Raw genomic sequence first — 115343 nt, forward strand, 5'->3', positions numbered from 1 at the left:
AATATTGATATCTCTTGCCTCATCACACCAGATAATAACGTTTGGATAAGTATTATTGATGATGGTAACGGTATAAAAAACATTTCTTCGCCATCAAATCATTATGGTCTTTCCATTATGCAACAACGCGCCGATGAAATTGGTGCAACATTTTCAATTTTACCCTTAACCCAGGGTACCGAAGTGAAACTTATTTTCCCTTATAAAAAACAACCCCCTTACAAGGAATAAAATGTTGAATATAATACGTGTCATGATCATAGAAGATCATCCTTTAATGCGTAAAGGTATTACGCAACTCCTTAGTTTAGATAGTAAATTTAAAATTATTTTTGAAGCAAAAAGTGGAGAAGAAGGCATACAATTTGCGAGTCAGTACCCACTTGATTTAATCTTACTCGATTTTAATATGCAAGGGATTTCAGGATTAGAAACCTTAAAACGCTTACGTCGCTTAGGAAATTTAAGCAAAATAATCATTTTAACGGTATCAGATAATAAACAAGATGTAATTGCCATGATTAATCATGGTGCTAATGGCTACTTTTTAAAAGACTCCGAGACTAACGTACTACTTAGTAATATTAATAAGGTACTAGAGGGCGAATTAGTGCTAAGTGAGAACTTAGTTGAGTACTTGAATAACTTAGATGAAGAAGAGAATATTCGGGAAAAATTAAATGACTTAACCAAACGTGAAAAACAAATACATCAAGAAATAGCCCAAGGAAAAAGTAATAAAGAGATCTCGATTAATTTACATATTTCAGAAGGTACCGTGAAGGTACATGTTAAAAGTATATTAAAAAAATTACAGGTAAAATCACGTGTTGAAGCTGCAATTGTCTATTTACAGCAACCGAAATAAAACACATAGACGATGATCCTTAAATAAAAATTTGCTAAAATACTATATGTGTTTCTCTCCGTGACGACTTATATGCTATCCAATTCTTTAAAAAAACAGATCCGTCATAACTATGATAAGATCACTCAAGCATTACCTCAGTTTAAAAAGCGCCCAGCCCAAAATGTACTTATCGCTGAAATCGCAAAAGTACTTTCTGGTGAATACAATCCTTTACGACGTATTTTAGTTGCAGAAGCTGGTACAGGTATAGGTAAATCACTGGCTTATATTTTAGCTGCGCTACCAGTTGCACAAAAAAACAATAAAAAATTAATTATATCTACGGCAACTATTGCACTACAAGAGCAATTAACACACAAAGACTTACCTTTTTTTCTCCGACATAGTGATTATAAGTTTTCATTTACTTTAGCCAAAGGTCGGCAACGTTATTGTTGTGAGCATAAATTATTTGATGCCCAACAAGAAAGTGCGCAAATGTTCTTGTTTGCCGAAAAGCCACAAAGTAGCGATATACTCCTATTAAAGAAATTAAATAAAGCTTATATTACGGGAAAATGGCACGGTGATCGCGATAGTTGGCCAGAATCTATTCCAAATCACGTTTGGCAATATATTGTTGCGGATAAATTTAGCTGCAAGCGTGCTTTATCCCAACATCGGCAATGCCCTTTCCACCGCGCTCGTGACGCGATTAATAAAGCCGACATTATTGTTGTTAACCACGCCCTTTTATTAGCCGACCTTGATTTAGGGGGAGGTATTATTTTACCCGAGCCTGAGCAATGCTTTTATATTTTAGACGAAGCCCATCACCTGCCCAAAATTTCTCGTGATTTTTCCAGTGCACAAGTGAATATCAAAAGTAGTATTGATAATTTAAAAAAAACAAAAGGATTAAAACAACATATTGATCGTTTAGTAAAACGACAAACTATTATTGGTCCGGGTTTAAATTTACTTGAAAATTCACTTGATTTAGAAAGCCAATTAAAAGAGATACAACAATTTTTTAAAATTAACCCTCAATTTCTAGGTGAAAACAAACAGTTTCGATTTAAGTTAGGAGAGTTACCCAAACCCTTATTTCAACTTATTCTAAATTTAAAAAGTGCGTCAAAAAATTGTTTAAGTGCCTTGAAAAAACTGTCAAATATCATTGATGAGGAAATTAAAGATGACAATATTAAACAAACGGAAATTGAAGCCTTATTAATTGATATCGGTTCTTTTATCCAACGCATCGAAAACATGAATTGTTTATGGCATATGTTAACCAAAGAGCGCAATGAAAAACATGCTCCAATAGCCGTTTGGGTTGAGATAGAAAATGAAGAATTATCACTGCAAGCCTCCCCTTTAGAAGTCGGTGCTATTTTAGAGAACATTTTTTGGTCTAAGGCCTGTGCCGTTATATTATGCTCGGCAACATTAACCAGTTTAAATACCTTTGATTATTTTCAGCGCCAAAGTGGATTGCGCCACGATGATGGTACACAATTCTTACGCTTAAAATCGCCATTTAATTATTCCCTTGTTTCTCTCATTGTTGCAGATATGCGATATGATCCCACACAAGATCCCTTTAATACCGAATTAGTAACAAAAATAGATTATTTTTTACGTGATAATGAAGCTAGTTTAGTACTGTTTTCCTCTTATTGGCAAATGAATTATGTTGTTCAAAAGCTACAAAAAAAATATAAATCAGCATTATTAGTTCAAGGTGAGTTATCGAGACGTTTATTAATAGAAATACATAAGAAACGTTGTGATAAAGGATTAACAAGTATTTTATTTGGAACGGCGAGTCTTTCTGAAGGCTTAGATCTTCCAGGGCATTACTTAACTAATTTAATCATCACCAAGTTGCCTTTTGCGGTGCCGAATTCACCAGTAGAAGAAGCTCATTCTGAATGGATTCAATCTAAAGGCGGTAATGCGTTTATGCAATTATCAGTGCCTGAAGCCAGTAAAAAATTAATTCAATCTTGTGGTCGTTTAATTCGTAATGAGCAAGATACGGGGCAAATTGTTATTTTAGATAAACGTATTAAAACAAAACGCTATGGCAAAGGTTTACTTGATTCTCTGCCACCTTTTAACATTAAATTTGAGGTAATATATGACTGAAATACTACTCGACCCGAGTAATCTCCTATTATTAGCAGGTGTTGGTTTCTTTGCAGGTTTTATTGATGCGATTGTAGGTGGTGGCGGGCTCCTGACGGTGCCGGCTTTACTCAGTATTGGTCTGTCTCCTCATTTAACGTTAGGTACTAATAAACTGGCGGCTTCTTTTGGCTCAGCAACCGCTGCGCTGACTTATTTTAAAAAGAATTTATTTGATCCTAATTTCTGGCGCCATAGTTTTTATAACACCTTACTAGGGGCATTAGTCGGCACCATTTTTATAAATTTAATCCAGGCAAATTGGTTAGATAAATTTTTACCTGTTCTTATTTTTATTGTGGCTTTATATACCTTATTTAACCGTTTACAAGATATAGATAACCATGTTTTACCTAAAAAAAATCAATCTTTCAATTTTAAGCAAAGATGCCAAGCATTTGTTCTAGGATTTTACGACGGAGCTGCAGGCCCTGGCACCGGCGCTTTTTGGGTTATTTCAAGTATGCGACTCTATAAAATTAACATTTTATTAGCTAGTGGTTTAGCTAAATCTATGAACTTTACCAGTAACATTACCGCATTATTAATCTTCATATACTTTGACCAAGTTGATTGGGTCATCGGCTTTACCATGGGCGCTTGTATTATGTTGGGTGCTTATATCGGCGCTCATTCAGCTATTCGTTTTGGCAGTAAATTCATACGTCCTATCTTTATCTGTGTCGTCTTAATAATGTCTATTAAATTAGGGTATAGCGCATGGTTCGCATAAATAAAAATCAGCAGACACTACTTACACAATTAGAACAGCAACTCTCGCAACTAGCTCAACGGTGCCAGCCCTTAGATGCAAAAATAAAACAAACTGAAAATCATTACTTTGCTTTTGAAGTGCATGTTTTTAACAAAGCGAGCTTAACATTGCAAGGTTATATCAAGCAGATGCAATCCACGTTGGTAAATCTGGATGATATTATTAATAAAAGTTTACCGGAAACGCTCATAAATATTGAATGTGCACGTTTTATTGAACAATATCAGCTCTTATTGCAACTGGTTATTTGCATCGAAAAGGGTGAAGAGAAAAAACTATATAAATCTTACTCAACACCGAAAGAAAAACTCTATCAACAGTTAAAAAAGCAACACCATTACGAGAAACGCTTATTAACCATGATTGCCGAGCAAGAAGAAGCACTAGCAATGCAAGTAAAGAGTGAAACTTATGCGCTTAAATATAAAATAGATGCTCTTAAAATACGTTATGAAAAATGTAATACATTCACTCAACACTTAGAATTTAAAATAGAGGCCATGTTTGATGAATAAAACGTTAAAAAGCGCCTCACCAAGCGTCCAAGTAGCCGTGGACATTATTCAAATTCTTGAACAAAATGAGATATTAAATGACATCGCTATCCAAGCTCTCGAAATAGCTTTAAATGATTTTAGAAAAAAGAAAAGGGAATATGATGGGCGCCGTACAGCTAAATAGCTTACGGGATCATCTCTATTAATAATGCTTAATAATGCTTAGTATACTTATACAGAGAGTATGGCCATCATAAACATAAAAACTTTTGATGCGCGACATAAGGAATAGGTGTTTTTAACAGTCCATCGACTCTTGCCATCGTTGGACCTTTTTTTATCCAGTGCAACAAATCATTCATATGCACCGTTTCACCAAAAAATAAGCACTCGACATCACCATTGGCTAAATTTTTCACCTGACCGGTCAACGCAAGGCGTTGTGCCTCTTGACGTGTAAAATAGCGAAAGCCAACCCCTTGTACATGGCCTGATACAATCACTCTATAAGCAATATTTTTGATTTTATCACGACCTTTTATTTTTAAATCTTAGCTAATAGAGAATAAGAGAATAGAGCATCACACTCTATTCTCTATACGCTTACTCTTTGCGCCAAGTAGTACCATTTGGCCCATCTTCTAAAATAATATTTAATGCACTAAGCTTAGTACGTGCATCATCAGCACTCGCCCAGTTTTTATTTTGACGCGCATCGTTGCGTTGTTTAATTAATATCTCAATATTTTTTACTTCATCAGAGCTCTCATTTCCTTGGAAAAACACATCAGAAACTTGTTGTAATAATCCTAAAACATTACCTAATGTTTTTAATAACAAAGCTAATTCTGCTGTGTTTTTAGCCTTTAAAAGTTTTGCTTTGTTTACTTCTTTTGCCAAATCAAAGAGCACAGCAAGTGCTTCTGGTGTATTAAAATCATCGTCCATGGCTCGGCAAAAAGCGTGGTAATAGACATTGTTTTTATCAACAGGCTCTGTGCTGATTTTAACATCACGAAGCGCAGTATAGAGACGCTCTAAACTTGCCCGTGATTGCTTTAAATTCTCTTCTGAGTAATTTAATTGACTACGGTAATGCCCAGAGATAAGAAAATAACGCACTGATTCTGCATCATAAACTTCCAACACCTCTTTGATAGTAAAAAAATTATTTAATGACTTAGACATTTTAACTTTATCAACTTGCACCATACCAGAATGCATCCAAGTATTGGCATACGTTGCATCATGCGCACAACACGATTGTGCAATCTCATTTTCATGATGCGGGAAAGTAAGATCCGATCCTCCGCCATGAATATCAAAAATAGAGCCTAAATGTTTATAGCTCATCGCCGAACATTCAATATGCCAACCAGGGCGACCTTCTCCCCATGGCGATGTCCAAGCAGGTTCATTTTCTTTAGACATTTTCCAAAGTACAAAATCAAGGGGATCATGCTTACTTTCTGCAACGTCTACACGGGCACCCGCTTGTAACATTTCTAAATTTTGTCCACTTAATTTACCGTAACTGGCAAAACTAGAGACAGAAAATAAAACATCACCATTTGAGGCAATGTATGCATGTTGTTTTTTTATCAAGGTTTTAATCATCGCAATGACATCGGGCATATGCTCGGTTACACGAGGCTCAACATCTGGGCGGAGTATATTCAAAGCATCAAAGTCTAGATGCATTGCTTTTGTAAAACGTGCGGTTAATTGATCGCAACTTTCATTGTTTTCATTAGCCCGATTAATTATTTTATCATCGATATCTGTAATATTACGAATAAAGTTTAACTCATAGCCTTTAAATCGTAAATAACGAACAACGCTATCAAACGCTACAAAAGTGCGACCATGACCAATATGACAATAATCATAAATAGTCACACCACACACATACATACTAACTTTACCCTCTATAAGGGGTGTGAATTCTTCTTTTTGTCTTGAGAGTGTGTTATATATTTTTAACATTATGCTTCCAATTTATGATCTTAAAGGCTTATTCTAAATCACTATGACGACAAATTCACCCTTTGTATTTAATCAAATTCATTGTTAATGTATGATAGCTTCTTTTTATTTCCTCAGGATCAACAAATGATTACACTACATACGAATTTTGGTGACATTAAACTTGCATTAAACACTGAAAAAGCACCAAATACGGTGGCTAATTTTCTTAAATATGCCACATCAGGTCACTATGATAATACTATTTTTCATCGTGTTATTTCAGGGTTTATGATCCAAGGTGGTGGATTTCAACCCGGTATGGATGAAAAAGACACGCATGAGCAGGTTAAAAATGAAGCAAATAATGGTTTGTTAAATGTAAAGTACTCTGTTGCAATGGCCCGCACAATGGAACCCCATTCTGCTTCCGCACAATTTTTTATTAATATTAATGATAATGCATTTCTTGATTTTAAATCTGAAACAAACGATGGATGGGGATATTGTGTATTTGCTGAAGTCGTTGAGGGATTTGATGTCGTCGATAAAATTCAAAATATTGCAACAGGTAACTTTGGATTTGTACATCAAGATGTACCACTCGATGATGTATTGATAACACATGTGACAATTTCTTAAATGCGTACGCTCTTTATTGCTGACTTACATTTAAGTGAGAATAATCCACAAATCACACAGGCATTATTTGCTTTTTTGAAAACAGAGACCTCAAATGTTGATGCTTTATATATTTTAGGCGATCTTTTTGAAGTGTGGATTGGTGATGATGAGCATACTCCTTTAATGGATGAGGTGGCACAGCAGCTATCTCATTATCATAAAAAGTTTAATATTCCCATTTACTATATACATGGTAACCGTGATTTTATGATAGGCCGGCGCTATGCAAAACAAGCAAATATGCAATTATTAGCCGAGCATTATAAAATTGACCTATATGGCCAAGACGTTTTAATAATGCACGGGGACACACTCTGTCTTGCGGATAAAAATTATCAACGTTTACGTAAAATAATTCATAATCCTCTTCTGCAATTTATTTTTAATTGTTTACCCTTAAACTTTCGCAAAAAAATTGGCTGGAAAATCCGAACGGCAAGTCAAGCCAAAAAAGCATATAAAAAGGGCCATATTATGGGGGTAACTGAGTTTGAAGTTGAACGTTTACTCTGCCTATTTGAATGTTCACTCTTAATTCATGGGCATACACATAAAGTAGGTCGTTATCCTGTAACCTGTAAAAACACAAATAAATTGCGTATTGATGTGGGTGATTGGTTTAATCAATATAGCTTTGTTGAAGTCACCCCAACATCGATTGATATTATTATTCGCTCTATTCCTTAGACTTATTCATGTCTTTCGCTTATATATATCTACATTAGTAAAGGCATACATCATTAGTAAAGGCATACATATAATGTACGCCTTTACTAATAATGATGATTAAAGTGCCTTTATAACTTAGAAAAATCTAACGTGATATGCCCTGCCTCGATTAAAAAAATATCTGATATTTCAAAATCTTTAGGAATATCGTCAATGCTTTTCACTTCTTTAAGGCCTGCGCGTTTTAAACGCTCGTTAATGCGCTTTAATCCTTCTTGTTCATTTTTCTCTTGCTTTGTGATCCGAACTTTTTCAACAAGTGAAATTGTTTTGGTATCTTTTTCTCTTTGATATTGCGCAATATCTTCCGCAAGATAACTAAATTCTATCTCTTTCTTTATGCGCGCTTTATTTTTTATTTTCAATTGTGCGATTTTTGTATCTAAGGACACCCATTGCGTATAATTCGTTTTTCTAACCTTATCCCAAGGTAATGCATTTTTTTCTAAACTTTCCCCTGTTTCATCAGGATCAACGGCACTCGGGAATAAAATATCCGGTGTCACACCTTTATTTTGTGTGCTACCTCCGGTAATACGATAAAATTTTGCGATGGTATATTGTACGGAGCCAATGGTTTCCGCATCTTGATCATAAAAACGGGCAATACGTCTATTCTGTTGTACAGTACCTTTACCGAAACTAGGCTCACCAATGATAATCGCACGATTATAATCTTGTAAGGCAGCTGCAAATATTTCTGAGGCAGATGCACTATAACGATTAATCAGAACTGTCAGAGGACCAGAATAGCTAATTTTAGGGTTTTTATCTTGATGAACAAATATTTCATTACGGCTATCACGAACTTGTACAACAGGACCGGTTGTAATGAATAATCCGGTCAATAACGTAGCTTCGCTTAATGCGCCCCCTCCATTATTACGTAAATCTATCACGATACCCGAAATGTTTTTTGTTTGTAATTTTGTCAGTTCTTTATCGACATCAACACTTAAATTCATATAAAAACTAGGGATGCTGATAACGCCAATATTTTTCCCGTCAATAACTTCAACACTCGATTTAGCTTCACGTTCTTCAAGATGAATTTTTTCACGAGTCAATTCAATGATACGATTTTTATTTCCCGATTTTTTAGCCATAATTTCTAAAAACACTTTGGTGCCCTTAGGACCTTTGATCAAGTCAACAATATCATCAAGGCGCCAGCCGATAACATCGACCATTGCTTCATCTTTTTGACCAACACTAATTATTTTATCATCTTTAAATATTTCATTAGACTGCTCAGCAGGTCCGCCGGGAACTAAACTACGGATAATTGTGTAATCATCTTGTAATTGTAAAACCGCACCAATACCTTCTAAGGAAAGATTCATTTCCATTTCAAAGCGCTTCGCATTACGTGGTGACAAATAACTAGTATGCGGGTCAATCGCATGGGAATAAGCGTTCATAAAACTTTGAAATACATCTTCACTTTCTGTTTGAGTAAGATGAGTCATCGCCACTTGATAGCGTTTAGTGAGTAGTTTTTTAATGTCTTTCCATGTTTTACCGTTAAGTTTTAAACTTAACGCTTCGTATTTTACTTTTTCTTGCCACAGTTTATCTAATGCAGCTTGATTTTTAGCCCAAGGTAACTCTGTTCTATCAAACTCATAACTATCTGATACTTTAAACTTTATCTCTTTATCTAGTAATGTTAATGCATAACTAAAGCGTTCATAACGACGTTGTAAATTTAACTGAAATATTTGATAAATATCCGTTAGTTGCCCTTTTTTCAAATCATCATCCAAGCGATATTGATACTGTTTTAAAGTATCAATATCGCTTTGCATAAAAATTTGTCGATTGTAGTCTAATACTTCAATATAACGGTTAAATATCTGTGCGGATAATGCATCATCAAGTAGAATATATTTATAATGAGAGCGACTATATAAGTCGCTCACTCTTTTCGCCACTTTTCCATGTTGAGCTTGCTGCTTTAATTGCGGTATATCTTTAAGCGTTATATTCGCAGAAATACTAAATGCACTTCCAATATATAACGAACTAATCAAAAATAAACTATGACGAAAAAAATGTTTCATTAACGATCCTTTATTCGACGATCAAATGTTTAGCTTTCACTTTTACAACCATACCTGAATTTAATTGCACTTGAATTTCATCTTTCATTACTTCAATGACAACACCTGCAACGGGTACTTTACCTAATAAAACTTTTACGGGTTGCTGAACTGACAGCTGTGAATGCGTCGCTTGTTTATAATTACTGATATCTTCAACGACAACGACTTCTTTTTTCACTGGTGTGGTTTTACGGCGTGGTATCTTAGGCGTACGTTTAACACTTTCATTATTTTTTTTCTTATTTGCAAATACTTTATCTTTGCTCTCTTTTAACGTTTTAAGGGCATGCTGTGCATGTTCAGCAGAAACGTCATCACCTTCTATACCTTCTAAATTAACTCGTTTTGTGCCTTCTTTTACACAATGTAAGTAACGCCAACTTAAAGTGTATTGTCGTAATGCGCCACGAAGCTGGGTTTTACTAACTCGAGATTCATCTTCTAAACATGCAACAAGTTCTTGGAATATTCCAATTTTTAATGGCTTAGCGAGCGTACTACCTGCCGTGAAACATAATGGGAATTTCTCAGTAATAAAATGGATTATCTGTTTGTTGTTAGTAAATTTTTCTGTGTTTTCCATGAAGAGCCTAATTAGTGATAACAATAGATGATGTCGTATTTTAATAACCGAAGTTGTTATTACGTACATCATAATATAAAAACGCTCAAGGAATGTGAAACTTAATTTGATATTATCCACCACTTTTTAACTTATCGCTTAAAAAACAGACAAGACAAACAGATAAAGAACACTATCGTTCCTTTATAATTTCGCGTAAACTTCAGCCCCACTATCACGCGCTTGATTATCCAGATTTAATCTCAAAAGAGAACTTTTATGAAACCAGAACTACTTTCCCCTGCTGGCACCCTTAAAAACATGCGTTATGCCTTTGCTTATGGCGCTGATGCAGTTTATGCGGGCCAACCCCGTTATTCTCTACGGGTGCGTAATAATGAATTTAATTTAGAAAAATTAAAAATTGGCATTGATGAAGCTCACGCTCTAGGTAAACACCTATTTGTAGTCTGTAATATCCAACCACATAACTCTAAATTAAAAACATTTATTCGAGACATGAAACCGGTCATAGATCTTAAACCCGATGCATTGATAATGTCCGACCCAGGTTTAATCATGATGGTTCGTGAAGCTTTTCCCGATATGATCATACATTTAAGCGTGCAAGCCAATGCGGTTAACTGGGCAAGTGTTAAGTTTTGGGAAACACAAGGCATTAAACGCGTCATTTTATCACGTGAATTGTCGTTAGATGAAATTGAAGAAATTCGCCAACATTGCCCCGACATTGAAATTGAAGTTTTCGTGCACGGAGCTCTTTGTATGGCGTATTCTGGGCGTTGTCTATTATCGGGATATATTAATAAGCGCGATCCAAATCAAGGAACTTGTACTAACTCGTGTCGTTGGAAATATAATGCACATGAAGCTAAAGAAAATGAAACGGGTGATATTGTTGCAATCCAAGAAGTGAGTCCTACGTTAGGGATCGGCCAACCTTCAGATAAAATATTCTTACTCCAAGAAGAAGGTCGTCCTAATGAATATATGCCAGCATTTGAAGATGAACATGGCACTTATATCATGAATTCTAAAGATTTACGGGCCATTCAACATATTGAGCGTTTGCTCGAGATTGGTGTCAACTCTTTTAAAATAGAAGGACGCACCAAAAGCTTTTATTATTGTGCACGTACAGCTCAAGTTTATCGTAAAGCGATGGATGATGCGATTGCAGGGCGCCCTTTCGATGCCAAATTAATGGGTACACTTGAAAACTTAGCTCATCGTGGTTATACCGAAGGTTTCTTGAGTCGGCACACTCATGATAAATACCAAAATTACGATTATGGTTACTCCATTAGTGACACACAACAATTTGTGGGTGAAATGACGGGTCGCCTTGAAAATGGTCTTGCTGAAGTCACGGTAAAAAACAAGTTTTTAGTTGGAGATAGTTTAGAGTTAATGACCCCACAGGGAAACATTAATTTTACACTAGAAGAATTACATAATCGTAGAGGTGAATTAGTTGACGTAGCACCAGGCTCTGGGCATATTCTCTATATACCCATTCCCAAAGAGGTTGATTTAAGTCACGCACTATTAATGCGTAACTTAAGCAATGGTAGCAACACACGCAACCCCCACAAAAATTAAGATGGCATTATTAATAAAAGACAACTGCATTAATTGTGATATGTGCGATCCGGAATGTCCGAATGAAGCGATCACTTTCGGTGCGGATATTTATGAAATAAATCCGGAATTATGCACTGAATGCGTTGGTTTTTATGAAAAACCAACGTGTATTGCTGTATGCCCTATTAATTGTATTATTGTAGATCCTGATAATGTTGAAAACGAAAAGCAATTATTAGATAAATTTGCACTTTTGCATGTTTAAAAAAGGTCATTAATGGCGACTCGGGCAAAGTTTTTACAAGGATCCATACTAAAACATGTTATTACCATGGCGAGCACTAATGCAATTGGTTTAAGTGTGTTGTTTATGGTCGACCTTATTAACATTTTTTTTATTAGCTCTCTTGGTAACTCATCCTATACAGCCGCCATCGGCTATGCTAGTGCATTATTATTTTTAAGCACGTCTTTATGCTTGAGTTTAGTCACCGTTAATAGCGCTATTATTTCGAAATTAATTGGTCAGCATAAATATCAAAAAGCACGTCAATCGGTCAGTAATTTAAGTGTTTATGCTTTAATTATGAGTACGTTAATAAGTTTGCTTATTTGGATCTATACGCCGGCGTTATTAACACTAATCGGTGCAAATGGAGAAGAGTTACAAGGTGCAATACTCTATATACGCATCATTATTCCTTCTTTACCTATTTTAGCTTTATCCATGCAAATGGGGGCTACTTTACGTAGCCTCGGTAATGCCAAACACGCAATGTACGCGTCTTTGGGTGGCGGGTTAATTAATGCTTGTTTAGATCCTATTTTTATTTTTGTATTACATATGGATATACGAGGAGCGGCAATTGTCAGCGTGATTGCTCGTATAACCGCCTTAGGGTTAGGTTTTTATTTTTTAATAAAAAAACATGACATGCTAGCTCTTCCGCATTTTGATCTTTTTAAAAAAGATATTAAACGTATTTCAAACATTGCACTGCCCGCAACGTTAACCCAAATGGCAACACCCTTAGGCAATTTATATGTCACCTACGAAGTCGCAAATTTTGGCAGTAAATATGTTGCAGGCTGGGCAATCATTGGTCGTTTGATCCCCGTTGCTTTTAGTCTTTTATTTGCGTTGTCAGGCGCAATTGGCCCCATTATTGGGCAGAACTTTGGAGCCGGATCATTCGCACGAGTACGCGACACATTAACGCAATCATTAAAGCTTTGTATCGCTTACACATCTTGTGTTGCTATACTCTTAGCTTTAGGTCAAGAAACTATAATAAATATCTTTCACGCACAACATGAAAGTGCTGAAATTATTCAAGTTTTCTGTCAATATGTCGCGATTACGTTTGTATTTACGGGGTTTACATTTGTCTCTATGGCTTTTTTAAACAACTTAGGCTACGCCAAATATGCCACATTGCTTAATATTGGTAAAATGACTTTAGGCACCGTACCTTTTGTGTCTATCGGTGCTTTTTATTTTAATGCTCCAGGTATACTTTATGGACAAGCACTCGGTAATATTATTTTTGGTTTATTAGCCTTACGTTTAACTTATAAAATACTAAATTTAAGTGAAAACAAATACCAAAGTAACATCAGGTAGAAGGGATATATCACACATTAGGTTGGTGATAAATATGTCCTTTTATTTAAACAACAATATTTAAACTATTTTTTCGCCAAAGGTATTGATAAATGGAATCTAGCATATGCGCATACTAATTGTTTTTGTTGCGTCTCTCTTTTTAAACGGTTGTTATCAAAAAGAGTCCGAAAAAATAGATAGCTTAGTATATTGTACAGAAAATGCGCCGCTCTCTTTTAATCCGCAAATAGCCCATGATGTTGCAACACTCGACGCCAGTACTTATCAACTTTATAATCGTTTAATTAAAACAGATCCCATTAGTCAAAGTTTTGTTGCTGATTTAGCAACCGATTGGTCAATCAGTGCGGATAAACTTAGCTACACTTTTTATTTGCGAAAAAAAGTGCAGTTTCATCAAAGTGAACGTTTCACGCCAAGCCGATTTTTTAATGCGGATGATGTCTTATTTAGCTTTAAAAGGCTCTTAGATGAAAGTACAGCGTACTATGATCTTTATCAAGATAGCTTTACAATGCCCCTGCACTATTTATTACGTGACATTCAAAAAATAGATGATTATACGGTTAAATTTATTCTTAAAAAACCCAACGCCACCTTACTGGCTAATTTAGCAGCACCCTATAGTGTAATATTATCCGCAGAATACGCTCAGCAACTGTCCGAAGCAAAGGATAATGAGCGTATCGATTATTCTCCTATCGGTACAGGCCCTTATCAATTAAAAAATGCAACACAAGCTCTGCAACGTTATGAAGCATTTCCACGTTATTGGGGTAAAAAAGCCCAGATAAAACACCTTATATATGCAGTGACCCCTAGTTCTACTAAACGTTATACAAAATTGTTGTCCGGTGAATGTGATGTGATAACTTATCCTGCGCCGAGTCAGTTAAAACAAATTGGTCGTAATAGCCAAGTGATTTTAAACAGCACTCCCACTGAAAATGTTATTTATTTAGCGTTTAACACCCAAAAATATCCCTTTAAACGATTACAAGTTCGCAAGTCTATCAGCCTTGCCATTGATAGACAGACCTTAGTAAAAGCTTTATTTTTTCAAAGTGCGGTAATAACTAATAGTCTGCTTTCTAATCGCTCGTGGGCGTTTAATCCACAGGTTAAAGATGTCATCTATAATGCACAGGAAAGTCGTAAGCAATTACAAAACTTAAATTTTGATTTTAAACAGAAGTTGATTATCTTAATTGCTAAAAATGACGCTGCAATAAGCCCTAACTTTCCTAAAACCGCTGAATTTATACAGGCTAACTTAGCTGAAATCGGTGTAAATAGTAAAATAATATCACTTCCTCCCCGCGAACTTAAACGTCGATTAGTACGTGCCGACTATGATATTTATATAAGTGGAATGAATATTCAAAGCAATGATCCCGATAGTTTATTTAGCTCCCTACTCAGTTGTAATATTAAAGTTTTAGAGGGCAATACAAGTCGCTGGTGCTCGCCAGAAACAGATAAGTTACTTACGGCGGCTCGCTTAGAAAATCGTTTTACACAACGCATTCTAAATTATTATAAGTTACAATCTTTTGTTCAAGAAATGCGACCTTACTTAGCCATCGCCCATGTGTTCCGCATGGATGCTTTTAATATTAATATTAAGGGATTATATGTTGATCCTTTGGCTGGCATTAATTTTCAACATGTCAATAAAATAAAAGAGCCATAATATGTTTATCTATCTCTTACGCCGATGTAATCTTATTTTCATCACCGCATTCATTTTAACCGTGCTAACTTTTATACTCGAACATTGGCATAATGGTGCGTTAAGTGGTGAAAGTAATTATGTCAGTGCTTATTATCAATATATTAAAGCTCTACTTGAAGGTGATTGGGGCTATTCGATTGTTGATAAACTACCTATTCTAGATAAAGGCTTAATTGCATTTGCCTCAACATTAGAACTTTGCTTTCTCGCCTGTTTATGTGCGAGTATCATTGCTATCCCACTAGGAATTTTTGCTGGATTAGATAGAAATCATCGCCTTGATTATATCATTATGAGCATTGTTTTAATCACCTTAGCATTACCTGTCTTTTGGATGTCAATTCTCATGACGATGTTACCGCATTTCTTTGGTTTTAATCTCCCCATAGATGGTAATATAAGCCCTATTTATGAAGTGCCTGTCCGTACGGGGTTTTTATTAATAGATAGTCTGCTCAGTGTAAATACATATCACTTCGATGCGTTTTTTGACCATCTGGCACACTTGATATTACCCACTATTGTACTTTCTCTTTTTCTAATAACTGAAATAATTCGCTTAACTCGGCATTCTATTTCCATCATCATGCAAACAAATTATATCAAGGCTGCCAAAGCTAAAGGATTAAGTCGACTTGAAATAATTTTCCGGCATGTACTTAAAAATGCTCTACCATCTATTATCCATCAGTTACGTGTACAAATAAGTACAATTATTTCTTTTGCAATGACCATTGAAATTGTATTTTCTTTACCCGGCGCAGGGACTTGGTTATATAATAGCATTAATAATGCAGATTACATTGCGCTACCAACCGCTATATTAATCATTTCGGGATTCATTTTAATATCGAGTATATTAATCGATATTTTTCTAATGCTTATCTCCCCTATCAAACGAGAGACTTTATATGTTAATATAAAAAATAAATGTTTACATATGTTTTATTTCTAAAAAGAAAAAGGTAACTAAAGAGTGTTTTGCTTATGCCCTCTTTTTTTTGTTACAATGACTATTTCCCCAGCTGTAGATGAAAATGCCTGATTTACTCTCTTCGAAAGAAGACTTTACTCTTCGAAAATTAAATAAAAAATTACGTCGTTTAACCGGACAAGCTATTAGTGACCATAATATGATCGAAGATGGCGACAAAATCATGGTCTGTCTTTCTGGTGGGAAGGACAGTTTTACTATGCTTGATATCCTATTACAATTACGGGTGGTTGCACCTATCCATTTTGATATTGTTGCTATTAATTTAGATCAAAAACAACCTGGATTTCCAAGTCATATATTGCCCCAGTATTTTAAAAAAATAGGTGTCGACTATCAAATAATTGAAGCAGATACCTATTCGATAGTCAAAGATAAAATTAAAGAAGGAAAAACAACGTGTAGTCTTTGCTCGCGCTTACGCCGAGGCATTATCTATCGCACCGCGAAAGAAATAGGGGCGACTAAAATTGCATTGGGTCATCACCGTGATGATATGCTGGCAACGTTGATGCTAAATATGTTTTTTACGGGAAAATTAAAATCGATGCCTCCAAAATTAGTTTCTGACAACGGGGAGCATGTGGTTATTCGCCCCCTTGCCTACTGCAAAGAGAAAGATATCGAAGCATATTCCATTCTTAAACAGTATCCAATTATTCCTTGCAATCTTTGCGGATCACAACCTAATCTACAACGTCAGGTTATCAAAAACATGCTAAATGAATGGGACGAGAAATATCAAGGCCGTTTAGAATCCATGTTTACAGCAATACAAAATGTTGTCCCTTCACATTTAGCAGATAAGACTTTATTTGATTTCAAATCAATTAATAAACAATCGGGCATTATCAATGGTGGTGATATCGGCTTTGATGAAGAGGATATTGTAGTAGAAGTCCCTCTTCAAGAAAATTTCGATACACAATTTTATCAACAACAAACAACGCTAAATATTAAAGAACTTAATTAGATTTGTTTTAGATCATCCTATTGTTTTTTTATGTCATTTAATCACGTGAAAGATAAAAAAAGGATAGGTTTCAGGACACTGAAAATATTGAAGTTGTTGTTTGTCCACCTGCGATTTTTATGGAGCAGGTTGCAGATCTAACGGCAACTAATCGCATTGAATTTGGTGCACAGGATATCAGTACACATGTAAATGGAGCATATACGGGCGAAACATCTCCAGTTATGGTTAAAGAATTTGGTGCAAAATACAGTTTAGTCGGTCACTCAGAGCGTCGTCAATATCACAACGAAACAGATGCAGTTGTCGCAGCTAAATTTGTTGCAATACAAGCACAAGGTCTTGTGCCTGTTCTTTGTATTGGAGAAACACTTGAAGAACGTGAAAGTAATGTCACTAAACAAGTCGTTGAAACTCAACTTAAAGCAGTGATTGATGTTGCCGGCATTAATGCATTTGAAAATTGTGTCATTGCCTATGAGCCTATTTGGGCAATTGGTACAGGTAAAGTTGCAACATCAGCACAAGCACAAGAAGTTCATGCACATATTCGCGGTTGGTTAAAAGCACAAAGTGAAGTGGTTGCAGAAAAAGTACAAATTCTTTATGGTGGTAGTGTTAAAGCTGCTTCTGCAAAAGAGCTTTTTGCACAAAAAGATATCGATGGTGGTTTAGTCGGTGGTGCAGCACTTATCATTAGCGAATTTGTAGGTATTATTGAAGGCGCTAAATAAATATTCATGTTTTTTAAGAAAGGTGCATTGTAAGCACCTTTCTTTCTTATTTTGTTTATCACCTTATGAGTTTTCCCCTAATAAACCCAAAGCAAAACATTGAACCTTAATGCTTCACTCCCTCTATTTTTTTGTTTATCCACATTTAATTTAATCTAACATATTGTTAAATCCTCTATGCAAACGTATCATTTAAGGCTAATATAAAAAAGAATAAACATCATCTGTAGTAGTTTATCAATGATGAGCATTCCTTTATGTCAATCACTGGAGAACATATGAATACCCCTTTAACACAGACTTATAACCGTACGATCTCAGTAAATAAAGTGCTTAAAAACACCTATATTTTACTGGCTTTAACTTTAGCATTCTCTGCAATTACCGCGACTATTTCAACGCTAATTGGTATTGGTGCAATGACATCTTTAGTGTTAATGGTCATTGGCTTTGCTTTATTATTTGTTGTTTCTAAAACCGCAGATTCCAGCAAAGGCATTTTTTGGATATTCATGTTTACCGGTGTTCTTGGTGCATCATTAGGTAATATACTTAACCATTATTTGGCGATGCAAAATGGCCCTGCGATGATTCTACAAGCATTAGGCACTACAGCCCTCATCTTTTTTGCACTTTCAGCTTATGTATTGACGTCTAAAAAAGACTTCTCATTTATGGGTGGATTTTTAATGGCGGGTATGATTGTTGTCGTTATTGCGATGATTGCCAATATTTTCTTACAGATCCCATTAATGCAAGTGGTTATTAGCAGTGTTGTTGTTTTGATAATGTCAGGCCTCATCTTGTTTGACACCAGCCGTATTATTAACGGTGGTGAAACAAACTATATTCGAGCCACTGTGTCGCTTTATTTAAACTTATATAATATGTTTATTCATCTTCTTGTTCTTTTAAATGTACTGGATGATTAACCCATCATGTAAAAAACGCACAAAGTGCGTTTTTTACATATTAAGAACATCATGTAAAAAACGCACAAAGTGCGTTTTTTTGCATATTAAGAACAACCTTCCTAGCGCATCAATAGTAAAACAAACCTCTAGATACATAACTTAATCATTGAACGAACTTCTTTACGTTTATCATAAATTCATCGACTTCTATACATAAGCCAATCTCAGTAGCAAACGAAATTAGCTAGTGAGCATAACCTAATTCTTGTGCTGGTAAAATCTCGCTCGCACGCCATGCAGGGTAAAGCGTAGCGATAACACTCATACTAAAAGCTAAAATAGCAATGTATATAACTTGGGAATAAATGACTTCTGAGGGTAAAAAATCAATGAAATAAATATCTCCAGAAAGGAATTTATGCCCAATCAACGATTCCAAAACTTTAATCATATGTGTTAAATTTAAAGCCAAATATACACCACTAGAGACTCCGATAAACGTCCCCATTAACCCATTGAATGCACCCTGCACAATAAAAATAAAGCGTAACATCCATTTAGAAGCTCCCATTGTTTTTAAAATGGCAATATCCGCGCGTTTGTCATTAACCGCCATCACAAGTGTTGAAATAATATTAAAGCAAGCAACTGAGATAACTAATAATAAAACAATATACATTAAGGTTTTAACCATTTTGATATCTTGATAAAAAGATCCCTGTGAGGTTATCCAACTATTGATATACAAGTATTCATTCAATTTATAAGCCACTTGACGAGATATTTTTTGTGCATCTAATATATTATGCACCTTAAATGCAATGGCATTAGCGCTGCTGAGGCCTAATATTTTTTTAGCATTATCAATATGTATAAAGGCTAATTTACTATCTAATTGTCCGCCCATTGCAAAAAGACCAACCAAAGTAAACCTTATTTTACGAGGAGATTTTAAGCGATTATTCGCCCCACTTTGAGGCAATAATAATAATAACGGATCACCCACTTTTAATGCTAACTTTTGTGCGACCGTTTTACCTAAAATAATAGTGTATTTATCTTTATTGAGTAGTTCCCAACCACCCTGCTGGATGAACCGCTCAATATGCGTGACATTACCCTCAGTTTCAGGAGTAATCGCACGGACTTGTAATGCCTGCATTTTATTATTATTTTCAAGTAAAACATCCAATTTAATAAACGCACTGGCAGCATCGACACCGTCACTATTTTCAACGATTATGAGATCATTTTGTAAATGTTTAAATGACCCGCTAACCATACTTAATTCTGCATGTGGCACCACTGATAATAATTGATCGCGTAACGCTTTTTCAAAGCCATTCATCGCTGACAATCCAACAATTAATGCCATCACACCTAATGCAATGCCCAATATTGAGGCTAGAGAAATAAATGAAATAAACTTATTTTTATGCTTCACCAAGCTATAACGAGTACCAATATAAAGGGATAAAGGTCTAAACATCCGAAGTGCCTTGTAATATTCCATTGATCATTAATTCTACTCTATCAAGTTTATGCGCAAGCGATAAGTCATGGGTTACCACTACAAACGCGGTGCCAAATTCCGCATTCAATGTACGTAATAATTGATAAACACTTTCTGCATTACGCGCATCTAAGTTTCCGGTAGGTTCATCCGCTAAAACCAATTTGGGCTCATTAATGAGTGCTCGAGCTATCGCAACGCGTTGCCGTTCACCTCCCGAGAGTTTTGCAGGTCGATAATCCATGCGCTTGCTTAACCCCACTCGTTGCAATATCTTTTGCGCTTTTATGGTGGCGGTTTTAATATTAACACCGGCAATTAAAAGTGGCATGGCTACATTTTCTAATGCTGAAAATTCAGAAAGTAGGTGATGAAATTGATAAATAAATCCCATTTCTTGATTGCGCCATTTTGCTTGTACCTTATCTTTCCATGTATGTATATTCTGGCCTTGATAATAAATCTCGCCTTGCGTCGGTTTATCTAAAGCGCCTAACAAATGTAATAATGTACTTTTCCCTGAGCCTGATGATCCAACTATCGCTAATAATTCACCTTCTTTAACACTCAGATCAACCCCCTTCAAAACCTGACTTGTTAAATTACCATCCGCATATGTTTTAGTAAGCCCGGTACAAACTAATAATTCAGGGCTGTTTTTTTTATTACTCATCTCTTAATGCCTCAACAGGACTCTCTTTTCCAGCACGATATGCAGGGTATAAGGTCGCTAATAAACTTAATAACATTGCACTACATAAAATCATAATGATTTGTGTACTTTGATGCTCAACAGGTAGATGGCGACTTTCGCCAAAAGCATCCTCTACTAAATGAATCCCCAAAAAAGCAATTATTTCGTTAATATAACTACTTAATAACAGCCCTAATCCAGTACCAAAGAGCGCCCCCCATAAACCACTCCACGCTCCTTGAATGATAAAAATGAAATTTATTTTGGCTCTCGATAGCCCTAACGTTTTTAAAATCGCCACTTCACTTTTTTTATCATTAACAATCATTACGGAAGACGATAAAATATTAAAGGCTGCCACGACAATTATTAAGCAAAGCAGTAACCAAATCATGTTTTTTTCCATTTTTACTGCGGCAAATAACTCACCATGCGTACTTCGCCAATCCGTTAATTGTAATGATGATGGTAGTGTTGGTGGGGTCCACGTTTCTATATCAAAAGGGTCATTTAAATACAACCGAATGTCGGTGATATCCCCAGGCGCAATACGGATTAATTTCCCCGCATCGGTTGCATGCATCAATATTAAGGATTGATCAACATCTGAGCCCACACTAAAAAAACCCGCAACTGTAAATTTACGTTCACTCGGCAATCGACCGAGTGGCGTGAACCGGCTACCTCGAGCTGAAACGATGCGAACTTTATCACCCACACTAACGCCTAATAAACGGCCTAAGCGATCACCCATTAACACGCGATATTTCCCCGCTTCTAATGAGTGGAGACTTCCTATAAAAATACTTTTTCGGAGAACTTTACTGCTATATTTATCTGGATAAATCCCCTCAATTTGAACACCTTGTATATTTTGAGTGCTCAGAATAATAGCCTCACTCGAGACCATCGGATCGACCGCGCGCACATCTGGGTTATTTTTCAATATAGGCAACAAATATTGCCATTTGTTTAGCAGTCTATTGCTGTTACTCACGCTGACATGTGGCACCGCACCCAATATGCGAGTTTTAAGCTCTTTTTCAAACCCATTCATTACCGAAAGAACTGTAATTAAAGCCAGTACACCTAAGGTAATACCCCCCGTAGAAAAAACAGAGACAAAAGAGATAAAGGCATTATTACGTTTTGATTTTGTATAACGTAATCCTATAAATAAACTTAAGGGATAAAACATAACATCCTTCATAAAAATTAATAAACGTAAAAATGATTTCTAAATTAAAGTAATACGTACTACCTATGCAAGCTTAATTTGCAAATATATTGCCGACTCTTATCTCTACCTTTATAGATTAGAGACCTTGTATATATTGCGCATCTGTTGTGCAATGTAACCCTTCCTCTAATTCTTTTTTCGCATCTTCCCGTCTCGAATTTTTGTTGATAACTAAATCATTAAATAATCGTATCAAATTCTCTTTTTCAGGTACTTCTTTATCTCCCATACCTATATGTGTTAAATCAATAAAAAACTCATCAAATAAAGAAGATAAATCCTCAACAATTTGCGTATTAAAAAACTGCTCATTATTATAGATACTAGGATAACCACCTTTTTGCTTATCGACAGCAAAGGTAAAACCTTTTATATTAATAATAGTTGTCGACTTTTCACACTTCAACATACAACCATCTTCTATCGCGACTTTTTTGCAGCCGACCGTTTGCTGGAAAAAACATTGCCGGCTGGTCATCATTAAAATAGGATGATAAATACTATAAAGTAATTTAAAATTCTTAGGCCTTTTAATATTTCTAATTTGTAATGCATTAAGCTCATTAGAAATAAAAGCACCGCTACAATTTAACTCTTCTTGTAAACTAAGCAAAGCGTATGAATTTGTAGTATTTAAGAAAGGCCCCGCTATCCATTGAATACCCAATTTATTGGCGATAAATGCAATACCAGTATTATTTGATACTATTCGTTTAGGCTTAACCTCTTCTAAGAAACGGACCGCTTCTTGATAATCTTTACCGATTAAAATAGCGGGAAACCAAGGGATCAGATGAGAATATTGTAAAAACAAATCAATATATTTATTATCATTTGTTTTAAAACTTTCAGGTAATTTAAAATATAAATCACCATCAAAAAATGTATGAAGATGTATATCCTTTACGGCACTGATAAGAACACACAGCTTTAATTTACTCAATACTTTAGGATGCGTTTCTAGAGTCGGTAAATTTACAGATACAATCGGTTTCAACTGCCCATTTAATAAAAAAGCCACTTCTTTTTTCATTAAAGTTAGCTCTTTAAAAGGAACACTTAAACCTTCATCAAGAGAAGAACAATCAATATGTTTTAATGAATACTCACCTTGTTTACCCGGACTCCCAGACCTGGATGACCCAATCTACTCTGTTTGATTTTCCAACACAAAAAAAAAGAAAAAACCGATTATTACTGGCTAATTTACAAGGTGCATCCTCGACACTCGCGATCAGTGAATTAAGTAAACAACAACAAAACCCGCTTATATTGATTGTGAATGACACACCGAATGCATTGAAATTAAAAAAAGAACTCCACTATTTTCTTGAAGATGAAATTGAAATTATAAATTTCCCTGATTGGGAAACATTACCTTACGATCATTTCTCACCTCACCAAGATATTGTCTCAACACGAATTGAAACGCTATATCGACTTCCTGCACTAAAAAAAGGCATTTTAATTGTTCCTATCACCACATTACTGCTTCGTCTTGCTCCACCGAGTTACTTCAAAAAACATGCTTTGATTGTAAAAACCGGTGACAATATTGAATTACAATCCTTACGAGCTAACTTAGAAAGTTCAGGTTATTACGCAGTTGAAAAAGTCCTGGAACATGGTGAATTTTGTGCTCGAGGATCGCTATTAGATATTTTCCCAATGGGTGCAACGCAACCTTACCGTATTGATTTTTTTGATGATGAAATAGACTCAATACGTACTTTTGATAGAGAAACCCAACGCTCGTTAGGTGTAGTTAAAGAAATAAAACTACTACCAGCTCATGAATTTTGCACCGATGACAAGGCAATTCAATGCTTTAAAGAAAAATTTACTAGAAAGTTTAAATCGCCTTCCAGTCAAGGAAAAGGCTCTATTTTTAGCGACATATCCCAAACGAATTTACCTGCGGGCATTGAGTATTACTTGCCTCTTTTTTTTGAACGTACCGCCACCCTTTTTGATTACTTCCCGAAAGAGTCAACGCTGCTTATCAGTGGCGACATTAATCAAGCGACCTTAGATTTTTGGGTTGGTTTAGAAAAACGTTATATCGATCGCAGTGTCGACTTGCACCGCCCATTACTTGAGCCTAATGCGCTGTATTTACGTCATGAGCAATGTTTTGAATTATTAAATGCATGGCCCCGCTATTATTTACAAAATACGCCCTGCCAAGTAAAAGCAGGACGCACAAATTTCTATGTCTCCTTATTACCTGATGTACAGGTAAACACTAAATTAAAAGATCCCTTATCTGCTATTCGTCAGTTTATTAGCGATTTTGATGGGCGCATTGTCTTTAGTGTTGAATCTGTGGGCCGTCAACAATCTTTACTTGAATTATTAGCCCCGTTAAAAATTAAAATCGCGTCTTGTGATAATTTCTCTGCGTTTATTAAAAGCAAAAAACAGATAGCTATCATCATCAGTTGTATTGAAAACAGTTTTATTTTAGCGCATAAAAAAATCGCGTTTATTACTGAAAATGAACTTCTGGGCTTTAAAATAACGCAGCGTCGTGGCAACACGGATCATCATGATGAGAACTACAGCAGCGAACATATTTTACGTAACCTAGAAGAGCTTAAAATAGGTCAGCCTGTGGTACATATTGATTATGGTATCGGCCGCTATTTAGGGTTACAAAATATTGAAAGCGCCGGTGCGATCACCGAATTTGTTGCCCTTGAATATTTACGTGGCGATAAACTCTATGTGCCAGTCAGTGCATTACAACTTATCAGTCGCTACAGTGGGCACGATGTCGAAAACATCAAACTCAGTAAACTGGGCACCGAAACATGGCAAAAATCCAAACAAAAAGCCGCTGAACGCGTCCGTGATGTGGCAGCCGAGTTACTTGATATCTACGCGCAGCGCGCCGCTAAGATTGGCTTTAAATATACACTCAATAAAAACAATTATGCCCTGTTTAAACAAGCTTTCCCGTTTGAAGAGACGCCGGACCAAAGTAATGCTATCAATGCCGTGCTTAACGATATGTGTAGCCGCCAACCGATGGATAGACTTATCTGTGGTGATGTAGGCTTTGGTAAAACAGAAGTTGCCATGCGCGCCACCTTCCTTGCCGTAGATAACACGCGCCAAGTCGCTATCCTTGTGCCCACAACGTTACTCGCGCAGCAACATTATGAGAATTTTAAAGATCGCTTTGCAAGTTGGCCGGTACGCGTTGAAGTGCTATCGCGTTTTAAAAGTGCAAAAGAGCAAAAACAAATATTATTGGAGTTACAAGAAGGTAAGATTGATATCTTAATTGGTACGCATAAACTACTCAGTAGCACTGTTGTTTATGCCGATCTTGGCTTATTGATCATTGATGAAGAGCATCGTTTTGGAGTGCGCCAAAAAGAAAAAATTAAAGCGCTGCGCGCCCAAATTGATATTTTAACGCTCACCGCAACCCCTATTCCACGGACCTTAAATATGTCCATGAATGGCATGCGCGACCTTTCTATCATTGCAACACCGCCCTCTAAACGCTTAGCGGTTAAAACCTTTGTAGAGCAAAAAACAGATGCACTGATAAGTGATGCTATCACGCGTGAGATCATGCGTGGTGGGCAAGTTTATTTCTTGCATAATAATGTTGAAACCATTAATAAAGCGGCGGCCGACATTGAAGCCTTAGTGCCTAGCGCCAAAGTGTCTGTGGCGCACGGACAAATGAATGAGCATCAACTCGAACGCATTATGAGTGATTTTTATCATCAACGTCAAAATGTACTGGTATGTACCACTATCATTGAAACGGGTATTGATATTCCCAGTGCCAATACCATCATCATTAATAGAGCGGATCATCTAGGGCTTGCACAATTACACCAATTGCGAGGCCGTGTGGGGCGCTCGCACCATCAAGCTTATGCCTATTTATTAACACCAACGCGAAAATTAATGAGCAAAGATGCTAAAAAACGTCTGGATGCTATCTCCTCTTTAAATACCTTAGGTGCAGGCTTTACGCTGGCAACCCACGATTTAGAAATACGTGGCGCGGGCGAACTCTTAGGCGATGAACAATCGGGACAAATTTCAAGTATTGGTTATAACTTATATATGGAAATGCTTGATCAAGCCGTTAACGCATTACAAAATGGTCAAGAAACAACGCTAGAGCAATTATTGTCAAGCCAAGCGGATGTCGAGTTACGCATTCCGGCGTTGATCCCCAGTGATTATATTATGGATGTTAATACACGCTTGTCTTTATATAAGCGTATTGCCAACAGCAAAGATAAACATCAGTTAAAAGAGCTCCAAATCGAACTCATTGATCGTTTCGGTTTACTGCCTGCAATCACTAAAAATCTTATTCATATCACCCAAATGAAACAACTGTGTAATAAATTAGGCATAAAACGCCTTGATGCACACGCCAAGGGTGGCAATATTATTTTTACCCAAAATACCAAAGTCGATCCCATGTTCTTAGTTTCTTTACTGCAAACACAAGCAAATACCTTTAAACTAGAAGGGCCGACAAAACTAAAATTTACACACCAACTCGAAGATACACAGCAACGCATTAACTGGATCACTCAGTTATTACACCGTTTTGTTGAACACTTGCTAAAATAACCCGGTACGAAAGACTTAAAACGTTTTTCTAATACGGACGCATTAACAGGCGCATCGGATGCTTTTTGTAATAGGCTAGTAGAAAAAACTTGATACGATTGGCCCGAAAAAACAATGGTTATCTTCAAAGGTTGATTTAATCCACCTGAGAAACATAGGCTTAATAATGGTTTTTCAATACTCAAATACTTTATTTTTTCAGCCACATCGGCACTGATCACATTTTTTTGCTGTGCTAATTTTGTTTGTACTTCTTGAATCTGCACGATTGATATCGCGTTGTCTTGTTCATTTGCGTGTTTAAAACTATGATCGCGCGGATCATCAATAAACATGTTTTTAGTCAACTTACCTTGTAGAAAAGAATTGGTAAAATTACGATTAAAAACTTTATAAAGAGCACTATTATCCGTAATTAATTGGCCCGTACTGACAAATTTATCAATCTGTTTCCGCCAGCTATCTACAACCGTATAAACATATTGCGCACCCTTGATGCGTCCCTCTATTTTTAAAGAATCAACGCCCGCATCCACTAACTCGGGTAAATCAAAATAAGCAGAATTATCTTTTAAATTTAAAGGATATCTATTTCCAGCAGCCGTCAACTCATATTCATCTCGACACGCTTGACTACAACGACCTCGATTACCTGAATTACCCACACTTACCGAACTTGAATAACATTGTCCTGAAAATGCAACACATAAAGCGCCATGCACAAAAACTTCAGTTAAAACATCTACATCATGCGCTAAACGCGTTAAGCTTTTTATTTCACCTAAATTTAGTTCGCGCGATAAATTTACTCGACTGGCCCCAATTTTGGCCAAAAATAATATTTGACCTTCATTATGCGAGGTCAATTGTGTTGAAGCATGTATCAATAAACTTGGAAAATATTTTTTTACTAAATTAAAAACACCTAAATCTTGCACAATAATGCCATCAATACGCGTATTAACTAATTTATTTAATAATTTAACAACGCCTTTAATCTCATGCTCTAATATCACAATATTAAGCGTTAAAAAAACCTCACAATCAAATTTGTGAGCAAGACGGATAATCCCTTGTAATGCATCAAATGAGATATTAGTGGCACGATTACGTGCATTAAACATATCTAAGCCACAATAAATGGCGTTTGCCCCAGCAATAATAGCCGCTTTAATGGCATCAATATCACCACCAGGCGCTAATAACTCAATTTTATTACTCATTTTTAACTCACTCAATCGCATTCAATTTGGATGCGAGTTTACCTGCATCATTGCGCGATTGAAAGGATCATTTATTCCATGGATTACTTGGATCATAGGGCGCTTCATTTTGAGACTCTTTCGTTTTATTCGCGCGCCTATCTTGGGGACGTGTGTTTCCCATGCGTTCTGATTGATGTTGTTGCCGCTTTAATTGGCTATGTTGCTGATGTGCAGAGGCCGCTTTTGCTTGTGAAAGTTCAATAGATTCTATGGTCAATTCCATTGGCGAGCGTGGCACAATATGCACAGAAAAACCCCGTTCACGTGGTAACAAATCCAATTCATAATCCAATGGTCGAGGCATACGTTTAAAACGTGATAAATAAAAGTTTTCTATTTTTACGCGAGCCCATTGTGTGTTTTTTAAAAAAGTTAAACTTCCTTCTATAGTAGGGTTTACTTTAAAACAGTGAAAACGCATCGCAGTATATAGTATTTTCCAGCCATAATATTCGACCAATTCACTGAGTAAAACTTCCGTCTTTAAACCATGTAATGGATTATTTTTTTGTTCTTCGATATTCATTATTTATCCTAGACATAAAACGACGCTTCACTTTTTAAAAAAATGAAGCGTTAACATACCTTGTTTACATACTTACATCTCGACAGATATGTAAACAAGATGCGTAGTCTAACCAAAAACGGCCACTATAGCATCCTAACTCACACTATATTTTTGCAAATCTATTTGTAACTGCACACCTTGTAACTTCAACTGATTGATACGTTGTAAGTACGCAGCACCATTAAGAAGATGCAAGGCAACATCTACAGCTTTTCGTTGTCGATAATCAGCTAAGTAAGTACCTTTTACCCATTGATTAAAAGCCCCCAAACTAGGACCTGCCCAAATTTGATAATCCATTTCTCGCCCTTTTTCTCCCTCATTAGACCAACGAGATGAAAGCCCTAGATACCAACGAAATATTAAAGCCATTTTCCGTTTTGGATTTTGCATCGCTCGCGCTAACATATCGGCATCACGTGCAGCAAAAAAAGTTTGGGTTATTTGCCAAACACTTTCTAAGCTTTGTCTAAATATTTGTTTCTCAATTTGCTCCCGCTGAGCACTCGGAATCTCGTCAATGCTATTGTAATTAACATAAAGTTCATACAATTTATTAGCACGCATCGCAAACATTGAACCTCGTTTCACGACTTGTAATTTAACTCCCATTTCAAACATGTCAGCAGCAGGTGCCATTGTAACATCCGCCATTTCAACCTGAGCCAATAATTTACGCGTATGCTCGGAAGCCCCGGCCTCTACACATGCTTGGTTCACAGAACCTAGAACAATGTAAGCGGCTCCCATATTAAAAGCAGCTAAAGCGGCCTCTGGGGTGCCAATTCCCCCACCCGCTCCAACCCGTAGCGTGGTGGCATATTGATATTGCGCTTGTATTTCATCGCGTAAGGCAATAATCGTCGGTAACAAAGTTAAAAACGGACGATTATCCGTATGCCCTCCAGAGTCTGCCTCTGCGCTAATGTCATCGGCCATTGGAACTTGTAAAGCAAGCTTTGCTTGTAATGGCGTTATTTTTCCTTGCTCCAATAACTTATCTAATAATTTTTGAGGTGCAGGTTGCATAAAATGACGCGCGACTTCAGTGCGTGATACTTTCGCAATAACCTTATTTTTTATGCGGATGCTACCATCTGGGTTTTCACTGAGGCCTGCGACCCGAAACCAAACAATATGTTCGGTTAAACTTAAATAAGCCGACGCTTCAACCGTTTCAACTCCCAATTTCAAAAACGTTTGTACCGCCCCACGCTCCAGTGCTTCTTCCGTAGGAGCATGAATTAAATTGACCGCATACGGCCCATCCGGCAATTGAGCTTGAATACGTAAGATTGAATCTTCAATCACTTTCGGTACTAAACCTGCCGCCCCAAAAGAGCAAAGCATGCCGGCTTTACCTAGAGCCACAACAAGCTCTACCGAGGCAATTCCATTTGCCATAGCACCACCATGATAAGCATATTTTACATTATGTTGTTTTTTAAATTCAGGATCGCCTAAATCTATTGCCTGTAAAGCCTGTGCAAATGCTTGCACAGGCTTATCTCCAACTTGAGATGTTTCTTGCGCCACGCCAAAAACAGTGCCTACCTGCGCCATATATATGGGTTTATGTAAACACATTAACACCTCTTTTACGTCTAACATTTGAGTTTTAACATCTTTACTTTTAACTTTCCAAGCCCAGTCAATACGCGACTCTTGTAATTTTAAAACAGCCATGGTTTTCCTTTAATTATTGAGGCTATGCCTATATATTTTATTTTTGATCTGTAATTTTATTAATATGGCAATTTGTTGTTCTGCGACTTGGCGAGCACGTAGAAATACTTGCTGTGCTTGCGCTTGTTGATGAATTTCACTACTTATTTTAGTTTTTACTGGCGGCTTCATAGTGGCTTCCAATGAAATGAGGGGCGCAACGAGTACGGACGTATCTTTAAATATCTTTAACGGACTAAGATTAATGCCATTAGAAAGCGTTCCGGCCGGTTTATTTTGTAATTGTGTTTTAATACGTTTAAATACATTCTTAACAGGCGCATTTAATATTGTTTGCTTAATATCCACGCCCCCTAAATAAATAGGTTTAACTAACGAAAATGCGCGTTCTGGCGTCGTAATATATTTGATTTTCCGTTCAGGTTGGGCACTAGACATAAGTAAATGAGCGCAACTCATATCCTTACCAAGCCCATTAATAGCCACACATTTTATCTCTTTTGCATTCACTAATAAAGCTGATTTTATTAAACTAAACATACCTGAGGCATTAAATAAATGCCCTATTTGACGTTTAATACTATCAATTTTAACTTTAGGGTAAAGATGTGCAAATGCTTTTATTTCCGCTTTATTATCTAAATCAAAACCACTTGCAAAAGCTTCAACATAATCAATATCTGCACATTTTATCTGTGCTAATTGACATGCTTTATAACTGGCATCTTTAATCGCCTGAGCATCACTGCCTGTGGCAAAACTGAGTGCGTCAATCTGTGCGTAACGCATATCTTGTGCGTGACTTCGTTGTAATACAATTGCCCCCGCACCTTCACCAATCAACCACTCTTTATTGAGTAACGGATCAGAGTGGCTGATGGCAGATTCACTAACCGGCCCATAACGCTGACGTAAACTAATGTTTTCAAAAGATCCCGCTAAATCAACACTGGCAATAATTACCGCTTCGACATCTGAGGTTGCAAATAAACTTTGCGCTATTTGTACACAACGATAAACAGAATTTTCTTCACTTGAAACGGTAAAAGCAGGACCCGAGAAATCCCAAAGAGCGGCAATACGTGAGGCCATTAAATTACCAATAAAACTTGTATATTGGTTTAACTGCGCAGGAGAGGCAATACTTTCTTTCGCGATATTAATCAACTCTTCTTGTTGTTCTGCTGTTAAGTCTATGCCCTGCTCTTGCAAACTTTGTCTAATTTGCGTGCTTAAATTTACTCGCCCACGATATTGATGCATTTCTAATTCCATACCCATTGCCACTAATACCGCAACATTCGTACCTTCTTTTAAATTTGCATCTCTTGCTGCATTATCTGCGACTTTCATCATCATTAACTGTTGTGGAATCAAACAGTCTTGGGCATTAGGTGGCACTTTAAAACGTAAAAAATCAATATCAAACTTCTCTATATAGCCTCCACGAGGAACTTTCCCAAGACCCAAAGTACGCATAACATTCGCATTATTTTGTATGCCTTTCCAACGATTAAGAGGTAAGTCTGTGAATGTATTCTTATTGTTTTTCAACAAAGCATCAAATTGTACTAGCGAGTTTATCCCTGTAAGTAAACAGTCCATTCCTACAATACTCATTAATCTACGGGGCTCTGGTCGCTTAAAATTTGTAATAGAAGGTGCGTTCGCACCTTCTAAAACTAAATGTGCATTACTGCCACCAAATCCAAATACACTAACTCCCGCAATACGTGGCTTATTTTCAGAGGTTTCCCAAACAACAGTTTCTGTCGGCATTTGCGCTTGAGTTAAATAACCTTGTTTGGTTTTTATGGCATTCTTTAAACTAATTGTTGCTGGAATTTGACCTTCATTAAGCGCATAAATAGCTTTGATCATCCCCGGCATACCCGCTGCCGTTAATAAATGCCCTAAATTTGATTTAGCAGAGCCTAAAAAAGGTTTGTTCTGATATAAAGAAAAAAATGTTTCCATTGAATTTAATTCAACTTTATCGCCTTTAGGGGTACCTGTCGTATGACATTCAATATAACCAACATCACTTGGTGACACATCTGCATCCGCATACGCACGGTGATAGGCAAGTACCTGTCCCTTACTACTTGGACTTAATATAAACTCACCTTTACCATCGTTAGATAACGCGCCTCCTTTAATAACGGCATGGATTGTATCTCCATCTCGCAATGCATCACTGTGTCGTTTTAAAACCATCATACCTGCGCCTTCGCCTGCAAATAATCCTTTTGAAGCACTATCGAAGGGAGCGTGTATATCATTATCAGGAAACGCATGGAAAATAGAAAAACCCATATTAACAAACATAGGATCTGCTGCAGAAACTGCTCCTGCGAGCATCATATCGACTTCGCCAGTATGCAACATATCACACGCCAACTTTAAACTATAACAAGATGATGCACAGGCCGCATCTAAGGAAAAATGCGCGCCACCAATACCCGCTATTTTAGCCAACAATGCTGAGGGGTAACCAGCAACTAACCCATTATCTGCCTCGATCTTTCTCGGTGTACTGAAATTTTTCAGTCGTAACGAACTCTGTGTTACATGTTGTAATGCTTGCTCAACAATATGATGATAAAAAGGTAAAAAAAGATGATTTGAGGAACGAGTTGGAAAAGATAAATTACCTAAGATCAAACCACATTTTTGTAAACAAGCACTTCCCCAATACCCTGCATTTTGTAATGCTTGATAGGTGACGTATAGAGCCCACTTATTGAGCTCATCAAGACTCATTAAATAATTTTCATCAAAATCAGGATGTTTAAAGACTGAAACATCAAAGTTAAAGTTTCGAATATAACCACCATAAAGACAATAAAATTTGTCAACATCTCCTTGCTGACCAAAATATTGCATTGGATCGACACCCATTTCTTGTTCGGTTATCTTTGTCCGTAGATCTTGTTTATTTAATAACTGGGTCCAAAACTCATCCGGTTGACTCGATCCTGGGAAAAGATTGGCAATACCCACAATGGCTATGTTTTCCATACATTCTCTCTTTGATAACAGAAATGCCACCGTATATATCACCTCTATGACACATACATAATCGCATTTCTTTTTTATTTATTTAATAAGTGATCCACTAAAAAAACACTCTATATTAATTTCCACACCAAAACTTAATAGCTTAGCTAAGGCGCGTAATAAACTCAGACTCTGATCCATACCTTTTACATTTATAGGTACACTGACATGCGCAGAATCTAATTGCCCTTTTAAAATTTTATCCGTCCATCCAGATAAAGAGCGCCCAGCACCCATTTCAATATAAACTCTCACTTTATCCTTCGCTAACGTATTAATTAATCGAGGAAAATCAACAGGATCACACAAGCATTTAGCAATGCTCACGGCAATAGCTTGTTGATGCTGTGGGATAGGTAAATAACAAGAGCTAGATAACATTTTGGTATGAATACGTGGCCTAACCGGCATAGCGTAGAGGGCTAGCATATTATTGTATTCTAAATAAGCGGGGGCACAGTGCAGAGCATTGCCAATGTTAAGGGCAATCGCACGGACCCCTAAACGCTGGCATAAAGCCAAACAATGCTCAGGATATCCGGCTATTAATAAATTATTAGACGTATTAATAATTGTAATATAAACACGCTCGGTATCTTTAAGCGCTGCGTTAACTTGCTTAAACGTACCTTTTATCGCATAGGTTTCCCATATTTCTTTTGCTTTGTGCTCCTCTGTATCTATTAATTCCCAATATTTCCGTACGCTATATAATTCATGAGACAATTGATGATTAAAGGTGTCAGAATGTGCTAAACGCTCACTCATATCACCCGGATTTTGCCAACAACCTAAGGCGGCAAACATACTTACCTCCCCCATACTGTAGCCACAGGCGTTATCCGCTTTTAGCTTAAAAACAAGTTCAAAAACAGCAGTGAAAACACATGCATAGCCTACTCCGCATTCAGCTATATTCGCTAAATCGTGGCGAAACTTAAGCTCTAGGGCATTGAGCTCTGCGCTATTTAATGCGCAAAGAGTGCGCGGGTTTAAATGCGTATCTTTGAGTGATGCACCAATATCTTTAGATAATTTGCATATCTGAGGATAAATATCTGGAAACATCTGAAAAATCATTTGCCCCATTCCGAGATAAGACGCGCCAATACCTGGAAATAAGAACGCTACTTTTGCGTCTCTATTTGGCTGACTAAAAAAACAACTCCCTTTTGGTGTTGTCCACGTGCAGTTGTTAGTAAATGCTTGGCGTATCCCTTTTAACGCTAATATTTTTTCGCTCTCTAATTGTGCCTCAGAGTCCGCAATTAAAACCAATGTATAACACTGTTTTTTTAATTTATATGCCTCGTATAAAGCGCAAGATAATGCATTAAATGTAACGGGTACCGTTAATAGATCTAATTTTTGTATTAACGAATCAATATTATTTGCACTTAATATAAATAACCGATTTACCGAACAAGCATTAAATCCATTCGGATGTACTAAGCCATCTTCATAGGCATTAACAATTAGATGCGTATATTGCTGAGCATCTAACAAACTCAATGCATTACTACGCACTTTAGCGCCTGTAGCACTAAAAACGGAAGCGGCTTTTGCCAAAAAATAAAACGGTGAGTCTTGCCATAATGCTAATAACTGCCCCGTTGGTGCGGTCCAATCCGCAACGGCGGGTCGATAACGTTGATACAAAGAAAGTACACTATGTACCAAAGCCATAAGCTGGGATAAGGCCCCATTTTCACCCAAAACGCTTTTTTGACAACTGATAACAGTCTGCATCTTCTGCGGACTACGATAGGCCTGCAATAGACCTAGTTGTTCTTTCTCTCGAAGACTATGTTGCGCACAGGCCGAAACTTCAAGCGTACATATATCTGCACTTTTTAAATCACTATATTGCAATGATGTACTAACAATCTCAGCTATCTTCGTATTTTCACCCCAAGCCATATTATTGAGCGTGGCATAACAAATATATTGTCGTGCTTGCACAAAATTAGCACTCGCTAATAACAAACAAGCACCTCCTTGACGGTTTGCATAATGACTAAAATCTGTCGCAAAACTAATATTAGCAGGCGCATCAATGACTTCCTGAGCAATGCAAGAAGATGCTATTAATAAAACAGCAACATCAGCTTCTTGCGTAATAGCCGTCGCACGTAACAGAGCCTTATTTAACGAATTCATAACACATTACTTATAAAATGCTTGTTGTAAATATGCTAAAATAGTTTTTTAAACCTCATTTTCGAGGTTTTTTTTTGTTAAAATTGGGTTGTGTATGACTGTTGCATTAGAGATAAAGAAGCTCACGAAACAATTAGAAGAGTATAATTATCAATATTATGTGTTAGATGATCCCCGTATTTCGGATGCTGAATATGATATTGTTTTTCAACAATTAAAAAAATTAGAAGAGAGCCATCCTCAGTTTATACATGCTAATTCACCCACGCAAAAAGTCGGAGGCCAACCACTTTCTAAATTTGAACAGGTCGTACACGAAAAGCCGATGTTAAGTTTAGATAATATGTTTGACAGCGATGCTTTACAGGTTTTTATAAAACGTGCGACGGATAAAAGCCAAAGCATTAATATCGCTTTTTGTATTGAACCAAAATTAGACGGTTTAGCCGTGAGTATTATTTATGAAGACGGTTTGTTAATACAAGCGGCAACGCGAGGTGATGGGCGCACTGGTGAGAATGTCACTGAAAATGTAAAAACTATCGCTAACGTACCGTTAAAATTAAGAGGGGAGAATATCCCTCAACGGCTAGAAGTGCGAGGTGAGGTTGTGATGCCTCAAATTGGATTTGATCAACTAAATGCAAGATTAAATGCCAAAGGCGAAAAACCATTTGTGAACCCACGTAATGCAGCGGCTGGAAGTTTACGTCAATTGGATTCTAAGATTGCGGCAAGTCGTCCATTAGCTTTCTATTGTTATGCGGTGGGTGTTTTTGAAGGGCAACTTGCCAATTCACAGTTTACGCGAATGCAGCAGTTAAAAGGCTGGGGATTACCGGTTTCAAGTGAAATTTCATGTGTAGAGGGTATTGAAGCTTGCCTTGCGTATTATGCCAATATTAAGCAAAAACGAGCAAGTTTACGTTATGCCATTGATGGTGTTGTTTATAAAGTCGACGATATAGATTTACAAGAAAAATTAGGGTTTATTGCTCGAGCCCCTCGCTGGGCGAGTGCTTATAAGTTTGCGGCGGAAGAGGCAATAACAACGATTGAAAATGTAGAATTTCAGGTGGGCAGAACAGGTGCTATTACACCAGTTGCCAAATTGAAACCTGTTTTTGTTGGCGGTGTGACGGTTTCTAATGCTACATTACATAACCGAGATGAAATATCGCGGTTAGGTATTTTAATCGGCGATCAGGTTGTTGTGCGCCGAGCCGGAGATGTAATTCCTCAAATTGTGCGCATATTAATAGGAAAACGTAAACATACACAGACTCGTGAAATTCATTTTCCTATTGTTTGCCCAGTATGTGCAAGTACACTTGAACGTATTGAGGGTGAGACGACTATCATACACAACCCAATCTTAACAAAAAAAAACCTCGAAAATGAGGTTTAAAAAACTATTTTAGCATATTTACAACAAGCATTTTATAAGTAATGTGCTAAACGCTTATGATAGTTTCTAAACTCCGCCTCGGTTAATTTTTCTCGTTCTGCATTTAGCACGATACAATCAAATTCATCCGCCATTTGTTCCACTGCAATAAGCATCATATCAAAAGCCTCTTTTATACTTATCTCTGTATTGGGAGCACTTAGGAAAAAAGAAACACCAGAACAATCAAATTGCTTCATATTTATCGGATCAAATGTGCCTGGCAACATCATATTCGCAATACTAAAAAGAATGGGACCCGTGCCATCAGAATGTTGATGTCGATGAAAAAGAGACATTTCACCAAAACGAAAACCCGACGTTAAAAAGAATTGTAATAGTGCATGTCCATGTAATCTACGTCCTTCTTTGGCAACAACATTAAAGATGAATATATCATCTTTAGATATCTCTTCTTCTTCGTTTTTTAACTCTATCTCTGATTGTGAATTTTCATCGCTGATAAGGGTTTCTTCACACGTCTCCGTATCTTTCTCTGAAACGTCTACTTGTTGTTGGTCAATTGGTAATGTTTTTTCTGTACTGCAGAATACATCTTCTTGCTTGTCATCTAACTCTTTTTCGACCTCACCCAAAGACGTTTCTACCTTTTCAACGGTAGATATAACTTTTTCAAAAATCACATCATTAATGATGCCTTCTGTTTGTTTATCTTCCTCTGGATTTAACACCCCCGAAAAATCAATATCAACCGTGTCATTAAAATCATTTTCTTTATTTAAAAATGGAACGTTATCAACGTTTAGCATCCGTTCATCATTATGGAACATATTGTCTTCATTTAATGAATCAGCTTCGATTTCAAAGTGATTGATACTTTTTTTCTCTTTGCGCCCTAATAAATATCCATGGACCAAAACACCTGAAATTGCGACTAATCCGATAACAATTAAAATAGACTGAAAATGTTGCATAATAAATTTGCTCTTTTATTAGGGAATTATAAGTAAATTACCTTGAAATACACACATCGTCCAATAATTAACAGATTTTTATTAAAAAACTGTTATCTGTTAAGCTAAACACGCTAAAATATCCTTCATTGACCTTTAAAAGAGAGATTTATGTTACACAACTCAATTCTAAAACAACCACTCTCAGGGGTGGGTTATTTACTACAAGGCCTAAAATTATTAAGCCATCCTAAGCTACGTTTATTCGTTTTGATTCCTTTATTCATTAATCTACTTATTTTTTCTAGCGCTTTTTGGTTTCTTTTTAGTGCGATAATGCAATGGATTGACCGGTATATTGCAGAACTCCCCGATTTTTTAAACTGGCTTTCTTATATTATTTGGCCTTTTTTAATCGTGTCTATTCTCTTTTCTTTTTCTTTTGTATTTTCTAGTGTCAGCAATTTTATTGCTGCACCTTTTAATGGCTTATTAGCCGAGAAAACGGAGCAATTATTAACAGGACAAGAAGTTGACAATGGTGGTTTAAAAGAATTAATACAAGATTTACCTCGTATCTTTAAACGCGAATTACAGAAATGGGCTTATTTTTTACCGCGCTTAGTTTTTTGCGCCCTGCTTTTTTTTATTCCTGCCTTTGGTCCTGTTATTGCACCTTTAATTTGGTTTATTTTTGCAAGTTGGATGATGGTAATACAATATGCAGATTTCCCTTTTGACAACCACAAAATATCTTTTAAACAAATGCAAAAGTCATTGGCTCAACACTTCGGTAAAAACTTAACATTCGGAATGTTGGTAAGTTTTTTTACTACGTTGCCTATTTTTAACTTTATCATTATGCCTATTGCTATTTGTGGTGCCACCGCTTTTTGGGTTGATATCTATAAGAAAGAACTTTCGAAAAAATAAATCAATACACGAATTAAATTAACGAGATATCTCAACATATCTTTTTTAAAATCGTAAAGTCTAACAAGACCGATTCGGTGTAATTCACATGGCACCTAGCATGGTAATTTTTATATTTACACCCAGGAGATAATATGCACAATCAACAAGAGCATGACGACGACATCTCAACAATAGATACTTCTAAGATGAACAGTGAACAAGCAGCCGCAATGCGCTTAACAGAAGCGGCTAGAGATAGTAAAGATTGTATTAATAGTTTTGCTGGGCAATTATTTATGGGATCGTTTAAAAAAGATCTTATTTTCCCATTTCCCACACAAAGTGCTTCGGAAAAAGAGATTGGAGATAAACTAGTTGCTAAAGTTTCAGAATTTCTAAGTAAAAACTTGGATGCAGAGCAAGTCGATGCAACGCAAAAAATCCCCGACAAAGTAATACAAGGCTTAGTTGACTTAGGGTTATTTGCCATGAAAATATCTAAAGAACACAATGGCCTTGGACTATCACAAGTCAATTATAATCGAGTAATGTTAACTATTTCTGCCTATTGCGGTAGTACGGCCGTTTTACTCAGCGCGCATCAATCCATAGGTCTGCCACAACCTTTGAAATTATTTGGAACCCAAGCTCAAAAAGACAAATACTTGCCCTTATTTATACAAGGTAAAATATCTGCCTTTGCATTGACTGAGCCTGAAGTCGGATCAGATCCTGCTAAAATGGAAACCACTGCGACGTTGACAGAAGATGGCAAACATTACCTCATTAACGGTTTAAAACTCTGGTGCACTAATGGTTTGATAGCAGATGTTATTGTTGTGATGGCTAAAACAAAAGATAAAGTATTAAGCTCGGGAGAAAAAATACAACAGATAAGCGCATTTATTGTAGAAAGAGAATATCCCGGTATAGAAATATTACATCGTTGTGATTTTATGGGGATCCGAGGCATTGAAAACGGTTTACTCAAATTTACGAATGTTAAAGTTCCGGTTGAAAACCTTATTCTTGGTGAAGGTAAAGGCTTAAAAATTGCCTTAGCAACATTAAATACAGGTCGTTTAACATTACCAGCTGCGGCTACTGGGATGGCGAAATACTGCCTTGCAGTTGCCCGTGAATGGGGTAATGAACGCGTACAATGGGGTCGCTCAATTGGTCAACATGAAGCCGGCGCTAAAAAAATAGCTTTTATTGCGAGTAGCACGTTTGCCATGGAAGCTATCACATCCTTAACATCTCATATGGCCGATGATGCCAATCTTGATTTACGCATTGAAGCCGCCATGGCAAAACTATTTTGCTCCGAACTTTCATGGCGAGTCATTGATGAAACCATGCAACTTCGAGGTGGGCGGGGTTACGAAAAAGCCAGCTCATTGAAAGCACGAGGTGAAAAAGCCTATCCTATTGAACGACTCATGCGTGACTGTCGGATTAATCGCATTATAGAAGGCACTAGCGATATTATGAAGCTATTTCTCGCCAGAGAAGCGATGGATCCACATCTAATAAATGTGACAAAAGCCCTTAAAAAACAAGAAGACACTAACAAAAAAATTGAGGCGGGACTAAAGCTAGCAACTTTTTATGCGAGTTGGTACTCTAAACAGTGGTTAAATAGTTCACACTTTTCAACGCATCATGAATTAGGGAAACTAAGCAAACACATCCGTTATGTTGAATATACCAGTCATAAACTCGCGCGAACGATTTTTTATTATATTGGTTATTATCAAGAAAAATTAGAGAGTAAACAGCATGTTTTAGGCCGATTAATGGAAATTGGTACCGAGTTATTTGCAATTAGTGCGACATGCTCTTTTGCTCAACTTAAACATCAGGAAAACAGTCGTGATTTAAGCCCCCAATATCTTGCGGATGTCTTTTGTTTGAATGCGAGACGTAAAATAAATCGACTTTTTTTAGATCTACATGATAATGATGACGAAAAAGAAAATAAATTAGCCAAAAGTATATTAAATGGAAAAATGGAATGGCTTGAAGAAGGAATTATTTGGGATAATAATTAATAAGAAAACAAATTAGATAATATTCACAGCCCACCTATCGTACATACTCTGCCTCAACAGATTGCACGTATAAAGGTGGGCAGATTAATAACCGTTTTGATTTTACTCATAACAAAAAAAATCAAAACAAAGCCACTTCACTTACCGTTAACATCAATTAAATCTATATTGATCACCACATAATAAAATTAATAAAACATCGCTTTACACACAAATATTAATCTAAGTAGGGTTAATGCTTACCTTGACTTTTCGAAGAGACTTTACAATTAAAACGAATAGACAAATAGAAATCATATGGATTAAAACCCAACTACAGCCCTATTTATCAACACTTAAGGTGCATTGACAATACTTTTACATCCTAAAAATAAATAAAAAAAATCACATATTTGCGATAGACATCTCATTATTAACGGTCTAAAATATCACTAGTGGATAGCATCATTTATTAATTATCCTGCGTATAATATTTACTTGGTACCCCAATAAGGTCGACTTGATAATATATTTGTTTTTCTAGAGGTAATCACAAAAAAGGACACTGACAATGGAAAGTTCATTTCCTATTATTTCAACTGCTATTTTGATCTTTTTTATCTTAGATCCTTTTGGTAATATTCCATTACTGCTCAGTATTTTAAAAAGAACAGAGAAAAAACAACGATCTAAAATAATCATACGAGAATTATTCATTGGTTTATCTATTTTAATGATTTTTTTGTTTTTCGGTGAACAATTTTTAAGTGTTTTCCATCTCGATACACAAGCCATCACTATTGCAGGTGGTATAATATTTTTTAGTATTTCTTTTAAAATGATATTTCCCGATCCTAACAATGAAAATATTTTTTCTAAAAAAGATAATAGTGAACCCCTTATTGTACCTATTGCCATTCCCATGATTGCAGGCCCCGCCGCCTTAGCAACTTTATTAGTCTTAGCAAAAACCAACCCTAATCATGTAGGCGATTTATTAATCTCTTTACTGATAGCTTGGGGCGCGACATTTTTAGTCCTTTTCTTCTCCCCTAATTTGTACAAAATTTTAGGCGATAAAGGCTTAAATGCATTAGAAAAATTAATGGGTATGTTACTGCTTATCTTATCAGTGCAAATGTTTATTGATGGTGTACGCGGTTTACTGCCAACGTTCCATTAAAAAATAGGCTCGATGTCGACGTGCAAAAAAGCCCGATTAATCGGGCTTTTTTGATTGTTAATAAAAAATATAACGATTCAGTCTCTTTTATTTTGTCCAATCTAATATAACTTTCCCTGATAAACCAGAGCGCATCATATCAAAACCTTTTTGAAATTCATCAATGGGATAAACATGCGTGATCATGGCATTTATATCTAAACCCGATTGTAATAAACTCCCCATTTTATACCAAGTTTCAAACATTTCTCTTCCGTAAATACCTTTTATTATCAATCCTTTAAATATTATCATATTCCAATCAACCTTCATGTCAGAAGGCGGAATACCCAATAACGCCACTTTTGCGCCATGATTTAAGTTTTTTAGCATGGTATTAAATGCAACGGGTACTCCCGACATTTCTAAACCCACATCAAAACCTTCAGTCATGTTCAATTCTTTCATCACATCTTCAAGTTTCTCATGCTGTACATTAACCGCGCGCGTTACGCCCATTTTCCTCGCCAAATCAAGACGATATTCATTAATATCAGTGATCACAACATGTCGCGCACCAACATGTTTCGCGACAGCTGCTGCCATAATACCAATAGGGCCAGCACCAGTAATGAGTACATCTTCACCCACCAAATCAAAAGAAAGTGCACTATGTACAGCATTACCAAAAGGGTCAAAAATTGCTGCTAAATTATCAGAAATATCATCGGGTATTTTAAAGGCATTAAAAGCAGGGATCACTAAATATTGCGCAAAAGCCCCTGTACGATTAACACCAACACCAACAGTATTACGACATAAATGAGTGCGTCCTGCTCGACAATTACGACAAGCTCCACAAGTAATATGTCCTTCACCTGAGACTCTATCTCCAATCTCATAGCCACGAACTTCTTGACCCATTGCGACAATTTCTCCGACATATTCATGGCCAATGACCATCGGCACAGGGATCGTTTTTTGTGACCATTCGTCCCAATTATAAATATGTATATCTGTTCCACAAATCGCTGTTTTTCGTATTTTAATAAGCAGATCATTATGTCCGGGTTGTGGTTTCTCAACGTCACACATCCAGATACCAACTTCAGCTTTTAATTTTGATAGTGCTTTAATTTTCATAATATTCTCTAAATTAAGTTCATCTCTTTACCCACTTCAATAAAAGCTGTAATGGCTTTATCTAAGTGCTCTTGTGTATGTGCGGCAGACATTTGTGTACGGATCCGCGCTTGCCCTTTCGGCACAACAGGGAAAGAGAAAGCCACAACAAAAATACCTTTTTGTAATGCTCGTTGAGCAAATTCGGCCGCTATTTTTGCATCACCCAACATAATAGGAATAATAGCATGATCTTGCCCGGCCAACGTAAAGCCAGCAGCACTCATACGCTGACGAAATTGACTCGAATTTTCTCGTAATTTCTGACGTAAAGAGGCACTATTCGCCATTAATTCGATTACTGCAATAGAGGCGCTTACAATCGAGGGAGCTAAAGAATTAGAAAAAAGATAAGGACGTGAACGCTGACGTAACCAGTCTATAACCTCTTTTTTAGCCACAGTATATCCACCTGAAGCTCCTCCTAGCGCCTTACCTAATGTACCTGTAATAATATCAACACGATGCATTACATTATGGTATTCAGGCGTACCGCGACCATTATCACCCATAAAACCCACGGCATGTGAATCATCAACCATCACTAATGCGTTATATTTATCGGCCAAATCACAAATATCAGGTAAATTAGCAACAATACCATCCATTGAAAATACACCATCTGTAACAATCAATTTATGCCGAGCGCCCGATTCATCCGCTGCTTGTAATTGTTTCTCTAATGCTTGCATATCATTATTCGCATAGCGAAAACGTTGCGCTTTACACAAACGTACGCCATCAATTATAGAAGCATGATTTAATGCATCGGAAATAATGGCATCTTGTGCATCTAATAATGTTTCAAATAACCCCGTATTAGCATCAAAACAAGAAGTGTAAAGTATGGCATCTTCTTTACCTAAAAAAGTGGCAAGTTTGGCTTCTAGCTCTTTATGCTTATCTTGAGTGCCACAAATGAAACGCACGGACGCCATACCAAACCCTTGTTTATCTAAGCCTTGTTTTGCAGCATTAATAAGTGTGGGATGATTTGCTAATCCTAAATAGTTATTAGCACAAAAATTAAGGACGTTTATCCCGCCCTCTAATGTCACATTCGCATTTTGTGCAGAGCTAATTAAACGTTCTGATTTATATAATCCTTCAGCTTGCACTTGCTCTAATTGGGCCTTGATTTGTTGATAAAATTTTTGAGACATAAATAACCCTTAAATAACAATAGAAAATAGTGTTTTGTAAAATAATTCGATTTGGCAAATTTACATTGCCTATACGGTAGACACTCTAGCAAACAAATACTCGCATAAAATGTTTTTATATCTTAAACGCCTTATTTGGCCATTACTTTAAGCTTTAATAGCAAGAAAAGGTTAACAAATATAAAAATAAGAAGGTACACAATAAAAGAACGGATCCTAACATTCTAAATTTTCTGTGTGAGAGATAGAGTACCTTCGCCAAAAAACAAAAAACGACTCTAATAATGTGATTATTTGCTTCAATACAAGCAGATAAGAGCAAAATAGATTGATCATTACATACGCTATAAGCTATAAAGAGTAGAAGAAATCGTAACAGATAAAAATATTAAAGGGTTTATCATGGTAAATATAAAAAAAAATCATTATGGTACAATTACAACTAATATAGTTATTATTTTGGCCGCGCTCTGCGTTGCTCTTGGCGGTTACACGTATTATTCTAATCAACTTCCTGTGCAAAAAGAAAAAAACAAACCGATAGCGATTGACACACACAAAAAAAATGCTTCTATCATTGTTCAAGAGGTAAAACGTAGCACTCGGAGGATAGTAACCAACAACAAACCATCCATTGTCAAAACAGTACAAATAAAAAAAACACCCGTACTGCCAGAACTGGACAACTCAGATCCTTTACTCATTCAAAATAGTCAATCTCTATTTAAAAATATCGAACAAGAAAAGTTATTGATTAAAACAGATATTGTACGTAATTTTGTCGTATTTGTTGATAATTTTTCACAAGGTGTTCTACTCACTCAATTTAGTAATTTTAAAGCACCCAAACAACGTTTTTTAGTTGAAAAACAAAACCATAATTTATATCTGAATCCCAAAAGCTACCAACGTTATAATATATATGCCGATATTATTGCAAACATCGATACGACCTTAATAATGCAAGAATATAAAAAATTACAGCCCCTATTCGATAAAGCATATAGTGACATTAGCTATAACCAGCAAAGTTTTAATACAATATTATCCCTTGCCATTGAAAATGTATTACAAACACCGATTATTGAAGATTCAATTGAATTGGTTTCGCCATCAGTCATGTATCGCTTCGCGGACGATGACTTAGAAACATTACCTGCGACACAAAAACTATTGATTAGAATGGGCCCAAAAAACACAATAAAGATCAAAAATAAATTAAGAGACATACAGAAAATATTAGACAAATCATAAAAAAACAGTCTAATACAATATTTTTTGCTCTGGCTCCTATATACACATTAAAATGAAAAGTGCTTATAAAATGCTTTTCATTTTTTTTTGTAAAAATCAAGATCAAACAATTTATCGCGGATCTTCCAAAAACGCCCTTCTTTTTTAGCAATGATCATCTCAGGATGGCGTAAACGATGCTGATATTTAATGATTTTAGTCGGGGCTGTATCTTTAAATTCACGATGCCTATCAATTAGATGTGGGGCAATAAAACGAGTTAAAAAATCTTTTTTCTGGCACTTCGTACCTAATTGCCATGTTTCATTAAGCGATGTATTATCTTCTCCAATATAAGTTATCTGTAATTGCGCTTTGCCATATCTATTTTTTCCTGCTTTTAAATGCATATCAACGCAAGTTAATAACATCGCATCTTTTAAATTTAGAGCATCACGTAACTTCTTATCTGGATCAACAAGTACATGTGCACACTCCGAACACCGTCGCGCAGCGATATCATTAGCGCAAGCACACATCTCACATATCTTTGCACGAAACCAATAACCACAAAGAGTACGATGACCCTGTTCATCTTCAGAGTAACCTTGACATTTTCGCCCATAATGCTCAATGACGAATCCTGCCTCATCAACTTTAGCCCAAAAGTTATTTTTAAAAGAGCAAGCAGGACATGGAATAGAGACTATTTCACTATCACTATTCGGCTTTGGTTCCCCGACTTCGGGCTGATATAAATCATAATGATTACCCGCATATTCAAGCACTAGGCATTCTTTTTTTCCCGCAAATAAACGTAAACCTCGCCCTACAATTTGCTGGTACAGACTTAGCGAAGCGGTCGGTCGTAAAATCGCAATTAAATCAACATGAGGCGCATCAAATCCAGTGGTTAAAACGGAAACATTAACCATATATTTGATTTTTTGTGCTTTAAAATCACGAATAATACGATCTCGCTCATGCTCTTGAGTATCGCCAAGAATTAACGCTGCATTTTGTGCCTCTAAATAAGTCATTATTTCTTGTGCGTGCGCCACCGTTGAGGCAAATATCATCACGCCTTTACGATCTTCGCTATACTGTATGACTTGTTTTATAATTTGTGGTGTCACCCGTGTTGCTTTCTTTATGACGACATTTAAATCTTGTTCTTGGTAATGTCCAGATAATGAGTGTTGTAAACCTGAAAAATCATACCCCATAATCGCCATATCTAATACTTTAGGTGGTGTCAAATATTTCTCTTCTAGCAAAAAACGGATAGGCAAATCAAAAATACAATCACGAAAGAAACGTTTTTCAGTAGAGCGAACTTGTCCACGGGTGTGATATTGATAGATCCAACCTAGCCCCAATCGATATGGTGTTGCCGTCAAACCTAACACTTTTAAATTAGGGTTACGCTGTTTAAGATTGTTTATTACGCGCTGATAAGCGCTGTCTTCGTCTAACGGGACGCGATGACACTCATCTATCACCAGTAAAGTGAATTGCTCCGTAAACTGATCCAAACTATTAACCATTGATTGTACCGATGCAAATACCACCTGTTTATCTGTTTCTTTTCGACCTAATCCAGCAGAAAAAATGGCGGCTTTTAACGCATAACTTTCATATTTAGCATGGTTTTGTTGTACGAGTTCTTTGACATGCGCCAGCACTAACACTCGTCCCTTTGCTAACCGGGCGAGTTCGGCGATGATTAAACTTTTCCCAGCCCCCGTTGAAAGAGCAAGCACCGCAGGCGTACTATTTTTACGAAAATAATGGAGTGTGGCTTGCACGCTATCGCGCTGATAGGATCTTAGTATATACATTGTGAGTAAATATCCATTCCGTAACGAAGTGACGTTATATGCATCTCTTATTTAAGCCTATAAAATATAAAACATTATACTATATTGTACTTTTATTCGATAAATAATACGTCTTTAGAACAGAGAGGGGAAGCAAAAGAGAAAGCCACAATAAACATAGTATTTATAAAAAAAACAGTGATAATAGCGTTAATCATTCAAGGGGAAGACATGCAAGAAGAAATAAGCAAAGCACAACTTATTGTGCAAATAAACTTATGGAAAAACGCTAAAATTTCAGCAACGGAGTTACAAGCGTGGATGGTTACTTTTTACGATCCGCCTGAGGTGAAAATCGGCACAGGTGAAAGCGAAACGGTCGTTGATGCGATGAATATTATTATGAATGAATATGAACTCGCAAAAGTAGAAAAGTTTAAAGTTGAAAGCGCCGATGCCGCCCTCACTTTTTTAAACTGTACCGAACATGATTTTGAACAATGTAAATATTTATTTGTACATCAAGGTTTTTTAGATTAAAGATAAGGGCGATACAATCGCCCTTATCTTATTTATTTTATGTAAGCTTAGCAAAAAATTGCTGAGCATTATTAAAACAGATATCTTGTACCATCTCCCCTAAGAGAGCGGGATCATTAGGTGCAAGCCCATCAACAACCCAACTGCCTAACATATTACATAAAATACGTCGAAAGTATTCATGGCGTGTATAAGACAAAAAGCTACGAGAATCTGTTAACATACCGACAAAGCCACTTAATAAACTTAGCTGTGATAGTTGTTTCATTTGTTGCTCCATCCCCTCTTTTTGGTCGTTAAACCACCAGCCAGAGCCAAATTGAATTTTACCAGCTATCCCTCCACCTTGAAAATTACCAATCATCGTTGCAATCATCGCATTATCACGTGGATTTAAACAATAAATAATGGTTTTAGGTAATTCATCCGTCACATCTAATGCATCTAAAAAAGCGCTTAATGGCACTGAATAGTTACCATCACTGATCGAATCAAAACCAGCATCCGCCCCTAATAATTGAAACATTCGGCTGTTATTATTACGTTGTGCTCCAATATGTAGTTGCATCACAAGTGCATTTTTTGCATATTCCTTCCCAAGAAAAATTTGCACTGCCGTTGTGAACTGTGCAATTTGCAATTCACTTAATGGTTGTTTTTTAATACCTAAATCTAAAATAACATCCAATTCTTTTGCCGAGGGTGATGGCGCAAAACGCATAATTTCAAGCCCATGATCAGCAGCTTTACAACCACACTGAATAAAATGTTGTAAACGCTTTTGTAAGGCATTCAATAATGCGTCAAAAGAATCAATCTCTACGTTTGCAGCCTTACCGAGTAAAACAATATATTCACTAAAACCGGCAAGCTCTATTTTAAACGCTTTATCCGGTCTAAATGTTGGGCTCACATCGATATCAAAGCTTAAATCCGCAGCGATTCGTTGATGCGCGTCTAACGTATCAATAGGATCATCTGTTGTGCCAACCATTACCACGTTCATTTTTTTCATGATTGATCGTGTCGAAAATTCAGGAGTGGCTAACATCGCATTACATTCATGCCAAATACTGTCTGCAGTTTGCATATTTAATTGTTTATTCGTGATATTAAAAGGCCGTCTTAATTCTAAATGAGTCCAATGATATAGAGGATTACCAATGGTTTTAGGCACCGTTTGTGCCCATGCTAAAAATTTTTCATGATCACTACTTGTACAACCGGTTATTAATGCTTCTGATACCCCAGCAGCCCGCAGAGCTCTCCATTTATAATGATCGCCTGCAAGCCAAATTTGCGTTAGATTATCAAAGTTTTTATCTTCGGCTATTTGTGTAGCATCTAAATGACAGTGGTAATCATAGATAGGCATATTTTTGGCAAAACCATGGTATAAATCGATGCCTATTTTATTCTGTAATAAAAAATCATCATCTAAAAAAGTTTTCATTGATGTACCTTTTAATTCTCTAATAATGCGACGGCTTGTTGCGCGCCTACGTTTAAAAGTAACTCAAATGCTTCGGTTAATTCTTGTACAAAATGAACATCCTCGTGTAACGTTTTAGGGAATATACTACTAATGGCTAATAAATCTTGCACGACAGATTTATCTAAACCATGTTTCTTATAAATTGATGCAAACGTTTGCACTAAAGGATCCTTTATCTCAATACTTTGATTGTTCTCATCAATGCCATAAATATAACGCATCCACCCTGCAACACCCAAAACCAAAACCTTGTGCGACGATTTATTTTTTAAATGAAAACATAAAGAATGGATCATTCTTGGTGGTAGTTTTTGGCTACCATCCATCGCAATTTGCCATGTTTGATGTTTTAAACTTTGATTTTTAAAGCGCTCAATGAGGAGATATGCATATTCTTTTAAATTTATACCGTCCGGTACATTGAGCGTAGGGGCTTGTTCATGGAGCATTAATTTTAATGTTGCTTGCACATAAGCCTCGTTTTGCATTGCATCACAAATATGTTTGTAACCACCTAAATAACCTAAATAAGCCAGAAAAGAATGACTACCATTAAGCATGCGTAATTTCATTTCCTCAAATGGGATAACATTATCCACAAACGTCGCGCCGGCCAAATCCCAATTGGGTCGTCCACTCACGAAATCATCTTCGATTATCCATTGCCTAAAGGGTTCACAAGCAATCGCACAAGGGTCAAAGACACCTAAATCAGATTCGATTCTTGTTAATGTATGAGCATTAACTGCAGGGACAATCCTATCAACCATCGTACATGGAAAAGTGACGTTATCGGTTATCCACTGTGCCAAGTCTTCATCTAACAAACGCGCAAAGCTTAATACAGCTATTTTTGTGATGGCTCCATTTCCTTGAATATTATCACACGACATTACAGTAAAAGGCTTAATGTTTTTTTCTCGACGGAGCCTTAACGCCTCAACAATATAACCAATCGCACTGCTGGGTGCATGTGGCGTTTTAAGATCTGCTTTTATTAGCGCATTGTTAACATCTAACTTCGAGGTGCCTAAATCGACACAATAACCTTTCTCTGTAATCGTTAAAGAAACTATCGCAACTTGCGCTTCACTCATTTTTCGCAACACTGCATCTTTACCATCTAAATCAGGATGTAATGAACCTATGATAGAAGAAATAACTTTCACTTCTGTTTTTAACGGTCCCATTTCACTGACACTATATAAATGATCTTGTGCACGTAAGCTTTTAATTAATGCTTCTCCAGCAAACAAATTAATTTCAAAGATCCCCCAATCTGTTTTGTCTTTCGCCAACATTTCATGCGTAATGAGTGCTTGATGACCCCGATGAAATGCACCGAACCCCAAGTGCACGATTCTACTTTTTAGTTGACTGCGATCGTAATCTAATTGTATTACATCTTTCTTAAGCTCAGTATTTGATATGTTTTGACTCATCTGAGTAAACTCCTCTTTCTATTTTTATTATCCATGCATTCAGTATGTTTTCATCAGGGTGAAAAGGCATTTATATATTGCATTATCGCCTTAAATGTTTTTATTCAAATTTTGACATTAATAACCTAAAATTAAATGTGGTAAAAACAAACTTATTTCTGGAATATAAGTTACCAGCATTAAGACAATAAATAGCACAAAATAAAAGGGTAATAAGGGTTTTATCACCTTATCAATTGACACTTTCCCCACCGAGCAACCAATAAATAATGCACTGCCAACAGGAGGGGTACAAATTCCAATACAGAGGTTAAATGTCATCATCACGCCAAAATGTACGGGATCTATGCCTAAATCTAAAGCAATGGGTAAGAAAATAGGTGTGAAGATAAGCAAGGCGGGTGTCATATCCATAAACACACCAACAATCAATAGAATAATATTAATGGCCAGCATTATTACAATAGGATTTTCCGATAAGTTCAGTAAACTATCACTGATCATATAAGGAATATCCGCATTTGCCATTGCCCATGACATGCCCATTGATGCCCCTATTAAAAGTAATACAATAGAAGTTGTCACCGTTGAATCTAAAATTATTTGAGGTAATTGACTTATTTTAACTTCTCTATAAATAACAACCGCGAGTATTAATGTATATACAACAGCAATAGCGGACGCTTCTGTCGCAGTAAAAATTCCCGCGATAATGCCCCCCATAATAATAACAATCAGCATCAGAGAAGGCAGAGCATCAATCGTTTTTAACATGAATTCACGTTTACTAACTCGCGGAGATAAAGGATAACCTCGTTTTTTAGCAATAAAACCGGCAACTAGCATCAGGCTTAAACCCATTAAGATGCCAGGTATATAACCGGCTAAAAATAATGCGGCAATTGATGTTCCTCCTGAGACTAAAGAATACACGATAAATGTATTACTCGGTGGTATTAATAATCCAGTTGGACACGATGTAATGTTGACGGCAGTTGAAAACGCGTCATCATAACCCGCCTCTCTTTGTAACGGGGACATTGTACCACCAACGGCGGCCGCCGATGCCACTGCAGAGCCTGATATTGAGCCAAACATCATATTGGCAAGGATATTACAATGCGCAAGACTACCGGGTAAACGGCCAACAATAATTTGTGCAAATCGAATCAAACGAAGAGCAATGCCCCCTTGATTCATAATATTGCCTGCTAATATAAAAAAGGGAATAGCCAATAAGGCAAAACTATCTAACCCTGATGCCATCTTCTGGGCAATAACCGTAATAGCAGGATCAAAAGGAAGGGATAACATGATAGTTGCCAAAGAAGATAATCCAATAGCAAAAGAGATAGGAACACCCAGCCCTAACATAACCGCAAAACTACCAAATAATGTAATGATCACAGTCCAATCCATTAGTTGCACTCCTTGTGTTCATTATTATTAAAGGGTTTGCTAACACCTGATAGCGACAACAGTTTCTGTAAAGGCTCAATAATAAAAACCACACAATAAAAAGTCATGATCGCACCACTTAAAGGCAAAACAACATAAACATAACCCATTTGAATACCGAGTGCTGGCGACAATTGTCCGGTACTTAATGTTTTCAGCATCAAACCACCGCCACCATATATCATTATCAATGTAGAAAAGCCCAACATTAAAATTAATATCGTGATTTCAGATATTAATTTTTTGGTGCCGCTCAGCCTTACAGTGAGTAAATCAATGGCTAAATGTTTTTTTTGCCCCGTTGTATATGCAGCACCAATCAAACCAACCCACATAAATAAGAAGCGAGCCATTTCATCCGTAAAAGTACTGGGGATTCCTATAATATAACGCGAAACAACCTGCCAAATAACACACAAAACTAAAAGAGTAGATAAAGAAACGGTTAAATAAACCAATAATTTATCTACCACCTTAACAATTAACCGCATAAATAGTCCTTATTTTTAATACCTGATCTCATTTACAAGATGATAAAATATACAGGTGTAAAACAAACATTAACGAGACAATGATCACAAAATCAGCATTGGTGAACCAATTTGCGTTTTTTTTTGTGATCTGGCATGCCAATTTTAACTCTGCCTTTTGACAGAGTTAATGAGCTTGTATACCTTATTTATTAGGAATTTATACTATAGAAAAGGATCAGTGTGATGAAATTAAATAAAACAATACTTATACTTGGTAGTAGCTTATTACTTACAATGGCTTCTAGCAATATTTTTGCCACCACCATTTTAAAATTAAGTCATAACCAAACACGTAATCATCCAGTTAATAAGGCAATGATGTATATGGCTAAAGCAGCCAAGGCTTATTCAAATGGTGATTTGATCATTCGTATTTACCCTGACTCTCAACTAGGTACACAACGTGAGTCTCTTGAACTATTACAAAATGGCGCTATTGCAATGGCAAAATCTAATGCTGCGGAGTTAGAGGCTTTTGCACCTGCTTATGGGGTATTTAATCTTCCCTATATCTTTAAAGATAGAGCGCAATATTATCGAGTTATGCAAGGTGAAATTGGAGAAAGCATTCTACAATCATCAAAAGATAAAGGCTTTATTGGTTTAACTTTCTATGATGCTGGTGCACGTAGCTTCTATGCAAAAAAACCCATTCGCACACCAAACGATTTAAAAGGGTTAAAGGTACGAGTGCAACTCAGCCAAACGGCAATAGCAATGGTCGAAGCTTTAGGCGGGCATCCAACGCCACTTGCATACGGTGAACTATACACAGCACTTCAGCAAGGCGTTGTTGATGCTGCGGAAAACAATATAACCGCCTTAACGATAAATAGACACGGTGAAGTGGCTAAGTTTTACAGCTTAGATGAGCACACTATGGTGCCGGATGTTCTTGTTATTTCGACAAAAGTGTGGAATAACTTATCCAAAAGTAACCAAGTTGCTTTGAAACGAGCCTGCGATGAGTCCATGCTAAAAATGAAGGAACTTTGGACAGAAACTGAAAATACAGAACGATTAAAAGCCATTAAAATGGGTGTGACCTTTATTAAGGTGGATAAAGCTCCCTTTGTTAAAGCAGTACAACCTATGATTAAAAAGTTAACGGAGAAAAACCCCCTCCTCTCAAAATTAGTAGAAGATATCAATCAAGTACGTTAAGATTAAACACTCGGGATTGGTTGACCAATTCCGACTTTCTTTAATCATGTCCTTAAGGCAACCATGCAAATCCTATCAAAATAATAACCGAAATAAATATAAACATATAAATATCTACCCTCTAATTTAAAGGAATTAATAATGTTACAAACTTGGCGCTGGTATGGACCTAATGACCCGGTTTCCCTTAGTGATGTGCGCCAATCGGGTGCAACGGGAATTGTAAATGCACTACATCATATTAAAAATGGTGAGATTTGGTCAGCACATGAAATTATACAACGTAAAAAACTCATTGAGAAAGGAGGCTTTATCTGGTCTGTTGTCGAAAGCGTACCGGTGCATGAAGATATTAAAACCCGAAGCGGAAATTATAAGCAATATATTAATAACTACAAAGAAAGCTTAAAGAACTTGGCAGAATCAGGGATAAAAACCGTATGCTACAATTTTATGCCTGTTTTAGATTGGACGCGTACCGATTTAAGCTATGAAATGCAAGATGGTTCCAAAGCATTGCGCTTTAATAATATTGCTTTCTTAGCTTTTGAGCTGTATATCTTAAAACGTAAAGAAGCATTACAAACCTACTCAAAAGAAATACAAGCATCAGCCCTTGTTTATTACCAAAGCATGAATGACGATGACATTGCAAAACTAACATCTAATATCATCGCAGGCCTGCCAGGAGCAGAAGAAGGCTACAGTTTAGAAGAGTTCCAAATACAATTAAATAAATATGCAAATATTGATAAAAATAAACTACGTCAAAATCTCGTTGATTTTTTAAAAGAAATAATACCAACGTGTGAGAAATATGGATTATGTTTAGCAATACACCCTGATGATCCTCCGCGTTCAATATTAGGTTTACCTCGTATCCTCTCTAATTTAGATGATTTTGCATGGCTTATAAAACAAGTACCGAGTAAACAAAACGGCTTAACGATGTGTACTGGCTCTTTTGGCGTGAGTGAAGGTAATAACTTAATTAATATCTTCCAAGATTTTGCCGAACGTATCTATTTTATACATTTACGTTCCACACAACGTGAAAAAGACACACTTAGCTTTCATGAAGCAAACCATCTAGAAGGTGATGTGGATATGTATGCCATTATCTTAGAAATTCTCAAAGAAGAGAAACGCAGAGCCCAGCAGGGTGACTTAGCGCAAATTCCAATGCGTCCCGATCATGGCCATCAGATGCTTGATGATTTAAAGAAAAAAACTAATCCTGGTTATTCCGCCATTGGTCGATTAAAGGGACTTGCGGAGCTCCGCGGAGTGGAATTTGCTCTTAAACGTGCTTTTTTTTAAATCACTAAAAGCCCTGATTGCAGGGCTTTCTTCTATAAGTTTTAAAGTTTAAAAGATGTTATTGTTACCTCTAAGGCAACACTTCATTGATGGAAATTGTTTTTTTACTGACACGTTATTATTTACTTTGAATATTAATGATCATGCCATCAATAACATACAGTTGATAAAATTTACCTATTTTATCAAAAAAACCATCTTCTCCCGCCGTATAATTATAAAGATAAGGATTGATTATTTTATCAATTTCAAATGTTTTCCCTCCGAGATAGATAACTAAATGCTCATCTCGTGCATCCGGTCCTTTCACATATTCACGAGAGATTAAGGGGCCACTGACAATTTGGCAATTTGTTGTTGAGCATTGCGATTGCTGCGCATTAATAATGCTCACGGAGAAATTTAAGCTCACAAAAAGTAAATAAGAAAACAATGGAATAAATAAGATGCCAGCCAAATAATCTTTTAATTTTAACGCCTTACGTAAACGATATAGTTTTTTAAATAAACCAAGGAGGAAAGAAAATAATATCAAATTAATGATAATAAGCACGGGTGTTGAGGTACTATAAAGTAGTTGCATATTAATGGTCTCTATTTTAAAACGATAACAATATCGCTATAACTATAATTGGCATTGGTACCGAACACCAATACACCTTTGGGTTTAATGTCAAGAGCACTTTGTTGCTCTAAAGTTAGCTTGCAATAACAGCTGAAAATCAATTCGACCCACTCCTGTGGGCAAATCTTTTTGTCTTTTTCTGACCAGATAAGCAGATTATTTTTCCAAAAATCTAAGGCTGAAATAGCTTGTTCTGAAATAATTGCTTGTTCAAATAATCCTTCTGCTTGATCTTCAAAATAATCGTAATACGCTGGCGCCAACTCAGTAGGCGTCACGAAAACGCGATTAATCTCACGTTTTTTGACAGGGGTTGATTTAGCTTGTTTACGCAACGATTGCACAACACGTATTAGGGAATCTTCTAATGCGCTATTTGTGACATCAATGTAACTTTTAAGTATTAATTTAGGCGCAAATCTTAAACGTTTATCTAAGGATGCATCTGCATATAATGAGTCACTGAGCTCAAATTCTGGGTGCTGGCGTAAATAACGCGCCATATTACGTAGTAAATTCGCCTGTTTTTCGTCATGGCGCAAACGAAATAAACTTAAACGCATATTATCAATAATAAAACGCAAATGGGGTAATGTTTTATTAAACCAATAAATAAAACCACTGATTTTACGTGCGAACTCTGCCGGACAAGCCCAATCACTCCACTCATAGCAACTTTCTGGATCTATTTGCTGCAACTCTGTCAGCAATTTTTGCGCATAATTGAGCGCTTTTTCATTTTCACGCACTTTAGCGCTTAATGAGCTAACAAATCCAAATTGACTTGAAATTGCATAATGCATATTGTCTAAACTAACATTTAAATTATCTTTTGCTTCGTAAAAAAGATCATCGAGTTGGTCAAGGTAATATTCTGCATCATCATAGAGCTGACTTTGTACCGATAATCGATAATCTTGCACCGTATCATCTAAAACATCGATAACCTTAGCCATATCGGTTAATTGTCGATAGCTACTTTGTTTGCGCATCACACGATTTAACATTCGCTTTAATTCAGCGGTTAAACGGTATTCACCTTGCTCATCATCAGGGCGTAATAAACCTTTTTTATGCAAGATATTTATCTGCCGAATATCTTGTACATCCCGAGTTATCGAGCCATAAACATAAGCTTCTGCAATAAGCTTATCATGATGACCTATTTGTCTTAATAATTCGGCAACTTGTCCAACATCATAACCCGCCATTAAAAGAGTAACTCTTCTTGTTGATGTGTATCATTTTCGGGTAATTCAACCCGTTCTGCATCATTTAAAAATTCAATTAACAAATAAATAATATCAAAACGCGCGGTGGCATAATAACGACTGCTTGCACTATTTTTCCGCACTAAATAACCCATTTCTTCAAGCTTATGGAACACTAAAACCAATTGCTCTCTCGACTCTAATCGATTCGTTTTAAATGGCTTTGATGATGTTAATTGACGTAATTGATCGCGTAGAGTTTGATCATGCTCAAAGGGGTCAAATAGTTCATTAATATTAACTACTGATTTAGCGCGCAACGGAAAGTCTGTTTGGGTCGCCATTAATAATAACTCTAAAAATTCAACTAAAGGACGAAAGACAGCACGTAACTCACTAAATAAAGCACTAAGCTCCGCTTTATTACTATCATCGACACTTTGAAAAGTACAATAATAGGCATCAGCACTCTCTAAATAGGTTAACTCTCGGTCTAAGTTTTGCAGGAAGTCAGTGATTTTCTCTTTATTTTCAAAGGATTTTAAATAACAGAATTCATCAGAGAAAGCCGTTTCACAGATAATAGCTCCGCTCAAAAGCTTCTTTACCGTTTCTTTAAACATGATTTAATTCCTCAGAGTGGGCTTTTTTACGTAACGCCAATAATTCATCTAAACGAGATGTAGGGATTTCTGCATGGTAAATTTTATTGTCTTTTAATTTATAATGACGATGATATAACGACAATATGTGCCTATCTGTTGATGGCGATGCAGAAAGAATCGAAATGTGGTTTTCATTAAACATTTTCAGTAACAAATCAACATTTTCAGCTGCTAATTCACCAAGTTCATCGACCGGAAGAATGATTTGTGATGCATTTTCACCATTACCACGTAACATACCTAAAATCCCAGCAAAAAGTGATAGCATCGCTAAATACGAAAGCCCCGTTGAACTGATTTTTTTAAGTTGCCTCGCATTGCGCGCATATCTTAATTGTCCTTTTTCTAAAATACTAAACTCAATATCAAACAACTGATTCAGCTCTAAAACAAAACCTTCTCGTGGCAAATATGAGGCCAGTTTTTGCATTGCATGTATTAATTCATCGGGTATTTCACCACGTCCTTCACGTAATTCATCACGATATTTCTCAAAAAGAGACGAGAATTGTTGTAAAGGTCCCCAATATTCAAGCTCTTCCTGTTTCATTACTGTATAAACATTAATATCCGCTAAAGCTTCAAACCGAGCTAAAGCAGTGACATTTTTAGACAATGATTTGCCAATACTTTTAATTCGTTGCCCAAAGTTTTTAATGTGCTGATAAAACTCATTGATAATATTGGCATTAATGGTCACCAACTGGTAAGTGTTTTTTTGCTTTTGCTGCGCACTACTGAGTAAATCTACAATTGCCTCTCTATATTTAAATAACGCACGTGCTCCTTGATATTGATCATTATCATTGAGCAATGCCTGCCAATTTGTAAATAATTCACTGTTTGAATGATCTTTTTTAAATTTGTCATTAAAGTTTTTTAACTGTCCAGCTAAACGCTTTTCAACACTTTTAAACTGCTCCAACCAATCAAAACAAAAGCTTACACTTAAATCTGCGTCGTTATTTGGCTCATTATCGTTACTTAATAAGTCAATGCCTTGTTGTTCACAATGACTTTGACTCTCTTTTAATTGCACCAATAAATCATCTTGAGTCTGTAATTGCACTTTATATTTTGTAAAATGTTTATGCTCAGTTTTAATTTGTGCTCTTTTTTCTAGGGTCATTGCCTCTAAACTATTGTTAAGCCCCCTTTTCTCAATTGTGCGGTTTTGATTTATCTCAACTAATTGCGGTAAATGTATATAACGCTGTTGCATAAATTGTGCATATTCACGCGCTTTACGCGCCCACAAAGCACACTCATTGAGAGCACTTTCTAATTTTTGACGATGCTTGTTACATTTATCTACTTCACCATCGGGATCCATATCTTGCAATGCACTGCTTTTTTGTTTTCTATGCTCCGTTAAGCGTTTTTTAACATTGCATTGTATCTCTTGGTATTGCTCCGCTAACAACGAGACTTGACTGTCTCTGTCTGATTCCAACACCATACGTTGCTCTAACATTACATTTTGTAACGCATGGCGCTCCGCCTGTGCTGTTTCTGTAAAATTATACATTGTTTGTTTCTGCGTTTTAATCTCACTTTGAAGCGTCGTAACAGAGTCTTGTAATGCCACTTCGATCTTTTGTTGAGCACGAATCTTCTTTACTTCGACATTTTGATGCTGCACTTTAAGTTGTTCTAATTTCAACTGATTTTGTTGTTCTTTTTGCGCGCCTTCAACTATATGATTTTTTTGTGCTTCTATTTGTTTATTCATCTGAGCAAGTTGCTCATCAGTCTTACACAGCATCGCTATCTGATCCGTGCTTTTAGCCTCTAGAACGCTTAGTTTTTCACGTAATTGCATCTCATTAAGCGATAAGTCACTCTCTTCTAATACTTGTAAATCAAGCTGTAATCCATAAAATGACTCACAGCCTTGCTTCCATTGAGGCGATAAATCGGTGCGTTTTAACTGTGTGCTAGATAATAATCGACCGATGTTATCTTTCCACTGACTCGCTTGTGGTTCATGCATTAAAAAATATTGTAAAGAGCCCTTTTGAGGTAATAATTGCATTTCTACATGCACACATTGCTCACGGTATTTGGCTAACGCTACATTTTCTTTTTTATGTTTATCGAGTAATCTCTCACGTTGTTTTTCAAGCGTACTCAAATGTCGTTGTAAAGAAGCGTGTTTTTGTAAATATACATTTTGATTTTCATAGCAAATATTTAAATCTTTTTGATTTATTGTCAATACCGACAATAAATTTGCATCTATTAGCGGATTTTGTTGTTCCGTTAGTATGTTTTCTAATTTAAGCTCTCGTGCTTGTGCGTCTAAATTTAATTTTAAATGTGTTGCATTTAATTGCTGATTTAATTGTAATAATTGTGTTTGATAGGTCTCATTAATTTGCGCAATATCAATGCTTGCCTGCTCTTTAATTTGTGCGCTTTGTACTTGATTATGACTAGCATCTTTTAACTGTTGTAATTTAAGGGTTTGGATAAGCTTTTCAAACTTGTCTTGGATTTTACTAACATTACCTTCAAAAGCATCAATAATACTATTCACTTCCTGCAATTGTTGCTCAATATTATCGACTTGATCCGCGCGTAATTGAAAACTTGCGGCATCATTTTCATCAAACTGAAGTTTATCGCTGTCTAGTAGGTCAATACGGCTTTGATCGGCTTCAATTAAAGCATTTAGCTCAGCTATCTCTTGGCTAAAACTTTTTGAACTTGACGCTAATTGTATTTCTAACGTCCCTATATTTGTATACGCTTTATCTTTTTCTGTTTTACATTTTTGTTGTGCACTTTCTAATTTCATCTGGTGCTCTAAAATTTCAACATGCAAATGTTGCAATTTAATCAACAAGTTATCTAGTTCTGTAAAGTCTGATTGCCATATTAAAATTTTATGAGCCACTTTTTGAATTGCTCGACTCGCTTGAATGTCGGCTAACCAATGCTCAATATCTTCTTTATTAAGGCTTATCTGCTCTTTGTTGTCTTGTGTATCACGTGCTAAATGATCGCTAGCAATGGCAACTAGCATATGTTTTACCGCATCAAAATCAAGATTCTTTTCAATAGTGCCATTAATAACTTTATCGATATGAGGCATCGGTTGATCACTAAACGAAAAACGTTTTTGTAACTCACGGATCTCTTTTAAATTACGTCCACTGCGTAAATTTTGAATTACTTGTCGATATTTATCGACGCCTAAATAATTAGACGTTGCAACTCCTGCATGACGATAAATACGTTCAACCTCACTGACGCTTAAGGGATGATTATTTTTATCAATAAAAGAAGCACTCTCATAATGACTATCAATAAACTTAAAATGTACACCTCGTCCATCACTGCTTGCAAGGACCATACAGCGTTGTCCATAAGGACGCTGATATTCATAAATCAGCATACTCGAATCGTTTGGCAGGTAATAATCCGCAAAATTTCGTGCTTGATCAACTTTACTCACAATATCACTCGGACGCATGCCATAAAATAAAGGTAACAAACGCATTAATGAGGTTTTACCGGCGCCATTTGTGCCTTCGAGTTGAGTATGCCCCGTTAAGCAAAGTTCATTCACCTGCCCTTTCCAAAAACTATCGATAATAATAATGCGCAATAATTGATAGGCTAATTGAGCCATAGAAGATCCTTTGCATGCAATTTGCAGAATAATAATAAGAACGGGCTAATTTATAAGGATCGATACGTTTTGTCGATACTTTTAGACAAACAATATACGTAAATTAGCACTTTTGTAATATTTGATGATAATTATGCTGATGCTTTGATAAATAAGAACTAATAATAACCAATACACCACTATTGAGGTTGTTTATAATTTAATAAAGCCGCCCCACGTACACCTCCTATGCTACCAAATTTAGGCGCACAAATCGCAGGCAATACCACCCCCTTTAAAAGATGCAGAGAGAGACGTTGTTCTAGTTGTGCGTATAACTCAGAAAAATTTGATATTCCACCTCCGATGATAAGTATCTCCGGATCTAACACTAAAATCGCCGTTGCAAGGCCCGCGGCTAATATATCAAAATAGATATTAATTATCCTTCGTGTCAATATATCGTCCGCACGATATTTTTTAATAATATCAATGCTAGACAGGGACACTTTCGCATAATGCTTGTATAGATTTTCTAAGCCAGTGCCTGACATATACGTTTCTAAACACATAACTCGCCCGCAGGCACAATCAAAGATAGGCAAATCAGGATATTGTAAAAGGATAGTTGCCGGCAAAGGATAATGTCCTATCTCTCCTGCAAAAGCATTAAAGCCCCGATGTAACCCACCATTAACAAAAATAGCGCCCCCAACCCCCGTTCCCAACGTGATGCCTAAGACTGTTTTGGCTCCTGCAGCGCTCCCTGCGTAACACTCCGAAAGTAAAAAACAATTTGCATCATTTTCTAACTTAACCTCGCGTTGTAATAATAACGAGAGTTCAGCCACTAAACAATGCCCTTTAATTGCAGGTACATTCACGCAATTTAAACGATGATCATGTTGATCAATTGCGCCGGGGAAACCTAGACCCACACGCCCACGAATATTAAATTTTAAATCGGCTTGTATCACCCAAGAGCTTATCATTTGCATAAACTGCGCATGCGTCTTAGGCGTTGGTTTTTTATCAAAAAAAACACATTTTAATTGCATGTTATAAACGCTAAAAACCGTTTTTGTGCCACCAATATCAAATCCATACAACATATCTTTTTACCTTGTTTTGTGACTCGTTTACCTTTGTAAATGTGAGAACTCAGCAATCGGCTCTCTTCCTCTTAGCTGTAAAAACTCCAAAAATTGACCTGTCGATATACTAATAATTCTAGAGAGTGGAAAATCAATTTGGGTTAAAAGTGCCTCTACTTTAGAAAACTCACCCACCGCGTGTGCAAAATGCGCATCGGATCCCGTGCTAACATAAGCGCCCATCTGTTTACACAGCTTTGCTATCTCTAAACAGCGAGGCGCACTTCCTGCTCGAGAAAGCTCCAGTGAAGAGTTGTTTATTTCTATTGCCACATTATATTTTATTGCCTCATAGATCACCGCTTTAAAATCAAAATCAAAATTAGGGTTACCTAAATGAGCAAGCACATCCACTTTATTAGAGCGAATAACATTGATGAGTGTTTGTGTGTGCGCACTTTTATCTAACGGTTTAAAAATAGGCTCATGTAAGCTGGCTAATATCCAATCTTGCTGCGCCAGGCAAAAGTCTGAAAAATCAATATCACCTTCCACATTTAAAATGTTTGTTTCAGCCCCTCTTAAGACACCAACTCCAGAAAGAAAGCGCGGGATAACTCTTTGATTCATGAAATGCCAATAGTGTGGCGCTCCCGGCATTTCTGAAGTGTGATCTGTCATACAGAAAAGTGCTAATCCATTTTTTTGGGCTGCTTGTGCATTTTCAATCACCGTACTGTACGCATGCCCACTCGCAAGCGTATGGGTATGAGTATCTACAACAAATTTCATTTTGCTACCTCTCTTTACATATTTAAATCCATGAATTTTATATTCTAAGCAATTTAACGTGTCCTTTGTATAAACTTATCACGGGCTAAATACTCTGCTCTTATACATGGCTAACATTTTACATACCTCTAACATAGACTAAATAAAATCAGTGATAGTTTGTTATTATATAACAATGCATATAATGGTACCCCTTTTGAAACATTAAAAAAGAAAGTAAACTATTTTCCACATTAAACTTGACCTTTGATTCAACTCAAAGGTTATACTTGCCTTAGAATATTTCAACTATCACAATGATAAAAGGACAATACAATGTATCGTATTGGAGAGCTTGCAAAACGGTATCAAGTAAAAACAGATACCTTGAGGTTTTATAATAAAAATGGGCTTTTAATCCCTTCTTTACGCAGCTCCTCTGGCTATCGTCTTTATACAGAGCATGACTCACAACGATTAAGCTTTATATTACGCGCCAAAGAAATTGGTTTTTCTCTTACCGATATCGCCGAATTACTTTCTCTCAAGTTAGATAGAGAAAATTGGGCATGTATGGATGTTAAAGGCCTTGTCAATAGTAAATTAGACGAGATAAACAGCAAAATTAAAGAACTCGAGTGCTTTAAATACTCCCTACAAGAATTATCTAATTCTTGTTGTGGCGGACCTGAAAGTGCGATTCACTGCTCTATTTTAGAAGCCTTAGAATCTAAGCCAAAAATCTATTCTAAAACAGCGTCACATTCCGATGTAACAAACAATCACAAATAAGAGAATATTATGTTATTTAGTAACTTTTTAAATGTATTTTTAGACTCCGCGCCTTGGTTATTACTTGGTCTATTTTTAGCTGGCATGTTAAAAATGTTTATCCCTATGCAATGGATGCAAAAGCAACTTGGCGGACATGGTATCAAAAGCACGATAAAAGCTGCCATGTTAGGTGCTCCACTACCACTTTGTTCGTGTGGTGTGATCCCTGCTGCAATCGGCCTTAGACGCGCGGGAGCATCTAAAGCCTCAACCATATCATTTCTCATCTCAACGCCAGAAACTGGTGTTGATTCCATCGGTGTCTCTTATGTTTTACTCGGGCCATTTATGGCCATAGCCCGTCCCCTTGCAGCTATCACAAGTGCTATTTTTGCGGGAATATTAGTCGGTAAAGATGAAGAAATAGACAAACAAGCCACATCTAGTATGGTAACTAAAAAAGAAAGGAATCCTTCTCAATGTTGCTCTGCATCACACAAGCCCTCCGAAAAAGATACACAATCCACCGCTCACGGATCTTGTCAGAGTAGCGAAACTGATATCGCTTACGAATTAAAAGATACGTCTGTTTTGTATCGGATTAAAAAAGGGTTACATTTTGCATGTACTGATCTCATTAAAGATACAACTATTTGGTTATTAATTGGCTTGTTTTTTGCAGCCATAGTGCAAACTTATGTCCCAACAGATTTAATGACTGAATGGGGTGATGGTATATTGGCAATGCTATTTATGGTACTGATTTCAATCCCGATGTATATTTGTGCAACAGCCTCAACCCCTATTGCGGCAGGTTTATTACTTGCTGGTATTTCACCGGGAGCCGTTCTCGTTTTTATGCTGGCGGGCCCCGCAACAAATATCGCAACCATTGGCATGGTTAATAAAGAAATGGGTAAACGTGCGCTTGGCGCTTATTTATTTGGAGTGATGAGTGTTGCGTTACTTTCAGGTATTTTAGTCAATTATTTAGTGGATAATTTTGCTTTTGCAATCGTTCCACAAGTAGGTATAGAAAAAGATTTATTAGCCTTACCGATAGTTTATACCTCTGGTATTGTATTAGCGATTCTAATGGCCAAAGTTCTTTTCGATATGCTCCCAAGCAAAAATAAAACAAAAAATAACGGGTGCTGTTCTTCATAAAAACAGAAAAACCGCCAGTGTGATGATAAATAATATATGTAACATATTTTGCCCTTTTAATTAGAGTGTTAATAAAATATTAATTCGCAGTTAAAAACTGTAAATAATGATGTAATTTATGTAATATTTCTATTTTCTGTTTATCATTTTGATGCTCGATAGCAAGCGCATCAATTTTGTTAATATATTGTTCTGTTTTATCAAACACAGACGCTTGGCATTCAAGTGCCCATTTTTGTTGTTCATCTTCATTTAGTGCATCGGGAGCATTCCGTGCTCTGTAGTGCCATAAAAGCGTTTTTAAGCGCGGATCATGAAAGTTAAATGTTTTACTTGTGAGTGTTTGCCAGCTACTTTTTTTAACTTCTTCTATCCGTTTTTTATCTTCTCGTCCAAAAAAACTTTGGTAAAGCATCTCTTCTACACACTGCTCTTTTGATGGTGTACGAGCTTCATTATATACCGCATAGAGTTTATCGACCAGTGTGCTATTTTCTTTAATAAAATTTAATGATTTTCTACATTGTATTCGATTGATACCTAATTCATCTGCTCGGGATTCGGATAGAGTTTTAGCGGGCGAAACAAAAGGGCATTTATTTAAATGTATGAGTTTAAGTGCGGGACGGGTTATACCTGCAGGTAAATCTATTGTTTTGCTATACATATATTCTCGTATTTGTTCAATACTAAGAGTTTGTAAATTAGTTAGATCTTTTGCTAAATCAACGACAATAACTGCATTTTTATTAGTTGGGTGCATGCAAATAGGTAGAATATAAGAAATACAACCTTGTAAAGCGGGAAACATACCAGAAACATGTATTAGAGGAGAAAACGATCCAACTTTTAAAGTATCTAATACTTGTTTTTTGTTACGTAAATTAAAATAATAAGCATATAACTTGGGTTGTTTTTCTTTAATTAATTTAGCAATAGCAATGGTGGCATAGACATCGGACATTGCATCGTGTGCTTGATCATGTGCCAGTGAATTTGCTTTACTAAGTAACTCTAAACGGAAAGAGGGAACGTCATTATTATCAAGTGGCCAGTTAATACCATCAGGACGTAAAGCGTAACAAGCACGCACAAGATCGATAATATCCCAACGTGAATTACCGTTTTTCCACTCGCGTTGGTAAGGATCGGCAAAGTTACGATATAAAGTAAAACGTGTTACCTCATCATCAAAACGAATATTGTTGTAGCCGACAACACAACTATTTTGCTTGCTAAACTCTTGATTTATATTGTCAATAAATTCATTTTCGGCAATACCATATTGTAGAGTTTGTTGGGGGGTTATACCAGTAATTAAACAGGCTTCTGGCTCTGGAAGATAATCGCGAGGAATTCGACAAAACCATTGATTGGCTTCACTGATAATATTCAGATCTAGATCTGTGCGGATCCCCGCAAATTGAGAAGGTCTATCCGCCCCAGGGCTAAGACCAAAGGTTTCATAATCGTGCCAGTATAAAGTGGGCTCATTGTTGGTATTTACCCATGTTGTTTTTTGTTGTGTTTTTTCCATTGCAGGCCTCAAATCCTCTATACTTCTTATCATTTTATGGTGGTTAGTGTTGTTTCTTGTTATTGTCTGCTAACTATTCTTTTTGTACCTCGGTTTGTACCTAATTTTAACTTGCATTGTACCTCGGTGACTTATGGCTTTGTCAGACACAAAAATACGAAATATTCGAGCGCCTTATACAGGAAAAGCAGAAATCTTTGATCGTGACGGATTAACTGTTCGCATATCTAAAACTGCTGTTGTTATTTTTAATTTCCGTTTCCAGTGGTTTGGAAAGTCCCAACGCATGAAATTAGGCCGATACCCTGAGATTAAACTAGCAGAAGCGCGAGAGCAAGTCATTAAACTCAGGCGTGCATTAAGGATTATTTAGCAACTTTTGAATATTGGTCTACGAGATAGCCGTTAAAATTACAGATATCTCAAACTTGTGACTAAAAATTTGACCTAGATTAAACTCTTTGTCTCTCTTTTTAGTTATTTTAATAAGACCAATATTATTCTTCGTCATGATGACATCCGAAATGAGTGTCATTATAACATTAATTTTTTTTTATTTAAGGTGTTACCATGTACCAAAAAACTGTAACTATCACTGCGCCTAATGGCCTACATACTCGTCCAGCAGCTCAGTTTGTTAAAGAAGCAAAAACATTCGCTTCAGATATCACGGTTGAGCTTGACAGTAAATCAGCCAGTGCAAAAAGCCTATTTAAACTTCAAACGCTAGGCCTAACTCAAGGTACAACGGTTAACATTAAAGCCGAAGGTGTTGATGAACAAAAAGCAGTAAATGCACTCGTAGAATTAATGGCAACTCTCGTCTAGTTGCAGTAAAATAAAACACAGGCTTACATGCCTGTGTTTTTTTATGAAAAACATTTAGATTTTCCGTTTGTATTTTAAAGGATAGATTATGATATCTGGCATTCTTGCATCTCCTGGTATAACTTTTGCTAAAGCGTTATTGTTAAAAGAAGATGAAATTTCTCTTAATACGGGAAAAGTTGATGATCTAGACCAGGAAATTAGCCGTTTTCTGAAGGGCCGTGAAAAAGCTTCTGCACAACTTACAGTAATTAAACAAAAAGCCTTAGAAACCTTTGGCGAAGAAAAAGAAGCGATTTTTGAAGGTCATATCATGCTTCTTGAAGATGAAGAACTAGAAGATGAGATAGTATCCTACATTAAGAAACATAACTGCTCTGCAGATTATGCTATTCATCAGATTGTAGAAGAAAATGTAAAGATGCTACAAGAATTAGAAGATCCGTATCTACGCGAACGCGCTGCTGATTTTCAAGATATTGGCCGACGTTTACTTAAAAATGTACTCGGTATCAACATTATTAATCTTAGTAACATCACTGAAAAAGTTATTTTAATTGCCAATGATTTAACCCCTTCAGAAACAGCACAGATTAACTTAAATAATGTATTAGGGTTTATCACCGATATTGGTGGTCGGACATCACATACTTCTATCATGGCTCGCTCATTAGAAATTCCCGCAATTGTCGGCACTTGCGATATTACGCAACGTGTTAAAAATGGGGATATCATTATTTTAGACGCCATTAATAATAATATTATTATTAATCCGTCTAAAGCTGAATTAACCGCAGCTGAAGAATTAAAAAACAAATTTATCGCAGAAAAAGAAGAGCTTGCAAAATTAAAAGATCTTCCAGCGATAACTCTTGACGGTCATCAAGTAGAAGTTTGTTCAAACATCGGAAGTGTTAAAGATACTGAAGGTGCTAAACGCAACGGCGCCGAAGGTGTTGGTCTTTATCGCACTGAATTCTTATTTATGGACCGAGATCGTTTGCCTACAGAAGATGAGCAATTTATCGCTTATAAAGATGTTGTTGAAGCGATGAAAGGTCAAGCTTGTATTATCCGCACCATGGATATTGGTGGAGACAAAGATCTACCTTATTTGAATCTACCCAAAGAAATGAACCCTTTTCTTGGCTGGCGCGCTATCCGCATCTGTTTTGATCGCCCCGAAATAATGAACCCGCAATTACGGGCTTTATTACGCGCGTCTGCATTCGGTATTCTTCGCATCATGTTCCCAATGATTATCTCTGTCGAAGAAATTCGTAAACTAAAAATCATTTTAGATACCTTAAAAGCAGAACTGACAGAAGAAGGTAAAGCATACGATAAAGAAATCCAAGTTGGAGTCATGATTGAAACGCCTGCGGCAGCTGCGATTGCTCATCACTTAATTAAAGAAGTCGATTTCTTTAGTATTGGTACTAATGATTTAACTCAGTACACTTTGGCGGTTGACCGTGGTAATGAGATGATTTCTGATCTTTACAACCCTATGTGCCCTTCTGTATTAAGTATCATAAAAACAGTTATTGATGCATCACATGCAGCAGGGAAATGGACAGGTATGTGTGGCGAGCTTGGTGGTGATGAACGTGCAACACTATTATTACTCGGTATGGGTTTAGATGAGTTCTCAATGAGCGCAATGTCGATACCCGCCGTTAAAAAGATTATTCGTAATACACATTTTTCAGAAGTCAAAGCACTCGCAGATAAAGCTTTATCCGTCGCAACAGCAGCTGAAATCGAAACATTAGTTAATGACTTTAACAAAGAAAAAGGCATTAGCTAATTATTTAAACGGGTAGCGTCTTTATTTCACTACTCGTTATACTTTGTTATTTACACATCATATATTTAACATGGTATTATATAAGTATCTGTTAATAAAAAATTGGAGTTACACCATGGGTTTTTTTGATTCTATTAAAAAAGCAATGAGCGGAAATACAAATACAGAACAAACTATCGATATAATTGCACCTTTATCTGGTGAAATTGTTGCGATTGAAGATGTTCCTGATGTTGTTTTTGCAGAAAAAATCGTCGGTGATGGTATCGCAATTCGCCCGACTGGTAACAAAATGGTTGCTCCTTGTGATGGCGAAATTGGAAAAATCTTTGAAACAAACCATGCGTTCTCCATTGAGTCTGATTCTGGTGTTGAATTATTCGTTCATTTTGGTATTGATACGGTTGAATTAAAAGGCCAAGGATTCACACGTATTGCTCAAGAAGGCCAAAAAGTAAAAGCTGGAGATACTATCATTGAGTTTGATCTTGAGTTTTTAAAAGAAAATGCAAAATCTATTTTAACTCCTGTTGTTATCTCGAATATGGATGAACTCAAAGAGTTACAAAAAATGTCAGGTACAGTCGTTGTTGCTGTTGATCCCGTATTAAAGATCATTAAATAAGTTAAGCTCCACACTTGTTTTTAAAAAAGAGTCAGTTTACTGACTCTTTTTATTACTCTCTCCTCAAAAACTTGATATGTTTAAACTCTATACTTTCACGAGAAAATTTATCATGAAAACTATCTTATATGGTATCAAAAATTGCGATAGCGTCAAAAAAGCACAAAAATGGTTAATCCAGAAAAATATTCCTTTTCTATTTCATGATTATCGACAACAAGGACTAGATGAAAAACTATTACAATATTTTTTCATCCATTTTACCTGGCAAGAATTACTCAATAAACGTAGCACTAGCTACCGCTCTCTAAGTGTCGAACAAAAAGAAAGTATCAATAACGAAAATGTGCTTCTCCTATTTATAAAATATCCAACTTTAATCAAACGGCCTCTGCTCATACATAACAATTCGCACAAAATTGGTTTTAAAGAGGCTGAATATCAATCTCTATTCGCTTTATAAAGGAAAATCTATGTCCAATAGTCCCGTGGTATTATTACTTAAAGATCTCGTCAATCGACGATCGATTACCCCTCATGATGCAGGCTGCCAGCCATTACTTATAGAGCGTCTTGAAAAATTAGGTTTTATTTGTGAAATAATGCATTTTGAAGATACTTTAAACTTATGGGCAAGACGTGGCACACAAAGCCCTCTTTTTTGTTTTGCTGGCCATACTGATGTTGTGCCAACCGGCCCTGAAAATTTATGGAAATATCCTCCCTTTCAAGCAACAGAATGTGACGGTAAGTTATATGGCCGAGGTACTGCAGACATGAAAGGGGGTATTGCCACTTTTATGATTGCTGTTGAGCAATTTATCCAGCAACATGCAGATCACCAAGGCTCAATCGCGATGCTTATTACCAGTGATGAAGAAGGTCCTTTTATTAATGGTACAACACGTGTTATCGACTGCTTAGAGAAACGCAATGAAAAAATTGATTACTGTATTGTGGGTGAACCAAGTAGTACCAATCAAGTCGGTGATGTCATCAAAAATGGACGCAGAGGCTCTCTGACCGCGGATGTGCAGATCATCGGCACACAAGGCCATGTTGCGTATCCACACTTAGTTAAAAACCCTATACATAACTGTCTATTAGCCTTTGCAGAACTAAGCACTGAAATATGGGATAGTGGCAACGCATATTTCCCACCAACCAGTTTTCAAATAACACAATTTAATGCGGGTACGGGTGCAAGTAATATGGTCCCCGGCGATGCACATGTTCAATGTAACTTTCGCTATTCAACACAATTAAATGCTGAAAAAATAAGCTCGCGCATGCAAAGTATTTTAGATAAGCATCATGTATCTTACAAAATAAAGTGGACCTATAATGGATCGCCCTTTGTTACACAACCGGGTAAATTGACCGATGCAGTTCGTGATGCCATTTTTGAAATTAATGCACTTAAGGCTGAATTATCGACCAGTGGTGGTACCTCTGATGCGCGTTTTATTGCTCCAACCGGAGCACAAGTCGTTGAAGTTGGGGTGTGTAATGCAACCATTCATAAAGTAGACGAACATGTGCATATAGAAGATCTTAAACAATTAACACTTATTTACCAACGTGTTCTCGAGAAACTTCTCTTATGTTAGACACACAATTAACCGGTCAAGTCTCTTCACACTTGACCCAATTAGAAAATAATATATATATTCACCATGCGGTAAAGTCTCCCTTCACCGCTTTACAGAAAAGCGCACAAAAAGCGGGATTCCACTTGAAAATTGCCAGTGGTTTTCGCTCTTTTGAGCGTCAATTAAGCATATGGAATAATAAATTCAATAATAGAATCGCCATTTTAGATAAAAATGAACGCCCTATTCTTAACAATACCCTTTCTGATATCGATAAGTTATTCGCGATTTTACATTGGTCTGCATTACCCGGTGCCAGTCGCCATCATTGGGGAACAGATTTTGATATCTATGATCCAAACCAGTTACCGGCACAGCAAGCCCTACAATTAAACACGAAAGAATACGATCAAGACGGTTATTTTTATGATTTATACGCTTGGTTAAATGAAAACATGGGTGAGTTTGGTTTTTATTTTCCGTATCGAACTTACCAAGGGGGCGTTGCAAGAGAGCCTTGGCACATTAGTTACTTCCCAATATCTGAATTGGCCTTAATAGAATTTGATCTAAATATACTCTCAACACTCATTATAGAAAATAAAATTGCTGCTAAATCGCTTATTTGCCAACAATTACCTATTATATATAAGCAGTATATTTGTAATGTCAATATTAGAGATGGTATTGTGATTTAACGATCTCTTTAACTTATAGGGAAAATCATGTCAGAAAAACGCAAATTTTCAAGAATATCTTTCTCTGGGCACTGTTTTTTAAGTAAAAAAGTTAATTCTAAAGAAATTCTATGGCAAAGCGAATTACTCGATATTTCATTGAATGGTGCTTTAATACAACGTCCAGATGAATGGCTCAATAATGATAATGAGACGTTACAATTAAATCTTAAATTTGATCATTCTGATGTCGAATTAAACATAAAATGTACGGTTTGTCATCAAGAAGAGTTCTGCTTAGGGATTAAATTTATAACACTCAGTTTAGAAAGTATTTCGCATATTAAACGCTTAGTACAACTTAATATAGCAGATGAATCTTTATTATATAGAGAAATATCTCAACTCATCAATATTGATCCTGAATAGATTTTTCAGTAGAAAGTAAACATACAAGTCGTTATAGTTTGAGAAAAGCCATTTCTCTTGTGTGATTACTGTACGCATCTTGAATACTATAATCGAAATAAGGAGAATATTCCGGCACTGTTACATTTATTACACAAAGACAATAATAAATTGACCGAGATACCCGATTCACAACAAAAAGAGATCATACGCCTTGTCGAAAAAAGTTTTATTTGCCCACTCTTCTTTTTACGTAAAGAAATAAGTAAACTTAAAATTCAATTCGCCTCTATCGACACCATAGCGGCTTCTCTATCTCCGCTTTTTGAAGTGTCCGAAGCTAACAGTGAAAAAGTAAGCTATGCGGCTCTTATACAAGGCGAACTCTATCAAAAACTGATAAATCAACCTTTTCATTCAAACAGAAGTGACAAAGAAGCCTTTATTTATATCAATCAATCTATTGATAAAGACTCTAAATATACTTATAAAAGCTTTTTAGAAGAAGATTTTATAAATATAAACGATAAGTTAAGTATCATTTATCCTGTCGAAAAAAACACCCGTTTTTATGCTATTCATTATCGTTTATTATTTGTTGATCGCATTAATCTCAGTGAGATTGAAAAGCAAAGTCGCACTATAAATACCTTGCCTTTACATTTAAGACGCAAATTAGAAGATGAGCTTCTTGATATTTGCGCTGTCATCGAAATAACAGATCTCACCCAACAAACATTACTTAATTATATAAAAAAAGAATAAGTGGCAGATTTAACACCATTGTGTTTGATGAGTTAAAGACAATAAAAATAAAACGCCTTGCAAGTCTAAATTGACTAATGCACTGTGTGCTTGCTTTTGTACTATGGGTTTGGCATGTAAAGCAATTCCTAATCCCGCAGATTGCAACATAAGCAAATCGTTAGCACCATCGCCAATCGCAATGGTTTGTTCTCTAAGGATACGATATTCCCCCCTTAACTTCGCTAATGTTCGCGCTTTAACATCCGCATTAATGATTTCTCCTACTAACTTTCCAGTTAATACACCGTTTTTAACCTCTAAATGATTAGCAATACAGAAATCGAAACCGTGATCCGCTTGCAGTCTATCCGCAAAATAATGAAAGCCTCCCGATGCGATAGCGACTTTCCAACCTGCTTGATGTAATTGCGTGATAAGGACATTAAGGCCTGGCATCAAAGGCATAGCATCCGCGACTTGTTTGAGTAAGGTTAATGATGCGCCACTTAATTTACTTACACGGGTGCGCAAACTGGTATTAAAATCAATTTTTCCGTGCATGGCATCCTTTGTAATAGTCGCCACTTCTTCACCGACACCATATAAACACGCAATTTCATCAATGCACTCAATTTGAATGGCAGTTGAATCCATATCCATTAAAACAAGACCCGGTTTTGAAAAGTCAGGAAAAGAAATTCGCAGTGCAAAGTCTAATTTTTCTTGTTGTACAAATTTACCTAAACTATCTTTTAATCGCACAGGAAAAGCATTTAATAATAAACGAATTCCTGTAATATCAACTATCTTTTCTGGGGTACATAGCTGTAAACAAGTAATGTTTTGTTTGTTCAATAAATTTAACAACAATTGTAATTGCTGAGTCGTAAAAACCTTGCCCATAACAATTAGCTCAGCCTCTTTTTTGAAATTTTTTGGCCGACATTGAACAAATTTATTCGCCAAATAAAAAAACTGATTCGACTTCGGAAACTGTTTTTTTAATGATGCTTTCCAGACTAATATACATTGCGGTTTTTTAGGGAAAATAAGTTTTTCTAAAATATTCACAGTACATATCCTAACTTTATTATCTATAATATCGTAAGATAGCTATTCACGATCACAAGCTTTAAACAGGAGCACAAATGCACAAAAACATGCATTTTTTATTACGATCTTTACAACTTTTAGGGTTATTCGTCATTCTTTTAACCCTTGTTTATCAACTAATTGTACTACGTAATAGTGCGAATATTCTGCGCCAACAGCAAACTGAAAAGTTTTCATTTTCATTAACTAATTTAGCCGGGGCAGAAGCCACTCGTTATTTACTTGAAAATAAAAACAAAGAATTAAAATTACTCATTGATAATTTAAGTAATGATCCTATGGTACGCGATGCGACACTTTACAATCAATTTGGCAAAGTACTTTTCCAATCAAATCAATCTCTTAGTTTAGATAGTTTATTAAATTTAAATACCAAGGATAAAATAACCAATGAGGGTTTAATTCCTTATGTCATTGAGCTACATAATAACCAGAAAAGTCTCGGCTATTTACGCATTACTTTAGAGCAAAATAAAATATTAACTCTGTTTCATTCCTATCAAGAAACCAGTTTTAAAATTCTTATCTGTTTACTCTGTCTTGCCTTTTTTGCAGGTACCATCATAATGGCATTATTTTTTAATCAAGTAGTCAGTCGTTATTCGCGCATTCAAAATGGTATACAGAAATTAATTAGTAGCAACCAATTCCTATAAAAAAGCCTTACAAAGTAAGGCGTCTCAAATTGTTTTTACGCAAAATTATTATTGACAAAATCCCAGTTAACCAAAGCCCAAAAACCTTTTAAGTAATTAGGTCGCACATTACGATAATCAATATAATATGCATGTTCCCATAAATCGACGGTGAGTAATACTGTCACTGAATTATCCGTTAACGGAGTGCCCGCATTTGAGGTATTAATAATATCAAGTGTACCGTCTTCTTTTTTAACAAGCCAAGTCCACGATGAAGCAAAATTATTAATAGCCTTATCATTAAATATTTCTTGAAATGCTTCAAACGACCCAAATTGTTTAATGATAGCAGTCCCTATCTTCCCCGTGGCAGTTCCTCCTGCATTAGGCGCTAAACAATTCCAGTAAAAAGTATGATTCCATACCTGTGCAGCATTATTAAAAAGAGGGCCTGTTGCACTTTGAATAATATCTTCTAATGATTTCCCCTCAAGTTCAGTACCTTCAATTAACCCATTTAATTTAAGGATATACGTCGCATGGTGTTTCCCATGATGATACTCTAATGTTTCAGCTGAAATATGAGGTTCTAGGGCATTTTTTGCAAAAGGTAACGCAGGTAATTCAAAAGCCATGATCTTATCTCCAATATATAAATGAATGAACGAACGAACGAACGAACGAACGAACGAACGAACGAACGAACGAAGTAATTCTGATCAATAAATTGATCTATGATGATCATGAGCATGATAAATATACCCAAGCAGACTTATATGGGAGCAGTGTGCAGGCGGGGGATGATTTACAAACGGGTGGTACGTATAATCCGTTTGCGGACTTAATGAATAAAATGAAAAAATAAGCGTTTAGCCTAGGTGTAATCAACCAAAGACACTATCGATTGGTTTTTTACACCACCTTTAAATTTCTTCGCGTTGTATGGATATCACCACACGTCTATTTTGCATGCGACCTAACACATTACGGTTATCAGCAATATGACGTTTTTCACCAAAACTTGATACTTGAATTTTATCAGCTTCCAAACCTATCTCTTTTAAGTAACTTTTAATAGATTCTGCACGTTTTTTGGACAATGTCATATTATGTGATTTAGTTCCGTAGCTATCAGAATACCCAGCCACTAAAACAACACTGATATTTTCATCATATTTTATATAATCGCCAATCATTTTTAAACGTTTTTTTGAAAAAGTATCGAGCTCTATGCCATTTTTCGCATATTTAAGAATACTGTAAGAAATATCATCAAAATTATAAGGTAGTAAATTAGCAATACAATTATTGAATTCATCATAACTTTTTAAAAAATTGATGGAAGATAAGCCTACACTGGTGACCTGATTACCGTTATACCAATCTTTAAAATAAAAAGTAGGGTATTGGCCTTGTTCTAATTCACTGAGCATAAGCCATGCTTTTTGTTGAGTTGCATAACCATTAAATTGTTGATGGAACTTCACTTGTGATATCGGGGTCGCCGGACTGCCGGGCCGCCATAGGGGAGGAATGGATATCAAGGTTGCCATCGTAGTTTTAGGCATGGGGAGTTTACTTTTTAAAATGAAATTAAGGTTTATTTTTTTACTGGCACGCGCATCAAAATTTGCTTGTCCATAACGTGGAATTGGATGCTCAAGTGTACATTGTATCGGTGTAGATGTAGATACATACCAGAGTGAATTATCAAGATTAGCATAATAGGTTTTATTACCATTCCGTTATCCTTAAGAATAATAATGTTTTTTTACATTGAATTATTAGGTACAATCCTCATAAATCAAATTAGGATACGAAAATGGAAACACTCGATAAAATTAAAAAGCAAATCAATGACAATAGCGTCTTATTATATATGAAAGGCTCACCAAAATTACCCAATTGTGGTTTTTCATCACAAGCATCTAAAGCCCTCATGCAATGCGGAGCCCCGTTTGCCTACGTTGATATCCTACTAAACCCAGATATCCGCGTAGAGCTCCCTAAATATGCTGATTGGCCAACATTCCCTCAACTCTGGGTTGCAGGTGAATTAATTGGTGGCTGTGATATTATTTTAGAAATGTTTCAAAGCGGTGAGTTACAGCCAATTATTCAAAATGCCACGAAAAAAGTTGAATAAAGCTCCTCTCTTTTTAAAATATTGATTTAAGTAAGGGACTCCCTTGCTTAAATCACTCTACGGGCCACCCTCCCAAAGCTTTTAATTTATTAACCATATAAAAAAACAATTCTGCCGTTACTTGTGTGTCATATAATGCAGAGTGTGCTTCTTCATTATTATAATCAATATTCGCTTGCTCACATGCTTTTGCCAAGACAGTTTGTCCTAAAATCAGACCCGCCATACTTGCAGTATCAAAACAAACAAAGGGATGAAACGGTACCCTCTTTAAATGGCAACGTTGACTAGCTTTATTTATAAATCCCTGATCGAAAGCTGCATTATGCGCCACTAAAACAGACCGATTACACGCATTCAATTTTTGATGTTTACGCACCATTTTGAATATTTCCGTTAATGCTTTTTGCTCATCAATGGCTCCCCTTAGAGGGTTAAAGGGATCAATACCTGTAAATTCAAGTGCTTTAGGATCCATATTTGCCCCTTCAAAAGGTTGCACATGAAAGTGCATTTGTTCAGCACAATAAAGATAGCCCTGTTTATCCATCGCAGGAAAAATAGCTGCAATCTCTAATATAGCGTCGGTTTGCGCATTTAATCCTGACGTCTCAATATCAATAATAACGGGGTAATAACCCCTAAAACGGTTAACTAATGTATCTTCCATAAAAAACTCATGCACAAAAAAACATATTATGCCAAAATAAATAAAATTAAACTAAAGAAATATAACGAGATGCCGATAAATATTAAGACTTCATAGACTGTGAGCAAATTTATGCGAAAAATAATAGTACCTATCTTGCTCTGCAGCTTAAATACGAGTTATGCTGGTAATAAAACCTATTATGCTAATCTTGATAATTCACTCTGGTATGTATCTACATCTACACCGATACAATGTACACTTGAGCATCCAATTCCACGTTATGGACAAGCAAATTTTGATGCGCATGCCAGTAAAAAAATAAACCTTAATTTCATTTTAAAAAGTAAACTCCCCATGCCTAAAACTACGATGGCAACCTTGATATCTATTCCTCCGCAATGGCAGCCCGGCAGTCCGGCGACCCCGATATCACAAGTGAAGTTCCATCAACAATTTAATGGTTATGCGACTCAACAAAAAGCATGGCTTATGCTCAGTGAATTAGAACAAGGCCAATACCCTACTTTTTATTTTAAAGATTGGTATAACGGTAATCAGGTCACCAGTGTAGGCTTATCTTCCATTAACTTTTTAAAAAGTTATGATGAATTCAATAATTGTATTGCTAATTTACTACCTTATAATTTTGATGATATTTCTTACAGTATTCTTAAATATGCAAAAAATGGCATAGAGCTCGATACCTTTTCAAAAAAACGTTTAAAAATGATTGGCGATTATATAAAATATGATGAAAATATCAGTGTTATTTTAGTGGCTGGATATTCTGATAGCTACGGAACTAAATCACATAATATGACATTGTCCAAAAAACGTGCAGAATCGATTAAAAGTTACTTAAAAGAGATAGGTTTGGAAGCCGATAAAATTCAAGTATCAAGTTTTGGTGAAAAACGTCATATTGCTGATAACCGTAATGTGTTAGGTCGCATGCAAAATAGACGTGTGGTGATATCCATCCAACGCGAAGAAATTTAAAGGTGGTGTAAAAAACCAATCGATGGTGTCTTTGATTGATTACACCTAGGCTAAACGCTTATTTCTTCATTTTATTCATTAAGTCCGCAAACGGATTATACGTACCACCCGTTTGTAAATCATCCCCCGCCTGCACACTGCTCCCATATAAGTCTGCTTGGGTATATTTATCATGCTCATGATCATGACAATAAATACATAATAACTCCCAATTACTGCCATCAGCAGGATTATTTGCATGATCATGATCACAGTGATGTACCGTCAATTCACGTAAATTAGAATAAACAAACTCCCGTGTACACTTACCACACACCCAAGGAAATAACTTTAATGCTTTATCTCGATAATCATTTTCAAGATTTTTATAGTTATTTGGAATATAAGCCATAACACCTTTGCCATTAAATTTAAAAGAGAAGTATATTTTAACCGTTCTACACTACTGAGTGAATAGGTAAATTAAAATAATCTACCATAATAAATATCATCTTTATTGTATGGTCTTACATTACCTCGCATCGCTATTTACGTAATTAAATGTATCTCTACCAGATCATCAGTTAGACTGTCATATAATATTCTATTTTTAGCGCATCAAAGCATAAAGAAACCTTTCTAAAAGGTAAGCGCAATGAACAAAAGGTTTTAAAATTAAATGAGTAAAGTTAACATCCAATGGTTTCCTGGACATATGCACAAAGCACACAAACAAATTCTAGAAGTGCTACCGCAGGTTGATATTATCATTGAAGTCGTCGATGCGCGTATTCCTTATAGTAGTGAAAATCCATTAATTGCCAATATTCGGACAAATACCCCCTGCATAAAAGTGCTAAATAAGGCTGATCTTGCCGATCCAAAAATTACTGCTGAATGGATAACGTATTTAGAAAAAGAACAAGGCATTAAAGCCCTTGCAATTAGCACATTAAAAACAGAACAAGTGCATCAGATAACTAAACTCTGTCAACAAATGTTACCGAATAAAATGGCACAAGATAAGCAAATTCGCGCGATGATCATGGGAATTCCCAATGTAGGGAAATCAACTATTATTAATATCTTAGCGGATAGGATCATTGCAAAAACAGGTAATGAGCCCGCCGTAACAAAAAATCAGCAACGTATTCGGTTACCTAGTGGTATTATTCTTTTAGATACACCAGGCTTTCTTTGGCCTAAAATTGAAAATGCAGATTCTGGCTATCGCTTGGCAGTAACTGGTGCTATTAAAGATACCGCCATTGAATATGAAGATATTGCCTATTATGCTGCCGAATATCTTATCGCTAATTACCCAGATAGACTAAAAAAACGTTATGAACTTGCTGAAGTCCCAGAAACAGATCATGAGTTGATGGAGGCTATTGCGGTGCGTCGAGGTTGCTTACGTGCAGGCGGACATTTTGATATTTATAAAGTTTCTACAATATTACTGAATGAATTACGCTCTGGCGCATTAGGTCCTTTAAGCATCGAAACCCCCGCAATGGCATCTGTTGAAAAAGTAGCCGTAGCGAAATTAATGGCCGAACAAGCTGAAAACAAAATCGAAAAGAAAAAGGCGCGTAAACATAAACGTCGCCGTTGATTTACTTCTTTTAAAAAAGCGCTTTTTATAAGCGCTTCTTTTCTATTGTTTTTATCTCATCGTTTATTATTTAAAAAACTGCGGTAAATATCTTTTATTCTCAATCAAAATATCATCCACTATTTTTTTTGCTGTCGATACATTGATCACGGTACGATTGAGTGTCAGTGCATTGACTAATGTTTGCTTTGAGCCAGTAAACCACGCATCTACCACTAACTTTTCAAAACCTAGTTGAGTTTCGATCAGCGCTTTATGAAAGGTCGGTATATCACCAATCGAATATGGCTCTACCCCATGATTCATTAACGCTGCAGGTACTTCAACCATCGCATCATCTTGTAAATTACGAATAATGCCTTTATTCGGCACAATAACAATAAATTTATCTCCTTTGTTAAAGAGTAAAGAAGCCGCGACTCGTACCATATAAATACCATGAATATCTGCATGCATATTTTCATGTTGGGTCGTTTTATTGTCAATAATACGTTGGCACATAGCAAAAACCGTTTTTTCTCTACCATTAATCACTTGGCGCGCACGAGTATTATTAATATCTTCCTTCGCCACCATTTTTTCTGGATATAAATAATATTGCAAATAGGTACTTGGGAGATGTTCTGGGTTATCCGCTAACATTACTTGCATATTTTTAAAGGTAGCCTGCCATGATTGATCGTGTGCGATATCAACCGCACTTGCCTCTAAACCTTTTTCTAAAATAATATCTTTAATCTTTTGAGTCAGATCTTCCCCTTGATGATTACGAATTTTTGTAAACCAACCATAGTGATTAAGACCATAGTATTCAGGAACAAGATCCCAAAGTTCACAACCCAGCATTTTTGCATAGCTTTCCATAATGACACATGGCATATCACAAATATTAAGAATTTTTTTATCATTAGGGAATACACGATTTAATGCCTCTGCCACAATAGCTGCTGGATTGGTATAGTTTAATACCCATGCATCCGGACTATACTTACGAATATTTTTAATAAGATCAATCATATCTCCAATAGAGCGTAAACCGTAAGCCATTCCTCCCGCCCCACATGTTTCCTGTCCAACACAACCATGAGATAATGATATCTGCTCATCACGCTCGCGCATGGCGAGGCCACCCGTACGTATTTGAATAAAAAATACATCTGTATCTTTAAATGCTTTTTCTCTATCCGTTGTGTAAATAAACTCTTCAACTTCTGGGTATTTTTCCTGTAATAAAATTTTTGTCGCTTCAGCATTGAGTTGTTGACGTTCTGCATCTATGTCATAAAAACGCACGCTTTTAAGTGGTAGATTATTTTTTTCTGCAATCAAACTCATAATAATACCCAAGGTATAAGTTGATCCGCCACCAATTATAGTTAAATTTTGTTTCTTCATCATAGAACTCTCTGTTGTTATGTAAACACTCTTCTCATAACAAAGCATACACACATGTATACTATATGTATAATCGAAAGGTATTCCCCAGTGATGATTCTGCTAAGAAAGTCATTTACTTAGCGATCAGATCAGCATCAAAAAAATGGTCAAAACCAATTCAAAACTGGAGAGCTGCGATGAATCGGTTTATCATTGAGTTTGAAGACCGTTTAAAGCGCCACCTGTAAAATGGTAATTACACAGAATTATTTACAGGGTCACATTTTCTGAAATTTAATCTCTAAAATTATTAAATTGAAAAGGTTGTCCTAATTCGGCACTATTAACTAATGCCATAACCGCTTGCAAATCATCACGTTTTTTTCCCGTCACACGTAATTGCTCACCTTGTAATGCAATTTGCACTTTAATTTTTTTATCTTTTACCAGTTTAATCAATTTTTTTGCAGTAGCTTGATCAACACCTTCTTTAAATTTAATCGTTTGTGACCAAGACTTAACACTGTGCGTTGCTTTTTCCGTATCCATAGAGCTTGCTTCAATACCGCGTTTAATCACATTCGTTCGTAATATATCAAGTAATTGACGCAATTGTGTATCATATTCAGCATTCAGCTTCGCCACCCCTTTTTCAAAAGAAAAACTTGCTTTTACTCCACGAAAATCAAAACGTTGCTCTAACTCACGATTTGCATTATCCACCGCATTTTTTAATTGAGCCACATCTACTTCTGAAACGATATCAAATGAAGGCATTTTTTATTCCTGTTTTTTTATTGAATTAATAATGCTTAAGTTACCAGAATTAATGCCGTTGAGCTATGATAGTGCAACTTAAATCGAGTCAGAAAGGGATAAATATGTGGCAAATTATCGGCGCAGGCGCTATTGGTTGTTTATGGGCTGCAAATTTATATCAACAAGGAGAAAAAGTTCGTTTAATAACACGTCACCCTGTCGATGCTGATTTCTTGCTTTATCAAGATATACAAGGCATACATTGGCGATTACCTATTTCACATCATCATAAACTTCTCAAAAGTACCCAACCTATTTTAATATGCGTTAAAGCAACACAGGTCTGCCAAGCAATACAAGCACATAAAGCGCAGATACAAGATGGGCAAGGGATAATCCTCATGCATAACGGCATGGGATGTGCAGAGGAGATACAAAAAATACTCCCTAAAAACCCCATAATTTGTGCCACAACAGCGAATGCAAGTTTATTGCTCTCTCCTTTTAACATTCGCCATACTGGTAAGGGAAGCACATATCTCGGCCCATTTAATCAACAAGCAAAATCTTATCAAGATATTGTAATACCTTTAAATAAAGCTTTAAACGATTGTCATTGGTGTGACAAGATAGAAAGTAAATTATGGCTAAAATTATTAATCAATATTGCGATTAACCCACTAACGGCTATTCACCAAATAAACAACGGCGCCTTAAAGAAAGAAAGTATGCAAAAACTTATCAAAAACATACTCAAAGAAGCTTTTTTAGTTCTTCCCAAAAAAACACTGCTCATGAGTGAAACTGAAGTATATCAACTTATTCTGCAGGTGATTAATTTAACAACAGATAATTACTCTTCCATGAATCGTGACATTTATTTTAAACGGCACACAGAAAATGAATATATTAATGGTTATATATTAAAAAAGGCAATGCAACAAAACATTGCATTGCCGACTATCAATAGCCTGTATAAAGATATTAAAGCGCTGGAAGTGAGCTCATTAATTCACTCACATACGTCTTAATATGTTCACTCAAATAATTATCTAAACGTGATTGTAATAATGAGGATTGTTTTGCAGATATTTTAATGGGCCAACGCTTACGACTTATCACTTGTCCATTTTCAACAAAAGATAACTGATAGCTAGCATGTAACCAATACCAACTATTTGTATAAATAGGCGTATTTAAAGACAAATCAGCGGACACGTTAATATCTGCATCTACCACAACACGCATACCTAACTCGGCTAATGCTGAGGTTATTAATTTTTGTTGTTGCTTATCCGGTTGTTGCACACTTACTTTTAATGTCGCTAGTTTTTTAGCCATCATTTGCTCTATTTTAGCACTTGAAATAAGCATAGGAACACCACTTAAACGCACTTGCTGTAACTGCTCATTAGCAACTTCTCGCGCTAATTGTAAATCTCGAGCTTTACTCAATGCATGTAACGAAGCAATGCTATTGGGGGCGTCCTGTAAACTATAATCAATAAGAGAACGACTTTGTTCATCTAATGCATCGATAGATTCCGTTAAACTTTGAGCCGCTTTATATTTCTCTAAGAGTGCTACCGCATAGTACTCTCCGCCAGAACTCTGCCAACTTTCTTTTATCATAACGCCTTTTAACGTATGCTCGCTCTCCGTTGCAATTTGCCGTTGCAAGGCAATTTTACTTTGCATTGTGACACCTAATGGCGTTTCTTGTTTATTTGCTTGTGTTAGCATATCGCTTTGTACATGAATTTTAACCGAAAAAACATCCGATAAATTTGCCAATGCATTTTGCCGAGCTCGCTCAAGATTAGATGCTTGTCCCACGGCGCTTAAGTATTGATCGCTCGCATAAACCGCACTCGGTTGATTCACCCACTGCGGTCGACTTTTGGTTTGTGGATCACTGGCGCACGCACTGAGTAAAAAGCAACTGATTAACAATATATATGACGAGATATACTTCATAGCATAAAAATGCGATAAAAATGCGATAAAAATGAGATGAAAGCACAGTAAAAGTGCTCTCATCTCAAAGATTAGCCTCGTATTTTACTATTAGTCACCAATTTTTTTATTTTCTTCTGTCCAATCCACACTTTACGATTATCTTTAATACTAATAAGTTCTAAATCAACTTGATAAAAGCGTACTTGCATATCCCCATCAACATCAATAATAGTATTAATTTGTCCTTGCATCATAAAGTCAGCACCGTATTCTTGACCCATTACCTTACGTGTATTGGCACTTGCATTTAAATCTTGATCTCCACGCTCATCTCGAATGTCTTGACGTTGTGTTGCTGATGCCACAAATTGGACTTCGCCTGAATTAATTAACTCACGCTCCATATCGGCAACAAATGTATTGGTATTAATATGCTCATGGCTTAAGTTTCTTATACGACCCACGATCACTACAGGCTCAGTACCATTTAATTGTGTAAATTTACGGATCCAAGGGCGGGATAAAACATCGTCAATCATCTCTTGTGCGACCAACTGAGAGTCCGTATCATTCCAAGCTCCACTTAAATCAACCACTTTACTACTGTCTAATCGCTCTACAGACGTTGAACAAGCACTTAAAAGTACAAGTGCAAACATAAAGCTGGTTATTTTCATTATCGATTTCATTTTATTCTCCAATAGTCTCTTCAACACTGATTAATTTCCCTAAATTTTTACCACCCAACAAATGTAGGTGGATATGATAAACTTCTTGACCCGCATCTTGATTACAATTCATAATCAAACGATATCCAGAAATATCAACGCCTTCTTGTTTGGCTAAAATTTTAGCCACACAATAAAGTTTACCGACTAGCACCTCATCTTCTACTTCAATATCATTAACTGTCGCAATCAATTTATTCGGAACAATTAAAATATGCACTGGTGCTTGAGGAGATATATCTCTAAACGCTGTGACAAAATCATCTTGATATACAATATCCGCGGGGATCTCTTTATTAATTATTTTTCTAAAAATTGTTTCTTCCGACATAATTGCTCTCTTTTATCATTCTGCAATGGCACCTTTGCCAATACCCTCATACGCATAAACAGTGATTTGGTTATTAGCCCCCTGTTGTATCTTTATCTGTTGGTGAATGAAATTCGCCAATTCTTCAACCGTCGTCTCTTGAGGTAAAATTTCAATGCGGGAAGCACTGATTAATAGTTCAAAATAACCTTGCTGTGCATGATATGCACCCGCGACATAATCTATCGTCTTATCTTTGGGTGTAAAAGACAGAGCAGATACATCAATTTTATCCTCTTGACTCAGTAAATAAATATCTTTCCAACGCCGCGCCCAGCTTTCCACTAAATCTGGAGCATAAATATCATTGATAAAAACATCAATTTTTGAACGATGCCCATGTGCAATACGTTGACAATTACCGCTATGTTTTTTTAAACCATGTGTATAATGATAATAAGGTGTGTTTATTTTTTCAGGGTGCAGAGTTACCTCTAACCCGTTAATATTATCAGGTAACTGTTTTAATATAACTTGATTCAAATAATCTTCAATAGCCTTAATCGTAATCTGATAGGTATCTAACAAACAATAAGCTTGATGCGGACATTTAAGCTGAATATAACTATTGTCCTTTAATTTAAAATCAACTTGGGTGCGCTGTTCCTGTTTTTCAACATAACAATTTAGTGCCCGAAGTGGCACTAATAATTTATGATCCACCTCTGCATCAATGATCCCTTTGATTTGTTTTTTTACTAAAGAAAAATCTAAAAGCATCGCATCTGCATTTAGTTTACCTTCTAAGACAATATCCACTTGATAACTTTCACCAACAAAACCTCGACAAGAGTCTAAATAACTCGCATCAATCACTGTTAAATCTCGTACAAATAATTTCATGTTTTATTTAATCTTTTTAAAAAGGAGCGTTTTGATCTTTAGCGCTAGATGCTATCGGAGCTATATCTCGTTTTAACTGTTCGCGTAAATTAGGAGGAATACCGACGATGGTTAATGTATCGGTCTTTACGTCGTATTGAATGCGATCGCCTAAATGTTTTTGATCAAAACTAATACTGACCCCTCCCCCTTGACCCACATATTTAGTGAGTTTTCGTAGAACACTACGATCTACAGGAAAGGTCTTTTCTAAATCAAAATCACTGTCCACAAAATCATAAAAACTACCCGTTAATTTTGGACTTTCTTGCAATTGATCCGATAATGTAGACAAGTCAATATCCTCTCCTTGTTTTAATTGCTCTTTGCAATATTCAAACGCAACTTCACGTACTTCTTGTTTCTTTTCCACCGGAAGATCTTCGCGCACACAAAATTCATCAACCGCTTGCATTAATACTTTATTTTGAATTTTAGTATCAAAGCCTTCTTGTGCCCCCATAAAGTCAAGAAAGAAATCCGCAACTTGTCGGCCTACTCTACCTTTAATAAAAGAAATACAACGGTTAGAATTTGGCTCGCGCTCTAATAACGTTAAATCAATTCTAGCAACTAATTGGATTTTTTTAGTTTCAATGTGTTGACTCGTTTTGAGCTCTAATTTTTCATTAACTCTAATAGATTCATGATTTTGTAATAAAGCAATGAAAAGATAATTACTGGTTGTCCAAGTATACTTACTGATCAATAAAATACCTTGCTCTGCAAAATCATATCTTTTTAATTCATTGACTAAACATGTCGCTACTTTTTGTGAAAAACCAACAAAATCGAGTTGTCCGCTCATCTCTTGGGTCAATGCAGAATAAAAATCGTTACTTTTATCTTTTTTTGTCGAAAAGGATGCAAACGCTTTATTTGTTTTACTCTGATAGGTACGATGTAATTCCATTAAAAAATCTTCAATAGATGGCGAAATAGGTAATTCCCCGTCCCGCATTTTACACTGTAAAATCCCTTCCGAATTATAATAAAGAGAGTGTAAAATAATATTACTAGCAGAAATATTCATACAAATAAGTACCTAATTTAAAAAAACAATTATAGACATTTTATACTAAGCGTATATAAAAAACAGACAAACAACTCAACACGCGAAAAATAACCGAAAAAGAGCACTTATTGCATCTTTATCCTCACTCGATAAATTTTATTGTCTATTCATCTGCCCATATCCCTTTATCAAAAAATCATCATGATACACTAACCTCTGGTCTGATCATTGAGTGAAAAAAAATTTTTATGATGAATATTATTGTTTATATTTGGAGTAAGTGTGTTGCTAGGGTATTATGATTTTTATTTAATTAGAGTCAGTAAAAAAGCATGCCAATAATTTCTAAATATTCCAGTAAAAAAATTGAAAGTATCCTAAATTTAATTAGAGTCAGTAAAAAAGCATGCCAATAATTTCTAAATATTCCAGTAAAAAAATTGAAAGTATCCTAAATGAAGTCATGGATGTTCTACACCACAATAATGTTTCTGTTGATTTAAGTTTAATGATTTTAGGTAATAGCATTACACATATTATTAACAGTCAAGTACCACCACATAAACGCACTGAAATCAGTGATAAATTTGTTAAAGCACTGAGTGCTTCCATTAATAAAAAAGATACCTAAATAATATGGTTGAAACTGGTAATAAATTTCATGATAACGTATCCCGATTACTAAGTTGGGCACATTGGTTTACTTTTTTCAACTTGATCCTCGTGACATTGATAAGCCTACGCTATGTAAAATACGCAGGTTTACCTCATTCAGGTTTAGGTATCGCTTACCAATTTATCAGTTTAATCGGCCATACTAGTTTTTTAAGTGCCATTATTTTCACTCTTATATTATTCCCACTTAGCTTTGTTATCCCTTGGCCTCGCGTATATCGTATTATGGCGATTGGCATTGCAACCACTGCGGTCACCTTTTTAATTATTGATACACAAATATTTAAACTTTATAACTTTCATTTAAATCCTCTTATTTGGCAGTTCTTACAACGGCCAGAGCAAGTAGAACAAATATATTCCATCAATTTACATTATATTTCAATCCCTATTATTCTGGCGATAGAGATCGCATTTTCTTTTCTCATTCGTCGAAAATCACGTCGATTACAAGCAAAAACTATTGCCAAACCCATTGCCATTTTCCTATTTACTACGTTTATTATTAGTCATTTAACCTATATTTGGGCCGATGCAACACAATATCGTCCTATTACCCAGTTAAAATCAATTTATCCACTTTCCTACCCAATGACCGCTCGTTCTTTTTTGAAAAGACAAGGCTGGTTATCAAATGATAAATTACAAAACCGCATGAACCAAGATGACGAAGCTAAAAGCTATGAATTGCAATATCCTCTTTCGCCTTTAACCTTTAAAGAGACAGGGCAAACACAAAATGTATTACTCATTGCAGTGGAATCATTACGTGCCGATATGCTAAACAAAAAAAATATGCCATTTACGTACAAGCTCACTGAACAAGGACTTAATTTTACCAATCATTTTAGTGGTGCTAATAATCGAGCCCAAGGAATATTCAGTCTGTTTTATGCTTTACCTAATCGCTATTGGACAGAAATAACTCTCAATTATATCTCACCGATACTGATAGAAAGTTTAGATAACAACGGTTACTCTTTTGGACTGTTTTCTAGTATTGGTTTTTTACACCCCGAATTTTCACAAAGTGCGTTTAGTAAGTTAGACAATAACCGTTTGCAAAAATATGCGCATTTAAAAAATAATCAAACAAGTGTTAGGCAATGGGAAAACAAAATATCTCAAACAAAGATTAAAAATAAATGGTTTGATTTCATATACTTAGCCCAAGAAAATGGGGCGTCTCTAGATCATGATTCTATTCTATCTTTAACAGCACAAGGACAAAAGCTACAACGTTACCAAGCTCAAGTTTTAAAAATAGATACGTATATAAAAACAATCATTAATACATTAAAAAGACAAAAACTATATAATAATACCATTGTGCTAATTACAGGTACTCACGGCGCAACCTTTGAAAAATCATCGAGCCCCGCTGCAAGTATCAGCAATGCACATGTTCCATTACTCATTTTATGGCCAGGGAAAGAAAAAAAAGAAATTTCTCGTTTTACCAGCCATGTCGATATCGTACCCACATTGATGATTGAACTACTCGGCAATCAAGATGATCCTTCTTTATACAGTAGTGGGCAAAGTTTATTTAACTCACAATCTCGCCGCTATTTATTATCTGGTGATTTCAAAAACTATGTCATTTATGAAAAAGATAAAATTACACAATTCTCAATGAACGGAAAAATAAGCTCCATTAATTGGCAAGGACAAACATTAAATAATGACGAATTTGATATCACATTATTAATTGATGTTCTGTCTAAAGTGCGCCGATTTAATAAGTAATGGGTCATCCACCTATCAAAGTAAAGCAAAATAGGTAGAAAGGCTTCCAATACAAATTACCTCTATTGAATTGAAATAATCTTGAGTTTGTTATATTATTGTTTTTAAAGTTAATTTAGGTTGTTTTGTTTGAGGTGATGTAACATTTTTATAAAAATGATTATTTTCCACTACGACAATGTGACTTAATAGTGACTTTTTCGTTAGGCGTTGTTATGTGACTAAAAAATAAATAAAAAAGGCTAGTGTTAATATGTTGGCGTTATGTTAATGGTTTGTGTTGCTTCTCATAACGCTTAATTTGGTTAGCGTACAAATATTTCTATGTTTATTTTCTGATATTATCGGTACATAATTTTACCCTAATTTAGTAGGAATATTCCTTAGTATTGTGTTACTTGTACTTATTTTCTGTTGGAAGCTACTTATGTTTAGAATTCAAAGTAAAAATATTAAAACAGGCATTTTAGACACAAGGCTTCTTCGATATTAAAGAAGAGAAGTCTTGAACATGAGATTAGGTGGAAAGGTAAGTCGTGCGATGTTACCTTTCCTTTTGTTCGGTGTTAAAGGGGAAGAGTAAGTGGCTTTGCTAGTTTTCCGATAAGTTGCCCACTATCTGTTTTAACGTTATGTAAAATGACATCAATAATGTCACCAAGTTGTAATTCTGTTTGCCCTGAAATGAAGACTTTACCTTGTTCACGGTTACAGTCGATTTGTTTTGCATCTTGGGTGTCTAAGCAAAGTAAACTGCAAGGCAGGAAGAATGTCGCCCCATTTTCTTGTATGCGCACTCGGATTCCCGCTTTGATAACATCAAAAATTTCAGCTTTATATTGCCACTTTGATTTAACTTGTTCGTTAAAGTATTGTCCGTAGAGATGATTATTGACATCTCTTTCTGCAAGACGTTGTGCTTTACGAATATCATTAAATAAAGACCCAATATTTTCATCTATGACGACATTATCATGCTGTAATAGAATTGATTTAATCAATCTGTGATTGAGTAAATCACCGTATTTTCGAATAGGTGATGTCCATGTCGCATAGTGGGCAACGCCCATTGTGAAATGCGCTTCTGGCGTGTTTTTACAATCTGCATAGGTTAATAATTTACGCATACAATGTTCGAGGTAATGATTATTAAGTAATGCGACTTGTTGGCGCATATGAGTGTATCCATGGAGAGTGGCTAATGTTTTAGCATCACTTGTAATACCGTATTCGTGTAATAATGTAACGGCTTTTTCTAAACGATCACTGGCAAGGCCCGAATGGGTGTTAAAAACACCTTGTTGTTTATATTTAGCTAAAAAATCACCAACAAAAATGTTGGCCGCGATCATTGATTCTTCAACGAGGCGATTTGCGCTTCGTCTTGGCTCACAAATGATTTCGGAAACCGCGCCTTTGTTATTAAGCTTTAAAAGGTAGTCGGGTTGACTTTTGAAAACTACATTATGTAATGTTCTCCACTGTAAACGTTTGCTTGTTGCTTTATTTAAAAGGTGTAATTGTTTTGCCAATGTAGGATCTGGTTGCCAAAGTGCATTATCATTTTCTAAATAGTCAGAAACATCGTTATAATTTAAGCGATAATGGGATGCTATCCAAGCGCCAAAAAGAGTACCTTCACCGATTATTTCACCGTGTTTATTGATGTGTAATTGGCAACAAAGTGTCGCACGTTTTTCACCTTCTTTTAAAGAGCATAAGCTGTCACTCAGTTCTCTTGGGAGCATCGGCACGTTAAAGTTGGGTAAATATAAGGTAAAAGCACGTTTTTTAGCTTCGATATCGATTGCACTTCCTGCGTTAACATAAGCGGAGGGATCTGCAATTGCAATACTTAATATCCAGCCTTGATCGGTTTCTTCAATATAAATGGCATCGTCCATATCTTGTGTATTTAGACCATCAATGGTAAAAAAAGGTAAGTCAGTGAGATCCTTACGGGGGAGTTGCTTATCTATTATCGAGACGCTATGCTCAAATTCAGGCGCTTCACAAGGTAGATTATATGTTGCAGCTGCAATCAAACGGTACGCAAAAGGGTCGTTTACATCCGCGATTTTTTCGATGACTTCGATTAAAAACCCATTCTCTTGTAAAGCATGTTTAAGTAGTTTTACTTTTATCCAATCGCCATTTTGATAGCCTTGTGCGCTAAGTTTTTGGCCTCCTTGTATTTTAAAAAAGCCTTTGATCAGCGGATTTTTTGCTTGGATAGATATTTTCTTTTCTTTAATCAGCAGCTTTGCAATAAAAATGTCGGTGATGGTTTTTTTTAGTTGAACTGGTTCTGCAGTCGACTTATCTCCGGTGCTACGGATCAATGCAATAATCTGATCGCCATGTAGTACCTTTTTCATTTCTTGCGGAGGTATAAAAAAACGTTTTCCTTTATCTGTTTCTAAAAAACCGTAACCACGATCTGTTGCTTTTACTATTCCTTGACGTTTTGGGATATCTTTTTGGATCTGTTCTTTTAATTGACTAAGCAACGCATTATTTTGAAACATAGAGTAAGACCTTAAGGCATATAAACTTTGATGAATAGTCAATATAAAGACTTCTTTACTTTAATTAAAGGGGCTGACCTGTAAAAAATGTAAAATTTTAAAATAATTTTAAAAGAGCTTGGCTTTTTGGGTAAATATATTTAAAATGCGCTTCGTTCTGGAGGGGTGGCAGAGCGGCTGAATGCACTGGTCTTGAAAACCTGCGAGGGTTTGTAGCCCTCCTAGAGTTAAAATCTCTATCTCACCGCCACATTCTATAGATAACCCGCTGATTTCAGCAGGTTTTTTCTTGTCTGTGATACTATAAATCATTTGATTGTTAGCGCTCATTGCTCGTAACTAAGCAATTATTTCGTTGTTTAGTCGTGTTTAGTTTTATCATTTTCTAATACGAACATCAATATAATCTATAAATAGCGCAATCTTTAAAATCAGCCTCAAACGTTGCTTTTATTTGATAGGACTAGGGAACACTAATAAAACGCTTCAAAGACCCTTAAGGGGTGTTTCTGATAGCTCTATGCTTATTTAATGTTGTTTGGTAAGTTTTAGCTTGTTCAGTCGTTAAATATTGGTCTATTTCTTTTCTTAGTAAATTACCCGCTGCTTTTTTTTGTGCTTCTAATTCCAAATGTAAATTCACGGGTTTTAATAAATCTTGCTCAAGTCCTGATTTTTTAAAATTAATTATTAAAATAAATTTAAAAAAGTAATCAATATTAGAGACGATAATATCGTCATATTATAGGGATAAGAAATGTCTTTATTGGAAATAAAAAACCTTTGCATTGAATACCCATCTCGACATGGCGTCCATCACGCAATTACCTCTCTCACTCTCAATATCGAACGAGGCGAAATTGTTGGTGTTGTTGGTGAATCGGGGGCAGGTAAATCGACCATCGGTAATGCCGTAATTGATCTCCTTAGCCCTCCTGGCATTATTTCTAGTGGAGAAATTTATTTAAACGGAGAAAAAATATCGGGCTTAAATAATAAGGAGATGCGCAAAATACGTGGCTCAAAAATTGGCTTTATCTTTCAAGATCCGATGACATCATTAAACCCCCTCTTTACAATTGAAAAACAACTCACCGAAACTATTCTTGCTAATCTAGATGTCACCAAAGAAGAAGCTTATACACGTTCTATTTCGCTTTTAGAACAAGTCGGTATTAGTGAGCCCAAACTACGTATTAAACAATACCCACATCAATTTTCAGGAGGTATGCGCCAACGTGTAGTCATTGCTATTGCACTTTCTGCTGAACCTGAGCTTATCATTGCTGATGAGCCAACCACTGCACTTGACGTTTCTATCCAAGATCAAATATTAACGTTGATCCGTAATTTATGTATTGATAAAAATGTAGGCTGTATGCTAGTTACCCACGATATGGGGGTGGTATCCAATATCACCGATAAAATAGCGGTGATGTACAAAGGCGAATTAGTTGAGTTTGGTAACACCAAAGAAGTACTTGACAATCCTGCTCATGACTACACACGTAGTCTGATTTCAGCAGTACCTCGCTCTGATGTTAAGCAACATCGCTTTCCTTTAGTCAGCTATATTGAAGATGCGGAGCCACTCCCAGAGCTAGATATTAAAACACACTGGTTAGGTCAAAGTGAAACGCAACGAGAATACAACGGCGCTCTACTTAATGTGGATAATATCAGCCTACGATTTTTAACTAAAGATTCTTTTTTTGCTAGTCGTCGTGAATATGTACAAGCATCAAATCAGGTCAGCTTTCATATCAAAGAAGGTGAAACCTTTGGTTTAGTCGGTGAATCCGGCTCGGGGAAATCGACCATTGCACGCATTATCGCAGGTTTATATACTCCTGATGAGGGAAATATTACTTTTGAGGGAATTAACTTAAGCGCATTAAAATCAGAGTCTGAACGGCGTCCTTTTCGTCGCCAAATGCAAATGATATTTCAAAATCCTTATACATCAATGAACCCGCGTATGAAAATTTTTAATATTATTGCCGAGCCTATCCGATTTCATAAGCTTGCAGCAAGTGAAGCACAAGTACGACAGATAGTGCACGATTTATTAGATCATGTCGGATTAGGACGACTAGCAGGCCTAAAGTATCCTCATGAATTTTCAGGTGGACAACGCCAACGAGTTTCCATTGCACGTGCACTCGCCACCCGCCCCCGCTTACTCATTTGTGATGAACCAACATCTGCACTGGATGTATCTGTACAAGCACAAATTTTAAACCTGCTTAAAGACTTACAAGAAGAGCTAAATCTAACGATGTTATTTATTAGTCATGACTTACCCGTGATCCGCCAAATGTGTGATCGAGTCGGTGTTATGCAAAAAGGTACTCTCTTAGAGGTCGCTGAAACCGAGCAATTATTTAATCAGCCAGCACACCCCTACAGCCAGCATTTAATCTCTTTAATGCCTGTATTTAAAGGACTTAAAATAAATCAAAAATAAGACAAAAACCATTGAAATATGAATGCCTTGCGCATTATATTTTATATCAACTCAAGAATAAGGGTATTTTCCCTGTAAAGGAGCTATTGATGAATTGTTTGAAAATGAAAATTGCTATTGCCGTACTTGCTGCGGGGGTCAGTTTTTCTAGCGTCGCCGCGGAAATAACCGTCGCTTACGATGCAGATCCTGTATCACTTGATCCACATGAACAAATATCAAGTGGAACATTGCAAATGTCTCATCTGCTTTTTGATCCACTTATTCGTTACGATAACAACTTTAAGCTCGAAGCTCGATTAGCAACATCTTGGGAGCGTATTAATAATACTACCTACCGTTTCCACCTGCGCAAAGGAGTAAAATTTCATTCGGGCAATTTATTAACCGTCGATGATGTTATCTGGACTTTTGATAGACTACGTAATTCAATAGATTTTAAAGCTATTTATGCACCCTTTAAAGAAATGATTAAAATTGACGATTACACGTTCGATATTATTTCCTATAAGCCTTTCCCTTTAGTATTACAAACGGCAACCTATATTTTCCCTATGGACAAAAAATTCTATACGGGACAATTTAATGGTAAAAGTAAAAGCTTAATTGTTAAAAATGGTCGTTCTTTTGCATCAACACATGTATCAGGAACCGGTCCATTTATTGTAACTTTTCGTGAACAAGGCGTAAAAGTTGTGTTTGAACGCTTTAATGATTACTGGGATAAAAGCTCACCGGGAAATGTTGATAAATTAACGCTTGTACCTATTAAAGAAAATGCTACACGTGTCGCGGCGCTACTTTCTGGTGATGTTGATCTTATCCAACCGGTTGGGCCAAATGATCAAAAAAGAGTTAGCACAACTAAAGGGATAAAATTAGTTACACTACAAAGTAATCGAATACTTACATTCCAATTAAATCAAAAAAGTAACCCTGCCTTACGAGATGTTCGAGTTCGCCAAGCGATTGTTTATGCAATTAATAATACGGGTATCGTTAAAAAAATAATGAAAGGTTTTGCTACCGTTGCAGCACAACAAAGTCCCGAAGGCTATGTTGGTCACAATGAAACATTAGTGCCACGTTATGATCTTAAAAAAGCAAAACAATTAATGATTGATGCAGGTTACAAAGATGGCTTTAAACTAACCATGTTAGCCCCTAATAATCGCTATGTTAATGATGCGAAAATTGCACAAGCAGTTGCCTCTATGTTGGCAAAAATTGGCATTAAAGTAGATCTTAAGACAGTGCCAAAAGCACAATACTGGCCTGCATTTGATACCTGCTCTGCAGATATGATGATGGTTGGTTGGCAGTCAGATACCGAAGATTCGGCTAATTTCACTGAATTTTTAACCATGACACGTAATGAAAAAACGGGAAAAGGAGCCTATAACTGTGGTTATTATTCGAATCCTGAAGTCGATAAATTAGTAAACGATGCTGGATCAGAAACCAATCCAGATACACGAGCAAAAATGCTTCAAAAAGTAGAACGTATCCTTTATGACGATGCTGCGTTTGTACCTTTACATTGGCAAAATATAGCTTGGGGAGCAAAATCAAATATTGGGATAAAAGATATTGTTACATCTACAAATCTTCCTTTCTTCGGTGATTTAATCGTCAAATAAAAAGAGATTGATTTTCTTTTTATAACAAGCCCTAACAAAAGGGCTTGTTATATTTTCATAATTTAAAGGAAGTTTAAATGCTAACGTTTTTAGGTCAACGCTTAATACAGGCATTGATTGTTATGTTTGTAATAAGTTTAGTCGCCTTTGCCATTCAAGATAATCTGGGTGATCCCCTACGTGAAATGGTGGGTCAATCAGTCTCTCTTGCAGAGCGCCAAGCTTTACGTGATGAAATGGGTTTAAATGATCCCTATCTCACTAAATATTCACGTTTTATCGTTAATGCACTGCATGGTGATTTAGGCACTTCATATTTTTTAAAAAAACCAGTTTTAGACATCATATTAGATAAATTACAAGCAACACTTGAATTGGTTTTTGGCGCAGCCTTAATCATCTTGTTTGTCTCTATCCCACTTGGCGTTTACTCTGCTATACACCCTAAAAGTATAAGCACAAAAATAATAATGACTTTAAGTAGCTTAGGTATTTCCGTGCCCGTATTCTTAACCGCCATCATGTTAATGTATATTTTTTCTATTGAACTTAATTGGCTCCCTTCTTATGGGCGAGGAGATACTATTAATGTTTGGGGATGGGAAACGGGATTTCTCACTAAAGATGGGTTGTTACACCTTATTCTTCCTTGTATTTCTCTGGCATCTATTATGCTACCTCTATTCATTCGCTTAGTGCGATCTGAAATGCTCGAGGCATTAGGCTCTGAATATGTGAAATTTGCAACCGCAAAAGGGCTTTCCTTACAGAAGATTTATTACCAACATGCTCTTAAAAATACCATGCTTCCCGTTATTACTGTGGGTGGTGTACAAATAGGTACTATGATTGCTTACACTATTTTAACCGAAACTGTTTTCCAATGGCCAGGAACCGGTTTTCTTTTCTTAGATGCCATTAATCGTGTTGATACTCCTGTTATTACCGCTTATGTTATTTTTGTCGGCTTAATATTTGTTGTTACCAATACTTTTGTTGATCTCTTATATGGTTTGATCAATCCAACCGTTGATATCACAGGAAAAGGAGCCTAAACATGAATAATACAATATCGAGTCATGTAAAACCTGCAAATGCTTGGGTGCGTTTTAAAAATTCAGATTTTATCTATTATTTTCTAAAAGATAAAACAGCAATGCTTGGCTTTGCTTTCTTTTTGGCATTTTTAATGGCGGCTATTTTTGCGCCTCTGATTGCGCCAACCAATCCTTATGATTTACTTAATATTGATTTAATGGATGCAGAGCTACCCCCCGTTTGGATAACTGATGGCGACCCACGTTTTTTATTAGGCACTGACGATCAGGGCCGTGACATTTTATCCACCATTTTATATGGTGCTCGCCTATCGTTAACCATTGGTTTTTGTGCAGTCGCATTACAATTAGTAATGGGCATTATTATTGGGCTTTCTTCCGGCTATTTTGGCGGCAAAATAGATACTTTTCTAATGCGTTGTGCCGATATTCAATTATCATTTTCAACCATGATGATTGCCATCATCTTATCTGCTATTTTTAAAGCAAGCTTTGGCCCTGAGTTTTATTCACAATACGCAGTCTTAATGCTAATTTTGATTATTGGTTTTGCAGAATGGCCTCAATACGCACGAACAATTCGCGCTTCAGTGTTGGCCGAACGCCAAAAAGAATATGTTGAGGCAGCTAAAGTGATGGGACTTGACTCCATACGTATTATGTTTCGCCATATATTACCTAATTGTTTATCGCCTATTTTAGTCATTTCAACCGTACAAATAGCCAATGCGATTATGTCTGAAGCTGCATTGTCCTTTTTAGGGCTCGGTTTGCCTATTGATCAACCCTCTTTAGGCGCATTAATAAATACAGGCTTTCAATATATTTTTTCCGGTCAATGGTGGATAGCTGCCTTCCCCGGGATTGTATTAGTAAGCTTGGTATTAGTTATCAATGTTTTAGGTGATTGGTTACGTGATGTATTCAATCCTAAAATTTATAAAGGATAAAAACAAAAAAATACTTTTTTTGTTTTTATGGTTATTTATCAAAATGTTTTTTTTGATAAATAACCTCTTAATATAAATGACTTAGATAATTAATTTTATCTACATTAATATATTCTAGCTTCTTGTTCTTTCTTTTTTTAATACTTATTCAATTCAAGGTTAAGAAATCCCGAACATTAAGCTATAATCCGCGCTTATTATTTTATCGTGTTTAGGTACTTTCATGACTCTTGATCTATTACAAGCGGATCGCCCGCTTTTCTCTTATCCCTCTTTTAAATCAAGAGCAGAAAATCCCGCTCCTTTTTTACCCATGTCGCGTAAAGAAATGAAAAAATTAGGCTGGGATAGCTGTGATATTATTATCGTTGTAGGCGATGCCTATGTCGATCATCCTAGCTTTGGAATGGCCGTTATTGGACGAACTTTAGAAGCGCAAGGCTATCGCGTCGGCATTATTGCGCAACCCGATTGGCAGAGCAAAGATGATTTTATGCGCTTAGGTAAACCGAATCTCTTTTTTGGTGTCTCCGCTGGTAATATGGACTCCATGATCAATCGTTATACTGCCGAACGACGTATGCGCCATGACGATGCATATACACCCAATAACGAAGGAGGTAAACGCCCAGATCGCGCAGTACTTGCCTACACTCAACGTTGTAAAGAAGCCTATAAAGATGTGCCGGTTATGATTGGTGGCATCGAAGCAAGTCTACGCAGAATTGCCCATTATGATTATTGGTCCGATAAAGTGCGCCACTCTGTTTTACTCGACTCAAAAGCCGACATTTTACTTTTTGGTAATGCCGAGCGCCCTTTACTTGAAGTTGCACATCGCTTGTCTTTGGGTGAGTCCATTCAAGATATGCCTGATATTCGCGGTACAGCAATTATGCTTAAACACGCCTTAGTTGGCTGGCGTGGCATTGACTCTCAACAAGTCGATAAACTCGGTAAAATTGATCCCATCATTAATCCTTATGCCGATATTAACGTCGCTTGTGCCACACAAAAATTAGCAGACCAAAGTAGTGCATCTCAAGTGCGAACGCAAAATATTGATGTATTACCTGCTGATCACCAAAGCGTGAAAAAGAAGCCGTGGGAAAAAACGTATATTCAATTGCCAAGCTATGCCAAGGTAAGCCAAGATAAAGTTTTATATGCACATACATCACGTGTGTTACATCAAGAAACAAATCCTGGTTGTGCACGTGCATTAGCACAGTTTCATGGCCAACGCTTACTGTGGGTAAACCCCCCAGCATACCCTCTTACGACTGAAGAAATTGATGCTGTATTTGGTTTGCCTTACCAGAGAATACCTCACCCCGCTTATGGAAAAGCTAAAATTCCGGCTTATGATATGATCCGTTTTTCGGTTAATATTATGCGAGGCTGTTTTGGTGGCTGTACTTTTTGCTCGATAACAGAACATGAAGGTCGAGTAATTCAGAGTCGTTCTGAAGACTCTATTATCAAAGAAATTGAAACGATTCGTGATAGTGTGCCTGGCTTTACGGGGGTTATTTCTGATCTCGGAGGCCCTACCGCAAACATGTATCGCTTAAAATGTAAAAGTCCTAAAGCGGAGCAAACATGTCGTAGATTAAGTTGTGTATTCCCTACGATTTGCCATCATATGAGCACTGACCATGGTCATACTATCGATCTTTATCGTCGAGCACGTAAACTTTCTGGTATCAAGAAAATTTTGATTGCCTCAGGTGTCCGTTACGATATAGCGGTTGAAGATCCTCGTTATGTAAAAGAATTAGTTGAACATCATGTCGGTGGTTACCTTAAAATCGCGCCAGAGCATACTGAAAAAGGCCCTCTGGATAAAATGATGAAACCAACCATGAGTAGCTATGATACGTTTAAAAATATGTTTGAAAAATACTCAAAGGCAGCGGGGAAAAAACAATATTTGATCCCCTATTTTATCTCTGCTCATCCTGGCACAAGTGATCGCGATATGATAAATTTAGCACTCTGGCTTAAGCAAAATAATTATAAATTAGATCAAGTACAAAATTTTTACCCTTCTCCAATGGCTAACGCTACTACGATGTACCACACTGAAAAAAATCCATTACATAAAGTCAATGCTAACAGTGAGACCGTTATCAGTATTAAGGGGGCAATACAACGTAAATTACATAAAGCGATTTTACGTTATCATATCCCTGAAAATTGGCCTCAGATTCGTGAAGTCTTAAAAAAATTAGGCTTGGCACGTAAACTAATTGGCCGAGGTGCAAACTGTTTAGTTCCCGCCACATCGCGTAACGAAATAAGTCCCCCGCTAAGAAAAGAGAACACACAGATAGCATTAAGCCGACACAGTGGCTTAGATCAATTTAAAACGAAAAAAAGAGCACCACAAAAAAGTTTAAATCGTAAAAACAAATTAGGCTCAACGCGGAAAATAAAATTAGGTAAATAAACGCATTATCACTTCATACTAAGTGTAAAACGCGGCACTTAAATAGTTAGGATAAACTCAGCCATTATATTTGGCTGAGTTTATTGCCTTTTTAGTCGCATACATTTACACCGTATAAAGAGCCTTCCCATTATCTAAGTGTAAAGATAATCATCTCAGAGGATAGGTAACTTTATAGACGAAAACATCGCTTCTATTTCCTCATTATTTTTTAATTTAATCGCTTTATCTATTGTCTCACGCGTCAAGTGAGGAGAAAAAAATTCTATAAAGTCATACATATATGAACGGAAAAACATGTTTTTCTTAAAACATATCTTCGTGGTACTCTCTTTAAAAATATGACTCGCATTGATTGCAATTAAATCTGCATCTTTTTCAGGATCCATTGCCATACTTGCAATAATACCTACCCCAATATCTAAACGAACATAAGTTTTAATAATATCAGCATCGGTTGCGGTAAACGCAATCTTTGGAGTTAAAGCATGACGATTAAATGCGTTATCGAGAATAGATCGTCCGGTGAATCCAAAAACATATGTGACAAGGGGATACTGGGCTAAATCATAAATAGTAATCTTTTCTTTTTGAGCTAATGGATGATCTTTTTTAATCACAATGGAATGGTTCCAATGATAACAAGGCAACAAAATCATATTTTGATATAAATGCATTGCTTCGGTTGCGATAGCAAAATCGGTAGAGCCATTTATAATAGCCGCAACGATTTGAGCGGGTGTCCCTTGATGTATATGTAATGAAACATCAGGATATTGACGTAAAAATCGTTGAATTACTTTTGGTAAAACATAGCGAGCTTGAGTGTGTGTTGTCGCGATGGTTAAACGACCGGCTTTAGGGTAATTATACTCCTCGGCCACTTTTTTGATACTATCAACTTTTGCTAAAATAATACGTGAAATATTTATTATCTCTGATCCAACTGGTGTTACTTTAATCAGATTTTTAGCATTTCGCTCAAAAATAAGAATGCCCAATTCATCTTCAAGTAAGCGAATTTGTTTGCTTATTCCCGGTTGTAAGGTATCTAAGCTATCGGCGGTGGCAGACACATTAAGATTATTCTTTACGATCTCAACGATGTATTTTAATTGCTGTAATTTCATCTTGCTACTCTGGTGAACGTTAATACAAAAGACTCATCACTAATTCGGTGTTAAAAAAGCAACTATATTAAGTTACTTTTTTATTATTTAAATAAGCAAAATCTCATTTTATTAGAGCAATAATTAGATAAATCACATTGCTCTAATTGCATTTCAAAACGAGTAACAATTAGATTTTAACCTAAAAAGGCATTTTAAAGCCCGGTGGCAATTCCATGCCCCCCGTTATCGAACCCATTTTATTTTTATTCACTTCTTCAATTCGACGCACCGCATCATTAACCGCTGCGGCGATTAAATCCTCTAACATTTCTTTGTCATCAGTCATCAATTCATCATCAATTTCAACTTTACGTACGTTGTGATTACCTAAAAGAGTAATTTTAACTAAACCCGCACCCGATTCACCAACGACTTCTGTATTGGCGATTTCTGCTTGCGCTTTTTGCATGTTTGCCTGCATTTCTTGAGCTTTTTTCATTAAATCGCCCATACCACCTTTACCACCTTTACCACTAAACATAATGACTCTCTTTTATAATTAACAATATTAGATTATAACGGGATGATACTATTTGCAATGAGCTCAACTTCTTTACTTGATGAATTGATGCAAGCATTACAATGTTTGCCGGGCGTCGGTCCAAAATCTGCACAGCGTATGACTTACCATCTTCTCGATAAAAATCGCAGTGGCGCGTTAAAACTCAGTCACTTATTAGAGCGAGCGGTGCATGAAATTGGTCATTGTCAGCAATGTAGAACATTTACAGAATTAGAACTATGCTCTCTTTGCAGTAATGAAAAACGTAAAAAGAATGGCCAAATCTGTGTGGTGGAAATGCCTGTAGATGTAAGAGCCATAGAGCAAACAGCTCTTTTTTCTGGTACCTATTTTGTTTTAATGGGTCATCTTTCACCACTTGATGGAATTGGCCCAGAGGAGTTAGGGTTAGCATTATTAGAGACGCAGATATCTGCACCTCACATAGAGGAAGTTATTTTGGCAACGAATCCCACCGTTGAGGGTGAAGCTACGGCTTATTATATTGCTGAAATAGCTAAAAAGTTCAAGGTGAAAGTGAGTCGTATTGCGCATGGTGTTCCGGTAGGTGGTGAATTAGAGTTTGTAGATAGCACTACGTTATCGCATTCTTTTTCGGGCCGCTCAGAGATTTAATATTAAGACTAACGTTAGATCTTTGCATCATAATCATCCACAAAATTTTGAATATTTACATCATCACAAATAGCTTGTTTAGCATCCTCTACACATTTTTGAAATATATTCGATTCCAACTCAAAAGCACTCAATTTACCTGGAACCTCACCAATTTCAATATACATTGTCGTTTTCTGGCCCAACTGAGCTTTCAATGACTTTTGCAATTGTTCGCATAACTGAGTGTTATTTAATAAGTGTTGTTGTTGGCGACAAAGCGTTAAAATAACTTGATTATCAACCTGTTTAAATACACAGTTTTTAGCTAATAATTTAACCAGACCTACAAGTTGCATTGTTTGAATTAACAATGACCACGGATCAGTTAATTTATTTTGCACGTATTGCGCCCCATCGATTTGTATTGTCTCCTTCTCATCGTCAATAAAATAAGAAGGAGCAACAAAATCATCCTGAATCAGTGCACACGTTGAGAGATCATGCTTATCTTGCTCATCTACTTGCCATGCCTCCTGCAAGGCAACATCTAAAGAAGAAGACAATTGCTGACCGGGCATATCAACCTCGGCAAAGTGTCTATTTTCTAATTCAACACGCATATTTTTATGTTCAACAGGTGGCATGTCAACATGATTTATATTGGGTATTCGAACACTCTTCATCTTTTCTTTTTCTACTGACGCGACAACAACAGTGTCATCTTTCGTTGAGGTTGTCGCCAGTGGCTTTTTTGATTTAGAACGTTTTAAACGATGGCTACGCAACATATTACGCGAGTGAGTTAATTGCTCAACCGATTGCATTGCTAACTCGCTAGCATCTTGAAGGGTATCACTCTCAGGAGCCACCTCAGGTAACTTATTGTCAAGATTAGGAACGCTTTCATCTTTAATGATAGATTCAGATAATTCAGCAGTGGGTTCGACTAAAGGCTCGGTTAATAAAGTATCAGGTATTGATACTTTATTAACAACAGGCTTTGCAACAGGTGTCATATTTGATTCAACAGGCATCTCAAGTGGCTGAGTATCATCGATTAAATTTAAAGCACCTATAGAGTCGCCCTGTAATGTGTCCAACTGACTTTCATCAAGAGCTATATATTTAGCCGGCTTAAAGGCTAATAAACGCATGACCGTCATTTCAAATGCTATTTTCCCATTAGGTGCAAAAGCATAATCTTTATAACCCTGTACTGCAATCTGATAATAAAGTTGTAATTCTTCTGCACTTAAGCGATCGGCAAATAATTGTAGTGTGTTTTTTTGTACATCATGAGGACGATTTAGCATCTGTAACAGTGCAGTTTGATGGCATAATGTGGCTAATTCCTGATGTAATTTAGCAAAGTCAGCACCTAAATGTACAAATTCTTGTATCTTCGCAAAGACTTTTTCAACATCACCTGATGCAATAAAATGCAAAAGATAGTGTAAATGATGATTATCGATGGTACCTAACATTTTAAGCACGTCTTGATATTTAATGTTGCCAGAGCCAAAAGCGAGGGCTTGATCGGTTAAACTCAAAGCATCTCGCATACTCCCATCGGCGGCATTTGCAATCGCGATTAAAGATGCACCATCGAATGTTGCATTCTCTTGCTCTAAAATATAGCGAAGTTGCTTTTCTATTTGCTCAGGTAAAAGAGCTTTTAAATGAAATTGTAAACAACGCGACAAAACAGTAACAGGTAATTTTTGTGGATCTGTCGTTGCTAATAAAAATTTCACATATTCAGGAGGCTCTTCTAATGTTTTTAATAACGCATTAAAACTATGCTTTGACAGCATATGTACTTCATCAATAAGGTACACTTTATAACGTCCAACCGTTGGCTTATATTGAACGTTATCGAGCATTTCACGTGTGTCATCCACTTTGGTGCGAGATGCAGCATCTATTTCTAATAAATCAACAAAATGACCCGCATCAATAGATTGACAAAACTCACATGTACCACAAGGTGTTGCGGTGACGCCCTGCTCACAATTTAAACTTTTTGCAAGAATACGAGCAATGGTTGTTTTACCCACCCCTCTCGTACCACTAAACAAATAAGCATGATGCACCCTATTTTGTGTTAAAGCATTCGATAATGCGGTAAGCACGTGTTCTTGGCCTATCACTTCTGAAAAGTTATGCGGACGCCATTTTCTTGCTAATACTTGATAACTCACTAAATTTACTCACCCTCAAAGGACACTAAAGAATAATGGGGAACCCCTAAATCGTGTATCTTCTGTGCACCCTTGAGAGCGGGCAATTCAATCACAAATACAGATTCTATGACTTTTCCACCGAGTCGTTGGATTAATTTAATCGATGCGCCAGCCGTGCCACCTGTCGCTAACAAATCATCCACCAATAAAATACGCTCGTCTTTTTGTATCGCATCACTGTGTATTTGTAATACGTCACTTCCATACTCTAACGAATAACCCTCTTGAATCGTATCTCTGGGTAATTTACTGGGTTTTCGCACGGGAACCAACCCAGCGCCAATGGCAAGAGCTAATGGTGCAGCAAAAATAAAACCACGCGCTTCTGTGCCCACGACTTTATCTATTTGTTGATCTTTATAACGCTCAATTAAGAGAGACATTGTCAAATGAAACGCTTGCGCATTTTCAAGTAAACTGGTTATATCTCGAAATAAAATTCCGGGTAATGGATAATCGGGAATACTTGTTATACTATTTTTTATTATTTGTAATGCATCATCACTCATAAAAATATCCATATAAAAATTAATAAGTCTAGAATAAATACTCTCCACATAGAGTGCAAGTAATAGTGTCATGAATTCATCCATTGTGGCGCTTTTTTATTTTAAATAAGAAACAAACGTATACAAAGGATGCTATCTACCTTTATCCTTCAAACGACCACCACGCTAGACTTATGCTTACAAATAAATTCAAACACATTTTAATTTCATTCATGTATAATTTTGCCTCTTAAAAATGAAAGGTTGGCACCATGAAGATTACACTTGCACCGATGGAAGGCGTTATGGATCACCATATGCGTGCATTACTTACCTCAATAGGCGGGTTTGATTTATGCATCACAGAGTTTATTCGTGTGATCTCTCTAACGCTTCCTGCAAAAGTTTACCGGCGCGTAAGCCCTGAGCTTTTTAATCAGAGTAAAACGCATGCTGGTACCCCTGTTCGCATTCAGTTATTAGGCCAAGATCCACAGTGCTTAGCCAATAATGCAAGAAAAGCACTATTGGTCGGCTCGGACGGCATTGATCTTAATTTTGGCTGTCCCGCAAAAGCCGTCAATAAAAGCCGAGGGGGAGCGATATTATTAAAATCACCCGAAACTTTATATAAAATAGTTAAAGAGGTGCGTACAAGCATGCCTGCATACCAAACACTAAGCGTTAAAATACGCTTAGGTTATGCAGATAAATCCTTGGCAATTGACAATGCACAAGCGATTTATGAAGCGGGAGCAAATGAACTTGCGGTACATGCGCGCACCAAAGAAGAAGGCTACTTGCCCCCTGCTCATTGGCACTGGATAGCAAACATTCGAGAATCTATTGCTATTCCCGTGATTGCTAATGGCGATATTTTTAACGCACAAGATGCCATACGCTGCCAAGAAATAAGTGGTTGTGATCGTTTAATGATAGGACGAGGGGCATTAGCCATGCCTAATTTAGCGCAAGTTATCAAAGGTATTGAAGAGCCTTATAGTTGGCCACAAATACTTACATTAATGAGTCAATATTTAGTCATACAAACACAAGGCGATAAAGAAAAATATTTGCCGAGTCGCATTAAACAGTGGCTAACCTTTATGCGACTACAACAAATTCAAGCACTGCCTTTTTTACAAACCATACGTAAAATAAAAACAACACAAGAGATGTTTGATGCAATTGAACATGCTCGCAGAACTGCTTAATAGTAAAGATTTTTATATTTCCTTACACTTGAAAATCCAGCTCGATAATATTCGACTTATTGGTGCTGGCTCTTTTTCCCTCAAATAAATTTGTCAATAATACGATCTAACAAATCTATTCGTCTTGATTATTCAGATTATTCTTGCTATTTTATTAAGTCATATATATAACATCCCTCGACAGTTGCATTTTGTAAGATATTTTTTTTGGTGTTTTAAGCACTTTAGCTTTAACTGTTTTAAGCGTTTTTTCTACTTTTATCGGCTCTTCACTTTGTAATTTATGGCGTAATGCATCTTGATAGCCACCCACAAATTGAGAAATATGCCCATTACCATCAAAAAACCACGTATGGGTAACGGTATTATCCACAAAACTACGATCATGGCTGACTAATAACAACGTACCGTGATAATTTGCGAGTAACTCTTCTAATAATTCCAGTGTTTCGACATCCAAATCATTCGTTGGTTCATCCAAAATCAATAAATTATTCGGTTTTAAAAATATTTTCGCTAATAACAGACGATTTTTTTCACCACCTGATAACGCTTTAACCGGTGTTCTTGCACGCTCTGGATGAAATAAGAAATCTTGTAAATAACCTAATACATGCCGTTTTATGCCATTTACTTCAACTTCTTGTCGGCCTTCGGCTAAATTATCCATGACTGATTTTTCAGGATCTAACTTGTCACGATATTGGTCAAAATAAGCGACTTCTAACTTAGTTCCACATTTCATGGTGCCTGAATCAGGTTGGAGTTGATCGAGAAACAACTTTAAGAGTGTACTTTTACCACAACCATTACGCCCAATAAAAGCAATTTTATCTCCACGCATAATAGTAGTTGAAAAGTTTTTGATAATCGGTAAATCACCATAAGCATAAGAGATGTTATCTGCCTCAAAAATGATTTTCCCAGAGCGACTTCCGGAATCTATATTGATTTTTGCTTTACCTACCACATTTTGACGATCAGCGCGCTCATTACGTAATGCTTTTAACTCGCGTACGCGTCCTTCATTACGAGTGCGACGTGCTTTAATACCTTGACGTATCCATTTTTCTTCAATCGCCAATTTACGGTCAAATTCTGCATTTTGATCTTCTTCTACGCGTAAGGCTTCTTCTTTTGCCACTAAATATTCGTCGTAACCACCGGGCCATGAACTTAAATTACCACGATCAATATCTATAATACGCGTCGATAATCGACGAATAAATTCTCTATCATGACTAATAAAAATGATAGAGCCCTTGAAGCTCATCAAAAATTGCTCTAACCATTCAATCGTACCGACATCTAAATGGTTCGTTGGCTCATCTAACAATAATAAGTCAGGATCATTAACTAAAGCTTTAGCCAACGCTACTTTTCGTAGCCACCCTCCTGAAAGAGATTCTAAGCTAATATCTGGCGCGATGCCTAAACGATCTAAAATTTGATTTATTTTACTGTCTAATTGCCAGCCATCAAGTTGATCTAATTTTTCTTGTAGTTTTGCAAGTTTATTTAATTCTTTTTCACTGCAATCTTCCACAATCACCACTAATTGATGTTGATAAGCCTTTAGGACCTCACCGACATCATCCATGCCTGATGCAACGTAATCATACGCACTCATACTGCTTGCACTCGGTGGATCTTGCTCTAAACGTGCAATTTTAACATCCTTATTAATCAGTAATGAGCCATCATCTAATTGAATTCGACCATCTAATACTTTTAATAATGTAGATTTTCCCGCGCCATTACGCCCGACTAAACAGACTCGTTCATTCGGCTCAATTACAAAATTTGTTTTATTCAATAATGGATGCTCGCCAAAAGCGAGTTCCGCATTATGTAAGGTTAATAGTGCCACTTATGATTTCTCTTCTTGTATATAATTGTAGAGTTGCTGCAATGTAAAAGGCCAATTTAATGACGATTTACCTTCTTGTTTTACAACAGGGATCCGTGTTGCATAGCGCCGCATTAAATCGGGCTGAGCAAGAATATCGACTTTTTGATAAGGCGCATTGGCAATCTCCAATAACGCCATGGCATCATCGCATAGATGACACCTATCAGTATGAAAAAGGGTTAACCGTTTAGTCATGTTTCGTTAATATCCAACATTGATGTATCTTATAATTGCGCTTAAAGTCTTCAGGTATCGTACTTTTTGTAATATCTTTCACGTAAAAACCAAGGGCTTTGATAGCGTCAATATCAAGTTTGAAATTACGTTTGTTATTCGAAAATATAATCTCTCCATCCGCATTTAAACAAGCACTCGCAGAGGTTAATAAACTAACATGATCATCTTGCACATCAAAGATGTCTTTCATGCGTTTAGAATTAGAGAATGTAGGAGGATCAATAAAGATAAGATCATATTTCTCATGGCTATGTTGTAACCATTTGATACAATCCTGCTGAATAAAATCATGCTTTCCTTTTATATCATTTAAAGCAAAGTTCTTTTCTCCCCAAGCAATATAAGTATTTGACATATCAATGCTGGTTGTTGACTTTGCGCCACCTAATGCTGCATGTACCGATGCAGTTGCGGTATAACAAAATAGATTTAAAAAATCTTTGCCTTGCGCCATTTTTGCTATACGTAATCGAATAGGACGGTGATCTAAAAATAAGCCTGTATCTAAATAATCCTGCAAATTAACAATCAATTTAGCATTACCTTCATGCATAATTAAAGACTGTTTTTTACTGTCCATTTTTTCATACTGCTTACGTCCCTTTTGACGCTCACGAACTTTTATCACCAACTTATCGTCAGAAAGATTTAACATATAGCGTACAGTCGAGACGACATCTAAGAAACGTCGGCGTACTTTGCCTAATTCAATCTCTTTTGGCGCGCGATATTCTTGAATAATAATATACTCACCGTATCTATCAATCGCTACATTATATTCAGGTAAATCTGCATCATACATACGATAACATTCAATGTTTTCACGTTTTGCCCATTTTTCTAATTTTTTCAAATTCTTCGAAAGTCGATTTGCAAAAGCTTCAGAAAAAATAGCCGGCTTTATTTGTTTAACTTCTTTAAAAACACGTTCAGATTCGCTTTCCTCTCCCATGTCAAAAGCATCCGCATCTTTACCCATTGTCCAAGGGTTTATTTTCCCTGTACTTGTCGTTGCGGGAGTATCGGTGATAACATCACTCTCTTTATCCACTCGCTTTGCTGAAATTCGATAATTTTTTAAGACACATTCAAGTGGCCCATTGAAAAATTTAAAGCTTTTAGCTGCACGCATACCTAAACAACTAAGCAATTCAGTATCCATTGCAAACATAGATAAATTCCAACCAGCAAAAGCATCTTTAAAATGATAACCAAGCTCAGTATAGAGTGTGATAGTGTCACTAAAACCCCCTAAACGCTCACCATATGGTGGATTGGAAACAAGCATACCGGTTTCCAGCTCTTCAGGTGGTAACACTTTTTTTGCATCTTGCACTGAAAATTCAATTAATTCGCCAACGCCTGCACGCTGAGCATTTTGCTTGGCAATTTTAATCATCTCCGCGCTTATATCAGAGGCATAAAATTTATTATCACAATCTTTTACCGATTTCTTAGCGTAGACTTGCGCTGATGTTTTTAACGTTTTCCAACATTCCGCATCATGTTTTTTCCATTTATCAAAACCAAAACGGGGACGCATTGAACCGGGTGCAATATTAAGAGCCATCATCGCAGCTTCAATAATCAAAGTACCTGAACCACACATTGGATCTAATAACGCTTCGCCTTTCCAGCCACTACGTTTAATAATACCCGCGGCCAAAGTTTCACGTAACGGCGCTTCACCAGCAATACTACGATAACCACGAATATGCAAAGGAGAGCCAGACAAATCTAAATAAATGCTCACTTTATCTTTCCATAAACGACCATTAAAGCGAATATCTGCATCGCGTTTTTCAACGTTTGGTCGCGCATCACATTTAGTACGAAAACGATCCACGATCGCATCTTTAATTTTTAATGCACCAAATTGGGTGTTACGAATTTCATCATTCGTACCAGAAAAATCAATTGAGAACGTATTAGTAACGTCAAAATGTTCTTCCCAATGTATATTGCTTGCTCCCAAATAAAGATCCATGGCGTCAATTACTTTAAATTCACTTAATTTAAGCAATACTTTTGAGCCGAAACGTGACCATAAACACACTTTATAACCTTGCTCCAATGAGCCATCAAAAGATACCCCGCCATTGATTTGTTTACTGTTTTCGATGCCCATCTCGAGCAACTCAACCTCAAGTAATGGCGCTAAACCTTTGGCGGTTGGTATAAAATAACTTAACATAATGACTCTCTAAAAATACGCTTAAAAATGAGCTTCATTATACGCATATCGCTTATAAATGCGAAGCCCAAAGCAAAAATACTCTTAATGTTCAAATAAACAGCAAACAATGCTTTCTTATTTCCAATTTTTTTTGCTCATAATCCCACACAACATCCCTCGATATAAAACATGACAAGTGACAAAATTATTATTTATTGTTTTTTTGTATAAAAAGAATTCACTTTTAGATAAAACCTTGATATTGTCAAGTTAATGAAATTTAAAGAGATTTGTATAACCATGAAAAATATTAACCTGAAAGCACTACACCATCATCATCATATGACGTGATCTTTCATGGAGTAAAAAATGCAGACTAAAATGAAAATCGTATATTGGTCAAATTTATCTAAAGAAGAAAAAATTCAATTACTTACCCGTCCTGCGATGCTTAATAACACACAAATTCGCCAGCAAGTTAACACCATTATCAAGACGATTCGTAAAAAAGGTGATGACGCTTTATTTGACTACACAGAACGCTTTGATAACTACACCATAAATAAGAATATAAAAAAAACAAAAGAAGATATTATACAAGCAACTCAGCGCCTTGACTGTAATATTAAAACAGCAATAAAGAGTGCATATCAACAGGTTCTCAAATTTCACCAAGCCCAACAAACACCAACCATCCGCGTAGAAACATTACCGGGTGTCATCTGTGAGATGCACACTCATGCTATTGCATCGGTTGGTTTATATATCCCAGGAGGGAGCGCGCCACTACCTTCAACGGTGATAATGACAGCAACACCTGCGCAAATTGCCGGCTGTTTGCGCATTGTATTATGCTCTCCGCCACCGATTGCGGATGAAATTCTCTATGCTGCATCTCTATGTGGCGTGAATGAAATTTATAGCGTTGGTGGCGCGCAAGCTATTGCAGCGCTCGCTTACGGCACCACCAGCATTGCCTCTGTGGACAAAATATTTGGCCCAGGCAATGCTTATGTTACCGAAGCTAAACGTCAAGTTAGCAGTGATTTAAAAGGTGCCGCTATTGATATGCCTGCGGGCCCTTCAGAAGTATTAATCATTGCCGATAAAGATGCAGATGCAACTTTTATTGCGGCCGACCTGTTATCACAAGCCGAACATGGGCATGACTCACAAGTTATTTTAGTCACCCCAAGCAAAGCGCTTGCCCAACAAACCTTAATTGAAATAAAACAACAACTGCACGTTTTAACACGTCGTGATATTGCCCAACAAGCTTTAGCAAACAGCGTATGTATTATTAGTGACGATATTGCACAAGCCATTCGTATATCCAACCGCTATGCCCCCGAGCATTTAATTGTGCAATGTGAAAATGCTCGTGATTTATTACCCCAACTTAAAAATGCTGGCTCTATTTTTTTAGGTCAATGGACCCCAGAGGCTGTCGGTGATTATGCAAGTGGCACCAATCACGTATTACCCACCTACGGTGCGGCGCGCACTTATTCAAGTTTAGGCTTAGCTGATTTTATGCGCAGGTTTAGCGTACAAGAGGTGAGTTGCCAAGGCTTACGTCATCTTGCACCAACGGTGACCTGTCTTGCAGATGCCGAAGGCCTAGATGCACATAAATATGCCGTTACGATTCGTCTCGACAAATTAATTGCACAGGAAGTTAACCATGAATCCGATTAAATGCTTAGCCCGAAAAAACATACAATCTTTAACCCCTTACCTTTCGGCTAGGCGCATTGGTGGCAGTGGTGAAATTTGGCTTAATGCTAATGAAGCACCTGATTGTAGCGTTTATCAATTAGAAGATCAGCATTTCAATCGTTATCCCGAATTCCAGCCGGCTCAATTGATCCATGCCTATGCAAAATATGCATCAGTTAAAAACGAGCAAATATTGAGCACTCGTGGTGCAGATGAAAGTATTGAATTATTAATTCGCACCTTTTGTGAACCCAATCAAGACCGAATTATAATTTGTCCTCCAACTTATGGAATGTATGCCATTAGCGCGCAAACATCCGCAGTCGGTGTTTGTGAGATTGCCTTAGATACTGATTTTAATGTTGACTATAAAGCCATTGAACAAACACTGTTAAATGAAAAAAATAATATAAAAATCGTTTTTTTATGCTCGCCGAATAATCCCAGTGCAAATATGCTCGATAAAGTACAATTAATTAATTTATTACATAGTGCAAAAAATAAAGCTCTGATTGTTATTGATGAAGCGTATATTGAATTTTGCAATGTACAAACGCTGGTCAATTTAATTGCTGAGCATGAAAATTTAGTGATCTTACGTACTTTATCCAAAGCCTTTGCCCTCGCCTCCATTCGTTGTGGGTTTAGTCTCGCACAAGAACATATTATCAATATGCTCGCAAAAGTCATTGCTCCGTATCCCATACCTTCACCCGTAGCGAAAATTGCGACACAAGCTCTCTCAACACAGGGCATACAAACGATGCTTACCCGCGTTGCATTACTGAATAAAAACCGTCAAATACTCTATCAAGCTCTGCAAGCTCTCCCCTGTGTCGACACAATATTTTGTAGCACCGCTAACTTTTTGTTAGTACGTTTTAATGATGCACCAACCGTTTTTAATGCATTGCATCAAGCGGGAATTGTAATGCGTGACTTTTCTAATCAACCACGTTTACACAACTGCATTCGTATCAGTATTGGCTCAAAAGCTGAGATGACAGCCACTCTCTCTATTTTAAATTCTCTTTAGGAGCATCATATGAACAAGCAAAAATTTCTTTTTATTGATAGAGACGGCACGTTAATTGATGAGCCAAATATCGATAAACAAGTCGATAGCTTAGAGAAACTTGTTTTTGAAAAGGATGTTATTCCAAGCTTATTAAATTTACAAAAAGCAGGATTTGTTTTAGTACTCATTTCTAATCAAGATGGTCTTGGATCAGCAAGTTACCCGCAAGCTGACTTTGATTTGGCACAGAACAAAATGATAGAAATATTCACCTCACAAGGTGTACATTTTGAAAATATTCTAATTTGCCCTCACTTAGCGAGTGATAATTGTACCTGTCGTAAGCCTCATCTGGGCTTGGTTCGTGGATACCTTAAATCTGGGCGCATTGATTTCACCCATTCTTATGTTATTGGTGATCGGAATACCGATATCGAGTTAGCTGAAAACATGGGCTTAACCGGAATTCTTTATCATAAAAAAATTAATTCTTGGCGCGCTATTGTCAATCAGTTAACTCAAATCAAACGTTATGCATCGGTTATGCGATGTACAAAAGAAACCGAGATTTACGTTTCTGTCG

General features: G+C 36.4%; 99 protein-coding genes, 1 tRNA gene and 6 pseudogenes (2 of these 106 cut by a window edge). 56 read left to right on the top strand and 50 right to left on the bottom strand.

Annotated elements, in window-relative coordinates:
* The 6 genes from B8W84_RS03820 to B8W84_RS03845 form a co-directional block, all read left to right on the top strand.
* Positions 1-231, top strand: the final stretch of a protein-coding gene (locus B8W84_RS03820; RefSeq protein WP_094751987.1) for a histidine kinase. The gene continues 1032 nt to the left of window position 1, outside the view; 231 of the gene's 1263 nt are visible here — the last part of the coding sequence; its start codon lies off the left edge, out of view; it ends in the stop codon at positions 229-231.
* A 1-nt stretch (position 232) separates the two neighbouring features.
* Positions 233-868: a response regulator gene (locus B8W84_RS03825; RefSeq protein WP_094751988.1), complete on the top strand. Its 636-nt coding sequence runs from the start codon at positions 233-235 to the stop codon at positions 866-868.
* 72 nt (positions 869-940) lie between these two features.
* Complete coding sequence (dinG, locus tag B8W84_RS03830) at positions 941-3004, top strand: ATP-dependent DNA helicase DinG (RefSeq protein ID WP_094751989.1); 2064 nt, start codon at positions 941-943, stop codon at positions 3002-3004.
* The gene (locus tag B8W84_RS03835; RefSeq protein ID WP_094751990.1) at positions 2997-3776 is read left to right on the top strand and encodes a TSUP family transporter; all 780 of its coding nucleotides are present in this window, start codon (positions 2997-2999) and stop codon (positions 3774-3776) included. The genes dinG and B8W84_RS03835 overlap by 8 nt, the downstream gene beginning before the upstream one ends.
* Complete coding sequence (locus tag B8W84_RS03840; RefSeq protein WP_094751991.1) at positions 3764-4333, top strand: primosomal replication protein; 570 nt, start codon at positions 3764-3766, stop codon at positions 4331-4333. Before B8W84_RS03835 ends, B8W84_RS03840 begins: the two co-directional genes overlap by 13 nt.
* Complete coding sequence (locus tag B8W84_RS03845; protein ID WP_094751992.1) at positions 4326-4499, top strand: DUF2496 domain-containing protein; 174 nt, start codon at positions 4326-4328, stop codon at positions 4497-4499. The genes B8W84_RS03840 and B8W84_RS03845 overlap by 8 nt, the downstream gene beginning before the upstream one ends.
* A gap of 67 nt (positions 4500-4566) precedes the next feature.
* On the opposite strand, the gene B8W84_RS03850 is transcribed toward B8W84_RS03845, so the two are convergent.
* Positions 4567-4818, bottom strand: coding sequence for an acylphosphatase (locus B8W84_RS03850; RefSeq protein ID WP_257797903.1), 252 nt, complete (start codon positions 4816-4818; stop codon positions 4567-4569).
* 100 nt (positions 4819-4918) lie between these two features.
* Complete coding sequence (gene cysS / locus B8W84_RS03855) at positions 4919-6301, bottom strand: cysteine--tRNA ligase (protein ID WP_094751994.1); 1383 nt, start codon at positions 6299-6301, stop codon at positions 4919-4921.
* A 126-nt stretch (positions 6302-6427) separates the two neighbouring features.
* Between cysS and B8W84_RS03860 the strand changes: the two genes are divergently transcribed.
* A complete protein-coding gene (locus B8W84_RS03860; RefSeq protein ID WP_094751995.1) occupies positions 6428-6922 on the top strand; it encodes a peptidylprolyl isomerase in 495 nt (164 codons plus the stop codon).
* Complete coding sequence (locus B8W84_RS03865) at positions 6923-7651, top strand: UDP-2,3-diacylglucosamine diphosphatase (protein ID WP_094751996.1); 729 nt, start codon at positions 6923-6925, stop codon at positions 7649-7651.
* 110 nt (positions 7652-7761) lie between these two features.
* On the opposite strand, the gene prc is transcribed toward B8W84_RS03865, so the two are convergent.
* A complete protein-coding gene (gene prc, locus B8W84_RS03870; RefSeq protein ID WP_094751997.1) occupies positions 7762-9756 on the bottom strand; it encodes a carboxy terminal-processing peptidase in 1995 nt (664 codons plus the stop codon).
* A gap of 10 nt (positions 9757-9766) precedes the next feature.
* Positions 9767-10381 carry an RNA chaperone ProQ gene (gene proQ / locus B8W84_RS03875; protein ID WP_094751998.1) on the bottom strand — a complete coding sequence of 205 codons (615 nt, stop codon included), beginning with the start codon at positions 10379-10381 and terminating at the stop codon, positions 9767-9769.
* A 258-nt stretch (positions 10382-10639) separates the two neighbouring features.
* On the opposite strand from proQ, the gene trhP reads away from it, so the two are divergent.
* The 8 genes and pseudogenes from trhP to B8W84_RS03915 all read left to right on the top strand — a co-directional run bounded on the left by trhP (position 10640) and on the right by B8W84_RS03915 (position 18960).
* A complete protein-coding gene (trhP, locus tag B8W84_RS03880; RefSeq protein WP_094751999.1) occupies positions 10640-11983 on the top strand; it encodes a prephenate-dependent tRNA uridine(34) hydroxylase TrhP in 1344 nt (447 codons plus the stop codon).
* 1 nt (position 11984) lies between these two features.
* A complete protein-coding gene (locus B8W84_RS03885) occupies positions 11985-12230 on the top strand; it encodes a YfhL family 4Fe-4S dicluster ferredoxin (protein ID WP_094752000.1) in 246 nt (81 codons plus the stop codon).
* A 12-nt stretch (positions 12231-12242) separates the two neighbouring features.
* Entirely contained in the window at positions 12243-13589 is a 1347-nt protein-coding gene (locus B8W84_RS03890; protein WP_094752001.1) for an MATE family efflux transporter, read from the top strand.
* 106 nt (positions 13590-13695) lie between these two features.
* Positions 13696-15285: an ABC transporter substrate-binding protein gene (locus B8W84_RS03895; protein ID WP_094752002.1), complete on the top strand. Its 1590-nt coding sequence runs from the start codon at positions 13696-13698 to the stop codon at positions 15283-15285.
* A gap of 1 nt (position 15286) precedes the next feature.
* Positions 15287-16282 carry an ABC transporter permease subunit gene (locus B8W84_RS03900; protein WP_094752003.1) on the top strand — a complete coding sequence of 332 codons (996 nt, stop codon included), beginning with the start codon at positions 15287-15289 and terminating at the stop codon, positions 16280-16282.
* An 82-nt stretch (positions 16283-16364) separates the two neighbouring features.
* Positions 16365-17294, top strand: a complete 930-nt coding sequence (gene ttcA, locus B8W84_RS03905; RefSeq protein ID WP_094752004.1) for a tRNA 2-thiocytidine(32) synthetase TtcA — start codon at positions 16365-16367, stop codon at positions 17292-17294.
* An 80-nt stretch (positions 17295-17374) separates the two neighbouring features.
* A pseudogene (gene tpiA, locus B8W84_RS03910) lies at positions 17375-18028 on the top strand (triose-phosphate isomerase); the annotation flags it as partial.
* Between the two features lie 278 nt (positions 18029-18306).
* The gene (locus B8W84_RS03915; protein ID WP_094752005.1) at positions 18307-18960 is read left to right on the top strand and encodes a Bax inhibitor-1/YccA family protein; all 654 of its coding nucleotides are present in this window, start codon (positions 18307-18309) and stop codon (positions 18958-18960) included.
* A 226-nt stretch (positions 18961-19186) separates the two neighbouring features.
* Here the strand turns inward: B8W84_RS03915 and lolE are convergent, their stop codons facing one another.
* The 4 genes and pseudogenes from lolE to B8W84_RS03935 form a co-directional block, all read right to left on the bottom strand.
* Positions 19187-20431 carry a lipoprotein-releasing ABC transporter permease subunit LolE gene (gene lolE / locus B8W84_RS03920; RefSeq protein ID WP_094752006.1) on the bottom strand — a complete coding sequence of 415 codons (1245 nt, stop codon included), beginning with the start codon at positions 20429-20431 and terminating at the stop codon, positions 19187-19189.
* Positions 20424-21128 carry a lipoprotein-releasing ABC transporter ATP-binding protein LolD gene (gene lolD, locus B8W84_RS03925; protein ID WP_094752007.1) on the bottom strand — a complete coding sequence of 235 codons (705 nt, stop codon included), beginning with the start codon at positions 21126-21128 and terminating at the stop codon, positions 20424-20426. Before lolD ends, lolE begins: the two co-directional genes overlap by 8 nt.
* Positions 21121-22347: a lipoprotein-releasing ABC transporter permease subunit gene (locus B8W84_RS03930; protein ID WP_094752008.1), complete on the bottom strand. Its 1227-nt coding sequence runs from the start codon at positions 22345-22347 to the stop codon at positions 21121-21123. The genes lolD and B8W84_RS03930 overlap by 8 nt, the downstream gene beginning before the upstream one ends.
* A gap of 118 nt (positions 22348-22465) precedes the next feature.
* Positions 22466-23494: pseudogene (locus tag B8W84_RS03935) on the bottom strand (U32 family peptidase); the annotation flags it as partial.
* Between the two features lie 32 nt (positions 23495-23526).
* Between B8W84_RS03935 and mfd the strand changes: the two are divergent.
* Entirely contained in the window at positions 23527-27003 is a 3477-nt protein-coding gene (gene mfd / locus B8W84_RS03940; RefSeq protein ID WP_094752010.1) for a transcription-repair coupling factor, read from the top strand.
* Positions 27004-27121: 118 nt separating this feature from the next.
* Here mfd and B8W84_RS03945 read toward each other — a convergent pair.
* The 5 genes and pseudogenes from B8W84_RS03945 to B8W84_RS03965 form a co-directional block, all read right to left on the bottom strand.
* Positions 27122-28226 (bottom strand): annotated as a pseudogene (locus B8W84_RS03945) (peptidase U32 family protein); the annotation flags it as partial.
* A gap of 67 nt (positions 28227-28293) precedes the next feature.
* Positions 28294-28794 carry a VF530 family DNA-binding protein gene (locus tag B8W84_RS03950; protein WP_094752011.1) on the bottom strand — a complete coding sequence of 167 codons (501 nt, stop codon included), beginning with the start codon at positions 28792-28794 and terminating at the stop codon, positions 28294-28296.
* 135 nt (positions 28795-28929) lie between these two features.
* Complete coding sequence (locus tag B8W84_RS03955; RefSeq protein WP_094752012.1) at positions 28930-30522, bottom strand: PfaD family polyunsaturated fatty acid/polyketide biosynthesis protein; 1593 nt, start codon at positions 30520-30522, stop codon at positions 28930-28932.
* Positions 30523-30531: 9 nt separating this feature from the next.
* A complete protein-coding gene (locus B8W84_RS03960; protein WP_094752013.1) occupies positions 30532-33543 on the bottom strand; it encodes a beta-ketoacyl synthase N-terminal-like domain-containing protein in 3012 nt (1003 codons plus the stop codon).
* 78 nt (positions 33544-33621) lie between these two features.
* Positions 33622-35742 (bottom strand): PfaB family protein, encoded by a 2121-nt coding sequence (locus tag B8W84_RS03965; protein ID WP_094752014.1) that lies wholly within the window; start codon positions 35740-35742, stop codon positions 33622-33624.
* A 94-nt stretch (positions 35743-35836) separates the two neighbouring features.
* Between B8W84_RS03965 and ligA the strand changes: the two are divergent.
* Positions 35837-37093 (top strand): annotated as a pseudogene (gene ligA, locus B8W84_RS03970) (NAD-dependent DNA ligase LigA); the annotation flags it as partial.
* Between the two features lie 89 nt (positions 37094-37182).
* On the opposite strand, the gene zipA reads toward ligA, so the two are convergent.
* A complete protein-coding gene (zipA, locus tag B8W84_RS03975) occupies positions 37183-38124 on the bottom strand; it encodes a cell division protein ZipA (RefSeq protein ID WP_094752015.1) in 942 nt (313 codons plus the stop codon).
* Positions 38125-38274: 150 nt separating this feature from the next.
* Between zipA and cysZ the strand changes: the two genes are divergently transcribed.
* The 3 genes from cysZ (at position 38275) to B8W84_RS03990 (ending at position 42234) form a co-directional block, all read left to right on the top strand.
* Positions 38275-39036 carry a sulfate transporter CysZ gene (cysZ, locus tag B8W84_RS03980; protein ID WP_094752016.1) on the top strand — a complete coding sequence of 254 codons (762 nt, stop codon included), beginning with the start codon at positions 38275-38277 and terminating at the stop codon, positions 39034-39036.
* A 134-nt stretch (positions 39037-39170) separates the two neighbouring features.
* A complete protein-coding gene (locus B8W84_RS03985) occupies positions 39171-41072 on the top strand; it encodes an acyl-CoA dehydrogenase family protein (RefSeq protein ID WP_094752017.1) in 1902 nt (633 codons plus the stop codon).
* 550 nt (positions 41073-41622) lie between these two features.
* Entirely contained in the window at positions 41623-42234 is a 612-nt protein-coding gene (locus B8W84_RS03990) for a YhgN family NAAT transporter (RefSeq protein WP_094752018.1), read from the top strand.
* A gap of 87 nt (positions 42235-42321) precedes the next feature.
* Here the strand turns inward: B8W84_RS03990 and tdh are convergent, their stop codons facing one another.
* Together tdh and B8W84_RS04000 are read right to left on the bottom strand one after the other, a co-directional pair.
* Positions 42322-43356 carry an L-threonine 3-dehydrogenase gene (tdh, locus tag B8W84_RS03995; protein WP_094752019.1) on the bottom strand — a complete coding sequence of 345 codons (1035 nt, stop codon included), beginning with the start codon at positions 43354-43356 and terminating at the stop codon, positions 42322-42324.
* A gap of 8 nt (positions 43357-43364) precedes the next feature.
* Positions 43365-44558 carry a glycine C-acetyltransferase gene (locus B8W84_RS04000; protein ID WP_094752020.1) on the bottom strand — a complete coding sequence of 398 codons (1194 nt, stop codon included), beginning with the start codon at positions 44556-44558 and terminating at the stop codon, positions 43365-43367.
* Positions 44559-44960: 402 nt separating this feature from the next.
* Between B8W84_RS04000 and B8W84_RS04005 the strand changes: the two genes are divergently transcribed.
* Positions 44961-45812: a DUF3014 domain-containing protein gene (locus B8W84_RS04005; RefSeq protein WP_094752021.1), complete on the top strand. Its 852-nt coding sequence runs from the start codon at positions 44961-44963 to the stop codon at positions 45810-45812.
* A gap of 77 nt (positions 45813-45889) precedes the next feature.
* On the opposite strand, the gene B8W84_RS04010 is transcribed toward B8W84_RS04005, so the two are convergent.
* Positions 45890-47632, bottom strand: coding sequence for a DEAD/DEAH box helicase (locus tag B8W84_RS04010; RefSeq protein ID WP_094752022.1), 1743 nt, complete (start codon positions 47630-47632; stop codon positions 45890-45892).
* A 210-nt stretch (positions 47633-47842) separates the two neighbouring features.
* On the opposite strand from B8W84_RS04010, the gene B8W84_RS04015 reads away from it, so the two are divergent.
* Complete coding sequence (locus B8W84_RS04015) at positions 47843-48151, top strand: hypothetical protein (protein ID WP_094752023.1); 309 nt, start codon at positions 47843-47845, stop codon at positions 48149-48151.
* A 37-nt stretch (positions 48152-48188) separates the two neighbouring features.
* Here the strand turns inward: B8W84_RS04015 and uxaC are convergent, their stop codons facing one another.
* The 4 genes from uxaC to B8W84_RS04035 form a co-directional block, all read right to left on the bottom strand.
* Complete coding sequence (gene uxaC / locus B8W84_RS04020) at positions 48189-49604, bottom strand: glucuronate isomerase (RefSeq protein WP_094752024.1); 1416 nt, start codon at positions 49602-49604, stop codon at positions 48189-48191.
* 11 nt (positions 49605-49615) lie between these two features.
* The gene (locus B8W84_RS04025) at positions 49616-51088 is read right to left on the bottom strand and encodes a mannitol dehydrogenase family protein (RefSeq protein WP_094752025.1); all 1473 of its coding nucleotides are present in this window, start codon (positions 51086-51088) and stop codon (positions 49616-49618) included.
* Positions 51089-51205: 117 nt separating this feature from the next.
* Positions 51206-52507: a TRAP transporter large permease gene (locus B8W84_RS04030; protein WP_094752026.1), complete on the bottom strand. Its 1302-nt coding sequence runs from the start codon at positions 52505-52507 to the stop codon at positions 51206-51208.
* Positions 52507-53037 carry a TRAP transporter small permease gene (locus tag B8W84_RS04035; protein ID WP_094752027.1) on the bottom strand — a complete coding sequence of 177 codons (531 nt, stop codon included), beginning with the start codon at positions 53035-53037 and terminating at the stop codon, positions 52507-52509. Before B8W84_RS04035 ends, B8W84_RS04030 begins: the two co-directional genes overlap by 1 nt.
* A 225-nt stretch (positions 53038-53262) precedes the next feature.
* Here B8W84_RS04035 and B8W84_RS04040 point away from each other — a divergent pair, with 225 nt between their 5' ends.
* Entirely contained in the window at positions 53263-54243 is a 981-nt protein-coding gene (locus tag B8W84_RS04040; RefSeq protein ID WP_094752028.1) for a TRAP transporter substrate-binding protein, read from the top strand.
* Positions 54244-54384: 141 nt separating this feature from the next.
* Entirely contained in the window at positions 54385-55563 is a 1179-nt protein-coding gene (gene uxuA / locus B8W84_RS04045) for a mannonate dehydratase (RefSeq protein WP_094752029.1), read from the top strand.
* A 118-nt stretch (positions 55564-55681) separates the two neighbouring features.
* Here uxuA and B8W84_RS04050 read toward each other — a convergent pair whose 3' ends face one another.
* From B8W84_RS04050 to B8W84_RS04075, 6 genes are all read right to left on the bottom strand, one after another.
* Complete coding sequence (locus tag B8W84_RS04050) at positions 55682-56146, bottom strand: hypothetical protein (RefSeq protein WP_094752030.1); 465 nt, start codon at positions 56144-56146, stop codon at positions 55682-55684.
* 11 nt (positions 56147-56157) lie between these two features.
* Positions 56158-57399, bottom strand: a complete 1242-nt coding sequence (locus B8W84_RS04055) for a hypothetical protein (RefSeq protein WP_094752031.1) — start codon at positions 57397-57399, stop codon at positions 56158-56160.
* Positions 57399-58022, bottom strand: coding sequence for a hypothetical protein (locus B8W84_RS04060; protein ID WP_094752032.1), 624 nt, complete (start codon positions 58020-58022; stop codon positions 57399-57401). The genes B8W84_RS04055 and B8W84_RS04060 overlap by 1 nt, the downstream gene beginning before the upstream one ends.
* Positions 58015-61701 (bottom strand): ATP-binding protein, encoded by a 3687-nt coding sequence (locus B8W84_RS04065; protein ID WP_094752033.1) that lies wholly within the window; start codon positions 61699-61701, stop codon positions 58015-58017. Before B8W84_RS04065 ends, B8W84_RS04060 begins: the two co-directional genes overlap by 8 nt.
* Positions 61702-61880: 179 nt before the next feature.
* Complete coding sequence (locus B8W84_RS04070) at positions 61881-62792, bottom strand: ROK family protein (protein WP_094752034.1); 912 nt, start codon at positions 62790-62792, stop codon at positions 61881-61883.
* A 27-nt stretch (positions 62793-62819) separates the two neighbouring features.
* Entirely contained in the window at positions 62820-63566 is a 747-nt protein-coding gene (locus B8W84_RS04075) for a phosphatase (protein WP_094752035.1), read from the bottom strand.
* A gap of 315 nt (positions 63567-63881) precedes the next feature.
* Between B8W84_RS04075 and zntR the strand changes: the two genes are divergently transcribed.
* Both zntR and B8W84_RS04085 read left to right on the top strand, forming a co-directional pair.
* Positions 63882-64337, top strand: coding sequence for a Zn(2+)-responsive transcriptional regulator (gene zntR, locus B8W84_RS04080; protein ID WP_094752036.1), 456 nt, complete (start codon positions 63882-63884; stop codon positions 64335-64337).
* A gap of 9 nt (positions 64338-64346) precedes the next feature.
* Positions 64347-65486 (top strand): SO_0444 family Cu/Zn efflux transporter, encoded by a 1140-nt coding sequence (locus B8W84_RS04085; RefSeq protein WP_094752037.1) that lies wholly within the window; start codon positions 64347-64349, stop codon positions 65484-65486.
* A gap of 79 nt (positions 65487-65565) precedes the next feature.
* Here B8W84_RS04085 and sbcB read toward each other — a convergent pair whose 3' ends face one another.
* Complete coding sequence (gene sbcB, locus B8W84_RS04090; protein WP_094752038.1) at positions 65566-67023, bottom strand: exodeoxyribonuclease I; 1458 nt, start codon at positions 67021-67023, stop codon at positions 65566-65568.
* A 133-nt stretch (positions 67024-67156) separates the two neighbouring features.
* On the opposite strand from sbcB, the gene B8W84_RS04095 reads away from it, so the two are divergent.
* The 9 genes from B8W84_RS04095 (at position 67157) to B8W84_RS04135 (ending at position 73728) form a co-directional block, all read left to right on the top strand.
* A complete protein-coding gene (locus tag B8W84_RS04095; RefSeq protein ID WP_257797905.1) occupies positions 67157-67396 on the top strand; it encodes an Arm DNA-binding domain-containing protein in 240 nt (79 codons plus the stop codon).
* Between the two features lie 197 nt (positions 67397-67593).
* Positions 67594-67851, top strand: a complete 258-nt coding sequence (locus tag B8W84_RS04100; protein WP_094752039.1) for an HPr family phosphocarrier protein — start codon at positions 67594-67596, stop codon at positions 67849-67851.
* Between the two features lie 88 nt (positions 67852-67939).
* Complete coding sequence (gene ptsI / locus B8W84_RS04105; RefSeq protein WP_094752040.1) at positions 67940-69661, top strand: phosphoenolpyruvate-protein phosphotransferase PtsI; 1722 nt, start codon at positions 67940-67942, stop codon at positions 69659-69661.
* A 115-nt stretch (positions 69662-69776) separates the two neighbouring features.
* Positions 69777-70286, top strand: a complete 510-nt coding sequence (crr, locus tag B8W84_RS04110) for a PTS glucose transporter subunit IIA (RefSeq protein WP_094752041.1) — start codon at positions 69777-69779, stop codon at positions 70284-70286.
* Positions 70287-70398: 112 nt separating this feature from the next.
* A complete protein-coding gene (locus B8W84_RS04115; protein ID WP_094752042.1) occupies positions 70399-70749 on the top strand; it encodes a Spx/MgsR family RNA polymerase-binding regulatory protein in 351 nt (116 codons plus the stop codon).
* A 10-nt stretch (positions 70750-70759) separates the two neighbouring features.
* Positions 70760-71896 carry a succinyl-diaminopimelate desuccinylase gene (gene dapE, locus B8W84_RS04120; RefSeq protein WP_094752043.1) on the top strand — a complete coding sequence of 379 codons (1137 nt, stop codon included), beginning with the start codon at positions 70760-70762 and terminating at the stop codon, positions 71894-71896.
* Entirely contained in the window at positions 71890-72576 is a 687-nt protein-coding gene (locus tag B8W84_RS04125) for a M15 family metallopeptidase (RefSeq protein WP_094752044.1), read from the top strand. Before dapE ends, B8W84_RS04125 begins: the two co-directional genes overlap by 7 nt.
* 27 nt (positions 72577-72603) lie before the next feature.
* The gene (locus B8W84_RS04130; RefSeq protein ID WP_094752045.1) at positions 72604-72984 is read left to right on the top strand and encodes a PilZ domain-containing protein; all 381 of its coding nucleotides are present in this window, start codon (positions 72604-72606) and stop codon (positions 72982-72984) included.
* Between the two features lie 150 nt (positions 72985-73134).
* Positions 73135-73728 (top strand): hypothetical protein, encoded by a 594-nt coding sequence (locus B8W84_RS04135; protein ID WP_094752046.1) that lies wholly within the window; start codon positions 73135-73137, stop codon positions 73726-73728.
* A gap of 9 nt (positions 73729-73737) precedes the next feature.
* On the opposite strand, the gene serB is transcribed toward B8W84_RS04135, so the two are convergent.
* The gene (gene serB, locus B8W84_RS04140) at positions 73738-74781 is read right to left on the bottom strand and encodes a phosphoserine phosphatase SerB (RefSeq protein ID WP_257797906.1); all 1044 of its coding nucleotides are present in this window, start codon (positions 74779-74781) and stop codon (positions 73738-73740) included.
* A 77-nt stretch (positions 74782-74858) separates the two neighbouring features.
* Here serB and B8W84_RS04145 point away from each other — a divergent pair, with 77 nt between their 5' ends.
* Complete coding sequence (locus B8W84_RS04145; RefSeq protein WP_094752047.1) at positions 74859-75479, top strand: AhpA/YtjB family protein; 621 nt, start codon at positions 74859-74861, stop codon at positions 75477-75479.
* 35 nt (positions 75480-75514) lie between these two features.
* Here the strand turns inward: B8W84_RS04145 and B8W84_RS04150 are convergent, their stop codons facing one another.
* A complete protein-coding gene (locus B8W84_RS04150; protein WP_094752048.1) occupies positions 75515-76096 on the bottom strand; it encodes a Fe-Mn family superoxide dismutase in 582 nt (193 codons plus the stop codon).
* A 92-nt stretch (positions 76097-76188) separates the two neighbouring features.
* On the opposite strand from B8W84_RS04150, the gene B8W84_RS04155 reads away from it, so the two are divergent.
* Positions 76189-76326 carry a hypothetical protein gene (locus tag B8W84_RS04155; RefSeq protein WP_374220141.1) on the top strand — a complete coding sequence of 46 codons (138 nt, stop codon included), beginning with the start codon at positions 76189-76191 and terminating at the stop codon, positions 76324-76326.
* 58 nt (positions 76327-76384) lie between these two features.
* Here B8W84_RS04155 and B8W84_RS08110 read toward each other — a convergent pair whose 3' ends face one another.
* Both B8W84_RS08110 and B8W84_RS08115 read right to left on the bottom strand, forming a co-directional pair.
* A complete protein-coding gene (locus B8W84_RS08110) occupies positions 76385-76762 on the bottom strand; it encodes an OmpA family protein (protein WP_257797948.1) in 378 nt (125 codons plus the stop codon).
* A pseudogene (locus B8W84_RS08115) lies at positions 76757-77176 on the bottom strand (flagellar protein MotY); the annotation flags it as partial. The gene B8W84_RS08110 and the pseudogene B8W84_RS08115, both read right to left, overlap by 6 nt.
* Positions 77177-77283: 107 nt before the next feature.
* Between B8W84_RS08115 and grxD the strand changes: the two are divergent.
* The gene (gene grxD, locus B8W84_RS04165) at positions 77284-77607 is read left to right on the top strand and encodes a Grx4 family monothiol glutaredoxin (protein ID WP_094752050.1); all 324 of its coding nucleotides are present in this window, start codon (positions 77284-77286) and stop codon (positions 77605-77607) included.
* A gap of 52 nt (positions 77608-77659) precedes the next feature.
* Here the strand turns inward: grxD and rnt are convergent, their stop codons facing one another.
* Entirely contained in the window at positions 77660-78277 is a 618-nt protein-coding gene (gene rnt, locus B8W84_RS04170; RefSeq protein WP_094752051.1) for a ribonuclease T, read from the bottom strand.
* Positions 78278-78388: 111 nt separating this feature from the next.
* Between rnt and B8W84_RS04175 the strand changes: the two genes are divergently transcribed.
* Positions 78389-79258 carry a flagellar protein MotY gene (locus B8W84_RS04175; protein ID WP_094752052.1) on the top strand — a complete coding sequence of 290 codons (870 nt, stop codon included), beginning with the start codon at positions 78389-78391 and terminating at the stop codon, positions 79256-79258.
* A gap of 58 nt (positions 79259-79316) precedes the next feature.
* Here B8W84_RS04175 and B8W84_RS04180 read toward each other — a convergent pair whose 3' ends face one another.
* The gene (locus tag B8W84_RS04180; RefSeq protein WP_094752053.1) at positions 79317-79649 is read right to left on the bottom strand and encodes a YajD family HNH nuclease; all 333 of its coding nucleotides are present in this window, start codon (positions 79647-79649) and stop codon (positions 79317-79319) included.
* Between the two features lie 267 nt (positions 79650-79916).
* Between B8W84_RS04180 and ylqF the strand changes: the two genes are divergently transcribed.
* Complete coding sequence (ylqF, locus tag B8W84_RS04185; RefSeq protein ID WP_094752054.1) at positions 79917-80852, top strand: ribosome biogenesis GTPase YlqF; 936 nt, start codon at positions 79917-79919, stop codon at positions 80850-80852.
* A gap of 66 nt (positions 80853-80918) precedes the next feature.
* Here the strand turns inward: ylqF and B8W84_RS04190 are convergent, their stop codons facing one another.
* Positions 80919-82250 carry a family 4 glycosyl hydrolase gene (locus B8W84_RS04190; RefSeq protein WP_219349764.1) on the bottom strand — a complete coding sequence of 444 codons (1332 nt, stop codon included), beginning with the start codon at positions 82248-82250 and terminating at the stop codon, positions 80919-80921.
* Between the two features lie 71 nt (positions 82251-82321).
* On the opposite strand from B8W84_RS04190, the pseudogene B8W84_RS04195 reads away from it, so the two are divergent.
* Positions 82322-82477 (top strand): annotated as a pseudogene (locus B8W84_RS04195) (IS256 family transposase); the annotation flags it as partial.
* A gap of 46 nt (positions 82478-82523) precedes the next feature.
* Here B8W84_RS04195 and B8W84_RS04200 read toward each other — a convergent pair.
* Positions 82524-83006 carry a YajQ family cyclic di-GMP-binding protein gene (locus tag B8W84_RS04200; RefSeq protein ID WP_094752055.1) on the bottom strand — a complete coding sequence of 161 codons (483 nt, stop codon included), beginning with the start codon at positions 83004-83006 and terminating at the stop codon, positions 82524-82526.
* 104 nt (positions 83007-83110) lie between these two features.
* On the opposite strand from B8W84_RS04200, the gene B8W84_RS04205 reads away from it, so the two are divergent.
* The gene (locus B8W84_RS04205; protein ID WP_094752056.1) at positions 83111-84019 is read left to right on the top strand and encodes a ketopantoate reductase family protein; all 909 of its coding nucleotides are present in this window, start codon (positions 83111-83113) and stop codon (positions 84017-84019) included.
* Here B8W84_RS04205 and B8W84_RS04210 read toward each other — a convergent pair.
* The 5 genes from B8W84_RS04210 to yejK form a co-directional block, all read right to left on the bottom strand.
* A complete protein-coding gene (locus B8W84_RS04210; protein ID WP_180706026.1) occupies positions 83973-84965 on the bottom strand; it encodes an LPP20 family lipoprotein in 993 nt (330 codons plus the stop codon). The two genes, B8W84_RS04205 and B8W84_RS04210, sit on opposite strands and share 47 nt — an antisense overlap.
* 71 nt (positions 84966-85036) lie before the next feature.
* Positions 85037-85636 carry a penicillin-binding protein activator LpoB gene (locus B8W84_RS04215; protein WP_094752058.1) on the bottom strand — a complete coding sequence of 200 codons (600 nt, stop codon included), beginning with the start codon at positions 85634-85636 and terminating at the stop codon, positions 85037-85039.
* A gap of 1 nt (position 85637) precedes the next feature.
* On the bottom strand, positions 85638-86006 hold the full coding sequence (locus B8W84_RS04220; protein ID WP_094752059.1) for an HIT domain-containing protein: 369 nt from the start codon (positions 86004-86006) through the stop codon (positions 85638-85640).
* A gap of 15 nt (positions 86007-86021) precedes the next feature.
* Positions 86022-86888 (bottom strand): 6-carboxytetrahydropterin synthase, encoded by an 867-nt coding sequence (locus B8W84_RS04225; protein WP_094752060.1) that lies wholly within the window; start codon positions 86886-86888, stop codon positions 86022-86024.
* A 16-nt stretch (positions 86889-86904) separates the two neighbouring features.
* Entirely contained in the window at positions 86905-87960 is a 1056-nt protein-coding gene (yejK, locus tag B8W84_RS04230) for a nucleoid-associated protein YejK (RefSeq protein WP_094752061.1), read from the bottom strand.
* 388 nt (positions 87961-88348) lie between these two features.
* Here yejK and B8W84_RS04235 point away from each other — a divergent pair, with 388 nt between their 5' ends.
* Together B8W84_RS04235 and B8W84_RS04240 are read left to right on the top strand one after the other, a co-directional pair.
* The gene (locus B8W84_RS04235) at positions 88349-88573 is read left to right on the top strand and encodes a DUF1414 domain-containing protein (RefSeq protein ID WP_094752062.1); all 225 of its coding nucleotides are present in this window, start codon (positions 88349-88351) and stop codon (positions 88571-88573) included.
* Positions 88574-88578: 5 nt separating this feature from the next.
* Positions 88579-90366, top strand: a complete 1788-nt coding sequence (locus B8W84_RS04240; RefSeq protein ID WP_094752063.1) for a DUF3413 domain-containing protein — start codon at positions 88579-88581, stop codon at positions 90364-90366.
* A 566-nt stretch (positions 90367-90932) separates the two neighbouring features.
* On the opposite strand, the gene B8W84_RS04245 is transcribed toward B8W84_RS04240, so the two are convergent.
* Positions 90933-92894: an exoribonuclease II gene (locus tag B8W84_RS04245; RefSeq protein WP_094752064.1), complete on the bottom strand. Its 1962-nt coding sequence runs from the start codon at positions 92892-92894 to the stop codon at positions 90933-90935.
* A gap of 159 nt (positions 92895-93053) precedes the next feature.
* On the opposite strand from B8W84_RS04245, the gene B8W84_RS04250 reads away from it, so the two are divergent.
* Positions 93054-93144, top strand: a tRNA-Ser gene (locus tag B8W84_RS04250).
* Between the two features lie 246 nt (positions 93145-93390).
* Here the strand turns inward: B8W84_RS04250 and B8W84_RS08005 are convergent.
* Positions 93391-93537 carry a hypothetical protein gene (locus B8W84_RS08005; protein WP_180706027.1) on the bottom strand — a complete coding sequence of 49 codons (147 nt, stop codon included), beginning with the start codon at positions 93535-93537 and terminating at the stop codon, positions 93391-93393.
* Positions 93538-93651: 114 nt separating this feature from the next.
* Between B8W84_RS08005 and B8W84_RS04255 the strand changes: the two genes are divergently transcribed.
* The 5 genes from B8W84_RS04255 to B8W84_RS04275 all read left to right on the top strand — a co-directional run bounded on the left by B8W84_RS04255 (position 93652) and on the right by B8W84_RS04275 (position 101461).
* Positions 93652-95361: a dipeptide ABC transporter ATP-binding protein gene (locus tag B8W84_RS04255; RefSeq protein ID WP_094752065.1), complete on the top strand. Its 1710-nt coding sequence runs from the start codon at positions 93652-93654 to the stop codon at positions 95359-95361.
* An 89-nt stretch (positions 95362-95450) separates the two neighbouring features.
* The gene (locus B8W84_RS04260; protein WP_094752066.1) at positions 95451-97001 is read left to right on the top strand and encodes an ABC transporter substrate-binding protein; all 1551 of its coding nucleotides are present in this window, start codon (positions 95451-95453) and stop codon (positions 96999-97001) included.
* Between the two features lie 77 nt (positions 97002-97078).
* The gene (locus tag B8W84_RS04265) at positions 97079-98056 is read left to right on the top strand and encodes an ABC transporter permease (protein ID WP_094752067.1); all 978 of its coding nucleotides are present in this window, start codon (positions 97079-97081) and stop codon (positions 98054-98056) included.
* A 2-nt stretch (positions 98057-98058) separates the two neighbouring features.
* Positions 98059-99009, top strand: a complete 951-nt coding sequence (locus B8W84_RS04270) for an ABC transporter permease (RefSeq protein WP_094752068.1) — start codon at positions 98059-98061, stop codon at positions 99007-99009.
* A gap of 223 nt (positions 99010-99232) precedes the next feature.
* Positions 99233-101461, top strand: a complete 2229-nt coding sequence (locus B8W84_RS04275; RefSeq protein WP_094752069.1) for a YgiQ family radical SAM protein — start codon at positions 99233-99235, stop codon at positions 101459-101461.
* A 155-nt stretch (positions 101462-101616) separates the two neighbouring features.
* On the opposite strand, the gene cysB is transcribed toward B8W84_RS04275, so the two are convergent.
* Together cysB and B8W84_RS04285 are read right to left on the bottom strand one after the other, a co-directional pair.
* Positions 101617-102591, bottom strand: coding sequence for an HTH-type transcriptional regulator CysB (cysB, locus tag B8W84_RS04280; RefSeq protein ID WP_094752070.1), 975 nt, complete (start codon positions 102589-102591; stop codon positions 101617-101619).
* A gap of 181 nt (positions 102592-102772) precedes the next feature.
* On the bottom strand, positions 102773-103114 hold the full coding sequence (locus B8W84_RS04285) for a YbaB/EbfC family nucleoid-associated protein (protein ID WP_094752071.1): 342 nt from the start codon (positions 103112-103114) through the stop codon (positions 102773-102775).
* 57 nt (positions 103115-103171) lie between these two features.
* On the opposite strand from B8W84_RS04285, the gene recR reads away from it, so the two are divergent.
* Positions 103172-103771, top strand: coding sequence for a recombination mediator RecR (gene recR, locus B8W84_RS04290; protein ID WP_094752737.1), 600 nt, complete (start codon positions 103172-103174; stop codon positions 103769-103771).
* Between the two features lie 14 nt (positions 103772-103785).
* Here the strand turns inward: recR and dnaX are convergent, their stop codons facing one another.
* Together dnaX and apt are read right to left on the bottom strand one after the other, a co-directional pair.
* Positions 103786-105954: a DNA polymerase III subunit gamma/tau gene (gene dnaX, locus B8W84_RS04295; RefSeq protein WP_094752072.1), complete on the bottom strand. Its 2169-nt coding sequence runs from the start codon at positions 105952-105954 to the stop codon at positions 103786-103788.
* Positions 105955-105959: 5 nt separating this feature from the next.
* Complete coding sequence (gene apt / locus B8W84_RS04300; protein WP_180706052.1) at positions 105960-106511, bottom strand: adenine phosphoribosyltransferase; 552 nt, start codon at positions 106509-106511, stop codon at positions 105960-105962.
* Between the two features lie 245 nt (positions 106512-106756).
* Here apt and B8W84_RS04305 point away from each other — a divergent pair, with 245 nt between their 5' ends.
* Positions 106757-107698, top strand: coding sequence for a tRNA-dihydrouridine synthase (locus B8W84_RS04305; protein ID WP_094752073.1), 942 nt, complete (start codon positions 106757-106759; stop codon positions 107696-107698).
* Positions 107699-107852: 154 nt separating this feature from the next.
* On the opposite strand, the gene uup is transcribed toward B8W84_RS04305, so the two are convergent.
* From uup to rlmKL, 3 genes are read right to left on the bottom strand one after another with little or no spacing between them, the layout of a single operon-like run.
* Positions 107853-109568 (bottom strand): ATP-binding cassette ATPase Uup, encoded by a 1716-nt coding sequence (gene uup, locus B8W84_RS04310; RefSeq protein ID WP_257797907.1) that lies wholly within the window; start codon positions 109566-109568, stop codon positions 107853-107855.
* On the bottom strand, positions 109569-109805 hold the full coding sequence (locus B8W84_RS04315) for a glutaredoxin family protein (protein WP_094752074.1): 237 nt from the start codon (positions 109803-109805) through the stop codon (positions 109569-109571).
* Complete coding sequence (gene rlmKL / locus B8W84_RS04320; RefSeq protein ID WP_094752075.1) at positions 109798-112041, bottom strand: bifunctional 23S rRNA (guanine(2069)-N(7))-methyltransferase RlmK/23S rRNA (guanine(2445)-N(2))-methyltransferase RlmL; 2244 nt, start codon at positions 112039-112041, stop codon at positions 109798-109800. Before rlmKL ends, B8W84_RS04315 begins: the two co-directional genes overlap by 8 nt.
* Positions 112042-112392: 351 nt before the next feature.
* On the opposite strand from rlmKL, the gene hisD reads away from it, so the two are divergent.
* The 3 genes in view from hisD to hisB are tightly spaced (at most 9 nt apart) and all read left to right on the top strand, a layout consistent with a single transcriptional unit that may run on beyond the window.
* Complete coding sequence (hisD, locus tag B8W84_RS04325; RefSeq protein WP_257797908.1) at positions 112393-113721, top strand: histidinol dehydrogenase; 1329 nt, start codon at positions 112393-112395, stop codon at positions 113719-113721.
* Positions 113708-114778 (top strand): histidinol-phosphate transaminase, encoded by a 1071-nt coding sequence (gene hisC / locus B8W84_RS04330; protein ID WP_094752076.1) that lies wholly within the window; start codon positions 113708-113710, stop codon positions 114776-114778. The genes hisD and hisC overlap by 14 nt, the downstream gene beginning before the upstream one ends.
* 9 nt (positions 114779-114787) lie before the next feature.
* On the top strand, positions 114788-115343 hold the 5' portion of the coding sequence (gene hisB / locus B8W84_RS04335; RefSeq protein ID WP_094752077.1) for a bifunctional histidinol-phosphatase/imidazoleglycerol-phosphate dehydratase HisB. The gene runs 515 nt beyond the window's last position; only the first 556 of its 1071 coding nucleotides appear in the window; its start codon is at positions 114788-114790; its stop codon lies beyond the right edge, outside the window.

The sequence above is a fragment of the Psychromonas sp. CD1 genome, from assembly GCF_002239585.1.
Taxonomy (GTDB): Bacteria; Pseudomonadota; Gammaproteobacteria; order Enterobacterales; family Psychromonadaceae; genus Psychromonas.

Excerpts from the sequence above, each read along its gene's own strand:
- B8W84_RS03825 (WP_094751988.1), top strand. The coding sequence starts at position 233 with ATGTTGAATATAATACGTGTCATGATCATAGAAGATCATCCTTTAATG.
- dinG (WP_094751989.1), top strand. The coding sequence starts at position 941 with ATGCTATCCAATTCTTTAAAAAAACAGATCCGTCATAACTATGATAAG.
- B8W84_RS03835 (WP_094751990.1), top strand. The coding sequence starts at position 2,997 with ATGACTGAAATACTACTCGACCCGAGTAATCTCCTATTATTAGCAGGT.
- B8W84_RS03840 (WP_094751991.1), top strand. The coding sequence starts at position 3,764 with ATGGTTCGCATAAATAAAAATCAGCAGACACTACTTACACAATTAGAA.
- B8W84_RS03845 (WP_094751992.1), top strand. The coding sequence starts at position 4,326 with ATGAATAAAACGTTAAAAAGCGCCTCACCAAGCGTCCAAGTAGCCGTG.
- cysS (WP_094751994.1), bottom strand. The coding sequence starts at position 6,301 with ATGTTAAAAATATATAACACACTCTCAAGACAAAAAGAAGAATTCACA.
- B8W84_RS03860 (WP_094751995.1), top strand. The coding sequence starts at position 6,428 with ATGATTACACTACATACGAATTTTGGTGACATTAAACTTGCATTAAAC.
- B8W84_RS03865 (WP_094751996.1), top strand. The coding sequence starts at position 6,923 with ATGCGTACGCTCTTTATTGCTGACTTACATTTAAGTGAGAATAATCCA.
- prc (WP_094751997.1), bottom strand. The coding sequence starts at position 9,756 with ATGAAACATTTTTTTCGTCATAGTTTATTTTTGATTAGTTCGTTATAT.
- proQ (WP_094751998.1), bottom strand. The coding sequence starts at position 10,381 with ATGGAAAACACAGAAAAATTTACTAACAACAAACAGATAATCCATTTT.
- trhP (WP_094751999.1), top strand. The coding sequence starts at position 10,640 with ATGAAACCAGAACTACTTTCCCCTGCTGGCACCCTTAAAAACATGCGT.
- B8W84_RS03885 (WP_094752000.1), top strand. The coding sequence starts at position 11,985 with ATGGCATTATTAATAAAAGACAACTGCATTAATTGTGATATGTGCGAT.
- B8W84_RS03890 (WP_094752001.1), top strand. The coding sequence starts at position 12,243 with ATGGCGACTCGGGCAAAGTTTTTACAAGGATCCATACTAAAACATGTT.
- B8W84_RS03895 (WP_094752002.1), top strand. The coding sequence starts at position 13,696 with ATGCGCATACTAATTGTTTTTGTTGCGTCTCTCTTTTTAAACGGTTGT.
- B8W84_RS03900 (WP_094752003.1), top strand. The coding sequence starts at position 15,287 with ATGTTTATCTATCTCTTACGCCGATGTAATCTTATTTTCATCACCGCA.
- ttcA (WP_094752004.1), top strand. The coding sequence starts at position 16,365 with ATGCCTGATTTACTCTCTTCGAAAGAAGACTTTACTCTTCGAAAATTA.
- B8W84_RS03915 (WP_094752005.1), top strand. The coding sequence starts at position 18,307 with ATGAATACCCCTTTAACACAGACTTATAACCGTACGATCTCAGTAAAT.
- lolE (WP_094752006.1), bottom strand. The coding sequence starts at position 20,431 with ATGTTTAGACCTTTATCCCTTTATATTGGTACTCGTTATAGCTTGGTG.
- lolD (WP_094752007.1), bottom strand. The coding sequence starts at position 21,128 with ATGAGTAATAAAAAAAACAGCCCTGAATTATTAGTTTGTACCGGGCTT.
- B8W84_RS03930 (WP_094752008.1), bottom strand. The coding sequence starts at position 22,347 with ATGTTTTATCCCTTAAGTTTATTTATAGGATTACGTTATACAAAATCA.
- mfd (WP_094752010.1), top strand. The coding sequence starts at position 23,527 with ATGACCCAATCTACTCTGTTTGATTTTCCAACACAAAAAAAAAGAAAA.
- B8W84_RS03950 (WP_094752011.1), bottom strand. The coding sequence starts at position 28,794 with ATGAATATCGAAGAACAAAAAAATAATCCATTACATGGTTTAAAGACG.
- B8W84_RS03955 (WP_094752012.1), bottom strand. The coding sequence starts at position 30,522 with ATGGCTGTTTTAAAATTACAAGAGTCGCGTATTGACTGGGCTTGGAAA.
- B8W84_RS03960 (WP_094752013.1), bottom strand. The coding sequence starts at position 33,543 with ATGGAAAACATAGCCATTGTGGGTATTGCCAATCTTTTCCCAGGATCG.
- B8W84_RS03965 (WP_094752014.1), bottom strand. The coding sequence starts at position 35,742 with ATGAATTCGTTAAATAAGGCTCTGTTACGTGCGACGGCTATTACGCAA.
- zipA (WP_094752015.1), bottom strand. The coding sequence starts at position 38,124 with ATGCAACATTTTCAGTCTATTTTAATTGTTATCGGATTAGTCGCAATT.
- cysZ (WP_094752016.1), top strand. The coding sequence starts at position 38,275 with ATGTTACACAACTCAATTCTAAAACAACCACTCTCAGGGGTGGGTTAT.
- B8W84_RS03985 (WP_094752017.1), top strand. The coding sequence starts at position 39,171 with ATGCACAATCAACAAGAGCATGACGACGACATCTCAACAATAGATACT.
- B8W84_RS03990 (WP_094752018.1), top strand. The coding sequence starts at position 41,623 with ATGGAAAGTTCATTTCCTATTATTTCAACTGCTATTTTGATCTTTTTT.
- tdh (WP_094752019.1), bottom strand. The coding sequence starts at position 43,356 with ATGAAAATTAAAGCACTATCAAAATTAAAAGCTGAAGTTGGTATCTGG.
- B8W84_RS04000 (WP_094752020.1), bottom strand. The coding sequence starts at position 44,558 with ATGTCTCAAAAATTTTATCAACAAATCAAGGCCCAATTAGAGCAAGTG.
- B8W84_RS04005 (WP_094752021.1), top strand. The coding sequence starts at position 44,961 with ATGGTAAATATAAAAAAAAATCATTATGGTACAATTACAACTAATATA.
- B8W84_RS04010 (WP_094752022.1), bottom strand. The coding sequence starts at position 47,632 with ATGTATATACTAAGATCCTATCAGCGCGATAGCGTGCAAGCCACACTC.
- B8W84_RS04015 (WP_094752023.1), top strand. The coding sequence starts at position 47,843 with ATGCAAGAAGAAATAAGCAAAGCACAACTTATTGTGCAAATAAACTTA.
- uxaC (WP_094752024.1), bottom strand. The coding sequence starts at position 49,604 with ATGAAAACTTTTTTAGATGATGATTTTTTATTACAGAATAAAATAGGC.
- B8W84_RS04025 (WP_094752025.1), bottom strand. The coding sequence starts at position 51,088 with ATGAGTCAAAACATATCAAATACTGAGCTTAAGAAAGATGTAATACAA.
- B8W84_RS04030 (WP_094752026.1), bottom strand. The coding sequence starts at position 52,507 with ATGGATTGGACTGTGATCATTACATTATTTGGTAGTTTTGCGGTTATG.
- B8W84_RS04035 (WP_094752027.1), bottom strand. The coding sequence starts at position 53,037 with ATGCGGTTAATTGTTAAGGTGGTAGATAAATTATTGGTTTATTTAACC.
- B8W84_RS04040 (WP_094752028.1), top strand. The coding sequence starts at position 53,263 with ATGAAATTAAATAAAACAATACTTATACTTGGTAGTAGCTTATTACTT.
- uxuA (WP_094752029.1), top strand. The coding sequence starts at position 54,385 with ATGTTACAAACTTGGCGCTGGTATGGACCTAATGACCCGGTTTCCCTT.
- B8W84_RS04050 (WP_094752030.1), bottom strand. The coding sequence starts at position 56,146 with ATGCAACTACTTTATAGTACCTCAACACCCGTGCTTATTATCATTAAT.
- B8W84_RS04055 (WP_094752031.1), bottom strand. The coding sequence starts at position 57,399 with ATGGCGGGTTATGATGTTGGACAAGTTGCCGAATTATTAAGACAAATA.
- B8W84_RS04060 (WP_094752032.1), bottom strand. The coding sequence starts at position 58,022 with ATGTTTAAAGAAACGGTAAAGAAGCTTTTGAGCGGAGCTATTATCTGT.
- B8W84_RS04065 (WP_094752033.1), bottom strand. The coding sequence starts at position 61,701 with ATGGCTCAATTAGCCTATCAATTATTGCGCATTATTATTATCGATAGT.
- B8W84_RS04070 (WP_094752034.1), bottom strand. The coding sequence starts at position 62,792 with ATGTTGTATGGATTTGATATTGGTGGCACAAAAACGGTTTTTAGCGTT.
- B8W84_RS04075 (WP_094752035.1), bottom strand. The coding sequence starts at position 63,566 with ATGAAATTTGTTGTAGATACTCATACCCATACGCTTGCGAGTGGGCAT.
- zntR (WP_094752036.1), top strand. The coding sequence starts at position 63,882 with ATGTATCGTATTGGAGAGCTTGCAAAACGGTATCAAGTAAAAACAGAT.
- B8W84_RS04085 (WP_094752037.1), top strand. The coding sequence starts at position 64,347 with ATGTTATTTAGTAACTTTTTAAATGTATTTTTAGACTCCGCGCCTTGG.
- sbcB (WP_094752038.1), bottom strand. The coding sequence starts at position 67,023 with ATGGAAAAAACACAACAAAAAACAACATGGGTAAATACCAACAATGAG.
- B8W84_RS04095 (WP_257797905.1), top strand. The coding sequence starts at position 67,157 with ATGGCTTTGTCAGACACAAAAATACGAAATATTCGAGCGCCTTATACA.
- B8W84_RS04100 (WP_094752039.1), top strand. The coding sequence starts at position 67,594 with ATGTACCAAAAAACTGTAACTATCACTGCGCCTAATGGCCTACATACT.
- ptsI (WP_094752040.1), top strand. The coding sequence starts at position 67,940 with ATGATATCTGGCATTCTTGCATCTCCTGGTATAACTTTTGCTAAAGCG.
- crr (WP_094752041.1), top strand. The coding sequence starts at position 69,777 with ATGGGTTTTTTTGATTCTATTAAAAAAGCAATGAGCGGAAATACAAAT.
- B8W84_RS04115 (WP_094752042.1), top strand. The coding sequence starts at position 70,399 with ATGAAAACTATCTTATATGGTATCAAAAATTGCGATAGCGTCAAAAAA.
- dapE (WP_094752043.1), top strand. The coding sequence starts at position 70,760 with ATGTCCAATAGTCCCGTGGTATTATTACTTAAAGATCTCGTCAATCGA.
- B8W84_RS04125 (WP_094752044.1), top strand. The coding sequence starts at position 71,890 with ATGTTAGACACACAATTAACCGGTCAAGTCTCTTCACACTTGACCCAA.
- B8W84_RS04130 (WP_094752045.1), top strand. The coding sequence starts at position 72,604 with ATGTCAGAAAAACGCAAATTTTCAAGAATATCTTTCTCTGGGCACTGT.
- B8W84_RS04145 (WP_094752047.1), top strand. The coding sequence starts at position 74,859 with ATGCACAAAAACATGCATTTTTTATTACGATCTTTACAACTTTTAGGG.
- B8W84_RS04150 (WP_094752048.1), bottom strand. The coding sequence starts at position 76,096 with ATGGCTTTTGAATTACCTGCGTTACCTTTTGCAAAAAATGCCCTAGAA.
- grxD (WP_094752050.1), top strand. The coding sequence starts at position 77,284 with ATGGAAACACTCGATAAAATTAAAAAGCAAATCAATGACAATAGCGTC.
- rnt (WP_094752051.1), bottom strand. The coding sequence starts at position 78,277 with ATGGAAGATACATTAGTTAACCGTTTTAGGGGTTATTACCCCGTTATT.
- B8W84_RS04175 (WP_094752052.1), top strand. The coding sequence starts at position 78,389 with ATGCGAAAAATAATAGTACCTATCTTGCTCTGCAGCTTAAATACGAGT.
- B8W84_RS04180 (WP_094752053.1), bottom strand. The coding sequence starts at position 79,649 with ATGGCTTATATTCCAAATAACTATAAAAATCTTGAAAATGATTATCGA.
- ylqF (WP_094752054.1), top strand. The coding sequence starts at position 79,917 with ATGAGTAAAGTTAACATCCAATGGTTTCCTGGACATATGCACAAAGCA.
- B8W84_RS04190 (WP_219349764.1), bottom strand. The coding sequence starts at position 82,250 with ATGATGAAGAAACAAAATTTAACTATAATTGGTGGCGGATCAACTTAT.
- B8W84_RS04200 (WP_094752055.1), bottom strand. The coding sequence starts at position 83,006 with ATGCCTTCATTTGATATCGTTTCAGAAGTAGATGTGGCTCAATTAAAA.
- B8W84_RS04205 (WP_094752056.1), top strand. The coding sequence starts at position 83,111 with ATGTGGCAAATTATCGGCGCAGGCGCTATTGGTTGTTTATGGGCTGCA.
- B8W84_RS04210 (WP_180706026.1), bottom strand. The coding sequence starts at position 84,965 with ATGAAGTATATCTCGTCATATATATTGTTAATCAGTTGCTTTTTACTC.
- B8W84_RS04215 (WP_094752058.1), bottom strand. The coding sequence starts at position 85,636 with ATGAAATCGATAATGAAAATAACCAGCTTTATGTTTGCACTTGTACTT.
- B8W84_RS04220 (WP_094752059.1), bottom strand. The coding sequence starts at position 86,006 with ATGTCGGAAGAAACAATTTTTAGAAAAATAATTAATAAAGAGATCCCC.
- B8W84_RS04225 (WP_094752060.1), bottom strand. The coding sequence starts at position 86,888 with ATGAAATTATTTGTACGAGATTTAACAGTGATTGATGCGAGTTATTTA.
- yejK (WP_094752061.1), bottom strand. The coding sequence starts at position 87,960 with ATGAATATTTCTGCTAGTAATATTATTTTACACTCTCTTTATTATAAT.
- B8W84_RS04235 (WP_094752062.1), top strand. The coding sequence starts at position 88,349 with ATGCCAATAATTTCTAAATATTCCAGTAAAAAAATTGAAAGTATCCTA.
- B8W84_RS04240 (WP_094752063.1), top strand. The coding sequence starts at position 88,579 with ATGGTTGAAACTGGTAATAAATTTCATGATAACGTATCCCGATTACTA.
- B8W84_RS04245 (WP_094752064.1), bottom strand. The coding sequence starts at position 92,894 with ATGTTTCAAAATAATGCGTTGCTTAGTCAATTAAAAGAACAGATCCAA.
- B8W84_RS04255 (WP_094752065.1), top strand. The coding sequence starts at position 93,652 with ATGTCTTTATTGGAAATAAAAAACCTTTGCATTGAATACCCATCTCGA.
- B8W84_RS04260 (WP_094752066.1), top strand. The coding sequence starts at position 95,451 with ATGAATTGTTTGAAAATGAAAATTGCTATTGCCGTACTTGCTGCGGGG.
- B8W84_RS04265 (WP_094752067.1), top strand. The coding sequence starts at position 97,079 with ATGCTAACGTTTTTAGGTCAACGCTTAATACAGGCATTGATTGTTATG.
- B8W84_RS04270 (WP_094752068.1), top strand. The coding sequence starts at position 98,059 with ATGAATAATACAATATCGAGTCATGTAAAACCTGCAAATGCTTGGGTG.
- B8W84_RS04275 (WP_094752069.1), top strand. The coding sequence starts at position 99,233 with ATGACTCTTGATCTATTACAAGCGGATCGCCCGCTTTTCTCTTATCCC.
- cysB (WP_094752070.1), bottom strand. The coding sequence starts at position 102,591 with ATGAAATTACAGCAATTAAAATACATCGTTGAGATCGTAAAGAATAAT.
- B8W84_RS04285 (WP_094752071.1), bottom strand. The coding sequence starts at position 103,114 with ATGTTTAGTGGTAAAGGTGGTAAAGGTGGTATGGGCGATTTAATGAAA.
- recR (WP_094752737.1), top strand. The coding sequence starts at position 103,172 with ATGAGCTCAACTTCTTTACTTGATGAATTGATGCAAGCATTACAATGT.
- B8W84_RS04305 (WP_094752073.1), top strand. The coding sequence starts at position 106,757 with ATGAAGATTACACTTGCACCGATGGAAGGCGTTATGGATCACCATATG.
- B8W84_RS04315 (WP_094752074.1), bottom strand. The coding sequence starts at position 109,805 with ATGACTAAACGGTTAACCCTTTTTCATACTGATAGGTGTCATCTATGC.
- rlmKL (WP_094752075.1), bottom strand. The coding sequence starts at position 112,041 with ATGTTAAGTTATTTTATACCAACCGCCAAAGGTTTAGCGCCATTACTT.
- hisD (WP_257797908.1), top strand. The coding sequence starts at position 112,393 with ATGCAGACTAAAATGAAAATCGTATATTGGTCAAATTTATCTAAAGAA.
- hisC (WP_094752076.1), top strand. The coding sequence starts at position 113,708 with ATGAATCCGATTAAATGCTTAGCCCGAAAAAACATACAATCTTTAACC.